This window comes from Allobosea sp. MMO-172, from assembly GCF_037147855.1.
GTDB lineage: Bacteria > Pseudomonadota > Alphaproteobacteria > Rhizobiales > Beijerinckiaceae > Allobosea.
Map to the genome: position 1 here is coordinate 170,735 of NZ_JBBCUM010000001.1, position 111,411 is coordinate 282,145.

Below are 111,411 nucleotides of genomic sequence, written 5' to 3' on the forward strand. Positions count from 1 at the left end.
CCATGATGGCGATGGAGAAGAGCCCGGCGAAGGTCGTCGGCGCGTCGTTGCGCGCGCCCGCCGAGAGCATCAGGAAGCCGATGCCGCGATTGCCGCCGACCGTCTCCGACAGCACCGAACCGACGAAGGCGAGCGTGACCGCGACCTTCAGGCTGGCGAAGAGATAGGGCATCGCGCGGGGCACGCCGACCTTGGTCAGGATTTCCCATTGGCTGGCGCCGAGCGAGCGCATCACGTCGCGCATCTCGGGCTCGATGGTGGCAAGGCCCGTCGCGACATTCACGACGATCGGGAAGAAGGAGATGACGAAGGCGGTGATCACCGCCGGCAAGGCGCCGACGCCGACCCAGATCATCAGGATCGGCACGATCGCGACCTTCGGGATCGCGTTGAAGGCGATCAGCAATGGATACAGGCCGGAATAGACGAAGGGCGAGGCGCCGACGGCGAGGCCGAGCAGCAGGCCAAAGCCGATCGCCAGAGCGAAGCCGATCAGCGTGGTCCAGAGCGTCTCCAGGCAGAAGCGCAGCAGGATGTCCCAGCGCTGGATCATCGTCTCGATGATGCGGCTCGGGCGCGGCGCCAGGATCTCCGGCACGTCGAAGACGATGCAGGCGATCTCCCAGAGCAGCAGCAGCCCGCCCATGGCGAGCCAGGGCATGGCGAGAAGCAGGACGCGCTTCTGAGGTTCCGTCATGATCTTTGTCCTGCCGGGGGCCGCATCACGCATGCTCCATATGGATGCGCTCGCGCAGCTCATGGACGATATCGACGAACTCGACCGTGAAGGTCGTCTCCAGCGTGCGCGGGCGCGGCAATTCGATCTTGCGGATCTTGACGACCTTTCCGGGGCGCCGGCTCATCACATAGACGGTGTCGGCGAGATAGACCGCCTCGCGCAGGTCGTGCGTGACCAGCACCGCCGTGAACCGCCGCTCCATCCAGAGCTTCTGCATCACGCCCCAGAGCTCCTCGCGCGTGAAGGCGTCGAGCGCGCCGAAGGGCTCGTCGAGCATCAGGATATCGGGCTCGTGAACGAGCGCGCGGCACAGGCTCGAGCGCTGCTGCATGCCGCCCGAAAGCTGCCAGGGATATTTCTGGCCGAAGCCGCCGAGCCCGACCGACGCCAGCAGCGCCTCGCCGCGCGCGACATATTCGGCCTTGTTGGCGCGGAAGCGGCGCTTGTGCGGCTCGACCACCTCCAGCGGCAGCAGGATGTTGTCGAGCGTCGAGCGCCAGGGCATCAGCGTCGGCGCCTGGAAGGCCATGCCGACGCCACGGATCGGCCCCTTGACCACCTGCCCGTGCACGCGGACCTCGCCGCCGCTCGGCGGCAGCAGCCCGGTGACGAGCTTCATCAGGGTCGACTTGCCGCAGCCGGAGGGGCCGACCACGGCGATGAACTCGCCCTTCGCGATGGAGAGGGTCGCGTCGTCCAGTGCCTGCATGCGGCTGGGCCCGCTGCCATAGGCGAGGCTGACCTGCCGCAGTTCGACGAGGGGACTTTCGTGTGCTTCAGCCATCCGGGCGTCGTCTCGGGCTTGCCCCGAGAAGCTCGGGGAGGAAAAGGCTCGGGCGCGATGGCCGGGTCAGGCCCGGCCATGACGGCTGAGCGTCAGGGGCCGAGCATCCGCTCCGCCTTCGGCGGCAGGAATTTGCCGGTGAAGACCTTGTCCGGCTCGGGCGCGGACGGCAGGCCGAAGGCCTCGGCCACGTCCTTGACCGAGCGGGCGAAGCGCGCGGGATCGACATCGCCCATGCCGTTCGCCTTCACGAAGGGGGTGAGCACGTTGAGCCTCAGCGACATATCGAGGCGCTCGGCCTCCAGCTTCTCGTCGATCAGCGGATCGCGCTTCTTGGCGGCGGCGATGCCGAGCGCCGGGTTGAGGGCAACCTCCCGCCAGGCCTTGGCGGTGGCGCGCAGGAACCCGGTCACGGCCGCTGGCTTCGCGGCAAGCGCCGGCGAGACGATGATGCCGTTGCCGTAAACGTCCATCTTGTAGTCGGAGTAGTTGAAGGAGACGACATCCTCCGGTTTCACGCCGCGCGCCTTGAGATCGAGGATCGACGAGAAATAATGGCCGGAGATGAAATCGACCGTGCCCTGCACCAGCGACTGCTCGCGCAATTGCGGGGTCAGGTTGACGTGCTGGACGGAGGCTGCGTCGACGCCATTCTTCTTGGCGAAGGCCGGGAACAGGCGGAACGAGGCATCGAAGACCGGCGCGCCGAGCTTCTTGCCGGCGAGGTCCGTCGGCTTGGTGATGCCGCTCTTCTTCAGCGCGTGGACGCCAAAGGGCGGGAAATCATAGGCCATGAAGACGCAGAGGATTTCCTTGCCCACGTTCTTGGCGTTGTACTCGATCAGCGAGTTCACGTCGGCGAAGCCGATATCGTAGGCGCCGGTGGCGACGCGCTGGACCGCGCCGGCCGAGCCCTGGCCGGGGTCCATGGTCACGTCGAGGCCCTCGGCCTTGTAGTAGCCCTTGTCGAGCGCGACGAGGAAGGGCGAGGTCGGGCCCTGGAAGACCCAGTCGAGCGTGAACTTGATCGGCGTCTGGGCGGCGGCGGGCAGCGCGCCGGCCATCGCAGCCGCTCCGGCCAAAGCCAGCGCGGCAAGCGCGCGGCGCGTAGGCCCCCTGCCCCGCCTACGCGCGCAATTCGACAGCATCCGCGATACGCCGATCATAGCAGCCAACCCCTCATGTTATCGTTATGAGGGCGAAGGCTAGAGATGCCGCGAAAAGCGGTCAATCGAGCGGAAAGGCCTTCCTGCCAAATTTTTGAGCAGGAGCCTCCGGCGGCAGCCTTTCGCGGTGCAGGCTGCCGATTAGGCGGTCAGGCTTGCGATCCGTGGCTCAGTCCTGCGCCAGCACGGCGCCCGGATTGAGAATCCGCTTGGGATCGAGCGTGCGCTTCAACGTCCGCATCAGGTCGAGCTCGACGGGGTCCTTCACGCCGGGCAGCAGGTCGCGCTTCAGGCGGCCGATGCCGTGCTCGGCCGAGATCGAGCCGCGAAGCTCCGCGACGATGCCGTGGACCGCCTCGTTCATCTCGCTCCAGCGGGCCAGATAGGCAGCCTTGTCGGCGCCGACCGGCTGGCTGACGTTGAAATGGATGTTGCCGTCGCCGAGATGGCCGAAGGGCACCGGCCGGCAGCCCGGCACCATCGCCTCCACCGCCGCGATGGCCCGCGCCAGGAACTCGGGCGTCGCATGGATCGGCACGGAGACGTCGTGCTTGATCGAGCCGCCCTCATAGGTCTGCACCTCGGAGAGCATCTCGCGCAGCTTCCAGAAATCGGCGCGCTGGGTCAGCGAGCCGGCCAGGGCCGCATCCGTGACGATGCCCTTCTCCAGCGCCTCGCCGAGGAAGGCCTCGACATGCTCGTCGAGCCCCGAGGCCTGCTGGGCCGAGACCTCCATCAGCACATACCAGGGCGAGGGCTCGGAGAGCGGATCGCGCGTGCCGGACGCATGGCGCAGGACGAAGTCCATGCCGATGCGCGGCATCAGCTCGAAGGTGGTGAGCGTGCCGCCGGCGCCGGCCTTGGCGGCGTTCAGCAGTTCTAGCGCCGCCGCCGGATCGGGCACTGCGAGGAAGGCCGTGGCGCGGGCCGCGGGCGCAGGGAAGAGCTTCAACACTGCCGCCGTGATGATGCCGAGCGTGCCCTCGGCGCCGATGAAGAGGTTCTTCAGGTCGTAGCCGGTGTTGTCCTTGCGCAGCTGGCGCAGGCCGTTCCAGATGCGCCCATCCGGCAGCACGACCTCAAGGCCCATGCAGAGTTCGCGGGCATTGCCATAGGCCAGAACGGCGGTGCCGCCGGCATTGGTCGAGAGGTTGCCGCCGATGGTGCAGGAGCCCTCCGAGGCCAGCGAAAGCGGGAAGAGCCGGCCGGCGGCCTCGGCCGCATCCTGCGCGCGCTTCAGGGTGACGCCGGCCTCGACGATCATCGTGTCGCCATCGGTGTCGACGGCGCGGATCTTGTCGAGGCGCTGCAGCGAGAGGATGACCTCTCTGCCCTCGGAGATCGGAATCTGGCCGCCGACGAGGCCGGTATTGCCGCCCTGCGGCACCAGCGCCGTGCCGGTCTCGGCCGCGAGCTTGACCAGCTCGGCGACCTCCGCGGTCGAGCCGGGGCGGACGATGCCTTGCGCCTTGCCGCGGAAGAGATCGCGCCATTCCTTGAGATAGGGCACCATCGCGTCGGCGTCGGTGACGATGTTCTTCGCGCCGACGATACCGGCCATGCGATCGAGAATTGCGCTCATCCTGAAGCCCTAGCCCTTCCTGCCGCGCCGGAACACGCCGACGAGCTCGACATGAGCGGAATAGCGGAACTGGTCGACCGGCGTCACGGCCTCCAGCGCATAGCCGCCCGCAACGAGCGTCGCGGCGTCGCGCGCGAAGCTCGCCGCATCGCAGGAGACGTAGATCACGTCCTTGACCTTGGACGCCGCCAGGCGCTTGACCTGCGCCTCCGCGCCGGCTCGGGGCGGATCGAGCACGATCACGTCGAAACCGTTCAGTTCGTGCTCCAGCAGCGGGCGGCGGAAGAGATCGCGCGTCTCGGTCGCGATGGGTTTGAGCCCTTGCGTCGCGCCGGCGCCCTTGGCCAGCGCCAGCATCGCCGCCTTGTCGCTCTCGATGGCAAGAACCTGCATGCGCTCGGCGAGACGGAAGCTGAACGGGCCGCAACCGGCGAAGAGATCGGCCGCGCGCTTGCCCTTGGGCAGGGCCGCGATGACGAGCCCGGCCAGAACCTCCTCGCCCGCCGCCGTCGCCTGAAGGAAGCCGCCCGCGGCCGGCGCGACGAGCGCCTTGCCCATGCGCTGCAAGGGCGAGCGACGCTCGACGACGATCTCGCCATGATTGGAGAGCCGGGCGAGATCGAGCCGTTCGGCGAGCTGCGTCAGGGCGAGCCGAAGCTTGTCACCGAGCGGGCCATGGCCGCGGATATCGACATCGAGCCCGGCTTCCGAAGCGGTGACCTGAATGTCGAGCGGCTTGTTCGCGCCGCCCATCCGGTTCGCCAGCATCAGCGCGACGGCAGGCGCGCGATCGAGCCCCGGCGCCAGTACAGGGCAGGCCTCGACCGAAATCAGATCATGGCTGCGTGCCGCCATGAAGCCGACGATCATCGCCTCGCCCTGACGGCGGGCATGGAAGGTGACGCGACGGCGCCCGGCGCCATGGGCATCGACGAGATCGGCGACCGGCGCCTCGATGCCGGCCCGGCTCAGGGCGGCGACGACCTGCTGGCGCTTCCACTCGCGATAGAGGCCGGGCGCCATGTGCTGGGCCGCGCAGCCGCCGCAGCGGGTGAAGAGCGGGCAGATCGCGGCGATGCGGGAATCCGAGGGCGCGATGATCTCGACGAGCTGGCCGCGCTCGCCATCGACCACGGCGCGCACGGTTTCGCCCGGCAGCGCATAGGGAATGAAGATGCTGCCGGAGGCGGCCTGCACGATGCCGTCGCCCTTCTGGCCGAGGCGATCGACGGTGAGAACTTCATTCATGGCGAGCTTCGGAGAAGAAATTTCTCCGGCTTGCGGCTTGGCGACTGGCATTGTTCCGAACTCGGGGCGCGAAGCCCGCTCACTGATGACCTCGGTAGGGCTTTCGCCTATCAGGTCAGGGACGAATAGGGAAATCCTGCCATGACTATCCGCAACGGCGTCATCGAAGCCATCGGCAACACCCCGCTCATCAAGCTCGAACGCGCCTCGGCGGAGACCGGCTGCACCATCCTCGGCAAGGCCGAGTTCATGAATCCCGGACAGTCGGTGAAGGACCGCGCCGCGCTCGCCATCATCCGCGATGCCGAGGCGAAGGGGCAGTTGAAGCCGGGCGGCTTCATCGTCGAGGGCACGGCCGGCAATACCGGCATCGGCATCGCGCTCGTCGGCAATGCGCTGGGCTACCGCTCGGTCATCGTCATCCCGGAGACGCAGAGCCAGGAAAAGAAAGACATGCTGCGGCTGGCCGGCGCGACGCTGGTCGAGGTGCCGGCGGCGCCGTATGCCAATCCCAACAACTACGTGAAGGTCTCCGGCCGCCTCGCCGAGGAGCTGGCGAGGACCGAGCCCAAAGGCGCGGTCTGGGCCAACCAGTTCGACAATGTCGCGAACCGGCAGGGCCATATCGACACGACCGGCCCGGAAATCTGGGAACAGACGGCGGGCAAGGTCGATGGCTTCATCTGCGCGGTCGGCTCAGGCGGTACGCTCGCCGGCGTCGGCATGGCGCTGAAGGCGCGCAATCCGAAGGTCACGATCGGGCTGGCCGATCCGATGGGGGCGGCGCTCTATTCCTACTACACGGCGGGCGTGCTCAAGGCCGAAGGCTCGTCGATCACCGAGGGCATCGGCCAGGGCCGGATCACCGCCAATCTGGTCGATGCGCCGGTCGATATCGCCTTCCAGATCCCGGATGCGGAAGCGGTGCAGATCGTCTTCGACCTCTTGGAGCAGGAGGGCCTGTGCCTCGGCGGCTCGTCCGGCATCAATGTCGCCGGCGCGATCCGGCTGGCGAAGCAGATGGGGCCAGGCCACACCATCGTGACGGTGCTCTGCGACTACGGCACGCGCTACCAGTCGAAGCTGTTCAACCCGGAATTCCTGCGCTCGAAGAACCTGCCGGTTCCCGGTTGGCTGGAGCGCGACAGCTCGGCGCTGAAGCAGGTCGTCAGCAAGGTGATGGCCTGAGAGTGTCTCCATTGTCATTCCGGGGCAGGCCGAAGGCCTGAGCCCGGAACCCATGAACACAACATTTGATTGTCGTCGCCGTCATGCTCGCCCCTGTGGCGAGCATCCACGTCTTGAACACCGCCCAGCATCGACAAAGACGTGGATGGTCGGGACAAGCCCGACCATGACGGCAGCGTCGTGATCATGGGTTCCGGGCTCGCCGCTTCGCGGCGCTCCGGAATGACGGCGGTGTTTCCTTCGCCTCACGCCGCCCTTGGGCTGGCGTCGATCGCCTCGATATCGCCGGCGCGGTCGTACTGCGCCTGATCGAGCATGCCCTGGCGCTTGGCGACAAGGGTCGGCACCAGCGCCTGACCGGCGACATTCACCGCCGTACGGCCCATGTCGAGGATCGGGTCGATGGCGAGCAGCAGGCCGACACCGGCCAGCGGAAGGCCGAGCGTCGAGAGCGTCAGCGTCAGCATCACCGTCGCGCCGGTGAGGCCGGCGGTCGCGGCCGAGCCGATGACCGAGACGAAGGCGATCAGCACATATTCCTGGATGCCGAGCGGCACGCCGTAGAACTGCGCGACGAAGATCGCGGAGATCGCCGGATAGATCGCGGCGCAGCCGTCCATCTTCGTGGTGGCGCCCAGCGGCACGGCAAAGGCGGCGTATTCGCGGGGCACGCCGAGGCTCTTCTCGGTCACGGCCTCGGTCACCGGCAGAGTGCCGATCGAGGAGCGCGAGACGAAGGCGAGCTGGATCGCCGGCCAGGCACCCGCAAAGAAGCGCGCCGGCGACAGGCCGTGCAGGACGAGCAGCGCGGGATAGACGACGAGCAGCACGATCGCGAGGCCGAGATAGACGGCGAAGGCGTACCAGGAGAGCTGCTCCAGCGTCTGCCAGCCGTACTGCGCGACGGCATTGCCGAGCAGGCCGATGGTGCCGATCGGCGTCAGCCGGATCACCCACCACAGGACCTTGCGGACGATCGCGAGGAACGACTCGTTCAGCGCGAGGAAGCTGTTGGCGCGCTCGCCGACCTTCAGCGCGGCGACGCCAACGACGATCGAGATCACCAGCAATTGCAGCACGTTGAAACCGAGGCGCGTGGTCGCGCCGCTGCCCTCGACGCGCGTCGTCGCCTGCAGGCCGAACATGTTGGCGGGCACGAGGCCCTTCAGGAAGTCGAGCCAGGAGCCGACGGAGCCCGGCGCCTTGGCGCTGGCCGCGGCGACGCCGGCATTGATGCCGGGCTGGATGATAAGGCCGAGCGCGATGCCGATCAGCACGGCGATGAAGGCGGTGATCGCAAACCAGAGCAGCGTCTGCCAGACCAGAGCGGCGGCGTTCGAGAGCTGCCGGAGATTGCTGATCGAGGCGACGATCGCGGTGAAGATCAGCGGCGGCACCAGCGCCTGCAGGAGCTGCACGAAGATCGAACCGGTGGTCGCGAGCGTGACGGTCAGCCAGTTGGGCTGGCCGGGCGCGACCGGCCCCATATTGCGCGCGATCCAGCCAAGCACGAGGCCGATCACCATGGCCGCCAGAACCTGGAAGCCGAAGCTGGAATAGAACGGTTTTGAACCGGCTCCGGCTGTGCCGGTCCGGGGAATTGCGGTGGTCATGACAGGATCTCTTCTGGCTCGGCCCATGGCCGTAGATGAATATTCCTATACACCGCCCGATCCAGCTTCCGCAAAAGTGGATAATTCTGTTCTTTGACCCACATGCGATAAAAACATTCTCCAATCCCTCAACGCAGATGTCATCCCGGGCGACCGCAGGGAGACCCGGGATCCATTCCGGAGCGCTTCCGAAAGAGGCTCAGGCATGGATCCCGGATCTCCGCTTCGCTGCGTCCGGGATGACACCGGGGTGGGTTAGCGGTGTGGCGAGACTGCCGCCGCAACGTTCCCCTTTGCCGGAAAAGTGATTTCCACGGAGATCGAACAGTTCTAGCCTGCCATCCGATGATCCAGCGATCGGCGAGGTGGTCGCATGTCAGTTTCGGAAGTCCGGCTCAGCCCCTCCGTCGCGCGGGAAACGGCGCTCGTCGCCACCCCTCCCGAACAGGACCATCCGCATCAGGACGGCGTCGTCGCGTCCGGCGTCTATGTCCATGGCGTGCGGGTCGCCGATATCCCGGTCACCGAGGCCGGCGAGTGGGCACGCAAGGATGACCATGTCGTCTGGATCGGCCTGTGCGAGCCGGAGCCCGCGCTGCTGCGCTGCGTGCAGCAGCAGTTCAACCTGCATCCGCTCGCTGTCGAGGACGCGACCAACGCGCATCAGCGACCAAAGCTCGAGCAATATGGCGACGCGCTCTTCGTGGTCGCTCGCACCGCCCAGTTGATCGAGGGGCGCATCGCCTTCGGTGAGACCCATATCTTCGTCGGCCGTGGCTACATCGTCAGCGTCCGGCACGGCGCCTCGACCTCGTACAAGTCGGTGCGGCAACACTGGGAGACCTGCCCGACCTCGCTGGCGAAGGGCGAGGATTTCATCCTCTATGCGATCCTCGACTTCATCGTCGACAACTACATGCCGGTGCTCGAAGCGATCCATGACGAGGTCGAGGAGATCGAGGACAAGATCCTGGCCAAGCCGATGGCACGCTCCGATATCGAGCGGCTCTACATGCTCAGGCGCGACCTGCTGCGCCTGCGCAATGCGGTGGCGCCATTGGTCGATGTCTGCCAGCGCCTGATGAACGGCACCGTGCCGCAGGTCCGGCCGACGCTCGCCCCGATGTTCCGCGACGTCACCGACCATGTCCGCACCGTGCAGGAGAAGATCGACAGCCTGCGCGAAGTGCTGGCCTTCGCCTTCGAGGCGAGCCTGCTCGTCGGGCAAAGCCAGGAAAGCCTGATCACCAAGCGCCTCGCGTCCTGGGCCGCCATCCTGGCCGTGCCGACGGCGGTGGCCGGCATCTACGGCATGAATTTCAAGAACATGCCGGAGCTGGAGACGCAGTACGGCTACTTCGTGGTGATCGGCGTGATCGTGACGGCCTGCTCGATCCTGTACTGGCGCTTCAGGCGTAATGGCTGGCTTTAGTTATTTGAGCGGCCAGACCAGCAGGATCATCGGTACTGCGAGCAGGATGACCAGCAGCGACAACGGCGCGCCGAGCCGCGCATAGTCGCTGAAGCGATAGCCGCCCGGCCCCATCACCAGCGTGTTGCACTGGTGGCCGATCGGCGTGAGGAAGTCGCAGGCCGCGCCGATCGCGACCGCCATCAGGAAAGCGTCGGGATTGTAGCCGAGGTTCTTCGCGAAGCCCGCGCCGATCGGCGCCATGACCAGCACCGTCGCGGCATTGTTCAGGAACGGCGTCACCGCCATCGCCGCCACCAATATGAGCGCGACCGAGGCCCAGCCCGGCAAGCCGCCGCCGATCATCGCGAGCCAGGAGGCGAAGAGGTCGGTGGCGCCGGTCGTCCGCAGGGAGTCGGAGACCGGGATCAGCGCCGCCAGCATCAGCAGGATCGGTGCGTCGATGCTGTGATAGGCCTCGCGCAAGGGCACGCAGCGGAAGGCGATCAGCAGCACGGCGGCAGCGAAGAAGACGAGCGGCACCGGGGCCAGCCCCGCGGCGAGCGCGATGATGGCAGCGAGCGCGATCGTCACGGTCAGCACGACGCGGCGCGTCGAGCCCAGCGGCACCAGCCGGTCCGCCAGCGGCAGCAGGCTGAGCTCGGAGAGCTTTTCCGGCAGCAGCTTCTCGTCGCCCTGGATCACGACGATGTCGCCGGCCCGCAGGCGAATGTCGCGCAGGCGCTGGCTGAAGCGCTCGCCCGAGCGGCTGATCGCGATCATGTTGACGCCGAAGCGGCTATGCAGGGCGATGTCGCCCGCCGACTGGCCGATCAGCGTCGAATCCGGGCCGATGATCGCCTCGGCGATGCGGTCGGGATCGAGCGCATCCTCCTTCTGGGTCGGGCGGTCCTTGCCGGCGAGATCGAGCCCGCCCTCGGCGACCACCCGCTCCAGCACGGCAGCGTCGCCGCGCAGCAGCAGGATGTCGCCGGCCTTCAGCGAGGCATCGGGCAATGGCGCCTGAACGCGGCGCTCGTTGCGCAGGATCGAGACGATCTCGATGGCATCGCCGCCGATCGCTTTGAGATCGGCGACCGTCTTGCCCGCGAGCGGCGCTTTCTCGCGCAGCGTGGCCTCGGTCAGGTAATCCTTGATATCGATCGCCTGATCGAGCGAGACGGCGCCGCGGCGATCGCGCGGCAGCAGGCGATAGCCGAGGCTGAGGAAGAGGCAGCCGGCAACGGCCACGACGATCCCGACCGGGGCGAAATCGAACATGCGGAAGGGCTCGCCGCCAAGCTCCTGGCGGACGCGGGCGACGATGACATTGGGCGATGTACCGACCAGCGTGACGATGCCGCCGAGCAGCGAGGCGAAGGCCATCGGCATCAGGAAGACCGAGGGCGATTTCCCGCTCTTGCGGGCGAGCTGGTAGGCGATCGGCAGCATCATCGCGAGCGCGCCGATATTCTTGATGATGGCCGACATCACCGCGACGACGAAGACGAGCAGCGGCACCTGCAATTGCGTCGAGGTGAGGCCCGAGCCAAGCTTGGAGAACAGCCGCTCGATGATGCGCGAGCGCGCGACCGCGGCGCTCAGCACCAGCGCGCTGCCGACGATGATGACGATGTCGTCGGAGAAGCCCTTGAAGGCATCAGCCGCCGGCACCAGCCCGAGCGCGACGGCGGTGAGCAGCGCCAGCATCGCGACGATATCGTAGCGCAGGCGCCCCCACAGGAAGGCAGCCATCATGCCGGCGACGAGAAGGACGGAGAGAATCTGCGGCTGAGTCATCCGGCCTTCAGCGTAGCGCGCGCGGTCAGCGCCTCACAGCCACTTCTTCCAGCGGAAGAACAGGTAAGGCAGGATGGCGGCCACCACCATGATGCCGAGCGAGAGGGGATAGCCGATTTCCCATTTCAATTCGGGCATCTTCTCGAAATTCATGCCGTAGATCGAAGCGACCAGCGTCGGCGGCATGAAGACCACCGCGACGACCGAAAAGAGCTTGATGATCTTGTTCTGCTCGATCGAGACGAGGCCGAGCGTCGCGTTCAGCATGAACTGGAGTTTGTTCGACAGGAAGGTGGCGTGCTCCTCGATCGCCTGCACGTCGCGAATCGCGGCGCGCCATTCCGGAGTGAAGCCGCTCGCCGCCTTCTTGGTGCGCTTGAAATTCGCCGAAAGGTACAGCAGCACGCGCTCGACCGAGACCATGCTCTCGCGGACATTCGAGATGATGTGCTCATACTGGCCGATCTTGCGCACCACCGCCTGGTAGACGCGGCCCTGCTCGACGCTGGCGCTGTTGCCGTCGAAGATCTGGCGCGAGCGCAGGTCGATGCGGTCGCCGACGCCGCGCAGCACCTCCGCGGCACGGTCGACGATCGATTCGACCAGCCCCTCGATCACCCCCGCCGGCTCCAGCTCGCAGCCGCCCGGCTTGGTCGCCCGGTTGAGGAAGATGTTGAAGGCGCCGGGCTCGTCATAGCGCACCGTGACCAGCGCCTTCTCGGTCAGGATGAAGGTGACGTCGGCGAGCCGCGGCACATTGCTTTCCGAATGGCAGATGACGCGCGCCGTCATGTAATGCGCGCCGTCCTCGGCGTAGATCGTCTCGGACGGCTCGAGATCGTGCATCTCCTCCCGCGTCGGAATGGAGATGCCGAGATGCTTCTCGACCTTGGAATCCTCCGTGCCGCTTGGATTGAGCAGGTCGATCCAGATCGAGCCGGGCGGAATCTCCTCATCTTCGGCCAGCGAACGGTGAGAGAGCTTGTCACCGTTCTTGGGGCAGATTCCGTGGATCAGAAGCATGGCTGGCCATCCGGGAGCGTGGTGTTGCTCGGCGCGATTTGCACTGCACCAACTCCAAACGCCCGCCGGTGTCAAACCGATGACGGCGTCAGACGCCGCCCTTCACGCCCTGCGGCGGCAGGCTGTCGGCCGGCACGAAGAAATCCGGCATCAGCGGCACCGACGGATCAACGCGATACGGGCTGAAATCGGTGACGCCCTCACCGGCCATGAAGCTGTCGTCGATCAGGAAGTGGCCGGAGAATTCGCGGGACGACTTCGAGAAGATCATGTGGGCGGCGTCGGCGAGAATCTCCGGCGTGCGGCTGGCCTGCACCATCTTGTCGCCGCCGAGCAGGTTCTGGACGGCAGCGGTCGCGATGGTGGTGCGCGGCCAGAGCGCGTTGACCGCGATGCCCTTGCGCGCCAGCTCGCCGGCAAGGCCGAGCACGCACAGACTCATGCCGTATTTGGCGATGGAATAGGCCAGGTGCGGCGCGAACCACTGCGTCTTCATGTCCAGCGGCGGCGACAGCATCAGGATATGCGGGTTCTCGGCCTTCTCCAGGTGGGGAATGGCGTATTTCGAGACCATGAAGGTGCCGCGCGTGTTGATCTGGTGCATCAGATCGAAGCGCTTCATGTCGGTCGTCTGCGTGTTGCTCAGCTGGATCGCGCTGGCATTGTTCACGACGATGTCGATGCCGCCGAAGGTCTCGGCGGTCTTGGCGATCGCCTCGGCGACGCTCTGCTCGTCGCGGACATCGACCATCAAAGGCAGGCATTTGCCGCCGGCCGCCTCGATCTCGGCGGCCGAGGTGTAGATCGTGCCGGGAAGCTTGGGATGCGGTTCGGCCGTCTTGGCGGCGATGGTGACATTGGCACCATCCCGCGCTGCCCTGAGCGCGATGGCGAGACCGATGCCGCGCGAGCCGCCGGTGATGAAAAGCGTCTTACCCTTGAGCGACATCGCCGCCTCCCTCCTGGTTATCGATGACGTAGCGGGCCGGCTGCGCGCCGTCCCGGTCGGTGAAGCCATAGGCGCGCGCCAGATCGGCGACGTGCAGCACGCGCCCTGCATGGCGCGCGACATCGCGATCGGCAGCCAATGCCGCGACGGCGCGGCCGGCATAGAGCGGGGTTTCTGTGGTCTCGGCGGCGAGGCCTGCGTCACGGACGCGCTCGGTCAGGACATGGCCGGGCGAGAGGCCCAGCGCGGTGACGCCGAAGGGCTTCAGCTCCTGCGCCATCGCGAAGCTCAGGCGGTTCATCGTCGCCTTGGCGAGATCGTAGAAGACATCGCCGAGATAGAGGCCGCCCATGTCGAAGCTCAGCGTGACGATGAGGCCCGAGCGCGTCTGCACCATGGCCGGCGCGACCGCGCGCGCCAGCAGCAACTGGGCATAGACGCCACTCTCGAAGCTCTCGCCCAGTCGTGCCACCGGACGACGCCAGAACGGCGTGCCGAAGCTTGAACCGTCAGGGTAGCGCTCGCCGTCGTAACCCTCATTGCCGCCCCAGACGGCATCGACGACGCAGTCCAGCCGGCCGAAGCGGCGCAAGGCCCAGGCGACAAGCCCGTCGACATCGCGTTCGCTGGTATGGTCGCAGCGATAGGGATAGCCCTTGCCGCCGGCAGCCTCGACCTCGCGGGCCGCGTCCTCGAAGGTCTCGGGACGCTGGTCGGTGCGCGGCCCGGCCTCGCTGGAACGGCCGGTGACGATGACGGTCGCGCCAGCCTCGCCCAGCGCCCTGGCAATGCCGCGCCCGAGCCCGCGCGAGGCGCCCGCGACGAGGCAGATGCGGCCGGAGAGGGACGCGCTCATGTCACCCCTCCCGGCCCCGATGGGCCAATCCGACACATCCCACCCGGGTCATCCCGGACAAGCCGCGTCAGCGGCGCCGATCCGGGATCCATGCCTGAACCTTTACCGGCTGCGCTCCGACATTGATCCCGGGTCTCCGCTTCGCTGCGCCCGGGATGACTCGCGTTGTCGGACAGGAAATCCGCTAGCCACGCGCCACCTGCTGCTCTATAGCCCCGCTCCCCTCGCAACGGAGCAGCACCATGGACAGCACCGATGTCGCCGCTTGCTGGGAGGCCAATGCCGAGACATGGACCCGGCATGCACGGGCCGGCTACGACCTCTACCGCGACGCCCAGAACACGCCGGTCTTCCTGGCGAACCTGCCGGATATCGCAGGGCTGAAAGGGCTCGATATCGGCTGCGGCGAGGGCTCGAACACGCGCAAGCTCGCCGAAGCCGGCGGGCGCATGATCGCCGTCGACATCGCGCCGACCTTCATCCGCCATGCGCAGGAGGCTGAAGCCGCGGCTCCGCTCGGAATCGACTACCGGTTCGGCGACGGCACCGCCCTGCCCTTCCCGGACGGGTCTTTCGATTTCGCCACGGCCTTCATGTCGCTGATGGACATGCACCGGCAGGACCTCGGCATCGCCGAGGCCGCGCGCGTGCTCAAGCCCGGCGGTTTCTTGCAGTTCTCGATCCTGCATCCCTGCTTCGCGCCGCCGAACCGCAAGGTCGTGCGCGCTGCGGACGGCACCGTGACCGGGCTGCTGATCACGGAGTACTTCAACAACACGAACGGGGCGATCGAGACCTGGCGCTTCGGGGCCGCGCCCGAGCATGAAAAGGCCAAGGTCGAGCCGTTCCGCGTGCCGCGCTTCCACCGCACGCTGAGCGAATGGGTGGCGATGATCGTCGCGGCGGGGCTCACGATCGAGCAGATGGTCGAGCCGAGCGTCGACGCGGAGACGGCGCGGGCCATCCCCTATCTCGCCGACACGCATATCGCGCCATTGTTCCTGCATATCCGCGCCCGCAAGGCTACGGCTGCCTGAACGGGGCGCGGCTGCGCTCACGCGGCGAAGACCGCGGCCGCGTCGGCGATGGCGCCGGCGCCTTCCGTCACCGCGAGTTCGAGGGCCGGCGCCTCGGTCGCAATGCATTCGGCATAGAAGCGGGCGGTGGCGAGATCGGCCGTGCCCTCAGCCTCCGAACGCGTGGCGAGCGCCTTCTTCGCCAGTCCCGTGCCGCCCTGCGCCAGCGCGAAGAGTTTGAGATAGGGCGTGGCGCCGGCCAGAGCATCGGCAGGCTTGCCGCCGAGCGCGCCGAGCATCCATTCCGTGGCGCGTTCCAGAGAGTCGACGGCAGCGCCGAGGCGGGCGGCGGCATGGCCGAAGCCCGGATTGTTGGCGCGTTCGACCTCGGCGACGATGCCGCGCATCTCGTTGATCAGAGCGTGTACCGCGTCGCCGCTGGACAACGGCAGTTTACGGGTGACGAGATCGATCGCCTGGATGCCGTTGGTGCCCTCGTAGATCGCTGCGATCCGGGCATCGCGGAGATGCTGGGCGGCGCCGGTCTCCTCGACGAAGCCCATGCCGCCATGAACCTGCACGCCGGTCGAGGCGACATCGATGCCTATATCAGTGGCATAGGCCTTGGCGATGGGGGTGAGGATCGCGGCGCGCTCGGAGGCCGCCTTGCGCTTGCCCTCGTCGGTTTCGCGATGCGAGCGGTCGAGCGCCTCGGCAACCTGATAGGAGATGGCGCGAGCGCCTTGGGTCTTGGCGCGCATGTCCATCAGCATGCGGCGGACATCGGGGTGGACGATGATCGGGCTCATCGGCGCGCCCTTGGGCGCATCGAGCGCTGCGCCCTGCTTGCGCTCATGCGCGAAGGCGAGCGCCTGCTGATAGGCGCGCTCGGCAATGGCGACGCCCTGCAGCGCGACATTGAGCCGGGCGTTGTTCATCATCGTGAACATGCAGGCGAGGCCACGGTTCTCCTCGCCGATCAGCCAGCCGATCGCACCGTCATTGTCGCCGAAGGCCATCGAGCAGGTCGGCGAGGCATGGATGCCGAGCTTGTGCTCGATGCCGGAGCAGCGCAGGTCGTTATGGGCGCCGAGCGAGCCATCGGCATTGACCAGGAATTTCGGCACGAGGAAGAGCGAGATGCCGCGCGTGCCGGGAGGGGCATCGGGCAGGCGCGCCAGCACGAGATGGATGATGTTGTCCGTCAGATCGTGCTCGCCATAGGTGATGAAGATCTTCTGGCCGGTGATGCGATAGGTGCCGTCACCGACGCGCTCGGCCTTGCTGCGAAGCGCGTTGAGATCGGAGCCCGCCTGCGGCTCGGTCAGGTTCATCGTGCCCATCCACTCGCCGGAGACGAGCTTGGCGAGATAGGTCTCCTTGAGATGATCGGAGCCGTGCGCATAGAGCGCTTCGATCGCGCCGACCGTCAGCAACGGGCCGAGCGCGAAGGCGAAGGCGGCCGAATTCCACATCTCGATGCAGGCCGATTGCAGCAGCGTCGGCAGGCCCTGTCCGCCATAGGCTTCCGGCGCCGGCAGCGCGTTCCAGCCGGCCTCGGCCCAGGCCTTGTAGGCCTCCTTCCAGCCGGGCGGCGTGGTGACGGCGCCGTCCTTCAGCTTCGAGCCATTGAGGTCGCCGACGCGGTTCAGCGGCGCGATCACGTCGTTGGCGAATTTCGCGGCCTCGTCGAGCACGGCTTCCGCCACGCCGCCTTCGAGCTCGGGCACGAGCCCGTCGGCGATGAGCCGGTCGAGCCCCGCGACGTGGCGCATGGTGGAGAGCATGTCCGAAACCGGGGCGCGATAGCTCATAACCGTCTCTCCCTGAGGCCGGCACTTGCCCTTGAAGGCAGCCGCAGCCTGCATTTGCCGTTGCCGCGATGGTAGCGAGGAACTATCGCCTAAGCCACGCGCAAGCGAGCGCGACCTTCGTCCCGTGTCGCGCCCGTCAGTTAGTTTATATATAAACCATCTTTGGTCAATCGTATCGTGAACCAGCCCTCGCCTCCTCCTCGCCAGACGAAGCTCCTCGCCGCCGATGCCTCCGGCATCGGCGAGGCGGCTGAACTGCTGCGGGCCGGCGGGCTCGTCGCCATGCCGACCGAGACGGTCTACGGACTCGCGGCAGACGCGACCTCGGGCGCGGCGGTCGCCGGCATCTACGCCGCCAAGGAGCGGCCGAGCTTCAACCCGCTGATCTCGCATCTGCCCGATCTCGCGAGCGCGCGCCGGCAAGGCCTGTTCGATGCGAACGCGCTGGCGCTGGCGCAAGCCTTCTGGCCAGGGCCGTTGACGCTGGTCGTGCCGGCCTCGCCCGGATGCACCGTGAGCGATCTGGCGCGGGCGGGGCTCCCCTCCGTGGCGTTGCGCGTTCCGGCCCATCCGGTCGCGCATGCCGTGCTGGAAGCGGCCGGGCGTCCGATCGCGGCGCCTTCCGCCAATCGCTCCGGCCGGATCAGCGCGACCAGCGCCCCCCATGTCCTCGCGGATCTGGAAGGCCGCATCGATGCCGTCATCGATGCCGGCCCGACCGAGGTCGGCGTCGAATCGACCATCGTCGCCTGCCTCGACGGCGCGCCGCGGCTGCTGCGTCCCGGCGGTGTGCCGCGCGAGGCGATCGAGCGGGTCATCGGCCGACCGCTGGTGATCGTGGGCGATGCCGGCCACGCGCCGATCTCGCCCGGCATGCTCGCCTCGCATTATGCGCCGGCGGCGCGCGTGCGGCTTGATGCAGACGCTCCGGCGGACGGCGAGGCCTGGCTCGGCTTCGGTCCCGAGGCGCACGAGCATCCGGCCTCGCTCAATCTCAGCCCGAGCGGCGATCTGCGCGAGGCCGCCGCCCATCTCTTCGGCCATATGCGCCGACTCGACGAGATGGGGCGGAAGACCATCGCGGTCGCCCGCATTCCCGAGCACGGGCTGGGCGAGGCGATCAACGACCGTCTGCGGCGCGCCGCGGCACCACGCTGAAGGTTTCACAGCCCTCATCCTGAGGAGCGAGCCAAAGGCTCGCGTCTCGAAGGATGCTCCAGATGTCTCCGGAGCCTCTTGAAGCATCCTTCGAGACGCCGCTTCGCGGCTCCTCAGGATGAGGGCTCGGATACGATCTGCTCTCTCGGATTTGAATTCCTCCAGCTTGCATCATTGCAAGATATCGGCTTGCGTGCGCGCAGGAGGATGCCTCGCCGATGAATGCCAAGCTTGCCTGGGACGATTTCCGGCTGATCAAGGCCATTGCCGATCATGACGGGCTGACCGGGGCGGCGGCGGCGCTCTCGGTCAATCATTCGACCGTGTTCCGGCGTCTTGGCCAGATCGAGGAGCTCGTCGGCCTGCCGCTCTTCGAGCGGCGCAAGACCGGCTATGTCGCGACGGTTGCCGGGGCCGAGATGGCGGCGCTGGCGAGCCGCATGGACGAGGATGTCACCGCCTTCGCCCGGCGCCTTGCCGGCCGGGATGTCGCTCCCTCCGGCGAATTGCGGATCACCACGACCGACACGCTCTACCAAAACGTGCTGCTGCCGATCTTCGCGGCCTTCCGCAAAGCACATCCGCTGATCCGGCTCGATGTCGTCATAGGCAACCAGGCGCTCAACCTGTCGAAGCGCGACGCCGATATCGCGATCCGCGCCAGCGACACGCCGGGCGAGACGCTGGTCGGCCGGCGCATCGCCACCATCGCCTGGGCGATCTATGGCCGCGCCGCGGACGGTATCACGCCTGAGGAGGAGGCAAACCCGACGCTGCTCTACCAGCGCGACTGGGTCGCGCTCGGCGACCAGCTCTCGCATGTGAAGGCCGCGCGCTTCGTGCGCGAGCATGTCGCGCCGGAGCGGATCGCGCTGAAGAGCTCGGCCGTGCTGGGAATCGCCGAGGCGGTGGCGCAAGGCCTCGGCATCGGGCCACTGCCCTGCTTCATCGCCGACCAGCGGCCGGAGCTGATGCGGCTCCTGCCGCCCAATCCGGATTTCGCGACGGGCCTCTGGGTGCTGACCCACCCCGATATCCGCCATGTGCCGCGCGTCCGCGCCTTCATGGATTTCTGCAGCAACGAACTCGCGCGGCAGCGGGCGTTGTTCGAGGGGTAAGGTTCGAGGGGTAAGGACAGATGCAGACCTGAGCTCAGCTCCATGAACACGACATGGCCCCAGCCCGTCATGCTCGCCCTTGTGGCGAGCATCCACGTCTTGAACACAGGCCTTGATCGACGAAGACGTGGATGGCCGGGACAAGCCCGACCATGACGAGAACGATGACGGCGTGGCTCCGCGCAGATCAACCGATCTCGACGACCACTCTGCCCTTCACCTTGCCTTCGACGATGGCCTTGCCGATCTCGATCACCGCTTCCAGCGGGATCGTCGTGGTAATCAGGGCGAGCTTGTCGCGGTCGAGATCGCTGGCGAGGCGCAGCCAGGCTTCGAGCCGGCGCGGCTTCGGGCACATCACCGAATCGACGCCGAGCAGGGCGACGCCGCGCAGGATGAAGGGCGCGACCGAGGCCGGCAGGTCCATGCCCTGCGCCAGCCCGCAGGCGGCGATGGCGCCGCCGTATTTCGTCATCGAGAGCAGGTTCGCGAGGGTGTGCGAACCGACCGCGTCGACGCCGGCGATCCAGCGCTCCTTGCCGAGTGGGCGGCCGGGCGCCGCCAGTTCGTTGCGGTCGATGATCTCGGCGGCGCCGAGGCTCTTGAGGTAGTCGGCCTCTTCGGCCCGGCCGGTCGAGGCGATGACGCGCCAGCCGGCCTTGGCGAGCAACGCGATCGCGACCGAGCCGACACCGCCGGCAGCGCCTGTCACCACGACCGGACCATCGGAGGGCTTCAGGCCGTGCTTTTCGAGCGCGAGCACGCAGAGCATGGCCGTGTAGCCGGCCGTGCCGATCGCCATCGCCTGGGCCGGCGTGAGCCCTGCCGGCAGCGACACCAGCCAGTCGCCCTTGACGCGGCTCTTCTGGGCGTAGGCGCCGAGATGCGTTTCGCCCGTGCCCCAGCCGTTGAGGACGACGAGATCGCCGGGCTTGAAATCGGGATGATCGGAGGTCTCGACCCGGCCGGCGAAGTCGATGCCGGGGATCATCGGCCAGCGGCGCACCACCGGCGCCTTGCCGGTGACGGCGAGCCCGTCCTTGTAGTTCACCGTCGAATGCGTGACGCGGACGGTGACGTCGCCCTCCATCAGGTCGCTCTCGGCGAAATCGGTGAAGGCGAGGTTCGGCCCGGTCTCGCCCTTGGTCGCCACGAGGGCCTTGAACGTCGTCATCACCATCTCCGGAGCACTGGGCATCGGGTCGAAAAGTGGAATCCGGTTTTCGGGAATTCCGATGCCGCTTCAAAAACACGAAGGCCGACAAGGTTGCAGCGGCGTGGCGCCACCGCAACCCCATCGGCCATATGCAGGTTCGTCTCCCGATCAGGCGGGCTGCGCTTCCGGCCGGTTCACCGGCCGCTCGACGATCGGCAGGTTGATCAGGGCCGAAGCAACGCCGAGCGCGACCGAGAGCCACCAGACGAACTGGTAGTTGCCCATCGATTCGTAGAGCACGCCGCCCAGCCAGACCCCGAGGAAGCCGCCGACCTGGTGCGAGAAGAAGGCGAAGCCATAGAGCATCGCCATGTACTTGGTGCCGAACATCAGCATGACCAGCGAGGAGGTCGGCGGCACGGTCGAGAGCCAGAACAGGCCGATGACGATGCCGAAGGTGATCGCGGTGGTCGGGCTCGGCGGCAGCAGGATGAAGGCGGCGATGGCGACCGCACGGCCGAGATAGATCCAGGCGAGGAGATGGCGCTTCGGCATCCGCGTCGAGAGCCAGCCCGAGGAGAGCGAACCGACCGCATTGGCGAGGCCGATGACGGCGAGCGTCCAGCCGCCGACCCAGGCCGGCAGGCCGGCATCCTTGAGATAGGCCGGCATGTGAACGGTGATGAAGGCGAGCTGGAAGCCGCAGGTAAAGAAGCCGAGCACGAGCAGGACGTAGCTGCGGTGCTTGAAGGCCTCGCCCAGTGCCTGCGCGATCGTCTGGTTCGGCAGGTTCGCCGCAGCCGCGCCCGCCGCAGCGCCAGTCTTGCGCGTCGCCATGACGATCGAGATCGGCAGGATCGGCAGCAGCGTGAAGGCGAAGACAATGAGCGCCTGCTGCCAGCCCAGCGTCTCGATCAGGATGTTGCCGATCGGCGGGAACAGGAACTGGCCGAAGGAGCCGGCGGCCGTGCCGGCGCCGAAAGCCATCGGCCGCCACTGCTCCGGCAGCAGCTTGCCGAAGGCGGCAAGCACGAGGTTGAACGAGCAGGCGGACAGGCCGAAGCCGATCAGCACGCCGGCGCCGAGATGGAGCTGCAGCGGCGTCGTCGCATAGGCCATCATGACGAGGCCGCCAGCGTAGAGAAGCGCGCCGACGCAGAGCACGCGCACGGTGCCGTAGCGATCGGCGATGGCGCCGGCGAAGGGCGCGCCGAGCCCCCAGAGCAGGTTCTGGATCGCCAGCGCCAGACTGAAAGTATCGCGACCCCAGTTGAACTGGATCGTCATCGGGATCTGGAACAGGCCGGCGCTGGCGCGCGGGCCGAAGGTGATGAGCGCAATCAGGCAGCCGGCTGCGACGATGATCTCCGGAGCGTAGCTGCGCGCTGGCGTGGACGTCATGGCTATCTCCGATAGCGTCGAATGTGTGGCTACACGTTAGCGCCCCGCCCGCAGGGCAACCAGCGCGATTTCGTGAAATCTCGCATCACGACAAAGCATGGAAGGCAAGGCGCGTTCGCGCTTCCCCCGTCTGTGAGAAAATAGCCCGGCGACGCCGAAACGACGAGGGGGCGCGTGCCCTCGCACCGCCGTCGCATACGAAGCTTTGCCGCCGTTAACCGGCGCTCAACCTTACCGAGGTGATAACGGAACTCAACGAAGGCGCGCGTGTATCGGCTGCGCTTTTCGTTCCGTGCGATCGGGACGGGTGTGTCGCTTTGAGTCATTGGCGTGTGCACAGGCATGGGCGGAAGGCGCGCCCCCTCGGCATCAAATGGGCCGCGAGCACCGTCGCGCCCTGGGCCCTGTCGGTCGGCATGCTCGTTTCCTTCACCGCCTCCGCCGGCCAGAATTTCGGGCCGACCGGCCTGCCCTCCAGCGCCGTGGCCCGGGTCGCGCCCGGCCCCGTCTCGGAATTGGCCGAAGGCCCCTCGATGCTGGTCGCGGCCAGCGCCTTCAGGCTGCCCGGCCTTGCCCTGACCTCCGCCGTCACGCAGGCGAAGCTCTCCTTCGAAGACCCGGAGCGCCGTGTCGTCGTCGACCCGCGCGCGCCGCGCGAGGACATGAAGCGTTCCGTGGCCGCGACCTTCCCCGAGGTCGACCGCACGGCCAAGGGCGACATGCTGCCGAGCCTGCGGCCGGGCCTCTCCGAGCATCCCTCGATCGAACTGGAACGCGTCATCTTCGGCGACACCCAGCCCAAGCTGATCTCCGGCGGTTTCTCGCTCGACGCCATGCGCGCGGCCGAGGCCGTCGACGGACCCCAGACCGGCTTCGAGCCCTATGCCAATGACGAAGGCCTGACCGATCCGGCCCTGTCGGATTCCTCCCCCGTCTCGCCGTTCAAGCCGAAGATCCTCTCGGCGCGGCAGGCGGAACTGCATCTCGAAAGCATCGACGGCTCGTCGCCGTCAGTGTCGCAGGCGAGCCAGGCCTCCTCCTCGACGCCGCTCGTCGGCTCGGTGATCGGCACGCTGACGCCCTCCGCCCTGCCCGCTCATGCCGCCCCGCAGCAGCGCGGGCGGATCGCGCTGGCCTCGGCCCCGGCCAATCGCGACCTGCGTCTCGCCGAGCCCGGCGTGAAGCAGGACTACACCAAGCTGATCGCGCCGGAGAGCATGGCGAAGGAACAGCGCTGCCTCGCGGAAGCCGTCTATTTCGAGGCCCGCTCCGAGTCGCTTCAGGGACAGGCGGCGGTGGCGCAGGTGGTTCTCAACCGCGTGAAGAGCGGGCTCTATCCGAGCAGCGTCTGCGGCGTCGTCTACCAGAACAGCAACCGCTACCTCGCCTGCCAGTTCACCTTCACCTGCGAAGGCAAGTCGCTGCGCATCACCGAGCCCGCCTCCTGGCGCGACGCGGTCAGGATCGCGCGCGAGGTCTATGACGGCACGACCTATCTGCCGGAAGTCGGCGCCTCGACCCATTATCACGCCAATTACGTGCGGCCTTACTGGGCGAAGCGGCTAAAGAAGATGGACACGATCGGCCAGCACGTCTTCTATCAGCTGCGGCCGGGGCAGACCTGAGGGAGCCAATTGCTGCCCGCCTTCGGCGCAGCGGCCGCGACAACGCTATCCGAACAGGAAGTGCCAGACGCCATAGCCGACCACGCCGAGCCAGCCGAGCGTCACCGCCGCGGTCAGGCCCAGGCAGAGCGCGATGAACGCATTGTTCCCGATATCGCTCATGAAACCTCCCGCGAGGATTACCCCCGCGACCTCCGGCGGTGCGCGATCGGACTGGCGGCATACAGTCCAAACCTCGCCGACGCCCTGCAACCGCCTAGCGGAGCGGCCCCACGCCCGCGTCCTGCATTCGAAGGGTGCACGGCGGCTCGACCGCTTCCGGCAGCTCCTCCACGTTAACGGGTAGAGCGCGATCGCCCCAGAGGCCGGCCTGAGCCGCAATGGCTAAAAAGCGATATTTCTCATTTAGTTGACTGCAATCTGCGTGAATGGGCCGGGCTGCGCCGAATTGGTTAATTTTACCTTGTTTTAGCGTTTACCTTGCGTTCATCACTGCGAGCGGGCTTCCTGTCTCCAACGAACGGCGCTCGGCGCCGGAACCGACAGGTCAGGTCCAACATGGTGCGCGCTCTTTCTTCAGGGATCATCGCCGCTTCCAGCCTCGCAGCCGCGCTCGTGCTCGGCGCCTCGGCCGCCCAGGCCGGCGGCGGCTGCCGCGGCTCCGCCTGCTACAATCTGGTCAACACCCCGCCGGTCTACGGCACCATCGACGAGACCTATCAGGTCCGTCCGGCGCAGGTGCAGCGCCGCGTCGTCCCGGCTGAATACGAGACCGTCACCGACACGGTGATGATCGCTCCCGAGCGCCGCATTCCGCATCATCGTGCCGCCGTCTACGAGACGGTGACCGAGAAGGTGCTGATCTCGTCCGCCACCCGCCGCTGGGAAGTGACCCGCGACGCCTGGGGCAACACGGTCGGCTGCTGGGTCGATGTGCCCGCCCGCTACGGCTACCAGAGCCGCCGCGTCGAGGTTTCGCCGGCCACCATCGATTACGAGACGGTTCCTGCCGTCTACACGCAACGTCAGCGTCAGGTGATGACCCGTCCGACCCAGGTCGTGCGGGAGGAAATCCCTGCCGTCTACGAGACCCGGCAGCGCCAGGTGATGGTCAGCGCCGGTTCGCAGTACTGGTCCCGCTCGCGCTACTGAGCGGACGGGACGGAGTTTCACGCAGACCCTTTTTTACCACGGAACGACCACTTTCACCCCGGCCCTCGCGCCGGGGTTTTTTCTTGGGCGGTTTTCCCGCAGCACGACCGTCATTCCGGGACATGGCAAGGCCATGAGCCCGGAATCCAGAGCTACTGAATCTGATCGAGAAGGAGCAAATATCGACGCCCACCCGAAAGATGGCGTCGGTTCTGGTTTCCGGGCTCTTCGCTATCGCGAAGCACCGGAGTGACCGTGGAGCATGATGTGATCCGGAGCGCCCGCTCAGGCGATCTTGCCGCCGAGCAGCAGGATACAGACGCCGACGACGAAGGCGAGGAAGCGGGCGGGCATGCCGACCAGCGTGCCCGGAGGGCGACCCGTCGCAAACCCGACGAGCAGCTCGACGATGCCCAGCCCGAACAGCACGATGACGAAAGGCGGCAGGGCGCCGTCGGGAGAGACGAGGCCGGCCCGGGCCGCCCAGGCGACGATCGTGCCGAGAACGGCGCCCAGCGCGACGAACAAAAGCTCGTTTCGCGACAGGCGCATCACGTCGATTAACGCCGGCGGAAGTTCTGGCGCTGCGGACCGCCCGGAGCCGGACCGGCCGTCTTCTGGCGGAAATTGATCCGGCCGCGATCGAGGTCGTAAGGCGACATCTCGACGATGACGCGATCGCCCGCGATGGTGCGGATGCGGTTCTTCTTCATTTTGCCGGCGGCATAGGCCAGGATGATGTGATCGTTGTCGAGCTTCACCCGGTAGTTGCCGTCCGGAAGCACCTCGACCACGGTGCCGTCGAATTCAAGCAGTTCTTCTTTCGCCATCTGTCGTCCTTCGTGAGCCCTAGGGCGCATGGGCGAGCCATCATGAGAGAGGCTCGCCCTGTTCTGGTCGATCGCGCGTCAGCGCGCGCGCCGCCGGGCGCCGTTGGTGCGTGGTTGCTGTGTTCTTTGCTGCAAGAACGCGACGCCGCCAAGCCCTTCTTTTGCGGAAACGCCGTCTTTTCGTTGTGCCGCCTGCTCAGGGCGCGGGGCACGCTCGGGATGACGCGGGCGCTCGTGGCGCTCCTGGCGCTGACCGCCATTGGCGGGCTGATTGCGCTGGCCGCCCTCGCCGGGCTTGCCGCTGCGCGGCTGCTGCCCCTGCGGGCGAGCCTGCTGCTGGCCCTGCGGGCGGGCACCTTGCTGGCCCTGCGGGCGGCCTTGGCCGCCGCGCCCGCCGCCGTTCTGCTGCTGGCCACGCCCGCCACCGCGCTGGTTCTGCGGCGGCTTCTTCGGCGTACGGCCATCCCAATAGGGCACGGCGCCGATCGGGGTGATCGCGACCTTGGTCAGCTTCTCGATGGCAGCGAGATCGCCGCGCTCTTCCGGCGTGCAGAAGGCGATGGCGAGGCCCGACGCTCCGGCGCGCGCGGTGCGGCCGATGCGGTGGACATAGGTCTCCGGCACGTTCGGCAGGTCGAAATTGACGACATGGCTGATGCCGTCGACATCGATGCCCCGCGCGGCGATATCGGTCGCGACGAGGATGCGCAGGCTACCGTCGCGGAAGGCGCCGAGCGCCCGCTCGCGCTGGCTCTGGCTCTTGTTGCCGTGGATCGCGGCCGCCTCGATGCCGGACGCGCCGAGCTGGCGCACGACCTTGTCGGCACCATGCTTGGTGCGGGTGAAGACGATGGCGCGCTCGAGCTCGGGCACGTTCAGCGTCTTCGCCAGCAGCGCCGGCTTGTCGCCCGGCTCGGTAAAGATGACGCGCTGGTCGATCTTCTCGGCGGTGGTCGCGACCGGCGCCACCGCGACCTCGACCGGATCGGTCAGGTAGGCGGAGGCGATCTCGCGGATCGGCTTCGGCATGGTCGCCGAGAAGAGCAGCGTGTGGCGCTCCTTCGGGATCAGGGTCGCGATGCGGCGCAACGCGTGGATGAAGCCGAGGTCGAGCATCTGGTCGGCCTCGTCGAGGACGAGGAACTCGATCTCGCGCAGCGAGACGGCGCGCTGATCGACGAGGTCGAGCAGACGGCCGGGGGTGGCGACGAGGATGTCGACCTTTTCGCCGAGCGCGCGGATCTGCTTGCCGACGGGCACGCCGCCGAAGATCACCGTCGATTTCAGCGAGGTGTAGCGAGCATAGGTGCGGATGCTGGCTTCGATCTGGGCCGAGAGCTCACGCGTCGGCGACAGGATGAGCGCACGCACCGAGCGGGCCGGCATCTGGCGCGGCTTGGCGAGCAGCCGATGCAGCATCGGCAGCGAGAAGGCAGCGGTCTTGCCGGTGCCGGTCTGGGCGGCGCCGAGCAGGTCACGGCCCTGGAGAATATGCGGAATGGCCTGCGCCTGGATCGGCGTCGGCGTTTCATAGCCCTCGGCCGCGAGCGCCTTGAGAAGGGGCTCGGCGAGGCCGAGATCGGTAAACTTGGTCAAGAAGGATCTTTCCGGACGCCGCGATGCGAGGGGCGCATGTGGGTTTCGGCTGCGCCGCAGGCTCGCATCCGGCCTGAACTCAAAATAGTCGGACCTGCCGGCGAACCGCTAGCCACAGCGCCGGCAGGCTTATCGTGGACCGGGGCCGCTATAGCATCGGACCGAAAAGCGGCTTCCACTTTTCGGAAAACTCCGATGCGATAACAAAGCGATGGATCATCGTGACCGCATCCTATCGGAGGCGCGATGATCCAGGCTCGCCCGGTCGATCAGGTATCAGCTCAGGCGACGACGAGGTTGCCGGCCGAGGTCTTGCCGGTCTTGCGATCGGCAACGAGTTCGTACGAGACGACCTGGCCGTCGCGCAGCTCGCGGAGACCCGCGCGCTCGACAGCGGAGATGTGGACGAACACGTCCTGGCCGCCGTTCTCAGGGGTGATGAAGCCGTAGCCCTTGGTGGCGTTGAACCACTTCACGGTGCCCTTTTCCATAGTTCCAGAATCCTTACGTTTCAGATCCGCGTATCGTTGCGACCCAGAGCTCGACGCGCGGACGTCTTGCAGTGGTATTGTAGCGATGTGTGGTGGATCTGAATCGTGCCCGCCGACCGGATTGCCCGCGCGGAGGATTGGCCAGAACCCGGCCGCATCTCGTCATACATCGGTGCGGATAGCACGAAATGCAAGAAGGGTCCAGCAAGGGCCGGGATCACGCATCTTACCTAGACAAGGTCATCCGGCTGCACATGCAGGGCCTGGGCAATCCGCTCCAGCTTCTCTGCCCCCGCGCGCCGCGCGCCGGTCTCGATCTGGCTGAGATAGGGCTGCGACAGACCAGCCGCCTGCGCGAGGCCGCTGACGCTCAGGCCGCGATGCTCCCGCCACACGCGGATCGGGCTTTCGCCCGCGAGAAGGCGCTCGACCATGGCCGCAGGCAGCAATTCCTCCTCGCCTGCCTCCAGCCGTTCGCGGAAAGCCCGCACCGCGGCGATGTCGACTGCGTCCTCGGCTGCGGCCAGCAAAAGCTGATAGTCCGCCTCCGAGAGCATCACCATCCGCTCACCATTGGGGGTCGTGAAGATTTGCGCGTTCATCATCTCAACCTCCTATTCGTAGACTGAGCCACGCGGCGCGATCCTCAAGATGGCGATGACGCGACCGTCCTCGGAAAACAAGATACGCCAATCACCAACCCGCAGCCTGAAGATGCCGGCTTCGCCCTTCAATGCTTTCACATTGTTGGCCAGCGAGCCTGGATCGGCGGCATACTGGTCGATCTTCAGGCGGATCGTAGCGGCGACATTGGCAGGCATCCGCCGCAACGTGCGCACGGCATCCTTGCTGTATGACACCAGCTTCATGGTCAATTCATAGCAAAACTATTGCTAAATGCAATATCTTTGCTCAACGCAGGCGTTCCACAACGCCGCACAAACCGCCCAGATCGGCCAGCTTGACGAAGCGATCATGCCCCGCCGGCTCCTCGGCGTGTTCCAGCACCCAGGTCAGCTCATGCGGCACATGGACGGCCCAGGAGCCGGCCTCCAGCGCGGGCAGGATGTCGGATTTCAGGGAATTGCCGACCATCATCGCCCGCCCTGCCCCGTCGCCATGGCGGTCGAAGATGCGCCCATAGGTCTCCGGCTTCTTGTCACTGACGATCTCGACCGCATGGAAGAAATCGCCCAGCCCGGATTGCGCGAGCTTGCGCTCCTGGTCGAAAAGATCGCCCTTGGTGATCAGCACCAGCCGGTAGTCGCCGGACAGCGTCGCAAGCGTCTCCTGAACATGCGGCAAGGTCTCGACCGGATGGGCCGCCATCTCGCGCCCGGCGGCGAGTATCTCGCCGATGACCGAAGCCGAGACCTGCCCCCGCGTGATCTCGATCGCCGTCTCGATCATCGAGAGGACGAAGCCCTTAATGCCGAAGCCGTAGAAGCCGAGATTGCGCTTCTCCGCCTCGAGCAAGCGCCCGGAAATCTCGGCCGCCTCGCCATGCTCGCCGAGCAGCGCGACGAAGCGGTCCTCCGTCATCCGGAAGAATTGCTCGTTCTGCCAGAGCGTGTCGTCGGCGTCGAAGCCGATGGTGGTGAGACTGGAGCGCATCGCCATTCCCTCGCAAAGCCCCAATAGTCAGCAGCGCCCAATGACAAGGCCGGACGCTGCTCAGGGGGCGAGCCTCAACGGATACACTGCTTCGGCAGCTCCGTCCGCTCCCAGGCCGCATAGGCCTGCGCGTCGAGCACGCGCAACTCGACTTGCGTCTCGCGAGACCGCTGACCGGAGGCCGCCGCCCCCCGGAAGCGCCCTTCGCTCTCCGGCTTGATGTCGACGATGTCGAGCAGGCCGGGAATGGCGGAAGACTGGATACCCAGATCCGGCAAGGACCAGTCGTGGATGACGTCCTCCGACGTCAGCTGGAGGCGTGTCGCTTCGCCGGCGGGCAGAACGAGCGGGCCCGAAATCACGCATTCCGAGGCGTCCGGCAGCCGGTAACTGTAACGCCAGCCGGATTGCCGGCCGGTAACTGCGACCGTGCGCGCCGGCGTGTCGGCGATCGGGCGTAGCAGGATGTCCAGGGCCTTCCCGCAGCCCTCGCGCATCGGCGCCGGCTTCTGGGCACAGATGCGCGACCATTCCTCGCTGCTCGGCGCAGCCAGGGCCGCACCGGACAGCAGAAGGAGGCCGGCGAACCCGGCGCTCCACCCGCATGCCCGGGTCGCGATCACGCGTCCTTCGCCTTGATCGCGCCGAGAGCCGCCTGCGCGGCGGCAAGCCGGGCGATCGGCACGCGGAAGGGCGAGCAAGAGACGTAGTCGAGGCCGACGCTCTCGCAGAAGCCGATCGAGGCCGGGTCGCCGCCATGCTCGCCGCAAATGCCGAGCTTGATGCCGGACCGGGTCTTGCGACCGCGCTCGGCGGCGAGCTTCACCAGTTCGCCGACGCCGTCCTGATCGATAGTGACGAAGGGATCGGCATCGAGCAGGCCCTTGGCGGTGTAGGAGCCGAGGAAAGAAGAGGCGTCGTCGCGGCTGATGCCGAGCGTCGTCTGCGTCAGGTCGTTGGTGCCGAAGGAGAAGAACTCCGCGCTCTCGGCGATCTCGGCGGCGCGCAAGGCGGCGCGCGGCAGTTCGATCATCGTGCCGACCTGATACTCGATCCTCGTGCCGCTCTCCTCGATCACGGCCTTGGCCATGGCGTCGATGCGCGCCTTGACGAGGTCGAGCTCGGGCTTGCCCATCACGAGCGGCACCATCACCTCGGGGATCACCGGCTTGCCGGTCTCCTTGGCGGCGATCACGGCCGCCTCGAAGATGGCGCGGGCCTGCATCTCCGCGATCTCGGGGAAGGCCACGGCCAGACGGCAGCCGCGGAAGCCGAGCATCGGGTTGAACTCGTGCAATTCGGCGGCGCGATGCTTCAGCGCATCCGGCGTGACGCCGAGCGCGGCCGCGACCTCGCCGATCTCCTTTTCGCCATGCGGCAGGAACTCGTGCAGCGGCGGATCGAGCAGGCGGATCGTCACCGGCAGGCCGCTCATGATGGTGAAGAGCTGGACGAAGTCCTGGCGCTGCACCGGCAGAAGCTTGGCGAGCGCAGCCCGCCTGCCCTTGTCGTCATGGGCGAGGATCATCTCGCGGACGGCCTGGATGCGGCCCTCGTCGAAGAACATGTGCTCGGTGCGGCAGAGGCCGATGCCCTCGGCGCCGAACTCGCGCGCGGTCCTGGCATCCTCCGGCGTCTCGGCATTGGCGCGGACCTTGAGGCGGCGGACCTTGTCGGCCCAGCCCATCAGCGTCGCGAACTCGCCGGACAATTCCGGCTTCTGCATCTTGATCTCGCCGAGCAGGACCTGGCCGTTGCCGCCGTCGATGGTAACGAAATCGCCGGCCTTCAGCGTGGTCGGGCCGATCGAGAGCGTGCCCTTGGCGTAGTCGATGCGGATCTGGCCGGCGCCGGAGACGCAGGGCTTGCCCATGCCGCGCGCGACGACCGCCGCATGCGAGGTCATGCCGCCGCGCGAGGTCAGGATGCCCTCGGCGGCGTGCATGCCGTGGATATCCTCGGGCGAGGTCTCGACGCGAACGAGGATGACCTTCTTGCCGGCCTTCTTGGCGGCTTCGGCATCGTCGGAATTGAAGACGATCTCGCCGGCGGCGGCGCCGGGCGAGGCCGGAAGGCCGGTGGTCAGCACGCGACGCTCGGCCTTGGGATCGATGGTCGGGTGCAGGAGCTGGTCGAGCGCGCCGGGCTCGACGCGGCCGACCGCATCCTCCTGCGTGATCAGGCCCTCGGTCGCGAGTTCGACCGCGATGCGCAGCGCCGCCTTGGCGGTGCGCTTGCCGGACCGGGTCTGCAGCATCCAGAGCTTGCCCTCCTGGATGGTGAATTCCATGTCCTGCATGTCGCGGTAATGCTTCTCGAGGATGCCGTAGATGCGGCAAAGCTCGGCATAGGCCTCCGGCATTTCCCGTTCCATCGAGGGCTTGTCGGAGCCCGCCTCGATGCGCGCCGCCTCGGTGATGTCCTGCGGCGTGCGGATGCCGGCGACGACGTCCTCGCCCTGGGCGTTGATCAGGAACTCGCCATAGAGCGCGTTCTCGCCGGTCGAGGGATTGCGGGTGAAGGCGACGCCGGTCGCGGAGGTGTCGCCCATGTTGCCGAACACCATCGACTGGACGTTGACCGCCGTGCCCCAGCTCGCCGGGATGCTGTTCAGCTCGCGATATTTGATGGCGCGGGCGTTCATCCAGGAGGAGAAGACGGCGCCGACCGCGCCCCAAAGCTGTTTCTCAGGCTCCTGCGGGAAGTCGGAGCCGAGCTCCTTCTTCACGATCTCCTTGTACTTGCCGACCAGCAACTTCCAGTCGGCCGCCTTGAGATCGGTGTCGAGATGGAGACCCTTGCGCTCCTTGTAGTCCTCCAGCGCCTCCTCGAAGAGGCCGTGGTCCACGTCGAGCACGACGTTGGAATACATGGTGATGAAGCGGCGATAGCTGTCCCAGGCGAAGCGCTCGTCGCCCGAGGCCTGGGCGACGGCCTCGACCGTCTCGTCGTTGAGGCCGAGATTGAGGACGGTGTCCATCATGCCCGGCATCGAGGCGCGGGCGCCGGAGCGGACCGAAACGAGCAGCGGATTGGCGGGGTCGCCGAAGGTCTTGCCGGTGAGCTTGCCCATGCCGGCGAGCGCGGCCTTGACCTGCCCGTCCAGCTCGGCCGGGAAGCTCTTGCCGTTGTCGTAATAGGCCGTGCAGACCTCGGTGGTGATGGTGAAGCCGGGCGGAACGGGCAGGCCCAGATTGCTCATCTCGGCGAGGTTCGCACCCTTGCCGCCGAGCAGGTTCTTCATTCCCGCCTCACCCTCGGCCTTGCCGTCGCCGAAGGTATAGACCCACTTCCCACCTGCCATCACATAGCCTCTTCTGTTCAACCGGACGAGGCGAACGCCGCGCCGGCGTGAAAGTTTCGTGTGCGTGCCGCCAATGACTCAGGGTCACGGGCCGCGGGGATGAGGCGCTCATGCCCAAACCGACATGAACAATCAATGAGCGTGTGCAGCATCGGCTGATGCAGCGCAATAGCACGGCTGGGTTGCGTCAAGCTCCCTTTCCGCGCGCGGCCCGGGGCCAGCGCAGCGGCCAGTTGACGATGCGCTCGGCGACCTCTTCCTCGGGCACCTCGTCCTCATTGGCGAAGACGCGGCCGCGCACGGAGACACCGGCCGCGACCACGGTCTCGGGATCGCCCGAGACCAGCGGATGCCACCAGGGCAGGTCCTTGCCTTCGGCGACGAGGCGATAGCCGCAGGTCGGCGGCAGCCAGGGCAGCGTGCGGACCTCCTCGGGCGTCAGCGTCACGCAATCCGGCACTTTCTGAGAGCGGTTCGGATAGTCCCGGCAGCGGCAGGTGCCGGCCTCGAACAGGCGACAGCCGACATCGGTCGCAAAAATGCGCCCGGTATCCTCATCCTCGAGCTTGACGAGACAGCAGCGGCCGCAGCCGTCGCAGAGCGATTCCCATTGCTCCGTCGTCATCGCCTCCAGCGGCGTCGTCAGCCAGAAGGGCTGCTCGTTCGGCGGGGTCTGCGTCATGGCAGGCTTATGCGCCGACGGACGCGAAGATGGAAGACCGTCGAGGTCCACCCAAGGTCGCGACGGCACAACATTCGGCGCAGTTCACGGTCCCAAGTACGAAATTTACCGTCCCGCCTCTTATCCCGGCGCCGGGCATGCCTATGTGTCCATTCCCTGGCGCTCGCCTGTTGCCAAGACGGCAAGCTCGCGGCAGGACTTAGACCGGGGGCCATTCGGAAAGCCTGGAACGCCATGGAGTTCAGGAAGGCGGGCTGGAGGACGCGGCTGAAGCGCTTCGCGCTGGCCGCCGACTCATGGCTGGACGCCGGCCTGTGGGGCGCGGGCCGCCGCGCCGGCGAAATCCATGAGCGCATCCGCAGCGTCGCCGACCGGCTGACCGTCACGGGCGGCAAGCGCATCGCCGCCGAATTTGCCAGCGAAGGGCTGAATATCGGCATCGTCGGCGCCATCATCGTGCTGATGCTGGCCTTGCCCTCTTTCCGGATCGGCAACGAAGAAGCGCTCAGGAATCAGGTCTTCGCAGTCACCTTCCTCGATCGCTACGGCATGCCGATCGGCCATCGTGGCGCCCGGCACGACGATTCGCTCAAGCTGGAGGAGATGCCGGACCATCTGCTCAAGGCCGTGCTCGCCACCGAGGACCGGCGCTTCTACGACCATTTCGGCATCGACCTGATCGGCACCTCGCGGGCGCTGCTGGTCAATACCCGCGCCTCCGGCGTCGTCCAGGGCGGCTCGTCGCTGACCCAGCAGCTCGCCAAGAACCTCTTCCTCAACAACGAGCGCTCGCTCGACCGCAAGATCAAGGAAGCCTTCCTGGCGCTCTGGCTGGAGACGCGGCTGAGCAAGAACGAGATCCTCAAGCTCTATCTCGACCGCGCCTATATGGGCGGCGGCACCTTCGGCGCGGCGGCGGCGGCGGAATACTATTTCGGCAAGTCGGTGCGGGACGTCACGCTGGCCGAGGCCGCGATGCTCGCCGGCCTGTTCAAGGCGCCGACGAAATATGCGCCCCATGTCAATCTGCCGGCCGCCCGCGCGCGCGCCAACGACGTGCTCAACGCCATGGTCGATGCCGGCTTCATGACCGCCGGCCAGGTCGACAGCGCCAAGCGCAATCCGGCGACGCCGATCGACCGCAAGCGCGATTCCAGCCCCGACTACTATCTCGACTGGGCGTTCGACGCGGTGAAGGAACTCGCCTCCGAGGGCAAGCTCGGCGCCGACCGCGTGCTGACGGTGAAGACGCCGCACGACACCGCGATCCAGGAGCGCGCCGACGAGGCGATCGAGTCGATCCTGCGCCAGCATGGCCCGGCCTACCGCGTGAAACAGGCCGCGACAGTCGTGATGGACCCGGACGGGGCCGTGCGCGCCATCGTCGGCGGGCGGGACTATGGCGCGAGCCAGTTCAACCGCGCGACGGCGGGCCAGCGCCAGCCCGGCTCCTCGTTCAAACCCTTCGTCTACGCCGCCGCGCTCTCGGCCGGACTCTACAAGCCGAACACCATCGTCACCGACCGGCCGGTCTGCATCGGCAACTGGTGCCCGAACAATTACGGGCGCTCCTATGCCGGATCGATGCCGCTGACAGTCGCGCTGGCGAAGTCGATCAACACGATCCCCGTGCAGATGTCGATCGCCATCGGCCGCGCCACCGGCGAGACGCATGAGGCGCGCGCGGCCACGATCGGCCGCAAGAAGATCATCGAGACGGCCCATGCCATGGGCCTGACCACGCCGCTGACCGACACGGTCTCGCTGCCGATCGGCGCGGGCGAGGTCACGGTCATCGACATGGCCGCCGGTTATTCCGTGCTCGCCAATGGCGGGCGCCGGGCGAAGCCCTATGCCGCGATCGAGATCGCCAATTCGCAGGGCGAGGTGATCTACCGTCACGACCGCGACGAGCCGGAACCGAAGCAGGTGCTGAGCCCGCAGGTGGCCCAGGACATGAACTTCATGCTCTCGAAAGTGCCGACCGAAGGCACCGCGCGCCGTGCCGCGCTGGAGGGCGTCGTCACGGCCGGCAAGACCGGTACGACCAACGGCTACAAGGACGCCTGGTATGTCGGCTATTCCGGCAATCTCGTCGGGGCCGTCTGGTTCGGCAACGACAATTCCGCCGAGACCGCGAACATGACCGGCGGTTCGCTGCCGGCGATGACGTGGAAGGAGATCATGCAGTTCGCCCATCAGGGGCTGGAGCTGAAACCGATCCCCGGCGTGCCCGCCGTCGATCCGAAGGGGGCAGCGATCGCCAAGGCCGGCAGCGCCGCGACACCGGCAAGCACGGTATCCGGCCCCGGCGCCGGCCATATGCCGCGCCAGTCCTTCGAGGTGCTCTCGGCCGTCGGTTCGCTGTTCAAGGCCGTGGAGCCACGGCGCGTGGCCAGCCGCCCCGTGCAGGTCGGCATCCGCGAGATATCGGGCAACGAGCCGCGGGTGCGCTGAGGCTGTTGACGATCATCGTTGCGAGGGGTCAACTCCGCCTCGTCATGGAAACGCGGGTCATCCCGGCCGGAGCGAAGCGAAGAGCCGGGATCCATTCCTGAACCTTGTTCGGAAGCGCCCCGGCATGGATACCGGGTCAAGCCCGGGATGACGCGTGTTTCCGCAGACCATCAGTAGCCTTCGAGTGGAAGGACAGCGTGCGGATTCTCGACCTCGCCTATATCCTCGCCCTCGGGGCCGGGCTCGGCCTCGGCTCGGCGCATTGGGCCGTTGCCGGGCGCCCTGCTATCGGCAAGGTCGAGGTCGGCGCCTGGACGGCCTGGCCGCGCAGCGGCAGCCGCGAGGTCGATCCCTATATGCGCGCCTATCTCGCCCGCGGCGTCCATCTGCCGTTCGGCTCCGGCGAGGGCCTTGAGCTGATCGCCGAGCGGGACGATGCCGGGCAGACGCTGGACGGGCGCTGCCGCTACCGGCTCTCCGGCGCGACGCCGACGACGCGCGGCTGGACCATCGGCATCACCGATGGCGACGGGCTGCCCTTCCGCCTGCCGCTGGAGCGCACGAGCTTCACCGATTCGGAGATCGTCCGGCCGGAGGACGGCGGCCTTGCCATCGTCGCCTCCGCCGCGCCGGAAGCCGGCAACTGGCTGCCCCTGCCGGCGAGCGGGCGCTTCCAGATCCGCCTGCGGCTCTACGACACGCCGATTTCCAGCCAGACCGGCGAGACGCGCGCCAGCAACCTGCCGCGCATCACGCGTGCCGATTGCCGATGAGCGCCGTCAGCCACGATCCGCCGGAACGGCACAATCCGCCCTTCGCCGGCTGGCGGATGCGCCTGCGCGCCGGGTTCGCGCGTTTCGCCCTGACGACGCTGGCAGGCCTCCTCCTCGCGGCGATCGTGCATATCGTCACCGTTCTGGCGATTCCCGCCCTCTCGCGGCACGATGCCGCCCATGCCTATCGCGATCTCGGCACCGAGGGGCATGCCGAGCCGGTCCCTTCCCCCGGCAACAGCCGCGGCCTGCCGGCCCTGCGCGAGGCCGATCCCCATGTCGTCACGGCCATCTGCAGCTATGATCTCTCGGCCGGGCCGATGCGGATCGTCGCCCGCACCGGCACGCTGCCGCTGGGCCTGACGCTGCATCGGCAAGGTGGCGGCGTGCTCTATGCGATCACCGACCGCGCCGCGATCCGCGGCATGCTCGAATTCCTGGTGATGACCGAGACCCAGCGCGACGAGCGCATCGCCGCCGACGAGGAAGGCGAAACCAGCCGGGAGCTGCGCATCGTCTCCGATACCGAGCAGGGCCTGATCGTGGCGCGTGTCCTGCAGCGCCTGCCCTCCGACCGGGCCGATGCGGAGGCGCTCGCGACCGGCGTCGCCTGCGGGGCGGCGAATTGAGTTGAGCTGGTCAGGCTTTTAACGCGCTGGTCATCCCGGACGGAGCGAAGCGGAGATCCGGGATCCATTCCTGAACCTCGATCGGCCGCGCTCCGGAATGGATCCCGGGGCAAGCCCGGGATGACGCCGTGTTTCCGCGGAAAATCTCCGCTCCTACCCCTTATAGACGACGGGGCGCTTGCCGCCTTCGCCGAAGGCGCCGTTGAGCTGCATCTGGCAGAGCGGCTTGGCTTCCATCTCCAGCGCCATGATCGCGCGCTCGGCCCGGACGGCCTCGCGCGAGGGCATCTCGACGACGAGATTGGAGAGCGCATAACGGTAGCTGCGGATGCGGAAATCGATGCGCTCGCAGACCCAGAAGATGAGCCCCTCGTTCTCGACGACGCGCGCCATCGCCGGCTCCTGCTTGTCGGGGGAGACGTCGGGCGACGATTCCGCCGCGCGCATGCGCACCCGGTCCATGTTCACGACGCGCCCGGCATTGGCCCGGAAGGGGCCGATCAGCAGGCGGTCGGCATTGGCATCCTCCGTCAGCCGGTTGTAGCGCGAGGCCTGCGAAGCGAAGGACATCGAGGTCAGCGCCCGGAAATAGTCGCCGACATCGGTCGACTGGGCCGCCACGGGCAGGATGCGGGTATGGGCGAGATTGGAGACCTCGCCCTGGAAGATGCTGCGCTCATGGCCGGGCATGACGAAGCGCCAGGCGCGGTCGCGCATCTGCTCCTCGTCATCGGTCAGGCGGAAATAGGATGCATGCTCGCCGCGGAAGGTCGCGGACCAGAAGCCCGCCTCGGGCGCGATCAGCTGCGTCCAGACCGTCGGCCGCGGACGGCCGAGATCGCCTGTCGTGGCGGTGCAGGCCGAAACCGACGCAGCCGCCAGCAAGGCGATGAGCAGCTTGGCCGGCCCTCGTGTCACGCAGGCTGCCTGCGCGAGCTCTTGCGCGGCACGGCCTTGCGGGGCCGCCCGGCGGAGGCCTTGGCGGCCGGCGGCCGGACCTCGGGCGCGCGCTCGTAGCGAACGCCCGTGAAGAACAGGATTTCCGCCGTCTGCGGCGGAAGGGAGCCGGCTGAAGCCGACTGCGGGCGCCGCTGCGGCGCAAAGGGGATGACGACGGCCATGATGCGCCTCCTTATCCAGCGCCAGAGTTGCAACGCGAAGGCAGGCGAGGTGCGGGCAGCACCGAGTCGCAAGGCCCCGCAAGCCCATCAGGCCCGGACATGGTTAACGCAGCCTTAACGGTCGGGGATTAATGCTGCTGCATCTTCGGTTTCCCGATCCGAGCCCGCCATGCCTGCATCCATCTCCAAGGAACTCGCCGATCTCGCCCGCCTCGCGCGGGATGGCGGGCTCGACCTCAGCCCGATCTCGCTGCGGGTGAAGGCGGATCTGCTGCTGTCCTCGCCGCAGCCCTCGCCGGCCGACCTGGCCGCCTTCAGCGAGATGGCCGAGGCGCTGCTGCCGGGCATCGACGAGGCGACGGCCCTGATCCTGGCCCGCAAGCTCGCCGGCTGGGCCCGGACGCCCGCGCCAGTACTCTCGGGGCTCTCGGCGAAAGGCGGCGCCGTGCTGGCCGAGCTGTTGCGCCATGGCATGCCCGTCCCGGAGGCCGAGATCGAGCGCCTCGTCGAGACCGGCGACGAGGCGATGCGCGCGGCGCTCGCCGTCCGTTCCGACCTGACGGCCCAAGCCGTCATCATGCTGGTCGCGGATGCGAATCGTGCGTTCGACCTCGCCCTGATCGCCAATCACAACGCCCCGATGCCGCGTGCGGCCGTCGACAGCCTGATCGCGCGGGCACGGGTGGAGCCGGCTTATCGGCCCGGCCTGCTGGCACGCCCCGACCTGTCCAATCTGGAGCTCGCGCCGCTGTTCCTCCATGCCGGCGTGGAGCGGCGTCTCGCAATTCTCGAATCGCTGATGGCACGCGAAGCCCTGCATCCGAGCGAGCGGCGCCCTGCCCTTACCGGCCCGGCCTTCGCCGGCTGGCTCGACCTCGCGGCCGAGGATCGTAGCGCCGCCTTTGCCGCCATCGCCGAGCATCTCGGCGGCGGTGCGACCATGGCCGCAGCCATGGCCGGCGATGCGTCGCGGGACCTTGCGGCGCTGGCGCTGACCGCGAGTGGCACCACCGTCGAGGAAGCGACGCGCTTCCTGATCCGGCTCGGCGACGAGACCGCCCATTCGGTCGAGCGTATCTTCGCGCTGGTCGCGCTGATGCGCGCGGTGAGGCCCGCCATCGCCTTTCGCCTCGCCATGCATATCGCCGGAACGGCAGCGCCAGCGCCGCAACGGCGTGGCCAGCATCAGCCGGCGATGGACCCGAGCGGAACGCCCTCACGTGCCGGCAACGCCCGGCCGGACGTCCAGCCGGCCATGTCGGAAGTGCTTGGAAAGATCGGCCGGCGGGACCGCGGCTGAGCCGGCGCGCTTCAGAGTCTGTCTGAGAACGCCCTCAGCCCTCATCCTGAGGAGCCATTCCCTTGGAATGGCGTCTCGAAGGATGCTTCAGGAGGTTCGGGTGCCCGTTGGAGCATCCTTCGAGACGCCGCCAGCGCGGCTCCTCAGGATGAGGGCTGAGGTTCCAAGCGGCTCTGAGCGGATCCAGTCAGCTCTCGACGAGCTGCAACCGGGGATCGCCGGCCCGGTTCTCGATCTCGACCAGCCAGAGATCGCCGTCGAAACGCAATTCGCGATCGACGCGGTCCTCGATCGCGAGCGGATCGGCATCGAGCAGCAGCTGGAAGCGGCGCTCGCCATCATCCTCGGCCAGGGCCTGCGGCGCCGGACCGTAGAGCGCGGCGGTGCCGTCCAGCCGGTCGAGCTTGACGAAGATGGCACCGGCCTCGCGCGCGCCGCGACGGCGCAGCACAGCCACGAGGCCTTCCAGCCCCGCCTGCCGCAGATAGGCCGAAACCCAGAAATCGCTGGTCAGGCGCGCCATCGCGGGCGCGCCGATCAGGTACGCGGCGCCGCGCCGGAGCGATTGGCGGATTTCACGTCCGCCGGCGGGCGCAGGTCGCCATTGATCAGATCGGCGATCGGATCGCGCGCGGGAGCCGTCGCGGCGCGGGGAGCAGCGGCCGGGGCCGCCGGCGCCGCAGCGCGCGGCGCGGCCTGGACGGGAGCGGGCGGACGCGGCTGAGCCTCGCGGGCGGCCTGCGTCTGCGAAAGGTCGCTGGGGCGCGCCGGCGGGCGGATCGGCTGCACGGGCACCTCCGTCGCCGGGGCCGGTGCGGGAGCAGGCGCCGGCTCGGCGCGGCGCTCGGTCGTCGTCCGCGACTGAGTGGTCGGCGTGGAGGCGGAGAGCATCGGGGCGGGATGGCGCGCCTTCTGGAACATCAGCGCATTGGCGACGATGGCCAGCGAGACGATGCCGAAGGCGAGCATGATGAGCGCCCTGCCCGGCCGCTTGCCGGCGACGCGCGCGACGCGGCCAAGCCAGGTCGTCTTGCGGCGCGCCGGCTGGGCGCGGCGCACCGGAGCTGAGAGGGAAGCGCCGGAATGGGCGCGGGCGGCCATGGTCATCGACATTACGTCAGCTCGTCTTCAAGCGGTCAGGCGGAGAGGTTCTTTGGTTTCGAGGCCCCGGCGCGGAGCCCGGGCGAAGGTCACGATCTTGGCGGGCTGCTCGACGCTATCCGCACCGCCGACCGGCAGGCGGACAGAGACGCGCGTGCCGACGCCCGGCGCGCTCTCGACCGTCAGGCGGCCGCCATGCAGGCCGACGAGCCCGCGCACCACGGAGAGGCCGAGGCCGGTGCCCTCATGGGTCCGGTCATAGGCGCCCTTGGCCTGAAAGAAGGGATCGCCCAGCCGCGGCAGGTCGGCCGCGGCGATGCCGATGCCGGTATCGGAGACGGAGAGGTCGATGGTGTCGCCGTCGCGCACGACGGCCAGCGTCACGCGCCCGCCGGCCGGGGTGAACTTGATGGCGTTGGACAGCAGGTTGAGCACGACCTGCTTCAGCGCGCGCCGGTCGCCTTCCATGGCGGGCAACACCGGGCCGATGACGCGTTCCAGCGCGATGCCGCCTGTCTCGGCCCGCAGCGCCATCAGCGCGCAGCAATCCTGCGCCATCACGGCGAGGTCGATCGGCTCGCGTTCGATGGTCATCGCACCGCTCTCGATCTTCGAGATGTCGAGCAGCGTGTTCACGACCTCGAGCAGGTGATGGCCGGAGGCATGGATGATGCGGGCGTATTCCAGGCGCTTTTCGGCATCGAGCCAGCCATTGTCCTCGGCGCTCAGCATCTCCGAGAAGCCGATGATGGCATTGAGCGGCGTGCGCAATTCATGGCTCACCGTCGCCAGGAACTGGCCCTTGACGTCATTGGCCCGCAGCGCCTCGGCATGGCCGCGCTCGCGGGTCTCCTCGTCGGCGCGGCGCGCCGTGACGTCGCGCATCACGCAGACGACGGCAGCGCCATCAGCAGCGGCGGCGCCGGCGACGCGGCAGGCCTGCATCTCCAGCCAGAGCGAAACCGGCAGGCGGGCCTCGCCCGTGCCTTCACGCGGCACGAAGAGCGTGCGGAAGCAGACCGTCACGCCCTCCTGGCCATGGGCGGCGTCGCTCAGAGCCTTCAGGAAGAGCGGCCGGTCGGCGATATGGACACGCTCGAACAGGCCGCGGCCGAGCAATTCGCGCGGATCGGCACCAGCGAGCGTGCGCGCCGCGGCATTGGCGAAGACGACCGCGCCGCTGGCATCATGCCAGGTGACGAGATCGCCGACATGGTCGAGCAGCAGCTGCGAACGCGCGTCGGAGACGCGCTGCTCGCGCTCCTCGGCATGGCGCCGGCGCAGCAGTACGGCCGTCACGACCAGCGCCTGGGCCAGCGCGGACATGGCCAGAAGCGGCATCGCCTCGGCCGTCCACGGCGCCGCTTCGGCGAAGAGGCCAAGCCCGTGCAGGCCGATCGCCGCGAGCAGAGCCGCGACGGCAATCCAGCCGGCCCGCAGCATGAAGCCGCGCGAGCCGAAGAAGGCCGCCTCGACCGGCACGACCGCCAGCCACAGCAGCAGGGGAGACGAAAGACCGCCGGTCGCACCCGCGAGCGCAACGATGAAGAGCGACATGGCCGCGGAAGAGAGTGCATGCGCCGCGCCAAGGCGGCCGGTGCGGGACACGAAGGCGACGGACAGGACCGCAAACGCCGCAGCGGCGATCATCGCCGCCTCGAAGGCGCCGGGCGCACCGCGCCAGGCCAGATAAGCGGGAGCGAGGCCGAGCATGCCGCCGCCGACGAGCAGGCGCGACAGAACGAAACGTTCGTGACGCTGCCTTTCCGCCGGGTCCGACTGCACCGATGCATGCACCAGTGCCGCCGCCTGTGTCCTCAATGCTGTCATCGCCATACGGAACGCAACGCCTTACTCTTGCGGATACCCCCATCCGCTTGGCTCAATCTCGCCATGGCTGGTTTAAGCGGGGCTTAAGGCGCCCGACGTCGAAACGGGCCGCCAGACCGGTTCTCTAATTTTTCCGATGATTTTTCATAGACTTATATCAGCGCGACGCGTTTTTCCGAATGACTTCGATGTTCATGGCAAGGTGAACGGAACCTGAAGATCATGGATGGCATTCGACTCGCATTTGAGCGTTCGAAATGACGCGATTTTTGCGGGTCCCGGCCTAGATTGTTCTCGCGGCGCATGAGAGGCGCCGGCGACGGAGACCGACATGGCCTATCTGCTGCGCAAGATCGCGATCATCGGCCTGATCGCCGTGAATTCGCCCGTGCACAGCGGCAAGCCGGCCGATGCCGCCTTGCCCCAGGTGGCGCGGCAGATCACCGAGACCGTTCGCGCGGAGAGCCGCACCGTGGCCGGCAGCCTGACGGCGGCGCGCGAGGCGGCCGAAATCCTCGCGGGCATGGACCCCGTGCTGCGCGAGCGCATACTGAACGCCGCGGCGACCGCCGTGATCGGGAAGCAGGGCGCGCAGCGCTGACCGCTTGACGCCCTCCCGCAATCGCGGGAAGAGGCCGGCATGACGACAAGCCTCGACGACATCGTCGCGAATTTCGAACTGCTCGACGAGTGGGACGATCGCTATCGCTACCTCATCGAACTCGGCAAGGGTCTCGAGCCCCTGCCCGAGGACGACCATACCGATGCCAACAAGGTGCGCGGCTGCGCGAGCCAGGTCTGGCTCGTCGCGCATCGCGAGGGCGGCAGCGGGCCGCAGACCCGGCTGCATTTCATCGGCGACAGCGACGCCCATATCGTGCGCGGGCTCGTGGCGCTGGCGCTGGCGATCTTCTCCGGGCGGGAAGCGTCCGAAATCCTCGCGACCGACGCCTTCGCCATCTACGAGCGCCTCGGCCTCGCCGCGCACCTCACGCCGCAGCGCTCGAACGGGGTGCGCGCGATGATCGACCGGATCAAGCGCGACGCCCAGGCTGCGGCCGCGACCTGAGCGCATTCAGCCGGCCGCCGGGAACTCGCTCGGCCGGGCACCTTCCGCCTGCCAGCTGCGCATTCCGGATGGCCGGGCACGGCGGTCCAGGCCGTAATGCGTCACCAGCGCAGCCAGCGCGACCCGCAGCACGACCTTGGCCGAGCGCGACGGCCAGCGGCGCTCCTTCTCGACGAGATCGAGCCCCTTGAGAAAGCCGCAGATATCGATCGCCAGCCCCGAGAGCTCCGGGCCAAGGCGGTCGCAGGCGAGCCTGACGCGCTGTCGCGCCGCGAGCGCCGTGTCGGACGCGCCGGCACCATCGCGGGACCCCGATCCCGCCTGCTCCGGCGTGAAGGCAGCATCCCAGTTCATCGTCGTACGCGGCAACATGCCCGACAGGGTGATGTCGGCCCGGAAGCGTTCTCCCGCCGCGAATTCGGCATCGCTGATCTGAGGCTTGCCGTCCTTGCCCGGCCGGCGATGCAGCCAAAGCAGCGGGCTTTCGCGATCATCCATGGCGGGAGCGGACGTCTGTTCGACTTCAGGTCGCTGCGTTCGTGCGGACGTCCGGGCCGGCTTGGAGGCCGCAAGGCCAAGCCGGGCAGCGCTGCCCTCGACAGCCCATGACACAAGGCCCTCGGCCTCCAGCGCCTGCACCGTTTCGGCCGCGACATAGCCGGCCCCGAGGCTGGTGCCGTTCACCGTTCGGAACAGAGCGATGCGGCCGCAACCCAAGGGAGAAACGAGGCCGTAGCATCCAGGGCCAGCGAGATGCTTGAGCAGCCGATTGCGCTCGGCGTTTTCGATCCCGGCGGTCATCGGCCGACCTCCGCAGGCTGGCCACGCAACTTCGCCATCGTGGCGAGGAGTGCGGCTTCAAGCGCGGTCAGGCCAAGTTCCAGGCCCGGATCGTCACGGCGATCCTCGATGAGGGCACAGGCATGGCGGACGGTGGTGCGATCCCGCCCGAAGCAGATGCCGACGCGGGTCAGGCTGAGGCCGAAGGCGACATGGGAGAGATACATCGCCGTCTGCCGGGCAAGCGCGACCGGCTTCCTGCCGCGGGTCGCGGAGCGCAGGCCGGAGAGCGGAATGCGCGCAGCCGCCACGGCGGCCACTTCCGCCAGTCGTGCGCCGGCAGTCGCATGCAAGACGGTTTGCGATTGGCCGCTTTCTGAGTTCATGATATGTTCCCAATCAGACGCTGCCCGCCGCCCTTGGCGAGCGCGACATTGATAGGACTATATTCTTATATCCAATCTGACAAGCCCATGGACGGCTTTATCCCCGCCCCTCGCCCGGGAGACGCGCAACAAAAAAGCCGCCGAGGTCATCGGCGGCTTTTTCGTATCGGCAGATCTTGAGCGTTTCGGCGCTTGCTTGAACTGGCGCAGTAACGCGTCCCCGCGGCAAGCGGTACGCCGGAGCCTCTGCTCAGCGACGCTTGCGGCGCTGCTGGCCGAGGCCCATCTTCTTCGCAAGCTGAGAGCGCGCCTCGGCATAGTTCGGCGCGACCATCGGATAGTCCGGCGGCAGGCCCCACTTCTCGCGATACTGCTCGGGAGACATGTTGTACTGCGTGCGCAGGTGGCGCTTCAGCGACTTGAACTTCTTGCCGTCCTCGAGGCAGATCAGATAATCGGCCGTGATCGACTTCTTGACGGGAATCGCGGGCTTGGGAGCCTCGACCTGGACCACCGGAGCGGCGCCGCCGATCACGCGGCTGAGCGCCGAGTGGACTTCGCTGATCAGGGCCGGCAGGTCGGAGGCAGGCACGGAATTGTTGGAGACATAAGCGGAAACGATATCCGCCGTCAGCTCAATGAAATCCGCTCCGTCGGTCTCGGTCATGGCGATGTCTCTCCTTATCGTTCTTGGTAGCGTTTTGCGCTGATCATCCACCGCCGGGCATCCGATAGCCTGAATAATACTACCAATAGTGGGTCAAGCACCATCGGCCCAGAATCGGACATCGCGGACTGATCGGGATATGCGTTTAGTCGATACCGTTTAGCTGTGCAAGTCAACAAATCTCAACAATTGAGACGTTCAAAGCTCAATAAATCACCACGCGGATGCTGCATTGCACTGATCGACAAAATCAAAGCCGGCTCCCGCCGGATATCTTGCAAGCTGTTCCCCGCCCCTCTACCTGTCGCGTCCCACGTCGGAGATCGTCATGAGCCCGGATCAGGCCCGCCACTCCCCCAGCGTCGCGCGCCGCAGGCGGGGGCGCCTGCCATCTCCGCCGCGCGCCGAAATCCGGACGACGGAAACGCAGGTCCATGGCGTTACCCTGCGCGACGATTACGGCTGGCTGCGCGCCGGGAACTGGAAGGATGTCTTGCGGGAACCCGATGTCCTGCCGGCTGACATCCGCAGCTATCTCGACGCCGAAAACGCTTACTGCAAGGCGCTGATGGCGCCGACCCGGGCCTTGCAGAAGGACCTCGTCAAGGAAATGCGCGGCCGGATCAAGGAGGACGACTCGAGCGTCCCGCAGCCGGACGGGCCGTTCCTCTACTATTCGCGCTATCGAAAGGGCGCCGAGCATCCGCTGATCTGCCGCAGGCCGCGTGCCATGGCCGGCAAGAGCGGCCGGGCGGGCGAGCAGATCATGCTCGATGCCGACGCGCTGGCCGGGGACAAGGATTTCTTCGATCTCGGCGACGCAGAGCACAGCCCGGACCACCGCCTGCTCGGCTGGAGCGCCGACGAGGCGGGCTCGGAACTGCACACGATCCATATCAAGGACCTGGAGAGCGGCAGCGACCTTCCCGATCTCGTCAAGGACACGACCGGCGAGATCATCTGGGCCAGCGATTCCCGCTCTTTCTTCTATGTCGCGCTCGATGCCGACCACCGCCCGTCGCAGGTGAAGCGCCATCGCCTCGGCACGCCGGCCGAGACGGATGAATTGCTGCATGACGAAGCCGATGCCGGCATGTTCGTCGATATCGACAAGACCCAGTCCGGCCGCTTCCTGCTGATTACGATCGGCGATCACGAGACGTCGGAAACCCGCATCCTCGATCTCGACCGGGCAGATGCACAGCCGGTGCCCGTCGCAGCGCGCGAACCGGGCCGCCAGTATAGCCTGGAGCATCACGGCGACGTCTTCGCGATCCTGACCAATGCCGATGGCGCCGAAGACTTCAAGATCGTCACGGCCCCCGTCGATGCGCCGGCCCCGGCCAATTGGCGCGACCTGATCGCGCACAAGCAGGGGCGCCTGATTCTCGACCATGTCTGCCTGAAGGGGCGCCTGATCCGGCTGGAGCGCGAGGATGGGCTGCCGCGCATCGTCATTCGCGATCTCGCCAGCGGAGCGGAAAGCAGCATCGCCTTCGACGAGGAAGCCTATGGGCTCGGCATGGATGCCGGCTACGAATTCGAGACGGATACGCTGCGCTTCATCTATGCCTCGATGGCGCGCCCGGCCGAAACCTATGATTACGACCTCGCCACCGGCGAGCGAACCTTGCTGAAGCGGCAGGACGTGCCGTCCGGTCATGATCCGGCGAAGTACAAGGTCCGCCGGATCTTCGCCACCGCGCCGGATGGCGCGCGCGTGCCGATCTCGATCCTGCATCTGGCCGATCTCGCTCTCGACGGCAGCGCGCCTTGCCTGCTCTACGGCTACGGTTCCTATGGCTCGGCGATGTCCGCCTCGTTCCGGACCCGGCCGCTCAGCCTGGTCGATCGCGGCTTCGTCTACGCGATCGCCCATGTGCGCGGCGGCACGGAGAAAGGCTGGCGCTGGTATCTCGACGGGAAGCGCGAGAACAAGCGCAACACCTTCACCGATTTCATCGCGGCAGCCGGGGCGCTGATCGACGCAGGCTTCACGACACGCGGGCGCATCGTCGCCGAGGGCGGCAGCGCCGGCGGCATGCTGATGGGCGCGGTCGCCAATATGGCGCCCGAACTCTTCGCCGGTATCGTCGCGGAGGTTCCCTTCGTCGACGTGCTCAACACGATCCTCGACGACACCCTGCCGCTGACGCCGCCGGAATGGCCGGAATGGGGCGACCCGATCCGCGACGTGAAGGCCTTCGAGACGATCCGCAGCTATTCGCCCTACGACAATGTCACGGCGCAGGCCTATCCGCCGATCCTCGCCATGGGCGGATTGACCGATCCGCGCGTGACCTACTGGGAACCGGCCAAATGGGTCGCGCGGCTGCGCGCCACGATGACCGGCGGCGGGCCGGTCATGCTGCACACCAATATGGATGCCGGCCATGCCGGCTCGGCCGGGCGCTTCGACTCGCTGAAGGAAACGGCGCTGGCCTATGCCTTCGCCATCCATACGGTGGGCGAAGGCTGGGACGCGGCGAAGGGCGTCTGATCAGACGCCCAGCCGGCTCTTCTCGCTGGCGAGATAGACCTTGAGCTCGTCCATCGACGCGAAGCTGTACTCGCCATCGGGCGTCCGTGCCCGGATCGAGCCGTCGGCATAGATGGTGAAATGCGCATCGCCGACCTGATAGGCGCCGACGATGCCTTCATCCGAGGCCGGACGAGGATCCGCAGCGGCCGGGGCCTGCTCGACCTGCGGCTCCTCTACGGTGGCGATATCGGGCTGCTCATCCGCGATCGGGGCGTCCAGCCACTCTTCCCGCACCGGCGTCTCGGCCGCAATCGGCTCCTCGACAGCCTCCGGTTCCGGCGCGATGTCGAACACCTGGGGCTCCGTCCGCGGGGGCCAGAGCGGCGCCACGTCGGCAACGGCAGGCTGCTGCTCAGCCGGCGGCGCATCAAGCCAAGGTTCCTGCCGGGGCGAGGCGCGATCCATCCAGGCTTCCGCCGACGCGAAGGGATCGGGCTCGCGGGAGAAGGACGGCTCGATGCGGCCGGTTTCGCGCTCCGGCTCGTTCAGATGGCCGGCAAGGCTCGCGCGCAAGGCGCTGAACTCGTCGAGATCGGTGGCGCTTGCGGCCGCAGCCGGCGCCTCGACGGCTCCGGCATGAGCCGATGGCTGTTCTTCCTCGATCTGCTCTTCCAGCGCCCTCTCGTCCGACAGTTCGTCAACGAAAGACGACGGCTCGTCTTCGACAACGCTCTCCTCTTCGGCGGCCGGCAGGGCCTTTGCGACAACCGGATCGGCCGGCTCCTGCTCGTCGGCCTCGAAGGAGAAGGGATGTCCGGGGGGCTGCAACGGGGCAGCCGACAGCGCCTCTTCGAACATGTCGGGCAGCGGCTCGGCATCCTCGGCCGCGGCGGTTTCGGCAGCCGGCTCGGGCTCATCCTCGGCGACCGGTTCCGGCTCCTGCAGGTTCCGGGCGACGAGCGTGCCGAACAGGTCCCTTTCCTCACGCGGCGGTTCGACCTCGGCGGAAGCGGGCGCGCTTTCGGTATCGGACGATGAAAGGCCCTGGGCGACCGCGCCCGTCGCTACGGCACCGGCGACGGCGCCGATCGCGGCAGGAGCGATGGCTGGAGAGAATGAGGGATATTCGGCACGCGGTGCCGCAGGCGGCGCGAACGGGGCGACATCGGCCGCCGCAACGTCCCGCACCGGAAGCTCGGCACGAAGCTCCAGCGCCTCGACCAGCTCGCGGCGGAGGACTTTGACTTCCTTCAGCACCCAGGCGAGCGACATCAGGATCAGGCCGGCGCCGCTCGCGATCGAGCCGATGATGACCTGCGTGAAGCCGCGCTCCAGCACCAGATAGGGCCAGCCGTCATAGATGGCATAGGCGCCACCGCCGAACAGGAGCAGGCCCAGAATGGTAAAAATCGCGATCAATTCGGTATCCTTGCAGGGCCGGACCGGCGCCAGGCCGTAGCGAGCGTCGCGTCACTATCTAACGTATTGAATAAGGGAGAGTTTCCAATCGGCACGGCTTAGGGCGAGAAATCTGGCGCGATTGTGGCGGCCTGTCGAGAAGACATATGCTTTTCGCAGCAGGAGCGGTTGTGGACCGGCGCGCAGGCGCTTAACTATCGCGAGGAATGGCAGGGCCTCCACGGCTCAGCCTGCCCCCGGCAGGCCATTCTCATTTCAAGCGATTTCACAGCCCAAGGAGAGGCCTCATGTCCTTTACCCTTCCCGATCTTCCCTACGCCCATGATGCGCTCCAGCCCTTCATGTCGAAGGAGACGCTCGAGTACCATCACGACAAGCACCACCTCGCCTATGTGACCAACGGCAACAACGCCATCAAGGGCACGGAATTCGAGGGCAAGTCGCTGGAGGAGATCGTCAAGGGCTCCTATGGCAAGAACCCCGCCGTCTTCAACAATGCCGGCCAGCACTACAACCACCTCCATTTCTGGAAGTGGATGAAGCCGAATGGCGGCGGCAAGATCCCGGGCGCGCTGGAGAAGGCGATCGTCGACTCGTTCGGCTCGGTCGACAAGTTCAAGGAAGACTTCGTCGCGGCCGGCGTCGGCCAGTTCGGCTCGGGCTGGGCCTGGCTTGAGGTCAAGGGCGGCAAGCTCGCCGTCAGCAAGACCCCGAACGGCGAGAGCCCGCTCGTCCATGGCGGCACGCCGATCCTCGGCGTCGACGTCTGGGAGCACTCCTACTACATCGACTACCGCAACCGTCGCCCGGACTATCTCAAGGCCTTCCTCGAGAGCCTGGTGAACTGGGACTACGTGGCCGAGCGTTTCGACGCCGCCAAGTAATCGGCTGCAAGCCGGATACGAAAACGGGGCCTCACGGCCCCGTTTTTTTGTTTGTGCCTGTCTTCCCGCACGCGCTGCGGCGCAAAGTGCCGCTGCGCAGATGCGGGACCGTCATCAGGAAGAGGCGCCCTTTCGTCTTGCGGTCCCGTGTCTGCGGCGCTCAGGCGGCAACGTTGCGCAGGAAATGATCCACGGTGGAATCGAGGCGCTGGGCCTGGTCCGCGACCTCGCCGGCTGCGCCACGCACCTGCTCCGCCGAGCGGCCGGTCTCCTCGACACTGTCGGCGAGCACACTGAGATCGCTCGATACCGAGAGGGCCGAGGTGCTGGCCATGGCGACGCCGCTGGCGATCTCGCCGGTGGCGATGGCCTGCTGCTCGATCGAGGTCGCGACCGAATTCGCGAATTTCTCGATGGCGTTCATGCGCTCGGCGATGTTCTGGATCGCACCGACGACCTGCCCGGTCGCACCCTGGATCGCCGCGACCTGCGCCACGATACGGTCGGTCGCATCCGCGGTCTGGGCCGCCAGCGACTTGACCTCGTTGGCGACCACGGCGAAGCCGCGGCCCGCCTCGCCGGCACGCGCCGCCTCGATGGTGGCGTTGAGGGCGAGCAGGTTGGTCTGGGCAGCGATGTCGCGGATCAGGTTGACGACCTCGCCGATCGCGCGGGCGGTCTCGTCCAATGCCTGCACGGAGCCTGCCGTGTCGCGCGAGACGGAGGCCGCCTCGACGATTTCGGTGCGGACGCGGCGGACCTGGAACTCCACCTCGCGGATAGCCGCACCCATCTCTTCGGCCGCCTGCGCAGCGTTCTCGACGTTGCCGGACGCGCCATGGGCGTTGTCGGCGGCACGCGCCGCGCGCTCCGAGGATTCGGCGGCGACGCGGGCGAGGCCGTCGGATGCCTCGCGCATCCGCTCGGCGTTGTTCTTGAAGGCCTCCAGCGCGAGGCCGACCTCGGTGCGGAACGAGGTGATCGCATGGTCGACGCCCTGCTGGCGCGCGATCCTCTCGACCTCGGCCACGCTCTGCTTCTCCTCGAGGGTCGCCCGCTCGGCGAGGCGGATCTTGAGGACGCCGAGCGCCCGCGCGATCGCGCCGATCTCGTCGCGCCGGCCGAGGGCATCGATCGGTGTCGAGAGATTGCCGTCCGAAATGCTGACGATCGCCTTGGTCATGCTGCGCAGGGGCCGCATCGCCCGCGACAGCGAGAACCAGAGCAGCGGGCCGAGCACGAGCAGGATGAGCAGGCCAAGCCCCATGGTCACGAACTGCTCCCAGGCGGCGCGGGCCACGAGGCGCGTCTTGTCGAAGCGCAGGGCGACGTAGCCGATCTGCTTCTGCTGGTTGCCGACGCGGACGGCGTAGATCTTGGTCAGATAGACATCGTCCTCGATATCGATCTCGTTGCGCGTCTGGAGGGCGTTCCACGGCTCTTCGCCGATCCGCTCGGCCAGCCAGCGCGGCGTCAGCGACAGGCGTGCCTCGACGGTGCGCCCGGCGGAGGCCAGGCTGGAGATGTCGTCGGCGACGATGCCGGCATCAAAATCGGGATCGCGCTGCAACGAGGCGAGGATGTATCCGAGCGTGCTGTTGTCCCGCGACAGGATCAGGGACGGCGCGGCATTGACCACCATCAGGGTCAGCGCCGTGACTTTCTGGTCGAGATCGGCCCGCGTGCGGGCGTCGTTGTAGCGGGATATCGCCATCACCACGAAAACGACGGCGATGGCGACGATCGCCACTGCTGCGCCCGCGATCTGCCGGCTGAGGGAGCCCAGGCCTTGCCTGCCCGGCTGCGCCGGCTCTCCCGCGCCGGCTGCGCGCCTGAACACCTTCATCGAGCCGATCATCTCCGAAACCGGCGCAAACTGCGGCAAAGCGCGGCGCCCCCAATCCTGCGCCAGAATGGCCGATGCCGGTAAACAAATCGCTTGCGGGCGCGCGCTGCGCGATCAGCTTTCGAGAGCGCCGAAGCGACGTAACGGCAGGTCCGGCGGCGGCGCGAAAGCCGCGATGGCAGCGTGCTCGACGGGCCGCGTCGCGATGACGGGATCGAGACTGGCGAGTTCATCGTCGATGAAGCCGGGATGGCACATCACGAGATGACAAGGGCCTGGCTTGATCAGGAAGCGCGCGAGATCCGCGCCGAAATCCCGCTGTGGATCGAAGGGCGCCACACCGGAAAAGCCGCGATTGACGCGCAGGCCCCGTCGCAGCGCCGCACTGCGGAAGCCGGTGGCAAGCCCGGCGATGACGAAGGCCTTGCCGACCGCGACGCCGCGCGCCCGGATCGCCGACGGGCGGTCCGCGGGATCGCGGACATAGAGCGCACCGGCCGGATAGCGCCGGGCGAGGCTGTCGAGCAGGGCCCGCCGCACGCCGGGCAGGACATGGACATGCTGATGACCGTCGACGAAATCCGGCGGCCGGCCGAGCGCCTCCTCGAAGGCATCGAGCTGGCGCCCTATCTCCGTCGCGATCTCCTTGCGCACGGCAGGGGAGAGCGCGGCGGCGCGCGCGACATCCTTGAGACCCGGCAAGGTGCCACCGGGCGCGAGATGCGGCATCGCGGAGAGCGGCGTGGCGCAGGTCAGGTTGAGATGCAGGCCGAGATCGGCCGTGTCGGCGAAAGCGCGGAGTTCGGGCGCGAGCCGGCGCCAGTGCGGGCGATTGGTCATCGCACCGGTCGCCGTCAGCTTGCCGCGCTCGAGCAGATCGAGAATCGCGCGGCTGACGCCGTCCGTCATGGCAAAATCATCGGCGCATAGGATAAAGCCCTTCGCCATCGCGCTGGTTGCCCTTCGTTGATCCGGTTCGCGCTATAGCGTGCTGCCTTCGTGATGGAAACGTGCCGTCATCCCGGACAAGCCGCGCGAGCGGCGCCCATCCGGGATCCATTCCGGAACGGTTCAGGCACGAGTGAGTACTGGGATAGGCTGTTTCATCGCCCCGGGCTTGTCCGGCGGCAAGCTTTGCGGTTCTGTGCGTCGCGCCTCGCCTGCGGGGCGATGCATCCTCGCTGAAAGGTCGTTCGTGTCGGATATCGGGTCCCAGCCGGTTCAACGTGCGCCTCGGGCCTCCCGCTGGCCCGAGCTGTCCATCGTCGTGCCCGTGCATAATGAAGCCGCCAATCTGCCCCTGTTGGTCGAGCGGCTGCGGACGGCGCTGACGGGCGAGGTCGCGTCCTGGGAAATCGTCTTCGTCGACGACGGCAGCCGCGACGAGACGCTGGCCGTGATCCGCGACCTCAACACGGCCGATCCGCGCATCAGTGCGGTCTCCTTCAGCCGCAATTTCGGCAAGGAGATCGCGATCGCGGCCGGGCTCGACCATGCGCAGGGCGACGCCGTCGTCATCATGGACGCCGATCTCCAGCACCCGCCGGAGACCATCGCCGCCTTCCTCGCCAAATGGCGCGAGGGCTATCTCAACGTCTACGGACAGCGCACCGACCGCGACGGCGAGACCCGGATGAAGCGCGGTTTCGCCAAGCTGTTCTACCGGCTCTTCGGCTATTTCGGCGAAACCCCACTGCCGGAAGGCGCCGGCGATTTCCGCCTGCTCGACCGCAAGGCCGTCGATGCCCTCCGAGCCCTGCCGGAGCGGGCGCGCTTCTCGAAGGGGCTCTATGCCTGGGTCGGCTTCCGTTCGATCGGCGTGCCCTTCCATGTCGCCGAACGCGAGCACGGCCAGTCCAAGTTCAGATACGGCAAGCTGTTCTCCTTCGCCTTCGACGGCCTCTCCTCGTTCTCGACGGTGCCGCTGAAGATCGCGACCTGGTCGGGCGCGATCATCGCCGTGATCGCCGCGTTTTCCGCGGTCTACTTCCTGCTGCGCACGCTGCTGTTCGGGACCGACCTGCCCGGCTTCCCGTCACTGATCGTCTCGATCATGTTCTTCTCGGGCATCCAGCTTTTGTCGCTCGGCATGATCGGGGAGTATGTCGGGCGCATCTTCGCGGAGGTGAAGCGCCGGCCGCTCTACCTGATCGGCGAGCGCGTCGGCTTCGATGCCCGCACTGTCGACCATCCGCGCGGCGACGCCCTGCCGCCGCTGATCCGCTAGGCCTTCATGCTCAAGAACATCCTGTCGGTCGGCGGCTATACGCTGATCTCGCGGATCACCGGATTCGTCCGTGACATCGTGCTGGCGGCCGTGCTGGGCGCCGGCGCGATCATGGACGCCTTCTCGGTCGCGCTGCGTCTGCCCAACCATTTCCGCGCGATCTTCGGCGAAGGCGCCGTCAACCAGGCCTATGTGCCGACCTATGCACTGATCGCCGAGAAAGACGGGCGCGAGGCCGCCAATCTCTTCGCCGACCGGCTCTTCACCATCCAGCTGATCGTGCAGATCGTCCTGCTGGCGCTCGCCCTGCCCTTGATGCCCTGGCTGGTGACCGTGCTGGCGCCGGGCTTCACCAAGGACCCGGCCGTCTTCGAGCTCGCGGTCGCGCTGACGCGGATCACCTTCCCCTATCTCCTGTTCGTGACCATGGTCACCTTCCTCGGCGCGACGCTCAACGCCGTGGAGCGCTATGCCGCCTTCGCGGCCGCGCCGATCCTGCTCAATGTCTTCATCGTCGCCGCGCTGGCCGTGCCCTTCCTGTTTCCGAGCGCGGCCCATGCGGCAGCCTGGGGCGTCGCGATCTCCGGCATCGCGCAATGGGCTCTGCTCTATGTCGCGGCGCGGCGCGCAGGCGTCTCCGGCAAGGTGGTGCGCCCGCGCATGGATGCCGGCGTGCGGCACTTCCTCAAGGTGTTCGGGCCGGCGGTGATCGGCTCGGCCGGCGTGCAGATCGCGATCTTCACGGACGGCATCATCGCCTCGCTGCTGCCGCGCGGCGGCTATGCCGCGCTCTATTACGCCGAACGGCTCTACCAATTGCCGCTCGGGCTGATCGCAATCGCGGTCGGCACCGTCGCGCTCTCGGCGATGAGCCGCGCCATCGCGCGGGGCGACGAGGCCGCGGCCAATCGCGCCCAGAGCCGTGCCATCGCGATCTCGCTCGCCGCCAGCGCGCCCTTCGTCGCCGCCTTCGTCGCGGTTCCCGACATGATGATCGCCGGGCTGTTCCAGCGCGGCGAGTTCGATGCGACGGCGAGCGCGGCGGCCGGCGCGGTTCTGTTCGCCTATGCGCTCGGCCTGCCGGCGATCGTGATGATCCGCACGCAGGTCTCGGCCTTCCAGGCGCGCGGCGACACGATGACGCCGATGCTGGTGGCGCTCGCGGCCATCGCCTGCAATGTCGCGATCAAGCTGCTGCTCTGGCGCGACTGGGGCGCGCCCGGACTGGCGCTCGCGACCGCTGCCGGCGCCTGGGTCAACCTGATCGTGCTGTTCGTGCTGGCGCGGCGACGCGGCCTGACCGCGCTCGACCGTCGCCTGCCCGGCTTTGCGGCGATCATCTGCGGCGTTGCGGCGATCTGCGGCCTGCTGGCCTGGTGGGGCAAGCCGCTCGCGCTCAAGCTGACAGCCGCCTTGCCTTTCGAGCCGCGGCTGATGGCGGTGCTGCTCGTGTCGAGCGTCGCCGCCTTGCTCTACGCGGTGCTGGCCGGCGGGCTGCTCAAGGTGACGGGGCTGCTCAGGTTGCTGAGATAGCTCAGGCGAGGAAGCGCTTCGCGCTGCCGAGCAAAGCCGCTGCCTCAGCCACCATGCGATCGACGATCTCGCCGGCGCCGGGGATATCCGCGACCAGGCCCGCAGCCTCGCCGAAGATGACGGCGGCCTTGTCGGGGTCGCCGGCCATGAAGGCTTCGCGATAGGCCGGCCCCTCGACGGCGATGGCGTCCTTGAGAGCGGCATCGTGACCCGCCCATTTCGCGATGAAGGCATTGTCGGAGACGCGGATGTCGAAAGGCTTCGGCCAGTCGAGCTGGCGGGCGATGTCCGGCAATGACGAGCGCACCGTCTGGTCACCGGTGGCGGAGACCGCTGCAGCGTGGTGGCGTTCATGCACCAGCGCCTCGCGGCTCGCCCAGAAGCGCGTGCCCGCGAGCACACCGTCGGCGCCGAGCATCAAGGCAGCCGCCAGTCCACGGCCATCGGCAATGCCGCCGGCAGCAACGAGCAGCGTATCGGGGCTTTCGCGGGCGATGAGGTCCGCCGCCTCGGGCACGAAAGGCAGCGTCGCGCGGTTGGCGCCGTGCCCGCCGGCCTCGGAACCCTGGGCCACGACGATCGCGGCCCCCGCCTCGATGGCCTGCCGGACATGGGCGAGCGTCTGGCACTGGCAGATCAAGGGCACGCCCGCCGCAGCGATCTCGCCGGCGAAGGGGCGCGGATCGCCGAAGGAGAGCATCAGCGCTGCGGGCTTGTGCGACAGCGCCTGCGTCAAAAGCTCAGGCTTCCCGGCCATCGACCAGGTGATGAAGCCGCAGCCGACCTGAGTGTTGCCGGCTGCCGCGAATTGCTGCTCGATCCAGGCGGCATCGCCATAGCCGCCGCCGATCAGGCCAAGGCCGCCGGCGCGCGTGACCGCCGCGGCCAGCGCCCCGCCGCCTGCCAGCGCCATCGGCGCCGACAGGATGGGGTGGGCAATGCCGAGGCGTTCCGTCAACCGCGTGGCGAGGCGCGCCATAGCCCCTGCCTTTCGGCTCAGGCAGCCTTCGGCTTGCTGTGGGCGTAGTCCATGTAGAGCTCGCGGGCGCGGCGGAAGAGCGGGCCGGGCTGGAGCGTGCGGTTGTCGATGCGGGTCACCGGCATGCACTTCGAGTAGTTGCCGGACATGAAGATCTCGTCGGCCTGCTCGAAATCCTCGTAGCGCAGGCTGCATTCCTCGACCGGCACGCCGCTCTCGCGCAGCAGCTTGATGACGCGCTGGCGGGTGATGCCGTTCAGGAAGGTGCCGTTCGGGACCGGGGTCTTCACGACGCCGTCCTTGGCGAGGAAGATGTTCGAGGTCGCGGTCTCCGCGACATTGCCCTGCATGTCGAGCACCAGCGCGTTGTCGAAGCCGGCGGCCTTCGCCACCTTCAGCACGCGGGCATTGTTCGGGTACAGGCAGCCCGCCTTGGCGTCCGTCGGGGCGGTCTCATAGCTTGGGCGACGGAAGGCGCCCTTGGTCACGGAGAAGCCGTTGGTCGGCTGCGGCATCGCCGCCTCGAACAGGCAGAGCGCGAACTGGGTCGATTCCGGGTCGGGCATGATGGTCGACGGACCGTCCGCCTCGCCCCAGTACATCGGCTTGACGTAGAGCGCGGTGCCGGGCGCGAATTTCTTGGCGCCCTCGAACATCTTCTCGACGATGAAGTCCGGCGTGACCGTCGGGTTCAGGCCGAGCGCCGTCGCCGAGCGGTTCACGCGAGCGGCGTGCAGGTCGATATCCGGCGCGACGCCGTCGAAATAGCGGCCGCCGTCGAAGACCGAGGAGGCCTGCCAGAGCACATGGCTGCGCGGACCGACGATGCCGGGATTGCCCTCATGCCAAGAGCCATCGAACCAGGTCCACGTCTGAGAATACCATGCCATGACGGCGCTCCATTGTAGGCGATTTAACTCAGCCGCACCGTCCTCCCCCCGCTCTCCGCCGTCAACATGCGGCGATGCATATCGGGATGACGTGATGTGATGGAAGCAATCGGAAGGGGTGATGGATCAGAAGCCCAGCGCGCGCAGGCCGGAGATCGCCGCCATGCCGACGAGCAGCGCCAGCAATTCGCTGCGCCGCAGGATCATGGTGCCGACCGCCGCCAGCAGCGCGATCGCCGCGGCCCAACCCAGCCGCTCGATCAGGGGCAGCACGGTTGCAACGACGATCGAGCCCGGCAGCGCCGCGAGCCCGCGCCGGACATGCGGCGTCAGCGGGATGATGCTCATCAGCGCCACGCCGGAGATGCGGCAGAGATAGGTCGCGGCCGCCATCGCGGTGATGGCGATGATCGCGCCCCAGGTGCCGGGATCAGGAAGCGTCATCGCTGAACGCTCCTGTGATCGCGCCGGCGAGCGAGCCGACGATGATGAAGGCATAGCCGTCGATCAGCCTCGCCGTGACCAAAGCGACGAGACCGGCAACGACCCAGGGCACCATGCCGCGCCGGCCGCGCCAGAGCGGGACGATCATCGCAGCGAAGAAGATCGGCATGACCAGATCGATGCCGTAGCGGCGCGGATCGCTGACCAGCGCGCCAAGCATGTAGCCACCGCCGGTCGCGATCACCCAGACCAGCCAGAGCGCGAGCCCGGCCCCGACCAGAACGCCGAGATCGCGCCCGCCCTCGGCCCGGTAGCGCGTGCCGATCAGCCAATTGGCATCGGTGAAGAAGAAGAGATGGAAGGCGTTGAGCGCCTTCGGGTATTTGGCGAACCAGGGCTGCAGCGAGGCGCCTTGCAGCACCATGCGGGCATTCACCGTCGCGGTGACCACCGCGATGCCGGCGATGGCGCCCCAGCTCCATTCCGGGCGCCAGAGCTCCAGCGAGACGAGCTGCGCGACGCCGGCATAGACGAAGCCGCTCATCAGCATGGTCTGGAAGAAGGACAGGCCCTTCGCCGCCGCGGCCGCGCCGAAGGCGACGGCGAAGACGACGATACCCGGCATCAGCACGGAAACCTTGCGCAGGCCGAGCATCATCCCGGCGGCGGTGATCGGGGCTTCCGGAGCTGCCGGCGGCATGTTCGGGTCAGGTGACATGATCCTTCCAAAAGCGGGAAACCCGACCCGAAGGTCAACGCGCGCGAACGGCGCGGCTGCATGAATTCCGCGCAGGACGCGACAGCACCCGGCAGGGGCACTACAGATGAAGCATGCACTGGTTCGACGACGCCGATGCCATCGCCCCCGCCCTGCCCGCGATCTGGCTCGTCCGGACGCACGCCGCTCCGCGCAACCTGACGGAGCGCTCCACGCTGAGACGCGGCATGGCACGGCGGATCGTGGCGCGCCAGCTTGGCTGCCGGGAGGAAGACGTCGCCATCGCGCATGATGCGGCCGGGCGCCCCCTGCTCGATCTTCCCAGGGAGACCGGCCTCCATCTTTCATTGGCGACACGCGCCGGGATCGTCGCCGTCGGCCTCGCGCGACAGCCGCTGGGCGTCGATGTGGAGCGGGTCGATGTACAGGCTGCGCCACCGCGCGACCTGCTGCATCCCGATGAGCGCCGCGCGCTTATGGAGGTGGATACGAACCAACGAGCCCGGAGCTTCACCCGCCTCTGGGCCGCGAAGGAAGCCTATGTGAAGGCGTTGGGTTCGGGCTTCCGGCGCGCTCCGGAGAGCTTCGCGGTGTCGCTTCTGTCGGAGACGGCCTTTCGCGTGACCGATGCCTCCGCGCCCGCCGCCTTCACCGGCGCTCTCCGCGCCATGAAAAACGGCGGCCATGAGATCATGGCCGCCGCGATCGTTGTTACCAGCTAGGCTGAAGCTATCAGCCCGCCTGATCGATCGGCTTCTTCTTGAGGATGTAGCCGACGATGCAGACGAAGGCCGCGCCGAGAACCGCCGCCGTGTAGAACGGCACCTTCGCGGGCAGGAGACCGGCAGGGTTCGTGTCGGAGACCGGCACGCTCTGCACCCAGCTCGGCATGTTCGCGTGGAGCCATTGCATCACCGCCATGTCGCTGAGCAGCATCTCGCCGGCGATCCAGCCGAGCAGGGCGGCGCCGAGCCAGATCAGGATCGGGAAGCGCTCGAGAACCGACGAGAGCAGGCGGGCGCCGAAGATGATCAGCGGGATCGTCAACAGCAGGCCGAACACGAACAGCTCGAAATGGCCGCGGGCGGCGGCCGCGATCGCGAGCACGTTGTCGAGGCTCATCACCGCGTCGGCGATGGCGATGGTGCGTACTGCCTTCCAGAGATTGTCGCTGGCGGCGATGTCGCCATGCGCTTCTTCCTCACCCTTGGCGAGCTTGATGGCGATCCAGAACAGGAGCAGCGCGCCGACGACCTTCAGGAACGGGATGTTCAGGAGATAGCTGACCACCACCGCGAAGATGATGCGCAGACCCACCGCCGCACCGGCGCCGAGCCAGATGCCGACCTTGCGCTGCTTCTCCGGCAGCGAGCGCACGGCGAGCGCGATCACGACCGCGTTGTCGCCCGAAAGCAGCAAGTCGATCCAGATGATCTGGAGCAATGAAGTCCAGAAGGCGGAAGATGCGAAATCCATTGGTCAGGTTGCCCCTTTTTGCGGTTTGTCAGTGTGCCGGATCGGGCCGGCGCGATTTGATGAGGTAGCCGAGGCCGAGCACGAGCAGCGCGCCCAGGATCGCGGCCGGGTATTCCAGCTTGTGCAGCAGCTCCTCGCCGAAGCGGGCGATCAGCCAGGGATCGCTCTCGAACATCTCGCCCGCGACCCAGCCGAGCAGGGCCGCGCCCGCCCAGACCAGAACGGGAAAGCGCGTCAGCAGGCTGGTGATCAGCGAGGCGCCGAGCACGATCAGCGGAATCGAGATGACGAGGCCGGCGATCAGCAGCGGGATCGAATCCTTGGCGACGGCAGCGATGGCCAGCACGTTGTCGAGGCTCATGACGATGTCGGCGATCGCGACGGTCTGCACCGCCTTCCAGAGCTTGCTGCTGGCCGTGATCGAATCCTCGTCCTGGCCTTCCTCCTCGACGATCAGTTTCACCGCGATCCAGATCAGGAGGCCGGCACCGACGATGCGCAGGAAGGGCGTGTTCAGGAGCGATGCGATCAGCACCGTGAAGAGCACGCGCAGCACGACGGCGACGCCGGCACCGAGCGCGATGCCCTTGGCGCGCTGCGCCGGAGCCAGCGCCCGGCAAGCGAGCGCGATGACGACGGCGTTGTCGCCCGAAAGCACGATATTGAGCAGGATGATCTCGGCCAGCTTGCCCCAGACAAGCGGGTCGACGATGGAAACCGACGACAAATCCATGATCTCAAACCTTTAAGTTCAAATCCCCTGTGACGGCCTGCCTGCCGTCCTAAAGTGCCTGTTCCACAGCCTTGCCGGCGGCTTCCGTGCCCAGCGAGCCACCGAGATCGCGGGTGCGGGTGCGGGCATCGCCGAGCGCACGCTCGATCGCGGCCTCGATGCCCTTGGCGGCCTCGTGCTCGCCGAGATGGTCCAGCATCATCGCGCCCGACCAGATCATGCCGACGGGATTGGCGATGCCCTGCCCGGCAATATCGGGCGCCGAGCCGTGGACCGGCTCGAACAGCGAGGGATGGTCGCCGGTCGGGTTGATGTTGCCGGAAGGCGCGATGCCGATCGTGCCGGTGCAGGCCGGCCCGAGATCGGACAGGATGTCGCCGAAGAGATTGGAGGCGACGACGACGTCGAAGCGATCCGGGTTCAGCACGAAATGCGCGGTCAGGATGTCGATATGGTACTGGTCGACGGCGACGCCCGGATAGTTCTTGGCCATCTCCTTCACCCGCTCGTCCCAGTAGGGCATGGTGATCGAGATGCCATTCGACTTGGTCGCGGAGGTCAGCTTCTTGCGCGGACGGCGCTGCGCCAGCTCGAAGGCGTATTTCAGCACGCGGTCGACGCCGACGCGGCTCATCACCGTCTCCTGGATGACGATCTCACGCTCGGTGCCGGCATACATGCGCCCGCCGACCGAGGAGTATTCGCCCTCGGTATTCTCGCGCACGACGAAGAAGTCGATATCGCCGGGCTTCCGGTTGGCGAGCGGACCGGGCACGCCCGGCATCAGGCGCACGGGACGCAGGTTGACGTATTGGTCGAACTCGCGCCGGAACAGCAGCAGCGAGCCCCAGAGCGAGATATGGTCCGGTACCTGCTGGGGCATGCCGACGGCGCCGAAATAGATCGCGTCATGGCCGCCGATCTTGTCCTTCCAGTCGTCGGGCAGCATCTTGCCGTGCTTGGCGCAGTAGTCGCAGGACGAGAAATCGAACTCGTCGAGACGCAGTTCGAAGCCGTATTTCTTCGAGGCGGCAGCGAGCACGCGCAGGCCCTCGGGCATGACCTCCTTGCCGATGCCGTCGCCGGGGATCACGGCGATGCGGTAAACGCGGTTGGTGCCGGTCATGCGGTCTCTCCGAAGAAGGCCCTGAACTCCGCGGCGACGAGATCGGGGACCTCCTCCGCCAGATAATGTCCGCCCGGCAGAGCCCGGCCGCGCACATCCTGCGCACGCTCGCGCCACAAGGCCAGAGGGTCGAAGCATTTTCCGATGACGCCGCGCTCGCCCCAGAGCGCAAGCAGCGGGCAGGCGAGCTTGCGGCCGCCATCGGCATCGTCATGGGCGATATCGATCGTCGCGGCGGCACGATAATCCTCGCAGCTCGCATGGATCATCGCAGGATCGCGGAAACAGCGCAGGTATTCGGCAAGCGCTTCCGGCTCGAACAGCCGCATGTCGGAGGCGCGCCGGCTCGTCCAGTAGAAATCCGGATCGCTCTCGATCATGCGCTCCGGCATCGGCGCGGGCTGGATCAGGAAGAACCAGTGCCAATAGGCGCGGGCGAAGGCATCGGTGGCATCGCGATACATCTCGCGGGTCGGCGCGATGTCGAGGGTCGCGAGCTTCAGCACGCGCTCGCCATGGTCGAGTGCCAGACGATGCGCGACGCGGGCGCCGCGATCATGCGAGCCGACGAAGAAGCGCTCATGCCCGAGCGCGCTCATCACCTCGGCCATATCCTGCGCCATGGCGCGCTTCGCGTAAGGCGCGTGCTCGGCGTCGCTCGGCGGCTTGTCGGAATCGCCATAGCCACGCAGGTCCGGGCAGATCAGGGTGAAATGCGGCGCGAGCAGCGGGGCGATCCGGCGCCACATCACATGGGTCTGCGGATAGCCATGCAGCAGCAGGAGCGGCGGCCCCTCCCCGCCCATCCGCACGCGCATGCGCGGCCCCGACGTGGCGACGTCGAGCAGGCGAAAACCGGGAAACAGATTGTCCGTGACGGGACGTTCGGTGAGGGTCATCAGATCGCGGGGATGCAAGAATGCGTCAGCGCATACCCTGATAGCGCAGGGATTTCGCGCATGGATTATTACATAATTCAGTTCAATAACGACATGCGATGCCGAGCCCAATATGCCTGACGCCATGAAATCTGTGATGCAGACCGAGCCGATGCGGGGGATTTTCGCTCCGCTGCTCAGCCTACCGGCATGGAATGTCATGCGAGGACAGGGCTCCATGCTCACTTTCGAGTTCGGCGAACCGATCTTATCCATCCGCGAACCCGTTGTTTCTCCATCACCCAGCCCAAAAGTGCGAGAACTGATGGGCAGGCGGCGCGTTTCGCCGGTCGGAGAATGGCACCTGTGGGTCTATGCGTGCGACTGGCGGTGCTTGTCCCGCGGTCGGCAGATTGCGTCCTCGGAATCGAGCGATACCGACATGGACGAAGCCACCCGTGTTCTGGACGGGCAGCGTCTGATGTCAGTCGACATCGACCCGGATAACGGGAGCTCCACCTTCACCTTCGATCTCGGCGGCACGTTGGAAACCCGGCCCTATCCGGAGGGCAACGACGAGCAGTGGTCTTTGTCTCGCCGCGCAGGGCCGGTCTTCAGCTATCGCAGGGATGGCTGCTATTGCTTGTCCAACTCCGACACGCTCCCCGACGAGGAGCGTTGGCTGCCGTGGCCGGTTGTCAGCGGATGATCGCTCAACCCCGCAGGGTCGCGCCGTAGCGCTTGCCGATCTCGGCGACGATCTTGCTGCCGACGGCCTCGATCTCGGCCTCGGTCAGCGTCTTCTCGGTCGGCTGCAGCGTGACCGCGAGCGCGACCGACTTCTTGCCGGCCTCGACGCCCGCGCCCTCGTAGAGATCGAAGACGCCGACATTGGCGATCAGTGCGCGGTCGGCGCCCTGTGCCGTCTTGACCATGTCGCCGGCCGCCACCGCCTTGTCGACGATGAAGGCGAAATCGCGGGTCACCGGCTGGAAGTCGGATAGTGCGAGCTTCGGCTTGACCTTGGTCGGCTTGGCCTTGGGCAGCGGCAGCGCGTCGAGATGGATCTCGAAGGCGACCAGCGGGCCCTTCACGTCGAGCGCCTTGAGTATCTTGGGATGGACCTCGCCGAAGGCGCCGATCACGCCCTTGGGGCCGAACTGGAGCGTGGCCGAGCGGCCGGGATGGGCCCAGGCCGGGCCGCCCGCGACGATCTGGAGACCGCCGGTCGGGATACCGAGCCCCGAGAGCAGGCCGAGCACATCCGCCTTGGCGTCGAACAGGTCGACGGACTTGGCGCCGCCATCCCAGTGACGGCCGGTGCCGTCGAGGCGGGCGGTGCCGCGGCGCAGGCCGGTCGCGGCGATGAGCTGGCCTTCCGGCTCGTCGCTCTTGAAGACCTGACCGACCTCGAACAGCGCGACATCGGGGAAGCCGCGATCGGCATTGCTCTGCGCGGCGCGGATCAGGCCCGGCAGCAGCGAGGGCCGCATGTCCGAGAGATCTGCCGCGATCGGGTTGGCGAGCGCCAGCTTCGGCGAGCCGCCGCCGAAGAGCGTGGCCTGATCATGCGAGATGAAGGACCAGGTCACGGCCTCGACGAGGCCGCGCGCCGCGAGCGTGCGCTTGGCGGTGCGGGTGCGCTTCTGCAGCACGGTCAGAACCGGCTTGACGACCTCGCCCTTGATACGCGGCAGCGGCGTCGAGGCGACGCGGTCGAGCCCGGCGATGCGGACGATCTCCTCGACGAGATCGGCCTTGCCGCCGACATCGGCGCGCCAGGACGGCGGAGCGACCGTGACGCGGTCGCCCGCACCCGAGACCTCGAAGCCGAGCGAGGTGAGCGCCGCCTGCATCTCGGCCTGCGGCAGTTCCAGACCGGTCAGGCGCTTGACCTCGGACCACGGGAAGTCGATTGCAGCGGGGCTGGCCGGCAGTTCGCCGGCGAATTCCATCTCGGAAGCTTCGCCGCCGCAGAGCTCGATCACCATCGCGGTGGCGAGGTCGAGGCCGGGGCGTGCGAAATCGGGATCGACGCCGCGCTCGAAGCGATAGCGCGCATCCGAATTGATGCCGAGCGCGCGGCCCGAACGGGCCACGTTCAGCGGGTCCCAGAGCGCGCTCTCGATCAGCACGTCGGTGGTCGTCTCGCTTGAGCCCGAGGCTTCGCCGCCCATGATGCCGGCGAGCGACTCGACGCCATGCTCGTCAGCGATCACGACCTGCTCGTCGGTAAGCGTATAGGTCTTGCCGTCGAGGGCGAGGATGGTCTCGCCCGCCTTGGCGCGGCGGACGGTGAGATTGCCCTTCACCTTGGCGGCGTCGAAGACGTGCAGCGGCCGGTTGCGGTCGAGCGTCATGAAATTGGTGATATCGACCAGCGCGTTGATGGGCCTGAGGCCCACGGCGCGCAGGCGCGCCTGCAGCCAGTCCGGCGACGGACCGTTCTTCACCCCGCGCACGAGGCGCAGCGCGAAGGCCGGGCAAAGCTTCTTGTCGTCCCCGGCAAAATCGAGCGTGACCTTGACCGGGCACGGGAAAGAGCCGCTGATCGGCTGGATCGGCGCGTTCTTCAGCTTGCCGAGGCCGGCGGCGGCGAGGTCGCGGGCGATGCCGGCGACACCGAGCGCGTCCGCCCGGTTCGGCGTCACGGCGATCTCGATCACAGCGTCGTCGAGCCCGGCATAGGGGGCATAGGGCTGGCCGACGGGAGCATCGGCCGGCAATTCGATGATGCCGTCATGATCGTCGGACAATTCGAGCTCGGCTTCCGAGACCAGCATGCCGTTCGATTCGATGCCGCGGATCACGCCCTTGCCGAGCGTGACCTTCTTGCCGGGGATGTAGCTGCCCGGGGGCGAGAACACGCCCTTCATGCCGGTGCGCGCGTTCGGAGCGCCGCAGACGACCTGCACGGGCTCGCCCGCGCCGGTATCGACCATGCAGACGCGCAGGCGGTCAGCGTTCGGATGCTGCTTCGCCTCGATGACATAGGCGATGGTGAAGGCCGAGAGCGCGGCGGCGCGATCCTCGATCGCCTCGACCTCGAGGCCGACGCGGGTCAGGGCATCCGTGATCTCCGCAACGGAGGCGTCGGTGTCGAGATGCTCTTTGAGCCAGGAGATCGTGAACTTCATGCGTCTACGTCCATCGGGGCGAACACTTCCACCAGACGGAAGCGTTCGCAAAGCAAGGGCATGTCGGGGCTGAAGACACCGATGCGCCGGAAATAGGATTCGTGGGCATCCCGCCAGAAGGCCAGGGAGCGGTCGCCCTCCCCTTCGTCGAAGGCGAAGGCCTCGTCAACTTCGTCGAAGCGACGGGGAATGAGTTCGAGCGTCTCGATAACGCAGACCGGCCGGCCCGTACCGTCGAGCACGATCCAGAGCTCATTGAGCTTGGGGCAATCGGGTGCGTCGAGCGTGTTCGCCGTCGCGGTCTTGCGGCCGCTCACGACCAGCGCCGCAAGTTCGGTCGCGAGTTCCGGGCTGTCGCCGAAAGAAAAGCGCGGGCAGCCGCGATAGCGCTCGGGCACGGAGGCCATCAGGTCAGCGTCCATCATGCCCCGCCTGTGCCGGCGCCGTCGGCAGCGCATCGTTGAGCTTGTTGGCGCCGTCGGTACTGATCTTCATGGCGTTGCCGCGCCAGCTCACCTCGCCGCCGACGAAGGCATAGGCCCAGATGCCGGGGAAGGCGATGTCGCGGGCCAGCATGGCGAGCGGCGTACGCCAGTTCAGGAACCAGCCGACGCTCGCGGACAGCACGATATCGCCGGCATACCAGACCAGCAGCACGAGGAGCGCCGCGAGCCAGACGGGCAGGCCGATGGCCGAAGCGCCGAAGGCGGCCAGCACGACGGCGAGGAAGGGCGTGGAGAGGATTTCCAGCGCAAAGAAGGGCAGGAAGGTCACGCGCCGCAGACGCGCCCAGCGGAACTGGCGCTGCACGACGTCCCTCAGTCGGCGCCGGCCAAGCGGTTGCTCGAAGGGCTGGCCGACGAGATGGACCTGCCGGCCGGTGTTGCGCACCAGCTTGGTCGAGGCCGCATCCTCGGCGATCTCGGCGCCGAGCGCGGCGATGCCGCCATTGGCGTCGAGGAAGGGCTTGTTCCAGAGCATCGACTTGCCCTGCGCGAAGCCGAGGCCCAGCGCCTCGCCGACATATTGCCAGCGCGCCTGGAAGGCGTTGAGGAAGGCGCATTCGACTTCGGCGCCAATGCACAGAGGCCGGGAGCCGGCCGGCGTCGAGCAGACGAGGCCGGTCGCGGGCTGCCAGGCGGCCAGCATGCGCTGAATGTAATCCTTGGGCATCAGCACGTTGGAATCGGCGAGGATGACCCAGTCGGTCGGAGCCGCCTCCCAGCCGCGCACGCAGTTGTTGAGCTTGGGATTGGCGCTGACCGGCACGTCGCCGACGATCAGGCGGACCTTCTCGGCGCCGTAGAGACCGATCAGCTCCTCGATCAGCGGGATGATCGGGTCGTGGGCATCGGCGACGCAGAAGATCGTGCTGTAGCGGGGATAGTCGAGTTCGAGCCCCGAGACGGCCGTCTCGCGGCTGAAGGCCTCGATGCCGCGCACCGGCCGGACGATGGTGACATCAGGCAATTCTTCGAGCAGGGCCGAGCGCTGCAGGGGCCGGCGCAGCCGCCAGAGCGCGATGGCCTGGCTCGCCAGGTTCATCACGACCAGCAGCACGGCGATTACCGCCGCCCAGCCCGCAGGCGTCATCGCGCCCTCCCCTGCCCGGTCGATGCCGTCATGAGGACAGGCCGCCCGTCAGCGTCGGCAGGTCGAGCGGGCGGAAGCCGTAATGGGCGAGCCAGCGCACATCCGCCTCGAAGAACGGGCGCAGGTCCGGCATGCCGTATTTCAGCATGGCGATGCGGTCGATGCCCATGCCCCAGGCGAAGCCCTGATAGACCTCCGGGTCGAGCCCGCAATTCCTGAGCACGTTCGGGTGGACCATGCCGCAGCCGAGAATCTCCAGCCAGTCGTCGCCCTCGCCGAAGCGGATTTCGCCGCCCTTGCGCGAGCACTGGATGTCGACCTCCATCGAGGGCTCGGTGAAGGGGAAGAAGGACGGGCGGAAGCGCATCTTCACGTCGTCGATCTCGAAGAACGACTTGCAGAACTCTTCGAGGATCCACTTGAGGTGGCCGAGATTGGCGGACTTGTCGATGACGAGCCCCTCGACCTGATGGAACATCGGGGTGTGGGTCTGGTCGGAATCGTTGCGATAGGTCCGGCCCGGGCAGATCACGCGGATCGGCGGCTGCTGCGCCAGCATGGTGCGGACCTGGACCGGCGAGGTATGGGTGCGCAGCAGCTTGCGCTCGCCGTTCTCATCGGGCGCGAAGAAGAAGGTGTCGTGCATCTCGCGGGCGGGATGGCCGACCGGGAAGTTCAGCCTGGTGAAGTTGAGATCGTCGGTCTCGACATCCGGGCCTTCGGCGATGGCGAAGCCCATGTCGCCGAAGATCGCGGTGATCTCGTCGATGACCTGGCTGATCGGGTGGATGCGGCCGCGCGCCTCCGGGCCGTCCTGCACCGGCAGCGAGATATCGACGCGCTCGGAGGCGAGCCGGGCTTCGAGAGCGGCTTCGCCGAGCGCTTCCTTGCGGGCCGCGATCGCGCTCTGAACCCGATCGCGCAGGCCGTTGATCTGCGGGCCCTTCTCCTTGCGCTCGTCCGGCGTCATTCCGCCCAAGGTCTTGAGCAGGCCCGAGATCGAGCCGGACTTGCCGAGGGCGCCGATGCGCACATCCTCGATGGCGGCTTCATCGGCGGCAGAATCGATCGCGGCGAGGACGTCGCGTTCCAGGGTGGCGATATCGGTCATGAATTCAGTCGCAAGCGTTTGAAGGCGTGGGAACGGGCGCGTTCTAGCGGGAACGGCCGGCATATGCCAGAGCGAAGCGACGACTTGAGGAGGCTGCCTTGCCCGACAATACCCGCCAGAAGGAATCGCCCTCTTACCGGATGGCCGCGCTCGACCCGGATTTCATCCTCGGCGATTCGATGCGCGGCGCGCGCTTCATGCTGGAATACCAGAAGGCGGAGGACAGCCTGAGGGCGCGCGGCGTCGTTTCGACCATCGTCGTCTTCGGCTCGGCGCGGGTGCGCGAGGGCAATCCCTGGTACGAGGCCGCCCGCACGTTCGGCCGCATCGCCTCGGAACGCGGCGGCGCGCTACGCGACGGCGAGGCCGGGCGCCATCACGTCATCGCCACCGGCGGCGGCCCGGGCATCATGGAGGCCGCCAATCGCGGCGCGACCGAAGCCGGCGCGATCTCGATCGGCTTCAACATCACCCTGCCGCATGAGCAGGAGCCGAATGCCTGGTCGACCCCGGACCTGACCTTCCTGTTCCACTATTTCGCGATGCGGAAGATGCATCTGGCGATGCGCGCGGCAGCACTCGTGGTCTTCCCCGGCGGCTTCGGCACGCTCGACGAGCTCTTCGAGATCATGACGCTGGTGCAGACCGGCAAGATGGGGCCGGTGCCGATCGTGCTCTACGATTCCGGCTACTGGAAGGGCCTGCTCAATCTCGACCGCATGGCCGAGGCCGGCTTCATCCGGCCGGATGACCTCAAGCTGTTCAGCTATGTGGATTCACCGGACGAAGCCTATGACCGGATCGTCGAAGGCGCCGGTGAGGGCTGGAACCCGCCGAAGAACGGCAGCGTGCAGACGTAGAGCATCCATCGCACCGTCATGGTCGGGCTTGTCCCGACCATCCACGTCTTCGTCGGTCGAAGGTCGCGTTCAAGACGTGGATGCTCGCCACAAGGGCGAGCATGACGGAGGAGCAACCCAAAGAAAAAGGCCGGCGTCACCGCCGGCCTTTTCCAATTCAGCACTGCAAGGCTGCTCAGGCAGTGGTTGTTACGCAGCCTTGGCCTCGGCGCCCAGCACGCCCTTGACCGTCTCGACAACCGCAGCGAACGAAGCTGCATCGTCGATGGCCATGGCCGAGAGGGTCTTGCGGTCGAGCTCGATGCCCGACTTGATCAGGCCGCCCATGAAGACCGAGTAGGTCAGGCCGTGCTCGCGCACCGCAGCGTTGAGACGCTGGATCCAGAGAGCGCGGAACGTGCGCTTCTTGTTCTTGCGGTCGCGATAGGCGTACTGCATCGAGCGATCGACGGCCGCCTTCGCGGCGCGGATCGTATTCTTGCGGCGGCCATAGAAGCCCTTGGCAGCCTTGAACGTCTTCTTGTGCTTGGCGTGGGCAGTAACGCCCCGTTTCACGCGAGCCATGTCATGATCTCCGGAATGTCAGGTGGCGTCAGCCGTTGGGGAGGAAGAACTTCTTCACGTTGGCAGCATCGCCCTCGAAGAGGGTCGTGGTACCGCGGTGATTGCGGATCTGCTTGTTGGTCCGCTTGATCATCCCGTGACGCTTGCCGGCCTGGGCGTAGAGCACCTTGCCGGTTCCGGTGATCTTGAACCGCTTTTTGGCGGCCGATTTGGTCTTGATCTTGGGCATTTGAGCTCCTCAATGGTCGTGGCTTTCGCGTCTTTCGAGCGCGTTGCCAATGTCTTGCTTTCAGGAAGCAAAGCACGATCGCCACGGCAGCCCTTATCAGCCGGGCGATCGAAGGCCGGGCCTATCGCAGAAAATGGCGGCTATTGCAAGTGCGAAGCCGGCAATCCCCAATGGGACCGCCCGGAAAAGCGGCAGTGCTTTATCCGCTTCCTTCAAATGGTTGTCACGCCGTAAGCTCAACAGGCGCGTTCCGCATCTGGAGTCTCCCCGTGAAGAAGCTTCTCGCCCTCGCCGCAGGCCTTGCCCTGGCGGCCGCCGCCTCCGCTCCCGCCCTTGCCCAATCGACGCTCGACAAGATCAAGGCACGCGGCAACATCATCTGCGGCACCAGCGAGGGCGTTCCGGGCTTCTCGCTGCAGGACAAGAACGGCGTCTGGCAGGGCTTCGACACCGATGTCTGCCGCGCGCTCGCGGCCGCGATCTTCAACGACCCGAACAAGGCGACCTATCTCTCGCTGTCGAGCAAGAACCGCCTCGTCGCGCTGCAATCCGGCGAGATCGACGTGCTTGCGCGCACCACGACATGGTCGCTCGGCCGCGATATCGGCCAGGGCGTGACCTTCACCGCGATCAACTATTATGACGGTCAGGGCTTCATCGTTCGCAAGAAGCTCGGCGTCAGCGCGGTCAAGGACCTCAACGGCGCCTCGATCTGCGTGGCGCAGGGCACGACGACCGAGCTCAACCTCGCCGATTACGGCCGCACCAACGGCATCAAGTTCGAGACCGTGGCCTTCGCGACGCTGGAGGATACGGTGCAGGCCTATGAGGCCGGCCGTTGCGACGCCTACACCACCGACCTCTCCTCGCTCGCCGGTACGCGCGGACGCCTGAAGGACCCGGAGGAGCATGTCCTGCTCCAGCAGGTCATCTCCAAGGAACCGCTCGGCCCATGGGTGCGCAAGAACGACCCCGCCTGGTTCGACCTCGTCCGCTGGACCGTGATCGCGACGATCAATGCCGAGGAGCTCGGCGTGACCCAGGCCAATGTCGAGGAGATGGCCAAGAGCTCGCAGAATCCCGAGATCCGCCGCATGCTTGGCGCCGAGGGCAAGTTCGGCGAGGGCCTCGGCCTGAGCAACGACTGGGTCGTGCGGATCGTCAAGGCCGTCGGCAATTACGGCGAGAGCTTCGAGCGCCATTTCGGCGCCAAGACCACCAACCCGCTGCCGCGCGGCGTCAACAACCTCTGGACCAAGGGCGGCCTGCAATACGGCCCGCCGATCCGCTGAGGCGAGAGGCCGAAATAATGAAGGCCGCCCCCCGATCGGGCGGCCTTTTTTTGGCGTTCATTACGCTCGGAAACGCGTCGTCATCCCGGGCTTGCCCCGGGATCCATCGAAGGGCGGTGGAACTCTACGATGGATCCCGGATCGGCGCTGCTGCGCAGCTTGTCCGGGATGACGGCGCATTTTCTGAACAGTCGGCCAGCTCTTGAAACGAGTGCCTTTAGGCGGCTTCGCAGACCAGCGTTTCGCTCCGCGCGCCGAGCAGGCGGCTGTAGCCGACAAGCACGACCAGCAACGCCGCGACGCCCGCCCCTACCGAAATCCAGAAGCCGCTCTGGGCGCCATGCGCGTCGATCAGGACGCCCGCGGCCGAAGCGCCGGCAGCCATGCCGATATTGATGCCGGTGATCGCCCAGGTCATGCCTTCGGTGAGCTGGCGCGCCGGCACCAGCCGCTCGACCAACCCCATGGCGATAATGATCGTCGGCGAGACCGCCGCACCGGCCATGAAGAACACCAGCGCCAGCGAGTAGAGCCCGGTCACGGCCAGCAGCGGCAAGGTGGTCGCAGCCGCCAGCGCGATCGCGGCGAGGAACTGCATGGCGAGCGAAGCCTTGAGCCGCAACGTCCCGAAGACGAGGCCGACGATCAGCGAGCCCGCCGCGTAGACGGCGAGCGGCAGGCTCGCGGCGGCCTTTTGACCCTGCGCCTCCGCGAAAGCGACGGCAGTGATCTCGGCCGTGCCGAAGATCGCACCGATCGCGATCATCACGAGCACGACGATCTGGATGCCGCCGACGCGGATGACCGAGATGTCCGTGCCGGCAACATGCGCGCGGACCGACGGCTCGGTGCGCCGCTGCGCGCAGAGCAAGGGCACGCCGACGACGAGGAAGATCAAGGCGGCAAGCGGCCCGGCCTCGGGAAACAACCCGACGCTCAGCCCGATCGCGACGATCGGCCCGATGATGAAGATGACCTCGTCGACCACCGATTCGAAGGCGAAGGCGGTGCGCAATTGCGGGGTGTCGCGATAGAACTCGGTCCAGCGCGCCCGGACCATCGCGCCGATGCTCGGCGTCACGCCCGCGAGCAGCGCGAAGACGAAGAGCAGCCAGCTCGGCGCGCCCGTCCAGGTCGCGACCATCAGGCCGCTCAGCGCGAGCGCCCCGGCAGCCGCGGCAGGCAGCAGCACGCGGCTCTGGCCATAGCGATCGACGAGGCGCGAGACCTGCGGCGTGATCAGCGCGCTGGCGAGCGCGAAGGTCGCGGCCACCGCGCCTGCGATCGCATATTCGCCGCGCCGTTCCGACAGCATGGTGACGATGCCGAGCCCGACCATCGAGGCCGGCAGGCGGGCGATGAAGCCGGCCCCGGAAAAGGCAAAGGCGCCCGGCGCCTGGAAGATTTCGCGATAGGGGTTAGGCATGGCTCGGACCGTGATTGCGGACATACGCCGCGTATGTGAGTGAATGCGTAATTGCATACGCCCCGTATGTCAATTAACATACGGGGCGTATGTGATGGGGATATGATGGCCCGCCGACTTCGTGCCGACATGATTGCGGAAACCCGCGCCAGCCTGATCGCCGCCGCCCGCGAGGCGTTCGGGTCGGTCGGCTATGCCGATGCCTCGATGGACGAGATGACGGCGGCCGCCGGGCTGACACGCGGCGCGCTCTATCACCATTTCGGCGACAAGAAGGGGCTGCTCGCGGCCGTCATCGACCAGATCGATGCGGAAATGACGGTCAGGTTGCGCGCCGTCTCCGCCAGGGCCGGCGATCGCTGGACCGGCTTCCGCGACGAATGCGCCGCCTATCTCGCCATGTCGCTGGAGCCGGAAATGCAGCGCATCATGCTGCGCGACGGCCCGGCCGTGCTCGGCGACCCCTGGAGCTGGCCGATCCAGAACGACTGCATCCGGATGATGGCGCGAAGCCTCGATGCGCTCGTCGCCGAGGGCGTCCTGGCGCCGCTCGATCCGGAAGCCGTGGCGACACTGATCTTCGGCGCGACCCAGCATGCGGCGCAGTGGATCGCCCATGCGCCCGACCCGGAAGCCGCGCTCAAGAGCGCGACCGAGGCCTTCGACGCGATGCTCGACGGGCTGCTGAGAAAGGCCAAATGAAAAAGGGCGCCAGCGGCGCCCTTTTTCTCGATCCGTAAGCGATCGCGGGTGGCGTGCGCCTCAGCGCGGCGCGAGCACCATCACCATCTGGCGGCCTTCCAGCTGCCAGTCGCTCTCGACCTTGGCGATCTCGGCGGTATCGACCTTGACGCGTTCCAGCACCTTCACGCCGAGGTCCTGGTGCGCCATCTCGCGGCCGCGGAAGCGCAGGGTGACCTTCACCTTGTCGCCTTCCTCGAAGAAGCCGTGCATGGCCTTCATCTTCACGTCGTAGTCGTGCTTGTCGATGCCGGGGCGCAGCTTGATTTCCTTGATCTCGATGGTGCGCTGCTTCTTGCGCGCCTCCGAGGCCTTCTTCTGCTCGAGAAAGCGGAAGCGACCGTAATCGAGAATCTTGCAGACCGGCGGGACGGAGTTCGGGGCGATCTCGACGAGGTCGAGGCCGGCATCCTCGGCAAGCTTCAGCGCATCGAAAAAGGATACGACGCCACGGTTGGCGCCGGTATCGTCGATGAGCTGAACCTCGCGAACTCCGCGGATATCGCGGTTCGAGCGGGGACCTTCCTTGGTCGGGGTCGGGGCAGCGCGGTAGGGACGACGAATGGGGGTATTCTCCTGTACTTGGCGCGCTTCGCGCCGTTGTTGCAGACACATTGCACAAAGACGGGCGATGTCAATGCATGACACCGCTGCGGCAGCCATCTCCCACTGTGGAAGCGGGTCAGCGCTCCAGCAACGCGCAATAGACGTCGAGGGTTTCCGCGACCATCGCTTCGAGCGAGAAATGCCGCTCGACATGGATCCGCGCCCGCCGCGCCAGCGCATCGCGGGCGGAAGGGCGCAAGGCCAATGCCTCGTTGAGGCCGGCGGCCAGCGCCGCGGCGTCACCCGGAGGCACGCGCCAGCCGGTGCGCTCGCCGGGCTGAGCCTGCGGCGGCGCCAGCACGGTTTCCGGCACCGCGCCGAGATCCGAGACCACGACGGGCGTGCCCATCGCCTGCGCCTCGACCGCAACGCGGCCGAAGGCTTCGGGATCGGTCGAGGGCACCGCGACGACCGCAGCCGAGAGCATCGCCGCCGGCATGTCCGAGCAATGGCCGACGCGCTTCACGCGACCTTCCAGCCCGGCCTTGGCGATCAGGGCATCGAGTTCCTTGACGTAGCCGTCCCTACCCTGCGCATCGCCGGCGAGGATGAAGGCCGTGTCGGTATCGCCGCCATCGCGCATGATGCGCGCGGCCTCGATCAGGACGCGTTGGCCTTTCCAGTTGGTGAGCCGGCCGGGCAGCAGCACGATGCGCTGGTGAGGCTCGACGCCCCAGGCCTTGCGCAGGGCCTGCACCCGCTCGGCGCCGACGGCGGCCGGTGCGAAGGCCGAGAAATTGGTGCCGCGATTCACGACCCGGACGCGGTCGCCGGCAACCGGGTGCTTCGCCTGGATCAGGCCCGCCGTATAGACGGAGTTGGCAATCACGACATCGCCGCGCGCCATCACCGAGTTATAGAGCGTCTTCACCGCCGAGCGGCTGTTATAGGAGCCGTGATAGGTGGTGACGAAGGGCAGCTTCAGCAGCCGCGCCGCGCCGAGCGCGACCCAGGCGGGCGCACGCGAGCGGGCATGGATCAGCTCCACCCCCTCCTGCTTGCAGAGCCGCGCGAGCTTGCGGATGTTAAAGAGCATCGCGAACGGGTTCTTGGAGGCAGCCGGGAACGGCAGCCAGACCCCGCCCTTGGCCTGCAACTCGGCGACGAGGCGCCCGCCTTCAGTGGCGACCAGCGCGCGCGCACCGGCATCGGTCAGCCCCTTGGCGATGTCGACGGCGGTGCGCTCGGCCCCGCCCGCTTCCAGCTCGGGAATGATCTGCAGGATCGTCCGCCCCGCCAGCGGATGCGTTTCGGTCGAAGGCAGCGAAAGATGGGCACCCGGCTTGAAGGACATTCGCTCTCGGTCTGGACTTTCGTAAACGGGGACGAATATGCCCCTATCGATTAGGCGCCGCAGCCTCTAATCGCCGCGCCGCCCTGATTCGTCACAGGAGATTTGCCTTGGAGCGCCAGCCGCCGCAATGGCTCGAGGTCGGAAACGCCCCCTCGAAGCGCCGCCTCGCCTATCTCCTGCAGGAGGGAACAGGCGCACCGGTGGTCTGGCTCGGCGGTTTCCGCTCCGACATGCGAGCCACCAAGGCCGAGGCGCTCGCCGACTGGGCCAGGAGCGCCGGCCGCGCCTTCCTGCGCTTCGACTATGGCGGCCATGGCGAGAGCGATGGCGATTTCGGCAGCTTCACCCTGTCGGACTGGCTCGGCGATGCACTGGCGGCGATCGAAAGCCAGTGCCACCAGCGCCCGATCCTGGTGGGGTCGTCGATGGGCGGCTGGATCGCCCTGCTCGCCGCACGCAAGCTGCTCGGCTCGGCCTTGCAGCCGGCCGGGCTCGTGCTGATCGCGCCCGCCGTCGACTTCTCCGAGGACCTGATGTGGGCACAGATGCCCGATTCGATCCGCCGGACGATCCTGGAGGAAGGCGTCTGGCTGCGGCCATCGGAGTACTCGCCGGAACCGACGCCGATCACCCGCGCCCTGATCGAAGACGGGCGCAAGCACCTGATGTTCGGCGGCGAGATCAAGGCCGGCTGCCCCGTGCATATCCTGCAGGGCATGCGCGACCCGGACGTGCCCTGGCGCCAGGCGCTCAAGCTCGTCGAGCATCTCAGCGGCGCCCCCGTCGTGCTGACGCTGATCAAGGACGGCGATCACCGCCTGTCCACGCCGGACGATATCGTGAGACTGCAAGCGGCGGTCGCGGGAATCGCGACCGCGCCCTGAGGCGGGAAGAGGCCGACGTCAGTGGACGCTGACCATCCTCAGGTCATGCTCCCAGGCATTGGCCGTGGCGGCCTCGCGCGAATCCGTGACGAGGATCGGCGCGCCATCGGCCGAGAGCAGGGTGAAGAGCTGCAAGCCGGACTCGATCTTGGGAGCCTGCGGGAAGATCCGCATCAGCTCGTCCGAGCTCATCGACTTGAGGTAAGCGACCTCCCCGGTGCCGAGCGCGGCGAATTCCGCAGGGGTCAGCGGGTTGATCTGGATGAGATTCCTGTCCTGTTTCATCGCGCCCTCCTTCAGAGCAGTGCGAATGCGGTTCTGATACTGCGCCTTCAATTATGAACAGATGCGAAAACCGCTGGCGCATCCTTCAAAGCTGGACGGGTCCCCGTCCCTCTACTCGCGGCTCATGATATCGATACGCCGGATGAGCCGTTCCGGTTCCGGCCTGACCAGATCAATCGCCAGCAGGCCGTTCGACAGATCGGCGCCGAGGACCTGCATGCCGTCTGCCAGCAGGAAGCTGCGCTGGAACTGACGGGCGGCAATGCCGCGATGCAGGAACTGGCGATTCTTGTCGTCGCTCTGGCGACCCCTGATCGTCAGCTGGTTCTCTTCCAGCGTGATCTCGAGTTGCTCGCGCGCAAAGCCCGCGACGGCCAAGGTGATGCGCAGGCGATCGGGCTCGTCCTCCGTCCGGGGCAGCCGCTCGATGTTATAGGGCGGGTAACCCTCGCTCGCGCCCTTGGCGACGCGATCGAGCGCACGCTCGATATCGTCGAAGCCAAGCAGAAACGGGTGAGACAAACTAGGTGGACGCGTCATCGCTCCAGGCCCTCGAAAGGCGCCTCATGAACATCGGGACCCGCCGCCGGGCAGCATCCCGCAGGCGAAAGGCGAACCCTTCCGCTTGAGCATGATATGGCGAAGCGCAAAGGCCGCTTCAAGGGGCGGCCAAGGGGCAGCGCTAAGCCGGCGAACCCCAAGGGGTGGGACGTCCCGACAATGTCCGAAAGAAGAATGGTACAGCCACCCCGGCTTGAACGGGGGACCTCTAGATCCACAATCTAGCGCTCTAACCAACTGAGCTATGGCTGCCCAAACACAGGCTTCGCGACCAGCCGCCGTGGCGGGGGTCGTCAGCGGCGCGGACCCTAGTGCCGACTCTCCGCTTTTGCAACCGCGTAATTCAACTCCGGCTGCGGAATTTCGGCGCGGCCTTCGCACGCGCCGAATCCGGCCGTTCGATCAGTCCTTGCGCAGGGCCGCGTTGGCGGTGCGCGCCAGCTCCTTGAGGTGCTCGGCATAGGATTCGTAGCTGCGGCGGACAGCCTTGGCCTGCAAGGCGATCGCCTCGGAAGCGCTGTTGCTGCGCGCGACCGACTGCGCATCGCCCAGCGTCGCCTCCAGCTCGGCGCAGGCATGATCGAGCATGCGGGCCTGCAGGGCACCGAAGGCACGCGCCATGGTGAGCGCCTGGCTCATCGCCGTCGCCGTGACGACGGTCGCCGCCTCGGGCGGACGTGGCAAGGGCAGTGAATCGAGGGAGGCGGGCTGCGGAGGCGGCGCCTTGGCGGCCGGGGCGGGAGCGGGAGCGGGTTCCGCCGGCTTCGCGGCGACAACCGGCGCAACCGCGACGGGCGCCGGCGTGGCGACGGCAGGCTTGGCGATGGCAGGCTTGACCGGAACCGTTTCGACGACGGCCGGCTTGACCGGCGCCGGCTTGGCTTCGGCGGCTACGGGCTTGGACACCACCGCGGCAGGCTTGGCGGCCTTCGCGGCAACCTTCGGCCCGGCGACCTTCGCCGCGGGCTTCTCGACCCGGATCTTGACCGGCGTCGCTTTTTTCGGGGCGCTCGCGAGGGCGGGCTTGCTGGCGGGAGCCGGCTTGACCGCAGCGACCGGGGCCGGCGACGGCGCGGGAGCCGCAACCTTGGCAGGCGCCGGTTTAACCGGAGCAGGCTTGGCGGCGACGGGCTTGCCCGGGACGGCAGCGACGGGCTGAGCGGGAATCGTCGGCTTCTGGGGTGCCGCAGCGGATGGCGGCGTCACGGCGGGCGCGGGCGTCAGCGCCTTCACCGGGGACAGGCTGACCGGAACCTTGGACTTGGTCCGGGTCGGAGCAGGCTTGACCATGACAGCTCTCCTTCAGCAGCAAACAGCGAAGGCCGGACACAGGGTCCGGCCAAAAGCGATGGCGGCGCCATGCGGCGCCGAATCAGTCTCAGCGACCCTTGGTCGCCTTGCTGACGGTCTCGGCAGCCTTGGTGGCGGCGTCCTGCGCGGCGGCACCGAGGTCCTTGATCTGGCTCTGGAGCGCGGCGACCTGCGACTTCAGGAAGTCGGACTGATGCTGCATCACCTCGGTCAGGTCCTTCGACTTCACCAGCTTCTGGGCGAAATCGAACGCGGCCGCGACGTTGTTCTCGGCATAGGCGATGGCCTTGCGGGTCGCGTCCTGCGTGTTGGCGCGGGCGCTCTCGGCCGAGCCGTGCGCATTGTCCACAGCCTTATGGGCAGCGCCCATGAAGCCGTCGAACGCCTTGCGGGCCTGCTCGACGCTGCGCTCGGCGAACTCGCGCATTTCGGTGGGCACTTCATAAGGCAGCTTGCCGTTCATCGAATCCTCCTGTGGTGTGGTGATCCATCCCTAGATCATTGTGCACTGCAATATCATTGTTGCAGCGCAATGACAACAGCGTGACAATCGGCCACGGCGGCCATGTTAACGCTGTTTCGATGAGAAGCGGGAGAGCGATCTTCGGTTCCATGGATTTGCCGCCGTTTGGGGTCTATTAAGGCTTTGTTAGGCATAACGGGCGCGGATCGAACGAGCGGGCAGGCATGAGCAAGGCCGGAGAGGACTGGGCGGAGTGGAGCGTGGCGGCGGCTGAAGACGCCACCCTTGCATCCTTTGCCGCCGGCGGCGCCCTGCTGCTGTGGGATCCGGCCGCCGAGAAGCCCCATTTCGTCAATGCGGCGGCCGAAGCGCTGCTCGGCGGACAAGCGAGCCTGCCGGCACCGACCCGGCAGCGCCTGAACCTGCTGGCCGGCGGCCTGGCCTCGGCCAACGGCATCCGCTTGGAACGCCTGCGCCTGACCGCGAGCTTCGCCGCAGTCCCCGTCACCTGCGGCAGCAAGCTGGTTTCGTTCGCCGATGGGCGTTCTGCGTTGGCGATCGCCGTGCAGGCTTCCGAGCTGCGGCGCCTCGGCATCACGGTTCCGAAGGCCAGCGAATCTGCGCCTGTCGCCGCGCCGGCCCCGGCAGAGACCGCTACCCAGGACGATGCCCCCTCCCCCGCCAAGCCGGCGACGGTCCGCTTCCTCTGGCAGAGCGACCGCGAAGGCCGGCTGACGAAACTCTCGGACAATATCGCTGCCCTCACCGGGGACGCCGCGATGGCCGGTCTTATCGGCCAACGCTGGCAGGATCTGCTCGGCCTCGCCTTCGCCGATAGCGACGGCGGGCTGATCGAACGATTCGCCAAGGCAGCGACCTGGAGCGGCCATAGCGTGCTCTGGCGCACCGATTCGCCCGGTGAAGCCGCTCCGGTCGAATTGTCCGGCGTGCCGGTCCTCGATATCTCGCGCCAGCTTGTCGGCTTCCGCGGTTTCGGTATCGCCCGGCTCAACGAACGCTGCCCCTTCCCGACGCCCGAGGCGGATGCCCCGGCGGCGGACGCCATCGCGGAGACGGAGCAGGTTCCGGCTGCCGCCGAAACCGCGCAAGACGAGGTCCAACAGCCGGCAGCCGATCTAGCCGCCATGGACGAGACAGCTGCAGCAGCCGCGCCCGTTGCCGACGATGACAGCGCAGTCGCGCCGGTCAGCTTGGTCGACGAGGACGCCCCGGCGGCCAGTGTGTCCGACGCAGAGGATCTGTCGGAACTGCCCGAGAGCGATGACGACGCGGCGGACGAAGCCGATGTCGCGCTCGACGAGGCTGCGGAATCCGCAGAGCAGGCCTTCGCTCCCGAAGCCCCTCCGGCACCGGAACCCGATTCGCCGCCCGGCAAGATCGTTCCCCTCCGCAACGGCCACCTGACCGCGATCCGGCCGGTTCTCGAACCGTCGAAATCGCATCTGAGCTCGGCTGAGCGCAATGCCTTCCGCGAGATCGCCAAGGCCTTGGGCGCCAGGCTCGCAGGCGATGACGAGCCGAGCGCGCCACGCCTGCCGCCGGTCGCGCCGTTGCAGGTCAAGGAGAAGGAAGCGGCATCGGCGGCCAAGGTGGAAGCGGACGCTGCCCTCGCCCCTGCCCGGCAGCGCAACTCGCATGCCGACGTGCTCGACCGTTTGCCGATCGCGGTGCTCGTCAATCGCGGCGACGAGGCGCTCTATGCCAACCGCACGCTGCTCGAATTGCTGGATTATGCCGATCTCGCCGACCTGAAGGCGGGCGGCAAGGTCAGCCGCCTGATCAAGGAAGCCGCCCGCACCGATGGCGGCACGATGACGCTGATCGACCGGCTCGGCCATCTCGTCCATGTCGATGCCGTGCTGTCGAGCGTGAGCTGGCAGGACGAGCCGGCGACGCTGATGGCTTTCCGCCACCCGAGCGGCGACGGCAGCGAAGTTGCAGTGCTGACGCCGGAAGAGGCGGAGGAAGCCGAGCTCGCCGCTGAATTCGCGGCTGAAGAGGCCGAATCGGCGGCTCGGGTCGAGGCGCTGCGGCTTGATGCCGATGCGCGCGACGCCCGCATCGGCGAGCTCACGGCCATGTTGGACACCGCGACCGACGGCGTCGTCACGGTCGATGATCGCGGCCGCATCCTCTCCCTGAACAAGGCGGCCGAGGCGCTGTTCGGCTATGACCAGCGCGAGGTCACCGGCGAGCTGTTCACCCTGCTCTTCGCCGGCGAAAGCCATGCGCCGGCGCTCGACTATCTCGAAGGCTTGAAGGGCGGCGGCGTCGCCTCGGTGCTCAACGATGGGCGCGAGGTGCAGGGCCGCGTCCGTCAGGGCGGCAAAATCGCGCTCTTCATGACCATGGGCCAGATCGCCCATGGCAGCGAGCCGCGCTTCTGCGCCGTGCTGCGCGACCTGACCGCCTGGAAGAAGACCGAAGGCGAACTGGTCGAGGCCCGCAAGGCGGCGGAGACGGCAAGCGCCCAGAAATCCGACGTGCTCGCCAAGATCAGCCATGAGATCCGCACGCCGCTCAACGCCATCATCGGCTTTGCCGAGGTGATGGCGGAGGAGCGCTTCGGGCCGATCGCCAACGAGCGCTACAAGGAATACCTGCGCGACATCCATCAGTCGGGCGGCTACGTCATCAGCCTCGTCAACGACCTGCTCGACCTCGCCAAGATCGAGGCCGGCAAGCTCGATCTCGACTTCGTCAGCGTCAACCTGAACGAGATCGCCCTGTCGACCGTGTCGCTGCTCCAGCCGGAGGCCCAGCGCGGGCGTGTCGTGCTGCGCTCGGGGCTCTCGCCGAAGCTGCCCCCCGTCGTCGCCGACGAGCGCTCGATCCGCCAGATCGCGATCAACCTGCTGTCGAACGCGGTGAAGTTCACCGATGCCGGCGGGCAGGTCATCATCTCGACCGCGCTCGGCGACCAGGGCGAGGCGATCCTGCGGGTCCGCGACACCGGTATCGGCATGGACGACGACGAGCTCCGGCTCGCGCTCGAACCCTTCCGCCAGGTGCCGACGACGCGCCGCGCCGGCGGCACGGGCCTCGGCCTGCCGCTGACCAAGGCGCTGGTCGAGGCGAACCGCGCGGCCATGGCAATCACATCCGTCAAGAAAGAAGGCACGCTGGTCGAGATCACCTTCCCGCCGCAGCGCGTGCTGGCGAGCTGATCAAACCACGTTCCCGATACCAAAAGGCCCGGGGCTGCTGCCCCGGGCCTTTTCGTTTTATCAGAGCAGGGTCCCGGTCAGGATCGCGGCGGCGACGCCGAAATAGATCACCAGGCCGGTGACATCGACCAGCGTCGCGACGAAGGGCGCCGAGGCGCTGGCGGGGTCGAAGCCGAGCCGCTTCAGGGCGAAGGGCAGCATCGAGCCGGCGAGCGAGCCGAAGGTGACGATGCCGACGAGCGCGCCGCCGACGGTTGCCGCGATCAGGATCCAGTGCGGGCCGTAGTCGTAAAGGCCGAGCCATTGCCACACGATGATCCGGACCACGCCGATCACGCCGAGAATGCTGCCGAGCGTGAGGCCGGTCGGCAGTTCGCGCAGCGCGATCCGCCACCAGTCCTTCAGCGTGACCTCGCGCAGCGCCAGCGCCCGGATGATCAGCGAGGTCGCCTGCGAGCCGGAATTGCCGCCCGAGCTCATGATCAGCGGGATGAAGAGCGTCAGCACGATCGCCTTCTCCAGCTCGCCCTCGAAGAACTGCATGACGGAGGCCGTCAGCATCTCGCCGACCAGCAGGATCGAGAGCCAGCCGGCGCGCTTGCGGATCATCGCGAGGAAGCCGATTTCCTTGTAGGGCTCGTCGAGCGCCTCCATGCCGCCGAGCTTCTGCACGTCCTCGGTCGTCTCGGCGATCATCGCGTCGATGACGTCGTCGAAGGTGACGATGCCGATGAGCTGCTCCTCCGCATCAACGACAGGCACCGAGAGCAGGTCGTATTTGGTGATGAGGCGGGCGACCTCCTCGCGATCGACCTCCGGCGTCACGCAGATCGGCTTGTGCGCGGGAACGACCGACTCGACCGGCGCCTCGGGATCGCCGCTGATCAGGCGGCGCAGCGAGACCGCGCGCACCAGCTTGCGCGTCACGGAATCGAGCACGTAGATCGCGTAGACCGTCTCGCGCGAGCGTTCGACGCGGCGGATATGGTCGAGCGTCTGCTGCACCGTCCAGTTCGAGGGCACGCTGACGAACTCGGTCGTCATGATCGAGCCGGCGCTGTGCTCGGGATAGGCCAGCAGCTTCTTGAGGTCGGAGCGGGTCTGGCGGTCGATGCGCCCGCTCAGGCGCGCCCGCGTCTCCTCGTCGAACTCCTGGAAGACGTCGGCCGCCCGATCCGCCGACATGGCGGAGAGCAGCGCGCCGGCGCGTTGGTCGGGCAGTTGCGCCAGCGCCTCGGCGGCAGCGGTGAACTCGGGCTGGTCGAGCACCTCGACCGCGCGCTCGAAGGGCAGCTCGGCCAGGACATGCGCAATGGTCGCGGTATCCTGGTCGTTCAGCGTCTCGACGATGTCGGCGACGTGTTCCTGCGCCAGCGTCTGGGCCAGCGTCACGGCAAGGAGGTCCGTGGTGGCGGCGGTATCATTCATGGCTCTGTTCCTTGCGATCGGGCCGTCGTGGCCGGATCGCAGGCGAGCCGGGAAACCCGGTCAGGCGCGCGAGGCGGCGGCGGACGGCTTCGACTGTCGGCTGGGACTGTCGCTTGGCATCGGGTCGGGGTTTCCTGTGAGCAGCCGGCCGCAGGGCCGGAAGCAGGAGGCCAATGCACCCGCAAAGCGCGCGCGTCAAACGGTTTTTTGCTCCGCGCGCGGCGATGATTGGCATTGGCCGATACCGCGCGCTCAGCCTATTGTCGCCGCGACGCACCGGCCCCTGCCGAGCGCGTCCCCGTTCCGCACTCTCTCGCTGGATCCCGCCGATGTCCCTGACGATCTATGGCTGTTACCGTTCGCGCGCGACGCGCGTCATCTGGCTCGCCAACGAGCTCGGCCTGCCCTTCAACCATGTCCCGGTGATCCAGGCCTATCGCCTGCCCGATCCGAACGCGGCGGGCGTGCCGCTGCATACCCGCAGCGCCGATTTCCTGAAGATCAACCCGAACGGCCATATCCCGAGCATCGACGACAACGGCTTCAAGCTGCACGAATCGCTGGCGATCAACCTCTATCTCGCCCGCAAGCATGGCGGGCCGCTCGCGCCCAAGGACGCGCAGGAGGAGGGGCTCGCGGTGATGTGGTCGCTCTGGGCCGCGACCGAATGCGAGACCCATGCGCTCAACCTGCAGTTCCATCTCGCCGCCTATCCGCCGGAGAAGCGCAAGCCGGAGCTGGTCGAGGCCGCTCTCGCCGCCCTGCCCGGCCCCTTCGCGGTACTCGACAGGACGATCGCCGAGAACGGCGGTTACGTGATGGGCAACCGCTTCACCGTCGCCGACATCAACGTCGCCGAGGTCATCCGTTACGCCAAGCCGGCGACCCAGCTCTTCGACGCCCATCCGCGCGTGAAGGCCTGGCTCGATGCCTGCCAGGCACGCCCGGCCTTCCAGGCGATGTGGCAGGCGCGCGACGCCGAAGCCGCCTGAGCGGAGACAGGATACGGGTGGCCGGGCCTTGCCCGGCCACCTACTGACGCGGGATGACCCGGCCAGAGAGCAGAGCTTCCGCCATGACACAGCCAATACCCGCTCCCGCGCTGCGCATGGGGCCGCTCGAATGGCTCCTGCTGATCATCCTGTCGATCCTGTGGGGCGGCTCGTTCTTCTTCAACAAGCTGACCGTGGCCGAATGGCCGCCCTTCGCGGTGGTGCAGGTACGCGTCGGGTTGGCGGCACTGGCTCTCCTCCTGGTGGTGCGCATCGCCGGGCAGTCGATGGCGGTCGGGCGCGAACTCTGGCTCGCCTTCTTCGGGATGGGCATTCTCAACAACCTGATCCCGTTCAGCCTGTTTCTCTGGGGCCAGCAGCAGATCGCAAGCGGTCTCGCCTCGATCCTGAACGCGACCACGCCGATCTTCGCGGTGCTGGTGATGCATTGCTTCGGCAACGAGAGGGCGACCGGCCTGAAGCTCGGCGGCGTTCTGGCCGGCCTCATCGGCGTCGCGATCCTGATGGGTCCGGACGCGCTCAGCGGCCTCGGCTCCAATCTGGCAGCGCAGATCGCCTGCATCCTAGCCGCAGTCTCCTATGCATTCTCCGGCCTGCTCGGCCGGCGCTTCCGCGGCGTGTCGCCGCTGGTGGCAGCCACGGGCCAGCTCTCGGCCTCGACCCTGATGATGCTCCCGATCGTCTTCGTGATGCACCCGCCCTGGACGCTGCCGGTGCCGTCGCAGACGGCATTCCTCGCCCTCGTCGGACTGGCGCTGATCTCCACCGCGCTGGCCTATCTCCTGTTCTTCCGGATCATGCGCACGGCCGGGCCGAGCAATGTCATGCTCGTCACCTTCCTGATCCCCGTCAGCGCGATCCTGCTCGGCTCCGGCCTTCTCGGCGAAGCCCTGCTGCCGCGCCATTTCGCCGGCATGGCGGCGATCTTCGTCGGACTCGCTCTGATCGACGGCCGCATCGTGCGAATCGCCCGGACCGATCCCACCCCGGCTGCGTAATCTCTGTCCCGCAGCATCGGAATGCCGTCCACAGCCCGGCGGCCTGGGCTGCGCTCAGCCGAAAGGCTTTGTTGTCAAAAGATTATGAATTTCTGTAGGGTCGACACCTTGGCCGGAACCGCTATTGGCGACGGCCACCGATAGAGATATCGCGGCAAGCGATACACGGGACAGGGGACGGCTCATGGATGTGCGGCAACTGCGATGTTTCATCGCGGTAGCGGAAGAGCTGCATTTCGGCCGGGCGGCCGAGCGGCTCGGCATCGCGCCTCCGGCTCTGTCGCGCCAGATCAGCACCCTCGAAGACGAACTGGGCGTCGCCCTCCTGACCCGCACCACCCGGCAGGTCGCGATGACGCGCGCCGGGCTGATCATGCTGGAAGAAGCCAAGGGCATTCTCGTCAAGATGGAACATGCCTCGCGCGCGGTGCGGGAGGCTTCGCTTTCCTCCGGCAAGGTGCTGCGCGTCGGGGCTATCGACGCGGCTTCGTCGAGCTTCGTGCCGGAGGCGCTGATGGCCTTCCGCGCCCGGTTTCCGGGCATCGAGATCAAGTTCGTCGAGGCGATCACCACCGCCCTGATCCAGATGCTGGAAGCGGGCAAGCTCGACATGGCGCTGACACGCCCGCCGCGAAAGCCGACCGATTGCGCCTTCGAGATCCTGCGCGTCGAGCGCCCGGTCGTGGTGCTGAACGAGAATCACCCGCTCGCCGCGCGCGAGCACCTGACCATGCTCGATCTCGTCGGCGAGCCCTTCGTCGTGCCCTCCAAGCGCCTGCGGCCCTATGCCTATGATCTGGTCATGGCCTATTTTGAGAGCGTCGGTGCAGTGCCGAACGTCACGATCGAGGCGACCGAGAAGCCGGCGATGATGTCGGCGGTCGCCGCCGGGCTCGGCATGGCGCTGGCGCCGGACTGGGTCTCCCGCCTCTCCTTCCCCGGCGTGACGATGCGGCGCCTGCGCGGCGCGATGCTCGATCCGCCGCCGCCGGGCGCTCTCATCGGCGTCTCCTGGCGCCCGCAGCAGAAGCTGCCGTCCCGCGACGATTTCCTCGCTATCCTCCGGGATAGCGTGACGCTGCTCGACGATCGCCACATCCTGCCTTTCACCGCACCAAAAACGCAGAAACGGACCGCCCGCACCGGGTCGCCAGTCGGAGGAGCCTGATGAGTTTGAATCAGATAGAGCGGGCCCAGGGCCTGCGCGTGCGATCGACGCAGGATCTGGCCGGCGGCGTGTTCATGATGCTGCTGGCGCTCGGCGCCTTCGTCTTCTCCTGGGAGCTTCCGGCCGGCACGCTGCGCCAGCTCGGGCCGGGCATGCTGCCCAAGGCCTTCGCGACGATCTGCGGCGCGCTCGGCCTGATGCTGGCGCTCGCTTCGCTGCGCTATAACGGCGAGAAGCTTTCGGGCTGGTCCTGGAAGGGCATCTTCTTCGCGCTGGGCGGCGCCTGCCTGTTCGGCCTGACCATCCGCGGCTTCGAGTTCGGCCCGATCCGCCTTCCGGCGCTGGGCCTGCTGGTCTCCGGCCCGCTCCTCATCTTCTTCTCCGGCCTCGCCGCCGATGATCGCAAGATCAAGGAGCTGCTGATCTTCGCGGTCGCGATGTCCGCCGGCTGCATCCTGCTGTTCAAGTATGCGCTGTCGCTGCCGATCCCGCTGGCGCCCTGGCTCTTGGGGATCTGACCGATGGATATGTTCTCCAATCTCGCGCTGGGCTTCGGCGTCGCGCTCACCTTCAAGAACATCGCGCTCTGCTTCGCCGGCTGCCTCGTCGGCACGCTGATCGGCGTGCTGCCCGGCGTCGGGCCGATCGCGACGATCTCGATCCTGCTGCCGATCACCTTCGGGCTCGACCCGACCGGCGCTCTGATCATGCTCGCCGGCATCTATTACGGCGCGCAGTATGGCGGCTCGACCACTGCGATCCTGGTCAACATCCCCGGCGAGGCGACCTCGGTCGTCACCACGCTGGACGGCCACCAGATGGCCAGGCAGGGCCGCGCCGGCGTTGCGCTCGGCACGGCCGCGATCGGCTCGTTCTTCGCCGGCTGCGTCGCGACCCTGATCATCGCCGCGCTCGGCGCGCCCTTGACCAAGATGGCGCTGCTCTTCGGCCCGGCCGAGTATTTCTCGCTGATGGTGATGGGCCTGTGCTTCGCGGTCGTGCTGGCACGCGGCTCGATTCTCAAGGCCTTCTGCATGATCATGCTCGGCCTGCTGTTCTCCACCGTCGGCACCGATCTCGAGACCGGGCAGGAACGCCTGACCTTCGGCATCGCCTCGCTCTCGGACGGCATCGACTTCTCGGTGCTGGCGATGGGCGTGTTCGGCTTCGCCGAGGTGCTGCGCAATCTCGAAAGCCCGGAAGCGCGCGACGTCGTCAAGGGCAAGATCGGCCGGCTGCTGCCGGGCTGGGACGATATCAAGCAGGCGGTTGCGCCGGTACTGCGCGGCACGGCGGTCGGCGGCATCCTCGGCATCCTGCCCGGCAACGGCGCGGTGCTGGGCCCCTTCGCCAGCTACACCATGGAGAAGAAGCTCGCGAAGGACCCGTCCCGCTTCGGCAAGGGCGCGATCGAGGGCGTGGCAGGGCCGGAATCGGCCAACAACGCCGGGGCGCAGACCGCCTTCATTCCGCTCCTCACCCTCGGCATCCCGCCGAATGCGGTGATGGCGCTGATGGTCGGCGCGATGACGATCCACGGCATCATCCCCGGCCCGCAGGTCATGACCCGCAACCCCGAGCTGTTCTGGGGCATGATCGCCTCGATGTGGGTCGGCAACCTGATGCTGCTCATCATCAACCTGCCGCTGGTCGGCCTATGGGTGAAGCTGCTGCAAGTGCCCTATCGCCTGATGTTCCCGGCAATCCTGATCTTCTGCTGCATCGGCATCTACTCGGTAAACAACCAGCCGCTCGACGTCGCCTTCACGGCGCTGTTCGGCCTATTCGGCTACCTGCTGATCAAGCTCGGCTTCGAGCCGGCGCCGATGCTGCTGGGTTTCGTGCTCGGCAAGCTGATGGAGGAGAAGCTCCGGCAGGCGCTGATCATCTCGCGCGGCTCGTTCTGGACCTTCGTCGAGCGGCCGATCTCGGCCGGGCTGCTGCTGGTCGCCGTGGCCGTGCTCACCATCGCGCTCCTGCCCTCGATCTCGAAGAAGCGCGAGGAAGCCTTCACCGAATGACGGGGTTGCCGCCCCGGCGACAGCCCCCCAGTTTCATCTCAAGCCAATCTCAGGGAGGAATACGCATGAAGAAGCTCGTTCTCGGCCTTGCCGCCGCCGCCACGCTGGCCTTTGCCGGCGGCGCACAGGCGCAGGGCTATCCGACGAAGCCCGTCACCATGATCGTGCCCTTCGCCGCTGGCGGGCCGACTGACATCATCGCCCGTATCGTCGCCGACCACATGTCGAAGACGCTCGGCCAGCAGATCGTGATCGAGAACGTCGCCGGCGCCGGCGGCACCACGGGCATCGCCCGCGCGGTCTCGGCAGCACCCGATGGCTACACCATCGCGATGGGGCATCTTGGCACCTTCTCGGCGGCGCCCGCCACCTATCCCGGCCTCAAGTATGACCCGATCAACGGCATGCAGACGATCGGCCTGGCCGGCGGCACGCCGATCCTGATCGTTGCCCGCAAGAACCTCGAGGCGCCCGATCTCAAGGCCTTCGTCGCGGCCGTGAAGGCCAATCCGGACAAGTTCAACGAAGCCCATGCCGGCCTCGGCTCGGTTTCCTGGACGACCTGCACCCTGCTCAAGGGCATCCTCGGCACGCCGAAGATCAACGCGGTCGCCTATCGCGGCACGGGTCCTGCCCTGAACGACCTCGTCTCCGGCCAGGTCGACTTCATGTGCGACCAGATCGTCTCGGTCGCCGAGCAGGTCCGCGCCAACACGATCAAGGCCTATGCCATCGCCTCGGCCCACCGCTCGCCGGCCCTGCCCGACGTGCCGACCACCAAGGAAGCCGGCCTGCCCGACTACCAGATCGAAGCCTGGAACGGCATCGCCGGCCCGAAGGGCATGCCGAAGGAGGCCGTGGACAAGCTGGTCGACGCGCTCGGCAAGGCGCTCAACGACGAGGGCACCAAGAAGCGCCTGCTCGACCTCGGCACTGTGCTGCCGACCGCCGAGGAGCGCACGCCCGCCGGCTTCGCCGCGCTGATCAAGCGCGATGCCGACAAGCTGACGCCCGCGCTTTCGGCCGCGCCGAAGCAGTAAGCTTTCAGCCCTCTCAGACGACGACGCGGCGGGCTCCTTGCGGGCCCGCCGTTTTCGTTTCCAGCGCCCGCTTCGCAAGACATGCGCCGGGTCCGGCTTTTGTCATGACCCGCCAAGCCATTGTTCCGGAGCGCTTTTCTTCGCCCCGTTTCCAGCCGTTAACATCTCGTGACCGGTTTTCCGGGAACTGTTCCAGCACGCCTTGGTTGTCCTCGCCGAAGATTAGCTTCGAAAGGAGACATCCCATGTTCAAGAAGCTTGCTCTCGTTGCCGCCCTGACCATCACCCCGGCGGTCGCCTTCGCCCAGAGCCAGCCCTCGGGCGGCGCGGTTGGCGGTGCGACCAGCGGTGCCGCGGCCGGTGCGGTCGGCGGCGCGGTTGTCGGCGGCCCTGTGGGCGCGGTGGTCGGCGGCGTCGGCGGCGCGGTTGTCGGCGCGATCGTCGGCGATGCGGCCTCGCCGCGCTTCCGCACCTATGTCGTCGAGCAGCGCGTGCCGTCCTACACCTATGCCGAGCCGGTCGCGGTCGGCACCGTGCTGCCGCAGGACGGCGTGGTGTATCGTCAGCTGCCAGCCGACTACGCGCCGAACGCCTCGAACTATCGCTACACGGTCGTGAACGACCGCACCGTGATCGTCGAGCCGCAGACCCGCCGCATCGTTCAGATCATCGAGTGATCCGGCGCTTCGATTCAGGCGGCACCTGAATCGGCTGGAAAGCCCGCCCTTCACGGGGCGGGCTTTCTGTCGTTCGGATACCGGGCTTCAGCGAGTGCCGAACATGCGGTCGCCGGCATCGCCCAGACCGGGAACGATATAGCCGTGATCGTTCAGGCGCTCGTCAATCGCGGCGGTCCAGATGCGGACATCGGGATGGGCGCCGCGCAGGCGGGCGACGCCTTCCGGCGAAGCGAGCAGGCAGACGAAGCGCAGGTCCCTGGCGCCGCGCTCCTTCAGACGCTCGACCGCTGCAACGGCGGAATTCGCCGTCGCCAGCATCGGGTCCATCACCACGATCATGCGCTCGGTGATGTCGGAGGGCGCCTTGAAGTAATATTCGACGGCCTGGAGCGTGTCGGGATCGCGATAAAGGCCGATATGGGCGACGCGGGCCGCTGGGACGAGTTCCAGCATGCCGTCGAGGAAGCCGACGCCGGCGCGCAGGATCGGCGCGAAGACCAGCTTCTTGCCGGAGATGACCGGCTGCATCGATTTCTGCAGCGGCGTCTCGATCTCGATCAGCTCGGTCGGCAGATCGCGCGTCACCTCGTAGCAGAGCAGCATGCCGATCTCGTTGAGGAGCTGGCGGAAGCTCTTGGTGGAGCGATCCTTCTCGCGCATCAGCGTGAGCTTGTGCTGGACCAGCGGATGGTCGACGACGGTGACGCCGTCCTGGCTCGAAGTCATACGCCGGTTACCCCTCTATCTCTCGGACCTTGCTCTCGAACCTTGGCTTACCCTCAAAATACCGTGCCATCGCTGACGATGGTCAAGGGCGGGCCGCCATCCACACGCTTTTCGCGCGCGATCCGGCGCCCGGCCGCCCAGGTCCCGCCTTCGAGCACCTTGGCGAGCGGGAGTTCATCACGCGAGCGGCCGAGCCGCTGGCGGATGAGTGCGCCGACCTCGTCGAGCAGAGCCACCGTCAGCGCCCGCCATTCGACCACGAGCGGCGACGAGACCTCATGCGCCTTCGTCCGGTCAGCCTCGTCCTTCAGCGCGATGACGCCGCTGTCGAGGAAGAGCCCGCCATTGCGGTATTCCGGCAGGCCGGTCATCTCGTCGATATCGACCACCGCGATGCCGGCCCATTGCAGCGGCTCGATCAGCGAGTAGGTCAGCCATTGCGAGAGCTTGTGGAAGGGCACGAGCCCCTCCGTCGGCTTCCCCGACGCGATCAGCGGATGGCGCCAGGTATCGCCGAGCGCCACCCCAGCCAATGTCAGGCGCGACGGCCAGATGCCGCCGAAGGTGCCGAGCACCTCGCCCAGCAGATGCGGAGCCCGCAGCGTGCCGGTCTCGGCTGCCGAGGCAAACCGATCGAACAGCGCGCCCGGCCGTGACAGGCCCTGCCGTTCCAGTTCCTCGCCGAGGCGGTTAAGCAGCGCGGCACGGCCATCGAGCGCGAGCAGCGGATTGTCCGGCCCGGCCTGGAAGCCGCGCGCCAGCGTCGCCGCATCGAGCCGCTTCAATCCAGCCGCATCGGCTTGCAAGGGCTTCGCGGGATCACTGGAGAACAGGCCGGCGGCGAACATGTCGAGCGAGGCGAGCGCCAGCCCTTCCGAACGGCCGATCTCGCGGCCGGTCGCGGAGTCGCGATAGCGCCAGTCGGGTCCGGCACCGGCATCGAGCAGGACGCTGACGACGGCGAGATCATAGGCGGCGCGGCCCCGCGCGGCAGGATTGGCAAAGCCGGCGGCCTTGTCGAGCTTCTGCCAGCGATCCTCGCCATCGACGGAGAAATGGCGCCAGCGCGCATGGAAGGGGATGTCGAATGCCGGATAGTTCGTGCGGATCGTCTCCAGCACATAGTCCGCGCAGGCTTCGAGCCGCTCCGGATGCACGCTGAAATGCAGGAGCTGGCCGGCGAGCCCAAGCTCCAGCATCTCCTGCGCGCGCTCGCGCACGGCAGCGGGTTTCAACAGGGCGCGGAACGCCTCGGGATCACGGTCGGGCATCATCAACTCAGGCAGGCGTGGCGGAATCAGAACTTGTCGAGGTCGCGGCCGACCGTCGACTTCAGCGCGTTGTCGCCGGGCGCGCCGTCGGGCGAGTAGTAGCCCGCGGCCTTCTTGGCCTCGATCTCGACGGAGGCATCGGGCGGGATCAATTCTGGCGGGATCGCGACGCGCTCGCCGATGGTGATGCCGCTCTCGACCATGGCGTCGTATTTCATGTTCGACATCGACATCAGCCGGTCGATATGCGTGACGCCGAGCCAGTGCAGCACATCCGGCATGAGCTGCTGGAAGCGGGCATCCTGCACGCCGGCGACGCATTCGGTGCGCTCGAAATAGGTCGCGGCGGAATCGCCGCCCTCCTGGCGCTTGCGGGCGTTGTAGACGAGGAACTTGGTGACCTCGCCGAGCGCCCTGCCCTCCTTGCGGTTATAGACGATGAGGCCGACGCCGCCGCTCTGCGCCTCCTTCACGCATTCCTCGATGCCATGCGTGAGATAGGGCCGGCAGGTGCAGATATCGGAGCCGAACACGTCGGAACCATTGCACTCGTCATGGACGCGGCAGGCGATGCGCGTCTTCGGGTCGGCGAGGCGCGAGGCCTCGCCCATGACATAGGCCGTGATCGAGCCGATCGGCGGCAGGAAGACCTTGAGGTCCGGCCGCGTCACCAGTTCGGGATACATGCCGCCGGTCTGCTCGAAGAGCGTGCGACGCAATTCGCTCTCGGTCGTGCCGAAGCGCTCGGCGATGCCCGGCAAATACCAGACCGGATCGACCGCGATCTTGGTGACGCTGATATCGCCCGAACCGTGCAGGATATGGCCGTCCGCAGCGAGACGATGCGCGCCCATCGCGGCGAGGATCTCCGGCAGGTTGAGCCTGGCCTTGGTGATCGCGATCGAGGGGCGGATATCGATGCCCTCGCCGATCAATCGGCCGAAATCCTGCGCGACCGTGTGCCCGAACGGATCGAGCGAGACGATCTTCTTCGGATCGCCCCATTGCGGCTGCGGCGCGATCTCCGCCGTCGGATGGGTATTGGTGAGGTCCGGGCGCTGCTGCGGGTTCATCGCGCGGGCCGAGATGGCGAGCGCCCGATAGACCGAATAGGAGCCGCCATGGGCGCCGATGACGTTGCGGTCGGCCGGGTTGGTGGTCGAGGCAATGATCGGGCCGCGCTCGGCGGCGGTGGCGGCGCCCCATCGGATAGGGAAGCGCGCGGCGGCGCTGCCCGGCTCGGGATGGGAGGTCAGCCTGATATGGCCGTTGCGGTTCGGCGCGTTCATCGCGATCACGTCCTGAAACGGAAAAGGGCCCCGGACGGGGATCGTCCGGGGCCCTCTGGACCTCATGAAGTCTGAACCAGCGTGGCGACGCCGTCAATCGCCTTAGAAAACAGCGAGATAGCGCAGCAGCGAGATGATGCCGATCACGATCACGATGATCTGCACGACGTTCTTGATCTGCCCGTCGAGCGGCAGCATCCGCACGAGATAGAGCACGAGGCCGATGACGAGAACGGTGATCAGCAGCGAAATCAGAGTGGACATGCTTTCAGCCCTTTGTCTCGGCCGGTAGCCGGCCCCCCGGAGCCCAGCCGCGACGCATTCGCGGCCTGTCAGCCCCGGCAAAACAACGTCGCAGGGCGGGAATAGGTTCCGGAGGCGGGTTTGCCGGCGAAAGGGGCGGGCAAGGACGTACGCAGGAACCACAACAGAAAACCCCTCTCCCGAATGGGAGAGGGGTAGGGGTGAGGGAAGGTCAGAGAACCAGTTCCGCTCGATGGCAACAGCATCGGTAGAGAGCGTAGAGCAAGGGTGATTGGCGGCAGGCCCTCACCCCTGCCCCTCTCCCATCCGGGAAAGGGGTTCCCCGCGCTGTCCTTGCCTCAGCCGGCGATGCGGTCGAAATCCGCGACGGCGCGCGTCGCCTGACGGAGCTGGTTGAGCAGCTTCAGGCGGTTGGCGCGCAAGGCCGGATCGGGATCGTTGACCGTGACCTTGTCGAAGAAGGCATCGACCGCCGGGCGGATTTCGGCGAGCGCGGCCATGGCGCCCTCGTAATCCTCGTTAGCGACGGCAACCTCGGCCTTCGGCGTCGCCTGCGCGAGAGCGACGGCGAGCGCCTTCTCCTCGATCAGGCCGGCCTCGGCGATGAGGTGCAGGTCCGGAGCCTCGGCGAAGGCGCCCTCCCCGTCCTTCTTCTCCTCCGCCTTGAGGATATTGGCGGCGCGCTTGTAGCCCGCGAGCAGGTTCTTGCCATCCTCGGTGTCGAGGAAACGGCCGAGCGCGGCGACGCGGCGGGTGATGAGCAGGAGATCGTCATTGGCCGCAGCGCCCTCGCCCAGCACGGCGTCGACGAGATCATGCCGCGCGCCCTGGTCGCGGAGCATGACCTTCAGGCGGTCGTGGAAGAAGGAGAGGAGATCGGTGTTGAAGCCGGCCTTGGATCCGTCCGACTCGACGCGATAATCCGCTCCACCCGCCTTGATCGTACCGGCGACCGAATGATCGAAACGGGCAAAGCGCTCGACCACTTCCGAATGAGCCCGAAAAGCTTGATCGTAATCCTGATACTGATGGCCCGTTTCCTTGGCGATCAGTTGCGAAACGAGCATCTTGAAGCTGTCGGCAAAGATAGAGTGCAGCCCCAGCCGCACCCCATTCTCAACCACCAACCGGATCACACCCAGCGCCGCTCTCCGCAGCGCATAGGGGTCCTTGCTCCCAGTCGGCTTCTCGTCGATGGCCCAGAAGCCGACGAGGGTGTCGAGCTTGTCGGCCAGCGCCACCGCCACAGAAACCGGGTCGTTCGGCACGCGATCGGACGGGCCGAGCGGCTTGTAGTGCTCCTCGACCGCTGCCGCGACCGAAGCGTCCTCGCCCTGAAGCTCGGCATATTTCCGGCCCATCAGGCCCTGCAACTCAGGGAACTCGCCGACCATCTCGGTCGGCAGATCGGCTTTGGCGAGCTTCGCGGCCCGCTCGGCCTTGTCGGGATCGGCACCGATGATCGGGGCCAGTTCCCGTGCCAGCGCCGCGATGCGCTGGACGCGCTCGCCCTGCGTACCGAGCTTGGCGTGGAAGACGACGCCGAGCTTGTCGAGCTTGGCCATGCGCTGGTCGAGCGGCTTGGCGAGATCGAGACCGAGCTTTTCGGCGCTGTCCTTGAAGGTATCGAGATCCGGCAGCGAACCACGATCGGTCTGCCAGAAATAGGCGGCGTCCGAGAGACGCGCGCGCACGACGCGACCGTTGCCGGCGGTAATCGCCACGCCGCCGTCGCTGGCGACGAGGTTCGAAACCAGGATGAAGCGGTTCGCGAGATTACCGGTCGCGGGGTCGCGCAGCACGAAGCATTTCTGGTTCGCGCGGATGGTGGCGCGGATCGCCTCGCCGGGAATGTCGAGGAAGCGCTCCTCGAAGGAGCCCATCAGCACGACCGGCCATTCGACGAGGCCAGCGACCTCCTCCAGCAGCCCCTCGTCTTCGACGAGGTCGAGCCCGTGCGCAAAGGCGAGGTTGCGGGCGTCCGTGAGGATGATCTCCTTGCGGCGGTCGGCATCGAGCACGACCTTCGCCTTCTCCAGCGAAGTCACGTAGTCGTCGAGGCGCTTCACCATGATGGGCGCAGGCGCATGGAAGCGATGGCCATAAGTCGTGTTGCCGGAGACGATGCCGTCGACCTCGAAGGGCACGACCTCCGGATCCTCGGTCTCGGCGGCGCCGAATGTGCAGAGGATCGAATGCAGCGGGCGCACCCAGCGCAGGCTGGCGCCGGCGGCCGAGGCCTTGCCCCAGCGCATCGATTTCGGCCAGGGGAAGGACCGGATCACGGCCGGCACGATCTCGGCGATGGCCGCGACGGTCTCCTGGCCGGGCTTCTCGATGATGGCGACATAAGAGTCGCCCTTCTTGGAATCGCTGACGATGGTCGCCTGATCGAGCGAGGTCAGCCCGGCAGCCTTGAGGAAGCCCTGCACGGCGGCGTCGGGTGCGCCGACGCGCGGACCTTTCCGCTCCTCGCGCACGTCGCGGCCGCGAACGGGCAGACCAGCGATATGCAGAGCCAGACGGCGCGGCGTGACGAAGGCCTTGGCGCCCTCATAGACGAGGCCGCGCTCGACCAGCGCATCGGTGACGAGCTTCTTCAGGTCCTCGCCGGCCTTGCGCTGCATGCGCGCCGGGATTTCCTCGGAGAACAGTTCGAGCAGAAGATCGGGCATTAGTTCGCTCCCCCGCCGGCGGTCTTCAGCCAGGCCGCGCCGCAGGCCTTGGCGAGCTCGCGCACGCGCAGGATGTAGCTCTGCCGCTCGGTGACCGAGATCACGCCGCGCGCATCGAGCAGGTTGAAGATGTGGCTGGCCTTGATGCACTGATCATAGGCCGGCAGGGCGAGTTCGTGGCGGGGCTGGTTCGCCCCCGAGGCCGGCTCGCCGGCGGCCAGAAGCGCCTTGCACTCGGTCTCGGCGTCGGTGAAATGCTGGAACAGCATCGCCGTGTTGGCATGCTCGAAGTTATGGCGAGAGTATTCCTGCTCGGCCTGCAAGAAGACGTCGCCATAGGAGATGCGGTCCTCGCCATCGAGGCCGTTGAAATTGAGGTCGTAGACGTTCTCGACGCCCTGGACATACATTGCCAGGCGCTCGAGGCCGTAGGTCAGCTCTCCCGCCACGGGAGCGCATTCGACACCCGCGACCTGCTGGAAATAGGTGAACTGGCTGACTTCCATGCCGTCGCACCAGCATTCCCAGCCGAGGCCCCAGGCGCCCAGCGTGGGGCTCTCCCAGTCGTCCTCGACGAAGCGCACGTCATGCAGGCCGAGATCGACGCCGATGGCGCGCAGCGAGTCGAGATAGAGCTCCTGCAGGTTCGGCGGCGACGGCTTCAGGATGACCTGGAACTGGTAATAATGCTGAAGTCGGTTGGGGTTCTCGCCGTAGCGGCCGTCCTTGGGGCGGCGCGAGGGCTGGACATAGGCCGCCCGCCAGGATTTCGGGCCAAGCGCGCGCAAAGTCGTCGCCGGGTGGAAGGTGCCGGCGCCGACCTCCATGTCGTAGGGCTGCAGCACCACGCAACCTCGCTCGGCCCAGAAGCGCTGCAGCGTCAGCAGCAGCCCCTGGAAAGAGCGGGTCGGGTCCATCGCCGGGGAGGAAGCCGGGATGGTGGAATGCGAGAGTGGCGCGGGGGCGGACAAGTGCCTGCAACCTTCCGAAAACGAGGGAATGGCGGTGATTAGGGTTCGGGCCCGCCATGGTCAAGCTTGAGCGGGAACCGCGGCCGGACAGGTTTCGTTCATAACCGGTCTGATATCGACAAAGGCAACCGCATGGCCAGCGATGCTCGGGGCGAGCATTTGATGCCGGGCCGGCGGTTCGAACAACGAAGGAGTACGCCCGTGTTGACAACCCGCATCATTGCCGCCGCCTTTGGCGCCGCAACCTTGCTCGGTGCCGCCATGAGCAGCGCCCCGGCCTCCGCGGCCCCGATTTCCGCCGGCACGACCTTTGCCGCCGGCGCAGAAACCGGCCTCGTCCAGCAGGCCTGGCATCGCGGCCGGCCGCATTACGGCCCGGGCCGCCCGCATGTCCGCCGCTGCTGGAGCGAATCCCGCCGCGTCTGGAACGGCTATCGCTGGGTGCGCCGGACGGTTCGCGTCTGCCGCTGAGCCGGCCTCCCGTCGGTTTCGATGGAATGAGCTGAACGGCGCCCGTTAGCGCCGTTCAGCAACAACGTCCTCGCTATCCGGCGGCAACATCGCGTCACCCATCGGCACTGCCGATGGCACCTTCGACGGAGAAGACCATGTTCCGGACAGCGTTCATCGCCATGGCCGTGGCGGGCGCCCTGGGTGGCTTCGCCCTGACGGCGGCCCCCGCTCCGGCCGGTCCGCTTGCCGCTCAGGCCGAGCCATCCGCACAAGCCGGCGAAAACCTGATCGAACAGGCCCAGTACCATCGTAGCCCGCGCCGTCACTACGGCCCGCGCCCCTCCTATCACCGCCCGCGCTGTTTCTGGTCCGAGCGTCGTATCTGGGACGGCTGGCGCTGGGTCGTCCGCCCGGTGCGGGTCTGCCGCTGAGCGGCAGCAAGCGTGGCCGCATTGCGGCCATTGGCTGAAGGCAAGGTGAACGGCGCGATCCTCCGCCGTTCAGGTTCGACGACGTAATGTCACAACTCAAGGGCGGCGTTTCATCCGACGGCAAGCGTTGCCGACGCCATCTCATGGAGGTTTTCATGTTTCGGACAATGATCGTCACGGTGGCCGCCGCCGGCGCGCTCGGCGCGGCCAGCCTCGGCGCCACCTCTGCCTCCGCTGCTCCGGTCGGGGCCGCCCCGATGGCGGCGACCGCCGCTGCGAGCGAAGGCTTGGTGCAGCAGGCCCAGTATTATTACGGCCCACGGCGCTATTACGGCCCGCCGCGCTATTATGGTCCGCGCTATTACGGCCCGCGTCGCTACTATGGTCCGCCGCGCTTCTATGGCCCGCGGCCCTATTACGGCCCGCCGCGGTTCTACGGCCCGCGCCCCTATTACTGGTAATCGGGGGCGAGGCGCTCGCGGCCGCGATGCACCGCATCGCTGAGCGGCGTCAGCTTGCCATCGGCGCCATTGATCACGAAAGCCGGCAGCAAGGCTGCCGGCTTTCTGCTGTTCAGGATGGCCGTGACGATGATCCGGATCGCCGGCTTCTCGGCAAAAGCATGGATTGGCCGGATCGCGACCGCGCCGAAACCGGTTTCAAGACCGGCCAGCACCTCGGGCAGTGCCTCCACCATGTGGATGAGCGCCAGATGCCCGCCGGGCCGGAGCAGCCGCCGGGCCGTGCGCAGCCACGGCTCAAGCGCGCCCTCCGCCATATGGGCGGCCTTGCGATTCGGCACGGGTGATGCCCTGCTCCCGCCCGGTGGATAGAAGGGCGGATTCATCGCGACCGCGTCATATGAGGCAGCGGCCAGGCCGAGGCCCGAGAGCGCCGCGGCCCGCGCCGTGACATCGCCGGCAATGGCCGTCACGCGCCCGACCATTCCGTTGAGCCCGGCATTGCGCTCCGCCAGCGCGGCAAGCTCCGGATCGCGCTCCAGCAGCGTGACGCGCAGATCGGGCTGGGCCAGCGCAGCCGCGAGGCCGACCGTGCCGACGCCAGCGCCGATATCGAGCAAGGCGCCCTGCCCGAGTTTGGGCAAAGCAGCGGCGAGCAGGATCGCGTCGCTGCCGGCGCGGTGGCCCTTGCGCGGCTGGAGCAGCCGCAGCCGGCCATCGAGCAGGCGATCCTCGACGATCTCGCCGAGCCCCGAATCCGGCTCGCTCTCACTCATCGCGCAGTTCTGCGCCGTAACCGGCCTCGATCAGCAGCGCCCGGGCGCGCTTCCGATCGGCCTCGCGCACCAGCAGGCGGCGCGGGAAGGCGCCGATCATGCCTTCCAGCGAGCTGATATGCTGGTCGGCGATCAGGCAATCGAGATTGGCGGAGGCCAGCAGGGCCTCGACGGCGCCGAGCAGGACAAGGTCGTTGGTGCGCATGAGTTCGTGCATGGCCCCATGGAGCCCAAGCAGCCTGCTTCGCGCAAGAGCCGGAGCTTTCGTTGCCCTCGCTCACGCAAAGGTGCGGCGTCGCGCCGGTTTGCAGGGGCTGGCGTCCCATGCAACGGTTGTGGCATGGGACGGGCACGCCGCCCCGGCGTAAGGATCTGACCCGGAGTGTTTCCAGTGGGTGTCGTCGTCTCCCTCGAGGAACGGGAATTGAATCAGGCCAGCATCGAGCCGCTGGTCGCGTTGACGCGTCCGGATATGGAGCGGGTCAATGCGATGATCATCTCGCGCACCGGTTCCGACGTGACGATGATCCCGGAGGTCGCCAATCACCTGATCTCGTCGGGTGGCAAGCGTTTGCGGCCGATGCTGACGCTCGCGATGGCCGATCTCTGCGGCTACCAGGGCGAAGGCCATGTGAAGCTCGCGGCCTCCGTCGAGTTCATGCACACCGCGACGTTGCTGCATGACGATGTCGTCGACGAGAGCGACATGCGCCGTGGCAAGCTCGCCGCCCGCATGCTCTGGGGCAACGAGGCGAGCGTGCTGGTCGGCGATTTCCTGCTCGGTCAGGCCTTCAAGATGATGGTCGAGGTCGGCTCGCTGCGCGCGCTCGACATCCTGTCGACCGCCGCCTCCGTGATCGCCGAAGGCGAGGTGCTGCAGCTCTCGGTCGCCAAGAACACGGAAACGACCGAGGACGAATACCTCTCGGTGATCCGCGGCAAGACGGCCGAGCTCTTCGCCGCAGCCTGCGAGGTCGGGCCGGTGATCGCCAATTCCTCGAAGGCCGATGCCGCCGCCTGCCGCAGCTACGGCCTCAATCTCGGCATCGCCTTCCAGCTCATCGACGACGCGCTCGACTATGGCGGCGTCGCGGCCAAGCTCGGCAAGAACACCGGCGACGATTTCCGCGAGGGCAAGATCACCCTGCCTGTCGTGCTCTCCTTCCGCCGCGGCGACGAGGCCGAGCGCGCCTTCTGGAAGCGCACGCTTCAGGACGGCGAAATCCGCGACGGCGACCTCGAAGAAGCGCAGGCGATCATGCGCCGGCACAAGGCTCTCGACGACACGATCGCCCGGGCCGAGCACTATGCGCGGATGGCGAAGGATGCGCTCGGGCTCTTCCCCGCCTCGCCGATGAAGCAGGCGCTCAACGCCGCCGTCGATTTCTGCGTCGCGCGGGCGCATTGAGCAGCCCGCCGATCGTCAGCTCAGCAGAGTAGGCTTCACCCACCAGCCCGGCCGGTCACCCTGCAGCGCCTTCGCTGCGGCGGCGCTGGCGATGCAATCGTCGAACAGCGCGAAGCAGGTCGCGCCCGAGCCCGACATGCGCGCGAGCCGGCAGCCCGGCAGCGCCGCAAGCCGCTCCAGAACCTCGCCGATCATAGGCGCCACACGCAGCGCGGGCGGAGCGAGATCGTTGGTCGTCGCGGTCAGGTGCCCAAGCAACTCCGCCGCGGATGCCGGCGCTGCAAGGTTGGCCGCGCGCGCTTCCGCCAGCACTTCACCGGCCTTGAGGCCGAGCGCACGGAACACTCCGACGGTCTCGACACCCACACCCGGATTGACGAGCAGCGCGAAGAGCGGTGGCAGCCTGAGGACAGGACCGAGCTTTTCGCCGATCCCGGCCATCAAACGCGCCCGCGAATCGAGGCAGACGGGTACGTCGGCGCCAACTCCAGCCGCGACCTGCCGCAGCAGCGGATCAGCCGGGGCGATGCCGTTCAGCCGCGCCAGCAGGCGCAATGCCGCGGCCGCATCGGCCGAGCCTCCTCCGATGCCGGAGGCGACCGGCAAACGCTTGACGAGATGGAAGCGGCCCATGCGCAAACCGGGACGTGCAGCAGCCAGCGCGCGGGCAGCGCGCAGGACGAGGTTGCCGTCATCGACGGCCAGCCCTTCGGCCCGAGGCCCCGAGAGCGTCAGGGATAGCGGCGCGCCGGGCTCGAGCGAGAGCGTGTCGCCCACGCCGGCGAAAGCGACAAGACTTTCGAGCTCGTGATAGCCGTCGCCACGGCGGCCGAGCACGCGCAGGTCGAGATTGACCTTGGCGCGGGCGCGCGTCGTCAGCGGCAGGGACACGGCGTCAGGCCGGCGGCGCGAGAGCGTCAGCCGCCATCCTTCTTGGTGTCGTCGGTGGCGCTGGCCGAAGGCTCTTCCAGCCCGCGCTCGATCTTGCGCAGGATCTTGGCGAGATCCTCGGGCTCAGGCTTCAGGTCACGGGCGTGGTTCCACTGGAACTTCGCCTCGAGCTGGCGGCCGGTGCGCCAGTAGACGTCGCCGAGATGGTCGTTGATCACAGGGTCGGAGGGGCGCAGCTCGGAGGCGCGCTCGATCTCGCGCGCCGCATCCTCGTAGCGACCCAGGCGATAATAGGCCCAGCCCAGCGAATCGATGATGTAGCCGTCGCGCGGACGCAGCTCCACGGCGCGGCGCAGCATGTCGAGCGCCTCGTCGAGCTTGAGATGCTTGTCGACCAGCGAATAGCCGAGATAGTTCAGCACCAGCGCGCGCTCGCGGCCGAGCGGATCGGGCAAGAGCTCCAGGGCCTTGCGCAGATCGGCCTCGGCCTCGGGCCAGCGGTTGATGCGCTCGCGGGCGATGCCGCGGAAATAGAACAGATCCCAGTTGGCCCGGCCCGGCGAAGCGAGCTTCGCGATCGCCTTGTCATAGGCCGCCGCAGCCTCCGCGAACTGCTTGCGCGAGCGATAGATGTTGCCGAGCGCCGAGAGCGCATCGACATCGTCCGGGCGCTCGGCGATGACCTTGTCGAGATGCTTCACCGCCTCTTCGGGCTTGCCGAGGTTTTCCAGCGCCAGACCGGCCTGGATCTCGGCATTCGGGCGCAGCGGCGAGGAGACCGGCATCTTGTCGTAGACGGCGACGGCGTCTTCCGGCTGGCGCGCGCGCTCCAGGATATCGCCGAGCGTCAGAATCGCGAGATCGTGGCCGGGGTCGAGATAGATCGCCATGCGCAGGTAAAGCAGCGCGGCGGCCTCGTCGCCCTGGCGGTTGCCGGCACTGGCGAGGCCGTAGAGCACCTCGGCCGCGCCCTGCTGCGGCGTCGAGATCTGGCGCGGCGGCTGCTCCTTCTTGCCGACGAGCGTCATGCCCTCGCGGATGATCGGATGGTTCGGCAGCAGGCGGTCGAAGCCGGCATAGGTCTCGGCCGCGCCGTTGAAGTCGCCGCTGCGGGCCTGGAAGCGCGCCCAGAGATCGACCAGCCGGAGCGTGGTCTTCTCGGCGTCATAGGCCGATTTCAGGCGCTTCTCGGCATCGGCCCTGCGGCCGGCGGCGTCGAGGATCAAGCCGGCATGATAGTCGCGGAAAAGATTGTAGGAGGGCTCGCCCTTCAGGCGCTCCAGGGTCTCGATGGCGCGCTTGGGATTGTTCGAGCCGAGATAGGACCAGGCCGAGAGCAGCGTCGCGGTGATATCAGCCGCGCGGCCCCTGCCGCCGCGCTGGAGATGGTTGCGCGCGGTCTGGTAGCTCTTCTGCTTGATCGAGCGGATGCCGATGACGAGTTGGGCGAGGCCGTTGCTCGGGTCCTGCTGGATCAGCTTGTCGGCGGCGCGGAAGGCGTCCTGCATGGCGCCGTCGGCCAGGAAGGCGACGAAGGCGCGCTCGGTCAGGTCGTTGTTCTGCGGGTCTTCCTTGATCGCCTCGCGCAGATAGACGGAGGCAGCGCCGAGATCGCGCGAGGCGCCGGCGACGATCGCGGCGAGGTAGTTGCCCTCCAGGCTGTCGCCCGGCTCCAGCGAATCAGCCGTGCGCGGCTGGGTCGCGCCCTGGGCGGCGGCCACGGCTGGCAGGAACATCAACAGCGACAACGCAGCAGCCGTGCCGGAGGCACGAACCTTCTTCAATAATGTCACGACTGCCATTCTCCCTCGGTCCGCAGCCTCACCATCTCGGGGCGCACTCTTCCAGCGGACCGTGATCGCTTCGCGTAGGCTGCCAAGATGGCGGTTTCCGGGCGGGCGGGCAAGCCGGCCTCCCCATGAATGCGCCGGTTTCGTAGCAGCCGCGCAACACTCGCCGGAATCCCGATGACCAAGAGGCCGACCCAAGAAAACGGCAATCATCCGCAAAGGATATCGTGCCTATATTCGATCCGCTTGCGGTTCATGCAGCGATTCCACTGGGACTATTCCAATGAAGAAGATCATTCTGAGCGTTGCCGCTGTCGCGCTTCTCGGCGGCTTCGTCGCCGGCTGCGCCAAGGAAGAGACCAAGCCGGTCGCCCCGATCGTCCGCAAGGGCTGATCAGACCCGGTCTGACGACAAAGGGCGCGCCTGCCGGCGCGCCCTTTTTTTGTTTCAGCGGATGGACCTGCACGCCGATTGTCATTCCGGGGCGTGCCGCAGGCACGAACCCGGAACCCACGACCGGGTGACACACTCGATACGCGGTTGTTGGCGGCTCACCCAGTCGTGGGTTCCGGGCTCTTCGCTGCGCGAAGCCCCGGAATGACAAGGGCGGTGCCGACTAAGAGCGATCGAATAGTCGACCACTCCGAAGACAAGCCGAACGCGATCACATATTCGCGTAGCCGGGCCCGCCGCCGCCTTCCGGCACCGTCCAGGTGATGTTCTGGGCGGGGTCCTTGATGTCGCAGGTCTTGCAGTGGACGCAGTTCTGCGCGTTGATCACGAAGCGCGGATTGGCCTTGGTCTCGGCGTTTTCATAGACCACCTCGTAGACGCCCGCCGGGCAGTAGAGCCGGGCCGGCTCGCCATAGAGCGGCAGGTTCTGCGTGATCGGGACTGACGGATCGGTCAGCTTCAGATGCGCCGGCTGGTCTTCCTCGTGATTGGTCGAGGACAGGAAGACCGAGGAGAGCTTGTCGAAGGAGATCTTGCCGTCCGGCTTCGGATAGGTGATCGGCGTGACCTCGGCGAGCGGCTTCAGCGTCGCGAAATCCGGCTTGCCGTGCTTGAGCGTGCCGAAAGGCGACCAGCCGAAGAGCTGGTTCAGCCACATGTCGATGCCGCCGAGCCCGATGCCGAGGAAGGTGCCGAACTTGGACCAGAGCGGCTTGACGTTGCGGACGAGCTTCAGGTCCTTGCCGATGGCGCTATCGCGCCAGCTGGTCTCGATCTCGACGACCTCATCATGCTGGCGGCCCGCCTGCAGCGCCGGCACGAGCTTCTCGGCCGCGAGCATGCCCGACAGGATCGCGTTATGGCTGCCCTTGATGCGCGGCACGTTGACGAAGCCGGCCGCGCAGCCGATCAGCGCGCCGCCCGGGAAGGTCAGCTTCGGCACCGACTGGAAGCCGCCCTCGGTGATGGCGCGCGAGCCATAGGCGATGCGCTTGGCGCCCTCGAAGGTGTCGCGGATCAGCGGATGGGTCTTGAAGCGCTGGAACTCGTCGAAGGGCGAGAGCGTCGGGTTCTGGTAGTTCAGATGCACGACGAAGCCGACGGAGACCAGGTTGTCGTCGAAATGATAGAGGAAGGAGCCGCCGCCGGTCTTGTTGTCGAGCGGCCAGCCGAAGGAGTGCTGGACACGGCCCTTGTGGAACTTCTCCGGCTTGACCTGCCAGAGTTCCTTCAGGCCGATGCCGTATTTCTGCGGCTCGCGGCCCTCGTCGAGGGCGAACTTCTTGATGGCGATCTTGGAGAGCGAGCCGCGCGCGCCCTCGCCCAGCAGCGTGTAGCGGCCGCGCAATTCCATGCCGCGGGTGAAGCGGTCGGAGACGGTGCCGTCCTTGGCGATGCCCATGTCGCCGGTGGCGATGCCGGCGACCGAGCCGTCCTCGTTGAAGAGCAGCTCGGCGGCAGCGAAGCCCGGATAGATTTCGACGCCGAGCGCCTCGGCGCGCGCGCCCAGGAACTTGGCGACCAGCCCGAGCGAACCGACGAAATTGCCGTGGTTGTTCATCAGCGCGGGCATGCCGAAATTCGGCAGGCGGATGCCGTTCGGCTGGGTCAGGAAGTAGAAGACGTCCTCCTTGACCTCGGTGGTCAGGGGACGATCGGGGTCCTCGCGCCAATCCGGCACCAGCTTGTCGAGGCCGATCGGATCGATGACGGCGCCGGAGAGAATATGGGCGCCGACCTCGGCGCCTTTCTCGACCACGACGACGGAGATGTTCTCGTCGAGCTGCTTCAGCCGGATCGCCGCAGCCAGGCCAGCAGGGCCGGCGCCGACGATGACGACGTCATAGTCCATGCTCTCGCGCGGTTCGCTCTGCGCTTCCTTGAGATCCATCCTGCCCTCCGCCTCAGCAACCGCGTCGCGTGATAGTTTATATATGAACTATTTTGCCAGGTCGTTCAATGCCGGCTTCAGCTAGATCGCCACGCGCCCGAACGGACGCGGCGATGGCGATCTAGCCATTTGTTATCGCATCGGATTTTTCCGAAAAGTGGAATCCACTTTTCGGTCCGATGCTATAGTCTGGAACCCCTCTATCCAAGCGCGCGTTCCATTTTGCAACTGCGTCGGCTCGCGAAGCGGCCTTGCAGGGTATAGGATGCCCCTATGAGCCTGTCCGATGCAGTCGGCCCCGACGCGCCCGATCCCTATGAGTTGCTGAGCTGGTACGCCGAGATGGGCGTGACCGAGGCGCTCGATGAGACGCCGCGCAATCATTTCGCCGATCCGGTTCCCGCCGGCGGCAACGGCCAGCCGCGCCTGCGGCCCCTGCCCGGCCGCCCGGCGGCTCCTATGCGGCCGATGGCGGCGGCTGCGACGGCTCCAGACGACGCCACGGTCAGCGCCAAGGCTTTGGCGCGGGAGGCCCGCACGCTCGATGAATTGAAAGCGGCGCTCGCCGGTTTCGAGGGCTGCGCGCTGAAGGCCACCGCCAAGAACCTCGTTTTCGCCGATGGTAACCCTGAGGGACGGGTGATGATGGTCGGCGAGGCGCCCGGCGCCGACGAGGACCGGATCGGCCTGCCCTTCGTCGGGCGTTCAGGGCAATTGCTCGACCGGATGCTGGCAGCGATCGGGCTGAGCCGGAAGGACGATGTCTATATCGCCAACATGCTGCCCTGGCGGCCGCCGGGCAACCGCACGCCGACGCCGCAGGAGGTGGCGATCTGCCTGCCCTTCATCCAGCGCCAGATCGAGCTAGCCGATCCCGATATCCTGGTCTGCGTCGGCGGCCCGTCGGCCCAAGGATTGCTCGGCTTCACCGGTATCCTGCGCTCGCGCGGCAAATGGGTGGAATATGATACGGGCACGCGGCGCATCCGGGCGATCGCGACCTTGCACCCGGCCTACCTGCTGCGGCGGCCGCTCGACAAGCGCCTCGCCTGGCGCGATCTGCGGGCGCTGAAGACCGCGCTCGACGGGAAGAATTGACGCAGCGACGTTGCGCGCAGGGGCGACACAAGGCAGAGTTACATTAGATCACATCCAGAAGCGCCCCAGCGGGCGTTACCCAGCGCCTTGAGGGCGTGGCCGACGGAGTTCTGCGATGGTCATCGATGCATTTCTGCTCTCACGCATCCAGTTCGCCTTCACGGTTTCCTTCCACATCGTCTTTCCCGCCTTCACGATCGGGCTGTCGGCCTATATCGCGACGCTGCTCGGGCTGTGGCTGAAGACGGGCGATGCGAAATTCCATCTGCTCGCGCGCTTCTGGACCAAGATATTCGCGGTCTCCTTCGCCATGGGCGTGGTTTCCGGCATCGTGCTGTCCTACCAGTTCGGCACCAACTGGAGCCGGTTCTCGACGGCAGTGGGCAACGTCATCGGGCCATTGATCGGCTACGAGGTGCTCTCGGCCTTCTTCCTCGAGGCCTCCTTCCTCGGCGTGATGCTGTTCGGCTGGAAGCGCGTGCCGCCCTGGCTGCATTTCCTCTCCGCCGTCATCGTCGCGGGCGGCACGGCGCTCTCCGGCTTCTGGATCCTCTCGGCCAATAGCTGGATGCAGTATCCGGCGGGGCATGAGGTGCGCGACGGCATCGCCTATCCCGTCGACTGGATGAAGATCGTCTTCAACCCGACCTTCCCCTTACGCTTCGCGCATATGATGACGGCGGCCTATCTGACGACCGCCTTCGTCGTGCTGGCAACCGGGGCGCGGCACCTGCTCGCCGGACACCGCACCGAATCGGCCAAGACGATGGTGCGGATGGCGATCCTGATGATCGCGCTGACCGCGCCGCTCCAGGCCGTGATCGGCGACTTCCATGGCCGGGACACCGCGACTTACCAGCCGGCCAAGCTCGCCGCGATCGAGGCGCACTGGGATTCGTCCAAGCCCGGCGCGCTCGTGCTCTTCGCCTGGCCCGACGAGAAGGCCGAGCTCAACCGCTTTGAGATCTCGATCCCCGGCGTCGCCAGCCTCGTCACCCATGGCAGCATGAACGCGCTCTTCCCCAGCCTGAAGGATTTCAAGGTCGAGGATCGTCCGCCCGTGCTCATCCCCTTCTTCGCCTTCCGGGCGATGGTCGGGATCGGCGTGCTGATGATCCTGTTCGGCTGGGTGGGCGCCTGGCTCTGGCGCAAGGGCACCGTCTTCGAATCGCGGCGCTGGCTCTGGATCGCCCAATACACCTGGCCGGCCGGCTTCATCGCCATCCTCTCCGGCTGGTTCGTGACCGAGGTCGGGCGCCAGCCCTGGCTGGCGACAGGCATCATCCGCTCGGCCGACGCCGTCTCGCCGGTCACGACGCTGCAGGTCGCGATCTCGCTCGCGCTCTTCGTCTGCGTCTATTCCGTCGTCTTCACGGCCGGAATCCTGCTGATCAACCGCCTGATCGACAAGGGGCCGGACGAGATATCCGGCGACGACGCACCGGAGCAGCCGTCGCAGCGCCCGCTCAAGGCCGCGCAGGGGGAGGCCGCCGCGATCTTCGGCGACGGCAAGCCCGGCGACGACAAGATCCAGCCCGCGATCTGAGGAGACGACCGATGGAATGGTACCTCCCCGTGATCTGGGCCGGGCTGATCGGCACCGCCGTGATGCTCTATGTCGTGCTCGACGGTTTCGACCTCGGCATCGCCATCCTGTTCCCGACGACGAAGGACGAGGGCGAGCGCGACCAGATGATGAATTCGGTCGCGCCGTTCTGGGACGGGAACGAGACCTGGCTGGTGCTGGGCGGCGGCGGGCTCTGGGTCGCCTTCCCGCAGGCCTATGCCATCATCATGCCGGCCTTCTACATCCCGGTCATCCTGATGCTGCTGGCGCTGATCTTCCGCGGCGTCGCCTTCGAGTTCCGCTGGGTGGCCAAGCCGCATCACCGCCGCTGGGACCTCGCCTTCTGGCTCGGTTCGACCGTCGCCGCCTTCTCGCAGGGTCTCATCCTCGGCGGCCTGATCCAGGGCGTCACGGTCGCGAACGGCCAGTTCGCCGGCGGCCCGTTCGACTGGCTGACGCCCTTCACCGTGATGTGCGGCATCGGCGTCGTGGTGGGCTATGCCCTGCTCGGCGCGACCTGGCTGATCTTCAAGACCGACGGGCCGGTCGCGGAGCGGGCCCGCCGGCAGGCCAGGACGCTGCTGCTGGCGCTGATGGGCTTCGCCGCGCTGGTTTCGCTATGGACGCCCCTCGCGCATCCGCGCATCGCCGAGCGCTGGTTCACGCCGGGCAATCTCGCCCTGCTCTGGCCCTTCCCGGTGCTGACGGCGCTCTGCGGCTACATGGCCTGGAAGCGGCTCCATGGCGCGCATGAATTCACGCCTTTCGCCTTCACCATCGCGATCTTCCTGCTCTGCTTCCTCGGGCTGTCGATCTCGAACTTTCCCTATCTCGTGCCGCCCTCGGTCACGATCTGGGATGCAGCGGCAGCGCCCTCCTCCCATGTCTTCGTGCTGATCGGCGTCGCCTTCCTGCTGCCGATGATCCTGTTCTACACGGCCTTCGTGTACTGGACCTTCCGCGGCAAGGTCAGGGCCGACAGCGGCTACCACTGAGCGGAACCGGCGCAGTCACCGCACGTTCAGGAGCGGCCTGCAAAGACGACTTGAGTTCCCCGCCTCTCCCGGCGAGATTGCGGGGACGCTTCGCCGAGGACGCCTTCATGCAGTGGGAAGATTACCGCCAGTCCGAGAATCTCGAGGACAGGCGTGGCAGCGGCGGCGGTTTCGCCGGCATGCCGGGCGGGCGCGGCGGCGTCGGCATCGGCACGATGGTGGTGCTCGGCCTGCTCGGCTGGGCGCTCGGCATCGACCCGCGCCTGCTCATCGGCGGAGCAGAGCTGATCGGCGGCATCGGCGGGCGCCCGCAGACGCAGGAGACGCGCCGCTCCTCCGGCCCGCCGCAGGACGAGATGGGCCGCTTCGTCTCGGCCGTGCTGGCGCAGAACGAGGATATCTGGTCGAAAATCCTGCCGCAGCAGGCCAATACCCGCTACCAGCCGCCCCGCCTCGTGCTGTTCTCGGGCGTCGACCGTTCGGGCTGCGGCACGGCGCAGGCCGCGATGGGGCCGTTCTATTGCCCGGCCGACAAGAAGGTCTATCTCGACACCTCCTTCTTCCAGGAGATGCAGCGCAAGCTCGGCGGCGGCGGCGACTTCGCCTATGCCTATGTCGTCGGGCACGAGGTCGGCCACCACATCCAGAACCTGCTCGGCATCCTGCCCAAGGCCAACCAGCTGCGCGAGCGCTCCTCCGAGCGCGACGCGAACGCGATCTCGGTGCGGATCGAACTGCAGGCGGACTGCTTCGCCGGCGTCTGGGCCCATAACATCCAGGCGATGGGCCGGCTCGACCAGGGCGATATCGAGGAAGCGCTGCGCTCGGCCGCCGCGATCGGCGACGACAAGCTGCAGCAGGCATCGCAGGGCGTCGTGGTGCCGGATTCCTTCACGCACGGCTCCTCGGCCCAGCGCACGAAATGGTTCAATGTCGGCTTCCAGTCCGGCTCCATGCAGCGCTGCGACACGTTCCGGAACCCGGTCTGACGCGACCTCCATCGTTCACACCGCGTTATCCTTATCGACCTAGGTTGCGCGGAT

106 protein-coding genes and 1 tRNA gene (1 of these 107 running past the window's edge) are annotated in these 111,411 nt (G+C 67.2%); 39 read left to right on the forward strand and 68 right to left on the reverse strand.

The window, feature by feature from the left end; genetic code table 11:
• From WFK61_RS00765 to WFK61_RS00785, 5 genes are all read right to left on the reverse strand, one after another.
• A protein-coding gene (locus WFK61_RS00765) for an ABC transporter permease (RefSeq protein WP_336809634.1) crosses the window boundary here: on the reverse strand, positions 1–697 show its 5' portion. It extends 80 nt beyond the left edge of the window; the window shows 697 of its 777 coding nt (coding positions 1–697); the start codon lies at positions 695–697; its stop codon lies off the left edge, out of view.
• A 25-nt stretch (positions 698–722) separates the two neighbouring features.
• A complete protein-coding gene (locus tag WFK61_RS00770; protein ID WP_336809635.1) occupies positions 723–1,523 on the reverse strand; it encodes an ABC transporter ATP-binding protein in 801 nt (266 codons plus the stop codon).
• Between the two features lie 92 nt (positions 1,524–1,615).
• Positions 1,616–2,587, reverse strand: a complete 972-nt coding sequence (locus WFK61_RS00775) for an ABC transporter substrate-binding protein (RefSeq protein WP_336809636.1) — start codon at positions 2,585–2,587, stop codon at positions 1,616–1,618.
• Positions 2,588–2,858: 271 nt separating this feature from the next.
• Positions 2,859–4,271, reverse strand: coding sequence for an FAD-binding oxidoreductase (locus tag WFK61_RS00780; RefSeq protein WP_336809637.1), 1,413 nt, complete (start codon positions 4,269–4,271; stop codon positions 2,859–2,861).
• Between the two features lie 9 nt (positions 4,272–4,280).
• On the reverse strand, positions 4,281–5,519 hold the full coding sequence (locus WFK61_RS00785) for a class I SAM-dependent RNA methyltransferase (RefSeq protein ID WP_336809638.1): 1,239 nt from the start codon (positions 5,517–5,519) through the stop codon (positions 4,281–4,283).
• A 141-nt stretch (positions 5,520–5,660) separates the two neighbouring features.
• Here WFK61_RS00785 and WFK61_RS00790 point away from each other — a divergent pair, with 141 nt between their 5' ends.
• Positions 5,661–6,707: a cysteine synthase A gene (locus WFK61_RS00790; protein WP_336809639.1), complete on the forward strand. Its 1,047-nt coding sequence runs from the start codon at positions 5,661–5,663 to the stop codon at positions 6,705–6,707.
• A gap of 245 nt (positions 6,708–6,952) precedes the next feature.
• On the opposite strand, the gene WFK61_RS00795 is transcribed toward WFK61_RS00790, so the two are convergent.
• Positions 6,953–8,320: a dicarboxylate/amino acid:cation symporter gene (locus tag WFK61_RS00795; RefSeq protein ID WP_336809640.1), complete on the reverse strand. Its 1,368-nt coding sequence runs from the start codon at positions 8,318–8,320 to the stop codon at positions 6,953–6,955.
• 373 nt (positions 8,321–8,693) lie between these two features.
• Between WFK61_RS00795 and corA the strand changes: the two genes are divergently transcribed.
• The gene (corA, locus tag WFK61_RS00800; protein ID WP_336809641.1) at positions 8,694–9,752 is read left to right on the forward strand and encodes a magnesium/cobalt transporter CorA; all 1,059 of its coding nucleotides are present in this window, start codon (positions 8,694–8,696) and stop codon (positions 9,750–9,752) included.
• On the opposite strand, the gene WFK61_RS00805 is transcribed toward corA, so the two are convergent.
• The 4 genes from WFK61_RS00805 to WFK61_RS00820 all read right to left on the reverse strand — a co-directional run bounded on the left by WFK61_RS00805 (position 9,753) and on the right by WFK61_RS00820 (position 14,359).
• On the reverse strand, positions 9,753–11,531 hold the full coding sequence (locus tag WFK61_RS00805) for an SLC13 family permease (RefSeq protein WP_336809642.1): 1,779 nt from the start codon (positions 11,529–11,531) through the stop codon (positions 9,753–9,755). It abuts the gene before it with no gap.
• A 33-nt stretch (positions 11,532–11,564) separates the two neighbouring features.
• Positions 11,565–12,554 (reverse strand): magnesium transporter CorA family protein, encoded by a 990-nt coding sequence (locus WFK61_RS00810; protein WP_336809643.1) that lies wholly within the window; start codon positions 12,552–12,554, stop codon positions 11,565–11,567.
• A gap of 88 nt (positions 12,555–12,642) precedes the next feature.
• Positions 12,643–13,503 carry an SDR family oxidoreductase gene (locus tag WFK61_RS00815; RefSeq protein ID WP_336809644.1) on the reverse strand — a complete coding sequence of 287 codons (861 nt, stop codon included), beginning with the start codon at positions 13,501–13,503 and terminating at the stop codon, positions 12,643–12,645.
• Positions 13,487–14,359 (reverse strand): SDR family NAD(P)-dependent oxidoreductase, encoded by an 873-nt coding sequence (locus tag WFK61_RS00820; RefSeq protein ID WP_336809645.1) that lies wholly within the window; start codon positions 14,357–14,359, stop codon positions 13,487–13,489. Before WFK61_RS00820 ends, WFK61_RS00815 begins: the two co-directional genes overlap by 17 nt.
• Positions 14,360–14,601: 242 nt before the next feature.
• On the opposite strand from WFK61_RS00820, the gene WFK61_RS00825 reads away from it, so the two are divergent.
• The gene (locus WFK61_RS00825) at positions 14,602–15,396 is read left to right on the forward strand and encodes a class I SAM-dependent methyltransferase (protein ID WP_336809646.1); all 795 of its coding nucleotides are present in this window, start codon (positions 14,602–14,604) and stop codon (positions 15,394–15,396) included.
• Positions 15,397–15,413: 17 nt separating this feature from the next.
• On the opposite strand, the gene WFK61_RS00830 is transcribed toward WFK61_RS00825, so the two are convergent.
• On the reverse strand, positions 15,414–17,189 hold the full coding sequence (locus tag WFK61_RS00830) for an acyl-CoA dehydrogenase family protein (RefSeq protein WP_336809647.1): 1,776 nt from the start codon (positions 17,187–17,189) through the stop codon (positions 15,414–15,416).
• A 177-nt stretch (positions 17,190–17,366) separates the two neighbouring features.
• Between WFK61_RS00830 and WFK61_RS00835 the strand changes: the two genes are divergently transcribed.
• Together WFK61_RS00835 and WFK61_RS00840 are read left to right on the forward strand one after the other, a co-directional pair.
• Complete coding sequence (locus tag WFK61_RS00835; RefSeq protein WP_336809648.1) at positions 17,367–18,347, forward strand: L-threonylcarbamoyladenylate synthase; 981 nt, start codon at positions 17,367–17,369, stop codon at positions 18,345–18,347.
• Between the two features lie 218 nt (positions 18,348–18,565).
• A complete protein-coding gene (locus WFK61_RS00840) occupies positions 18,566–19,465 on the forward strand; it encodes a LysR family transcriptional regulator (RefSeq protein ID WP_336809649.1) in 900 nt (299 codons plus the stop codon).
• Positions 19,466–19,652: 187 nt separating this feature from the next.
• On the opposite strand, the gene acuI is transcribed toward WFK61_RS00840, so the two are convergent.
• Positions 19,653–20,639 (reverse strand): acrylyl-CoA reductase (NADPH), encoded by a 987-nt coding sequence (acuI, locus tag WFK61_RS00845; RefSeq protein WP_336809650.1) that lies wholly within the window; start codon positions 20,637–20,639, stop codon positions 19,653–19,655.
• 150 nt (positions 20,640–20,789) lie between these two features.
• Positions 20,790–22,022 (reverse strand): MFS transporter, encoded by a 1,233-nt coding sequence (locus WFK61_RS00850; RefSeq protein WP_336809651.1) that lies wholly within the window; start codon positions 22,020–22,022, stop codon positions 20,790–20,792.
• A gap of 317 nt (positions 22,023–22,339) precedes the next feature.
• Here WFK61_RS00850 and WFK61_RS00855 point away from each other — a divergent pair, with 317 nt between their 5' ends.
• Positions 22,340–23,647 carry a cell wall hydrolase gene (locus tag WFK61_RS00855; protein WP_336809652.1) on the forward strand — a complete coding sequence of 436 codons (1,308 nt, stop codon included), beginning with the start codon at positions 22,340–22,342 and terminating at the stop codon, positions 23,645–23,647.
• A 558-nt stretch (positions 23,648–24,205) separates the two neighbouring features.
• Positions 24,206–24,799, forward strand: coding sequence for a hypothetical protein (locus WFK61_RS00860; RefSeq protein ID WP_336809653.1), 594 nt, complete (start codon positions 24,206–24,208; stop codon positions 24,797–24,799).
• A gap of 285 nt (positions 24,800–25,084) precedes the next feature.
• Here WFK61_RS00860 and WFK61_RS00865 read toward each other — a convergent pair whose 3' ends face one another.
• The 10 genes from WFK61_RS00865 to WFK61_RS00910 all read right to left on the reverse strand — a co-directional run bounded on the left by WFK61_RS00865 (position 25,085) and on the right by WFK61_RS00910 (position 33,316).
• The gene (locus tag WFK61_RS00865; protein WP_336809654.1) at positions 25,085–25,354 is read right to left on the reverse strand and encodes a hypothetical protein; all 270 of its coding nucleotides are present in this window, start codon (positions 25,352–25,354) and stop codon (positions 25,085–25,087) included.
• Positions 25,355–25,359: 5 nt separating this feature from the next.
• Complete coding sequence (gene infA, locus WFK61_RS00870) at positions 25,360–25,629, reverse strand: translation initiation factor IF-1 (RefSeq protein WP_336809655.1); 270 nt, start codon at positions 25,627–25,629, stop codon at positions 25,360–25,362.
• A 78-nt stretch (positions 25,630–25,707) separates the two neighbouring features.
• A complete protein-coding gene (locus WFK61_RS00875) occupies positions 25,708–27,225 on the reverse strand; it encodes a DEAD/DEAH box helicase (protein ID WP_336809656.1) in 1,518 nt (505 codons plus the stop codon).
• 281 nt (positions 27,226–27,506) lie between these two features.
• Positions 27,507–27,716: a cold-shock protein gene (locus tag WFK61_RS00880; protein WP_047578161.1), complete on the reverse strand. Its 210-nt coding sequence runs from the start codon at positions 27,714–27,716 to the stop codon at positions 27,507–27,509.
• 230 nt (positions 27,717–27,946) lie between these two features.
• Positions 27,947–28,321 carry a helix-turn-helix domain-containing protein gene (locus WFK61_RS00885; protein ID WP_336809657.1) on the reverse strand — a complete coding sequence of 125 codons (375 nt, stop codon included), beginning with the start codon at positions 28,319–28,321 and terminating at the stop codon, positions 27,947–27,949.
• A 9-nt stretch (positions 28,322–28,330) separates the two neighbouring features.
• A complete protein-coding gene (locus WFK61_RS00890; RefSeq protein WP_336809658.1) occupies positions 28,331–28,585 on the reverse strand; it encodes a type II toxin-antitoxin system RelE family toxin in 255 nt (84 codons plus the stop codon).
• A gap of 43 nt (positions 28,586–28,628) precedes the next feature.
• Positions 28,629–29,336 (reverse strand): HAD family hydrolase, encoded by a 708-nt coding sequence (locus tag WFK61_RS00895; protein ID WP_336809659.1) that lies wholly within the window; start codon positions 29,334–29,336, stop codon positions 28,629–28,631.
• Positions 29,337–29,404: 68 nt separating this feature from the next.
• Positions 29,405–29,953 (reverse strand): cytochrome c oxidase subunit II, encoded by a 549-nt coding sequence (locus WFK61_RS00900; protein ID WP_336809660.1) that lies wholly within the window; start codon positions 29,951–29,953, stop codon positions 29,405–29,407.
• Positions 29,950–32,634, reverse strand: coding sequence for a pyruvate, phosphate dikinase (ppdK, locus tag WFK61_RS00905; protein WP_336809661.1), 2,685 nt, complete (start codon positions 32,632–32,634; stop codon positions 29,950–29,952). Before ppdK ends, WFK61_RS00900 begins: the two co-directional genes overlap by 4 nt.
• 187 nt (positions 32,635–32,821) lie before the next feature.
• On the reverse strand, positions 32,822–33,316 hold the full coding sequence (locus WFK61_RS00910; RefSeq protein WP_336809662.1) for a YcgN family cysteine cluster protein: 495 nt from the start codon (positions 33,314–33,316) through the stop codon (positions 32,822–32,824).
• Between the two features lie 234 nt (positions 33,317–33,550).
• On the opposite strand from WFK61_RS00910, the gene WFK61_RS00915 reads away from it, so the two are divergent.
• The 3 genes from WFK61_RS00915 to WFK61_RS00925 all read left to right on the forward strand — a co-directional run bounded on the left by WFK61_RS00915 (position 33,551) and on the right by WFK61_RS00925 (position 37,175).
• A complete protein-coding gene (locus WFK61_RS00915; protein WP_336809663.1) occupies positions 33,551–35,773 on the forward strand; it encodes a transglycosylase domain-containing protein in 2,223 nt (740 codons plus the stop codon).
• Between the two features lie 197 nt (positions 35,774–35,970).
• Positions 35,971–36,546 (forward strand): DUF1214 domain-containing protein, encoded by a 576-nt coding sequence (locus tag WFK61_RS00920; protein WP_336809664.1) that lies wholly within the window; start codon positions 35,971–35,973, stop codon positions 36,544–36,546.
• Entirely contained in the window at positions 36,543–37,175 is a 633-nt protein-coding gene (locus WFK61_RS00925; RefSeq protein WP_336809665.1) for a DUF1254 domain-containing protein, read from the forward strand. Before WFK61_RS00920 ends, WFK61_RS00925 begins: the two co-directional genes overlap by 4 nt.
• Positions 37,176–37,328: 153 nt before the next feature.
• Here the strand turns inward: WFK61_RS00925 and WFK61_RS00930 are convergent, their stop codons facing one another.
• Entirely contained in the window at positions 37,329–38,093 is a 765-nt protein-coding gene (locus WFK61_RS00930; RefSeq protein WP_336809666.1) for a hypothetical protein, read from the reverse strand.
• Entirely contained in the window at positions 38,090–38,296 is a 207-nt protein-coding gene (locus WFK61_RS00935; RefSeq protein WP_336809667.1) for a hypothetical protein, read from the reverse strand. The genes WFK61_RS00930 and WFK61_RS00935 overlap by 4 nt, the downstream gene beginning before the upstream one ends.
• Positions 38,297–38,465: 169 nt before the next feature.
• On the opposite strand from WFK61_RS00935, the gene WFK61_RS00940 reads away from it, so the two are divergent.
• Positions 38,466–39,596: a DUF2336 domain-containing protein gene (locus WFK61_RS00940; protein ID WP_336809668.1), complete on the forward strand. Its 1,131-nt coding sequence runs from the start codon at positions 38,466–38,468 to the stop codon at positions 39,594–39,596.
• A 187-nt stretch (positions 39,597–39,783) separates the two neighbouring features.
• Here the strand turns inward: WFK61_RS00940 and WFK61_RS00945 are convergent, their stop codons facing one another.
• From WFK61_RS00945 to WFK61_RS00955, 3 genes are read right to left on the reverse strand one after another with little or no spacing between them, the layout of a single operon-like run.
• The gene (locus tag WFK61_RS00945) at positions 39,784–40,119 is read right to left on the reverse strand and encodes a DUF1491 family protein (protein WP_336809669.1); all 336 of its coding nucleotides are present in this window, start codon (positions 40,117–40,119) and stop codon (positions 39,784–39,786) included.
• Positions 40,120–40,133: 14 nt separating this feature from the next.
• Positions 40,134–40,709: a hypothetical protein gene (locus tag WFK61_RS00950; RefSeq protein WP_336809670.1), complete on the reverse strand. Its 576-nt coding sequence runs from the start codon at positions 40,707–40,709 to the stop codon at positions 40,134–40,136.
• A gap of 15 nt (positions 40,710–40,724) precedes the next feature.
• Positions 40,725–42,533: a PAS domain-containing sensor histidine kinase gene (locus WFK61_RS00955; protein WP_336809671.1), complete on the reverse strand. Its 1,809-nt coding sequence runs from the start codon at positions 42,531–42,533 to the stop codon at positions 40,725–40,727.
• Positions 42,534–42,858: 325 nt separating this feature from the next.
• Here WFK61_RS00955 and WFK61_RS00960 point away from each other — a divergent pair, with 325 nt between their 5' ends.
• Both WFK61_RS00960 and WFK61_RS00965 read left to right on the forward strand, forming a co-directional pair.
• Positions 42,859–43,128: a hypothetical protein gene (locus WFK61_RS00960; protein ID WP_336809672.1), complete on the forward strand. Its 270-nt coding sequence runs from the start codon at positions 42,859–42,861 to the stop codon at positions 43,126–43,128.
• A gap of 39 nt (positions 43,129–43,167) precedes the next feature.
• Complete coding sequence (locus tag WFK61_RS00965; protein WP_336809673.1) at positions 43,168–43,596, forward strand: SufE family protein; 429 nt, start codon at positions 43,168–43,170, stop codon at positions 43,594–43,596.
• A gap of 6 nt (positions 43,597–43,602) precedes the next feature.
• Here WFK61_RS00965 and WFK61_RS00970 read toward each other — a convergent pair whose 3' ends face one another.
• The 3 genes from WFK61_RS00970 to WFK61_RS00980 form a co-directional block, all read right to left on the reverse strand.
• Positions 43,603–44,397, reverse strand: a complete 795-nt coding sequence (locus WFK61_RS00970; RefSeq protein ID WP_336809674.1) for a DUF6456 domain-containing protein — start codon at positions 44,395–44,397, stop codon at positions 43,603–43,605.
• A complete protein-coding gene (locus WFK61_RS00975) occupies positions 44,394–44,762 on the reverse strand; it encodes a helix-turn-helix domain-containing protein (protein ID WP_336809675.1) in 369 nt (122 codons plus the stop codon). Before WFK61_RS00975 ends, WFK61_RS00970 begins: the two co-directional genes overlap by 4 nt.
• Positions 44,763–45,012: 250 nt before the next feature.
• Complete coding sequence (locus tag WFK61_RS00980) at positions 45,013–45,429, reverse strand: Ros/MucR family transcriptional regulator (RefSeq protein ID WP_257732537.1); 417 nt, start codon at positions 45,427–45,429, stop codon at positions 45,013–45,015.
• 328 nt (positions 45,430–45,757) lie between these two features.
• On the opposite strand from WFK61_RS00980, the gene WFK61_RS00985 reads away from it, so the two are divergent.
• Positions 45,758–47,929: a S9 family peptidase gene (locus tag WFK61_RS00985; RefSeq protein ID WP_336809676.1), complete on the forward strand. Its 2,172-nt coding sequence runs from the start codon at positions 45,758–45,760 to the stop codon at positions 47,927–47,929.
• Here WFK61_RS00985 and WFK61_RS00990 read toward each other — a convergent pair whose 3' ends face one another.
• Positions 47,930–49,330 (reverse strand): hypothetical protein, encoded by a 1,401-nt coding sequence (locus WFK61_RS00990; protein WP_336809677.1) that lies wholly within the window; start codon positions 49,328–49,330, stop codon positions 47,930–47,932.
• A gap of 287 nt (positions 49,331–49,617) precedes the next feature.
• Between WFK61_RS00990 and WFK61_RS00995 the strand changes: the two genes are divergently transcribed.
• Complete coding sequence (locus WFK61_RS00995; RefSeq protein ID WP_047581229.1) at positions 49,618–50,214, forward strand: superoxide dismutase; 597 nt, start codon at positions 49,618–49,620, stop codon at positions 50,212–50,214.
• Between the two features lie 160 nt (positions 50,215–50,374).
• On the opposite strand, the gene WFK61_RS01000 is transcribed toward WFK61_RS00995, so the two are convergent.
• Together WFK61_RS01000 and WFK61_RS01005 are read right to left on the reverse strand one after the other, a co-directional pair.
• Complete coding sequence (locus tag WFK61_RS01000) at positions 50,375–52,060, reverse strand: methyl-accepting chemotaxis protein (protein ID WP_336809678.1); 1,686 nt, start codon at positions 52,058–52,060, stop codon at positions 50,375–50,377.
• 114 nt (positions 52,061–52,174) lie between these two features.
• Entirely contained in the window at positions 52,175–53,008 is an 834-nt protein-coding gene (locus WFK61_RS01005; protein WP_336809679.1) for a ChbG/HpnK family deacetylase, read from the reverse strand.
• Between the two features lie 256 nt (positions 53,009–53,264).
• On the opposite strand from WFK61_RS01005, the gene WFK61_RS01010 reads away from it, so the two are divergent.
• Complete coding sequence (locus WFK61_RS01010) at positions 53,265–54,287, forward strand: glycosyltransferase family 2 protein (protein ID WP_336810084.1); 1,023 nt, start codon at positions 53,265–53,267, stop codon at positions 54,285–54,287.
• Between the two features lie 6 nt (positions 54,288–54,293).
• Entirely contained in the window at positions 54,294–55,820 is a 1,527-nt protein-coding gene (murJ, locus tag WFK61_RS01015) for a murein biosynthesis integral membrane protein MurJ (protein ID WP_336809680.1), read from the forward strand.
• A 1-nt stretch (position 55,821) separates the two neighbouring features.
• Here murJ and WFK61_RS01020 read toward each other — a convergent pair whose 3' ends face one another.
• The 4 genes from WFK61_RS01020 to WFK61_RS01035 all read right to left on the reverse strand — a co-directional run bounded on the left by WFK61_RS01020 (position 55,822) and on the right by WFK61_RS01035 (position 58,851).
• Positions 55,822–56,799: an NAD(P)H-dependent flavin oxidoreductase gene (locus WFK61_RS01020; protein ID WP_336809681.1), complete on the reverse strand. Its 978-nt coding sequence runs from the start codon at positions 56,797–56,799 to the stop codon at positions 55,822–55,824.
• Between the two features lie 17 nt (positions 56,800–56,816).
• Positions 56,817–57,689: a branched-chain amino acid aminotransferase gene (locus WFK61_RS01025; protein WP_336809682.1), complete on the reverse strand. Its 873-nt coding sequence runs from the start codon at positions 57,687–57,689 to the stop codon at positions 56,817–56,819.
• Positions 57,690–57,815: 126 nt separating this feature from the next.
• A complete protein-coding gene (locus tag WFK61_RS01030) occupies positions 57,816–58,133 on the reverse strand; it encodes an AzlD family protein (RefSeq protein ID WP_257732528.1) in 318 nt (105 codons plus the stop codon).
• On the reverse strand, positions 58,120–58,851 hold the full coding sequence (locus WFK61_RS01035) for an AzlC family ABC transporter permease (RefSeq protein ID WP_336809683.1): 732 nt from the start codon (positions 58,849–58,851) through the stop codon (positions 58,120–58,122). The genes WFK61_RS01030 and WFK61_RS01035 overlap by 14 nt, the downstream gene beginning before the upstream one ends.
• A gap of 113 nt (positions 58,852–58,964) precedes the next feature.
• Between WFK61_RS01035 and WFK61_RS01040 the strand changes: the two genes are divergently transcribed.
• A complete protein-coding gene (locus WFK61_RS01040) occupies positions 58,965–59,573 on the forward strand; it encodes a 4'-phosphopantetheinyl transferase family protein (protein WP_336809684.1) in 609 nt (202 codons plus the stop codon).
• A 10-nt stretch (positions 59,574–59,583) separates the two neighbouring features.
• Here WFK61_RS01040 and WFK61_RS01045 read toward each other — a convergent pair whose 3' ends face one another.
• Genes WFK61_RS01045 through WFK61_RS01060 form a run of 4 tightly spaced genes read right to left on the reverse strand, consistent with a single transcriptional unit; the run spans position 59,584 to position 63,085 of the window.
• Positions 59,584–60,327: a TerC family protein gene (locus tag WFK61_RS01045; RefSeq protein ID WP_336809685.1), complete on the reverse strand. Its 744-nt coding sequence runs from the start codon at positions 60,325–60,327 to the stop codon at positions 59,584–59,586.
• A gap of 28 nt (positions 60,328–60,355) precedes the next feature.
• A complete protein-coding gene (locus WFK61_RS01050; protein ID WP_336809686.1) occupies positions 60,356–61,060 on the reverse strand; it encodes a TerC family protein in 705 nt (234 codons plus the stop codon).
• A 49-nt stretch (positions 61,061–61,109) separates the two neighbouring features.
• Positions 61,110–62,186 (reverse strand): tartrate dehydrogenase, encoded by a 1,077-nt coding sequence (locus tag WFK61_RS01055; protein ID WP_336809687.1) that lies wholly within the window; start codon positions 62,184–62,186, stop codon positions 61,110–61,112.
• Entirely contained in the window at positions 62,183–63,085 is a 903-nt protein-coding gene (locus WFK61_RS01060; protein WP_336809688.1) for an alpha/beta fold hydrolase, read from the reverse strand. Before WFK61_RS01060 ends, WFK61_RS01055 begins: the two co-directional genes overlap by 4 nt.
• Before the next feature lie 112 nt (positions 63,086–63,197).
• Here WFK61_RS01060 and WFK61_RS01065 point away from each other — a divergent pair, with 112 nt between their 5' ends.
• A complete protein-coding gene (locus WFK61_RS01065; RefSeq protein ID WP_336809689.1) occupies positions 63,198–63,773 on the forward strand; it encodes a hypothetical protein in 576 nt (191 codons plus the stop codon).
• 4 nt (positions 63,774–63,777) lie between these two features.
• Here WFK61_RS01065 and pheT read toward each other — a convergent pair whose 3' ends face one another.
• Genes pheT through pheS form a run of 4 tightly spaced genes read right to left on the reverse strand, consistent with a single transcriptional unit; the run spans position 63,778 to position 68,905 of the window.
• Positions 63,778–66,201: a phenylalanine--tRNA ligase subunit beta gene (gene pheT / locus WFK61_RS01070; RefSeq protein ID WP_336809690.1), complete on the reverse strand. Its 2,424-nt coding sequence runs from the start codon at positions 66,199–66,201 to the stop codon at positions 63,778–63,780.
• Positions 66,198–66,623, reverse strand: a complete 426-nt coding sequence (locus tag WFK61_RS01075) for an ASCH domain-containing protein (protein WP_336809691.1) — start codon at positions 66,621–66,623, stop codon at positions 66,198–66,200. Before WFK61_RS01075 ends, pheT begins: the two co-directional genes overlap by 4 nt.
• Complete coding sequence (locus WFK61_RS01080; RefSeq protein ID WP_336809692.1) at positions 66,613–67,794, reverse strand: ceramide glucosyltransferase; 1,182 nt, start codon at positions 67,792–67,794, stop codon at positions 66,613–66,615. The genes WFK61_RS01075 and WFK61_RS01080 overlap by 11 nt, the downstream gene beginning before the upstream one ends.
• Positions 67,795–67,822: 28 nt before the next feature.
• Complete coding sequence (gene pheS / locus WFK61_RS01085; protein WP_336809693.1) at positions 67,823–68,905, reverse strand: phenylalanine--tRNA ligase subunit alpha; 1,083 nt, start codon at positions 68,903–68,905, stop codon at positions 67,823–67,825.
• 140 nt (positions 68,906–69,045) lie between these two features.
• Between pheS and WFK61_RS01090 the strand changes: the two genes are divergently transcribed.
• Entirely contained in the window at positions 69,046–69,765 is a 720-nt protein-coding gene (locus tag WFK61_RS01090) for an LOG family protein (protein WP_336810085.1), read from the forward strand.
• A gap of 189 nt (positions 69,766–69,954) precedes the next feature.
• Here the strand turns inward: WFK61_RS01090 and rplT are convergent, their stop codons facing one another.
• The gene (gene rplT, locus WFK61_RS01095; protein WP_291652427.1) at positions 69,955–70,329 is read right to left on the reverse strand and encodes a 50S ribosomal protein L20; all 375 of its coding nucleotides are present in this window, start codon (positions 70,327–70,329) and stop codon (positions 69,955–69,957) included.
• A gap of 28 nt (positions 70,330–70,357) precedes the next feature.
• The gene (gene rpmI, locus WFK61_RS01100; protein WP_047575639.1) at positions 70,358–70,558 is read right to left on the reverse strand and encodes a 50S ribosomal protein L35; all 201 of its coding nucleotides are present in this window, start codon (positions 70,556–70,558) and stop codon (positions 70,358–70,360) included.
• Positions 70,559–70,827: 269 nt separating this feature from the next.
• Between rpmI and WFK61_RS01105 the strand changes: the two genes are divergently transcribed.
• On the forward strand, positions 70,828–71,850 hold the full coding sequence (locus WFK61_RS01105) for an amino acid ABC transporter substrate-binding protein (protein WP_336809694.1): 1,023 nt from the start codon (positions 70,828–70,830) through the stop codon (positions 71,848–71,850).
• 217 nt (positions 71,851–72,067) lie between these two features.
• On the opposite strand, the gene WFK61_RS01110 is transcribed toward WFK61_RS01105, so the two are convergent.
• Positions 72,068–73,276 carry an MFS transporter gene (locus WFK61_RS01110; RefSeq protein WP_336809695.1) on the reverse strand — a complete coding sequence of 403 codons (1,209 nt, stop codon included), beginning with the start codon at positions 73,274–73,276 and terminating at the stop codon, positions 72,068–72,070.
• A gap of 129 nt (positions 73,277–73,405) precedes the next feature.
• On the opposite strand from WFK61_RS01110, the gene WFK61_RS01115 reads away from it, so the two are divergent.
• Positions 73,406–73,978 (forward strand): TetR/AcrR family transcriptional regulator, encoded by a 573-nt coding sequence (locus tag WFK61_RS01115; protein WP_336809696.1) that lies wholly within the window; start codon positions 73,406–73,408, stop codon positions 73,976–73,978.
• 60 nt (positions 73,979–74,038) lie between these two features.
• Here WFK61_RS01115 and infC read toward each other — a convergent pair whose 3' ends face one another.
• A complete protein-coding gene (gene infC / locus WFK61_RS01120; RefSeq protein ID WP_257732516.1) occupies positions 74,039–74,632 on the reverse strand; it encodes a translation initiation factor IF-3 in 594 nt (197 codons plus the stop codon).
• A 67-nt stretch (positions 74,633–74,699) separates the two neighbouring features.
• On the reverse strand, positions 74,700–75,917 hold the full coding sequence (locus tag WFK61_RS01125) for a glycosyltransferase family 4 protein (protein WP_336809697.1): 1,218 nt from the start codon (positions 75,915–75,917) through the stop codon (positions 74,700–74,702).
• A gap of 107 nt (positions 75,918–76,024) precedes the next feature.
• On the opposite strand from WFK61_RS01125, the gene WFK61_RS01130 reads away from it, so the two are divergent.
• Complete coding sequence (locus WFK61_RS01130) at positions 76,025–76,801, forward strand: alpha/beta hydrolase (protein WP_336809698.1); 777 nt, start codon at positions 76,025–76,027, stop codon at positions 76,799–76,801.
• An 18-nt stretch (positions 76,802–76,819) separates the two neighbouring features.
• Here the strand turns inward: WFK61_RS01130 and WFK61_RS01135 are convergent, their stop codons facing one another.
• The 5 genes from WFK61_RS01135 to WFK61_RS01155 form a co-directional block, all read right to left on the reverse strand.
• On the reverse strand, positions 76,820–77,086 hold the full coding sequence (locus WFK61_RS01135; protein WP_257732513.1) for a BQ00720 family protein: 267 nt from the start codon (positions 77,084–77,086) through the stop codon (positions 76,820–76,822).
• A gap of 111 nt (positions 77,087–77,197) precedes the next feature.
• On the reverse strand, positions 77,198–77,626 hold the full coding sequence (locus WFK61_RS01140) for an Hsp20 family protein (protein WP_257732512.1): 429 nt from the start codon (positions 77,624–77,626) through the stop codon (positions 77,198–77,200).
• 196 nt (positions 77,627–77,822) lie between these two features.
• Positions 77,823–77,899, reverse strand: a tRNA-His gene (locus WFK61_RS01145).
• 150 nt (positions 77,900–78,049) lie between these two features.
• The gene (locus tag WFK61_RS01150) at positions 78,050–78,937 is read right to left on the reverse strand and encodes a phasin family protein (protein WP_336809699.1); all 888 of its coding nucleotides are present in this window, start codon (positions 78,935–78,937) and stop codon (positions 78,050–78,052) included.
• An 88-nt stretch (positions 78,938–79,025) separates the two neighbouring features.
• Positions 79,026–79,421 (reverse strand): phasin, encoded by a 396-nt coding sequence (locus WFK61_RS01155; protein ID WP_336809700.1) that lies wholly within the window; start codon positions 79,419–79,421, stop codon positions 79,026–79,028.
• A gap of 224 nt (positions 79,422–79,645) precedes the next feature.
• On the opposite strand from WFK61_RS01155, the gene WFK61_RS01160 reads away from it, so the two are divergent.
• Positions 79,646–82,609 carry a sensor histidine kinase gene (locus tag WFK61_RS01160; RefSeq protein WP_336809701.1) on the forward strand — a complete coding sequence of 988 codons (2,964 nt, stop codon included), beginning with the start codon at positions 79,646–79,648 and terminating at the stop codon, positions 82,607–82,609.
• Positions 82,610–82,669: 60 nt separating this feature from the next.
• Here the strand turns inward: WFK61_RS01160 and mgtE are convergent, their stop codons facing one another.
• Positions 82,670–84,037: a magnesium transporter gene (gene mgtE / locus WFK61_RS01165; RefSeq protein WP_336809702.1), complete on the reverse strand. Its 1,368-nt coding sequence runs from the start codon at positions 84,035–84,037 to the stop codon at positions 82,670–82,672.
• Positions 84,038–84,366: 329 nt separating this feature from the next.
• Here mgtE and WFK61_RS01170 point away from each other — a divergent pair, with 329 nt between their 5' ends.
• The 7 genes from WFK61_RS01170 to WFK61_RS01200 all read left to right on the forward strand — a co-directional run bounded on the left by WFK61_RS01170 (position 84,367) and on the right by WFK61_RS01200 (position 90,954).
• The gene (locus WFK61_RS01170; protein WP_336809703.1) at positions 84,367–85,029 is read left to right on the forward strand and encodes a glutathione S-transferase family protein; all 663 of its coding nucleotides are present in this window, start codon (positions 84,367–84,369) and stop codon (positions 85,027–85,029) included.
• 83 nt (positions 85,030–85,112) lie between these two features.
• Positions 85,113–86,048, forward strand: coding sequence for a DMT family transporter (locus tag WFK61_RS01175; protein ID WP_336809704.1), 936 nt, complete (start codon positions 85,113–85,115; stop codon positions 86,046–86,048).
• 184 nt (positions 86,049–86,232) lie between these two features.
• Positions 86,233–87,216 (forward strand): LysR family transcriptional regulator, encoded by a 984-nt coding sequence (locus tag WFK61_RS01180; protein WP_336809705.1) that lies wholly within the window; start codon positions 86,233–86,235, stop codon positions 87,214–87,216.
• Positions 87,216–87,734, forward strand: a complete 519-nt coding sequence (locus tag WFK61_RS01185; protein ID WP_336809706.1) for a tripartite tricarboxylate transporter TctB family protein — start codon at positions 87,216–87,218, stop codon at positions 87,732–87,734. The genes WFK61_RS01180 and WFK61_RS01185 overlap by 1 nt, the downstream gene beginning before the upstream one ends.
• A gap of 3 nt (positions 87,735–87,737) precedes the next feature.
• A complete protein-coding gene (locus WFK61_RS01190) occupies positions 87,738–89,237 on the forward strand; it encodes a tripartite tricarboxylate transporter permease (RefSeq protein WP_336809707.1) in 1,500 nt (499 codons plus the stop codon).
• A gap of 65 nt (positions 89,238–89,302) precedes the next feature.
• Positions 89,303–90,277, forward strand: coding sequence for a tripartite tricarboxylate transporter substrate-binding protein (locus WFK61_RS01195; protein WP_336809708.1), 975 nt, complete (start codon positions 89,303–89,305; stop codon positions 90,275–90,277).
• Positions 90,278–90,522: 245 nt separating this feature from the next.
• Positions 90,523–90,954, forward strand: a complete 432-nt coding sequence (locus WFK61_RS01200; protein WP_336809709.1) for a DUF1236 domain-containing protein — start codon at positions 90,523–90,525, stop codon at positions 90,952–90,954.
• An 87-nt stretch (positions 90,955–91,041) separates the two neighbouring features.
• Here the strand turns inward: WFK61_RS01200 and upp are convergent, their stop codons facing one another.
• The 6 genes from upp to WFK61_RS01230 all read right to left on the reverse strand — a co-directional run bounded on the left by upp (position 91,042) and on the right by WFK61_RS01230 (position 98,099).
• The gene (upp, locus tag WFK61_RS01205) at positions 91,042–91,683 is read right to left on the reverse strand and encodes a uracil phosphoribosyltransferase (RefSeq protein WP_336809710.1); all 642 of its coding nucleotides are present in this window, start codon (positions 91,681–91,683) and stop codon (positions 91,042–91,044) included.
• Positions 91,684–91,736: 53 nt separating this feature from the next.
• Positions 91,737–92,957: a URC4/urg3 family protein gene (locus tag WFK61_RS01210; protein WP_336809711.1), complete on the reverse strand. Its 1,221-nt coding sequence runs from the start codon at positions 92,955–92,957 to the stop codon at positions 91,737–91,739.
• Positions 92,958–92,980: 23 nt separating this feature from the next.
• Complete coding sequence (locus tag WFK61_RS01215) at positions 92,981–94,243, reverse strand: GTP cyclohydrolase II (RefSeq protein WP_336809712.1); 1,263 nt, start codon at positions 94,241–94,243, stop codon at positions 92,981–92,983.
• Between the two features lie 102 nt (positions 94,244–94,345).
• Positions 94,346–94,507, reverse strand: a complete 162-nt coding sequence (locus tag WFK61_RS01220) for a Thivi_2564 family membrane protein (protein ID WP_336809713.1) — start codon at positions 94,505–94,507, stop codon at positions 94,346–94,348.
• A gap of 338 nt (positions 94,508–94,845) precedes the next feature.
• Entirely contained in the window at positions 94,846–97,182 is a 2,337-nt protein-coding gene (glyS, locus tag WFK61_RS01225) for a glycine--tRNA ligase subunit beta (RefSeq protein WP_336809714.1), read from the reverse strand.
• Positions 97,182–98,099 (reverse strand): glycine--tRNA ligase subunit alpha, encoded by a 918-nt coding sequence (locus WFK61_RS01230; protein WP_336810086.1) that lies wholly within the window; start codon positions 98,097–98,099, stop codon positions 97,182–97,184. Before WFK61_RS01230 ends, glyS begins: the two co-directional genes overlap by 1 nt.
• A gap of 255 nt (positions 98,100–98,354) precedes the next feature.
• On the opposite strand from WFK61_RS01230, the gene WFK61_RS01235 reads away from it, so the two are divergent.
• From WFK61_RS01235 to WFK61_RS01245, 3 genes are all read left to right on the forward strand, one after another.
• Positions 98,355–98,624: a hypothetical protein gene (locus WFK61_RS01235; protein WP_336809715.1), complete on the forward strand. Its 270-nt coding sequence runs from the start codon at positions 98,355–98,357 to the stop codon at positions 98,622–98,624.
• A gap of 137 nt (positions 98,625–98,761) precedes the next feature.
• Complete coding sequence (locus WFK61_RS01240; RefSeq protein WP_336809716.1) at positions 98,762–99,037, forward strand: hypothetical protein; 276 nt, start codon at positions 98,762–98,764, stop codon at positions 99,035–99,037.
• A gap of 155 nt (positions 99,038–99,192) precedes the next feature.
• The gene (locus tag WFK61_RS01245; RefSeq protein WP_336809717.1) at positions 99,193–99,498 is read left to right on the forward strand and encodes a hypothetical protein; all 306 of its coding nucleotides are present in this window, start codon (positions 99,193–99,195) and stop codon (positions 99,496–99,498) included.
• On the opposite strand, the gene WFK61_RS01250 is transcribed toward WFK61_RS01245, so the two are convergent.
• Positions 99,489–100,274: a tRNA1(Val) (adenine(37)-N6)-methyltransferase gene (locus tag WFK61_RS01250; protein ID WP_336809718.1), complete on the reverse strand. Its 786-nt coding sequence runs from the start codon at positions 100,272–100,274 to the stop codon at positions 99,489–99,491. The genes WFK61_RS01245 and WFK61_RS01250 overlap by 10 nt on opposite strands.
• A complete protein-coding gene (locus WFK61_RS01255) occupies positions 100,267–100,491 on the reverse strand; it encodes a putative signal transducing protein (protein ID WP_336809719.1) in 225 nt (74 codons plus the stop codon). Before WFK61_RS01255 ends, WFK61_RS01250 begins: the two co-directional genes overlap by 8 nt.
• 174 nt (positions 100,492–100,665) lie before the next feature.
• On the opposite strand from WFK61_RS01255, the gene WFK61_RS01260 reads away from it, so the two are divergent.
• Positions 100,666–101,682: a polyprenyl synthetase family protein gene (locus WFK61_RS01260; RefSeq protein ID WP_336809720.1), complete on the forward strand. Its 1,017-nt coding sequence runs from the start codon at positions 100,666–100,668 to the stop codon at positions 101,680–101,682.
• 15 nt (positions 101,683–101,697) lie between these two features.
• On the opposite strand, the gene WFK61_RS01265 is transcribed toward WFK61_RS01260, so the two are convergent.
• From WFK61_RS01265 to WFK61_RS01275, 3 genes are all read right to left on the reverse strand, one after another.
• Positions 101,698–102,573, reverse strand: coding sequence for a 4-(cytidine 5'-diphospho)-2-C-methyl-D-erythritol kinase (locus tag WFK61_RS01265; RefSeq protein ID WP_336809721.1), 876 nt, complete (start codon positions 102,571–102,573; stop codon positions 101,698–101,700).
• 26 nt (positions 102,574–102,599) lie between these two features.
• On the reverse strand, positions 102,600–104,366 hold the full coding sequence (locus WFK61_RS01270; protein ID WP_336809722.1) for a tetratricopeptide repeat protein: 1,767 nt from the start codon (positions 104,364–104,366) through the stop codon (positions 102,600–102,602).
• A gap of 662 nt (positions 104,367–105,028) precedes the next feature.
• Positions 105,029–106,708: an electron transfer flavoprotein-ubiquinone oxidoreductase gene (locus WFK61_RS01275; protein WP_336809723.1), complete on the reverse strand. Its 1,680-nt coding sequence runs from the start codon at positions 106,706–106,708 to the stop codon at positions 105,029–105,031.
• Between the two features lie 273 nt (positions 106,709–106,981).
• On the opposite strand from WFK61_RS01275, the gene WFK61_RS01280 reads away from it, so the two are divergent.
• The 4 genes from WFK61_RS01280 (at position 106,982) to ypfJ (ending at position 111,357) form a co-directional block, all read left to right on the forward strand.
• On the forward strand, positions 106,982–107,806 hold the full coding sequence (locus WFK61_RS01280) for a uracil-DNA glycosylase (RefSeq protein WP_336809724.1): 825 nt from the start codon (positions 106,982–106,984) through the stop codon (positions 107,804–107,806).
• 115 nt (positions 107,807–107,921) lie between these two features.
• A complete protein-coding gene (locus WFK61_RS01285; RefSeq protein WP_336809725.1) occupies positions 107,922–109,352 on the forward strand; it encodes a cytochrome ubiquinol oxidase subunit I in 1,431 nt (476 codons plus the stop codon).
• Between the two features lie 11 nt (positions 109,353–109,363).
• Positions 109,364–110,368 carry a cytochrome d ubiquinol oxidase subunit II gene (gene cydB, locus WFK61_RS01290; RefSeq protein ID WP_336809726.1) on the forward strand — a complete coding sequence of 335 codons (1,005 nt, stop codon included), beginning with the start codon at positions 109,364–109,366 and terminating at the stop codon, positions 110,366–110,368.
• Positions 110,369–110,475: 107 nt separating this feature from the next.
• A complete protein-coding gene (ypfJ, locus tag WFK61_RS01295; protein ID WP_336809727.1) occupies positions 110,476–111,357 on the forward strand; it encodes a KPN_02809 family neutral zinc metallopeptidase in 882 nt (293 codons plus the stop codon).
• The last annotated feature ends 54 nt before the right edge of the window (positions 111,358–111,411 follow it).

Excerpts from the sequence above, each read along its gene's own strand:
- WFK61_RS00960 (WP_336809672.1), top strand. The coding sequence starts at position 42,859 with ATGGCCTATCTGCTGCGCAAGATCGCGATCATCGGCCTGATCGCCGTG.
- WFK61_RS00850 (WP_336809651.1), bottom strand. The coding sequence starts at position 22,022 with ATGACGTCCACGCCAGCGCGCAGCTACGCTCCGGAGATCATCGTCGCA.
- WFK61_RS00975 (WP_336809675.1), bottom strand. The coding sequence starts at position 44,762 with ATGAACTCAGAAAGCGGCCAATCGCAAACCGTCTTGCATGCGACTGCC.
- WFK61_RS01035 (WP_336809683.1), bottom strand. The coding sequence starts at position 58,851 with ATGTCACCTGACCCGAACATGCCGCCGGCAGCTCCGGAAGCCCCGATC.
- WFK61_RS01030 (WP_257732528.1), bottom strand. The coding sequence starts at position 58,133 with ATGACGCTTCCTGATCCCGGCACCTGGGGCGCGATCATCGCCATCACC.
- WFK61_RS01185 (WP_336809706.1), top strand. The coding sequence starts at position 87,216 with ATGAGTTTGAATCAGATAGAGCGGGCCCAGGGCCTGCGCGTGCGATCG.
- WFK61_RS00935 (WP_336809667.1), bottom strand. The coding sequence starts at position 38,296 with ATGGCCGTCGTCATCCCCTTTGCGCCGCAGCGGCGCCCGCAGTCGGCT.
- WFK61_RS01045 (WP_336809685.1), bottom strand. The coding sequence starts at position 60,327 with ATGGATTTCGCATCTTCCGCCTTCTGGACTTCATTGCTCCAGATCATC.
- acuI (WP_336809650.1), bottom strand. The coding sequence starts at position 20,639 with ATGACGACGTTCAAGGCCCTCGTGGCGACCAAGGGCGAGACCGGGCCG.
- WFK61_RS00860 (WP_336809653.1), top strand. The coding sequence starts at position 24,206 with ATGGTGCGCGCTCTTTCTTCAGGGATCATCGCCGCTTCCAGCCTCGCA.
- WFK61_RS01170 (WP_336809703.1), top strand. The coding sequence starts at position 84,367 with ATGTCCCTGACGATCTATGGCTGTTACCGTTCGCGCGCGACGCGCGTC.
- WFK61_RS01285 (WP_336809725.1), top strand. The coding sequence starts at position 107,922 with ATGGTCATCGATGCATTTCTGCTCTCACGCATCCAGTTCGCCTTCACG.
- WFK61_RS01065 (WP_336809689.1), top strand. The coding sequence starts at position 63,198 with ATGCCTGACGCCATGAAATCTGTGATGCAGACCGAGCCGATGCGGGGG.
- cydB (WP_336809726.1), top strand. The coding sequence starts at position 109,364 with ATGGAATGGTACCTCCCCGTGATCTGGGCCGGGCTGATCGGCACCGCC.
- WFK61_RS01255 (WP_336809719.1), bottom strand. The coding sequence starts at position 100,491 with ATGCACGAACTCATGCGCACCAACGACCTTGTCCTGCTCGGCGCCGTC.
- WFK61_RS00995 (WP_047581229.1), top strand. The coding sequence starts at position 49,618 with ATGTCCTTTACCCTTCCCGATCTTCCCTACGCCCATGATGCGCTCCAG.
- WFK61_RS01125 (WP_336809697.1), bottom strand. The coding sequence starts at position 75,917 with ATGTCCTTCAAGCCGGGTGCCCATCTTTCGCTGCCTTCGACCGAAACG.
- WFK61_RS01060 (WP_336809688.1), bottom strand. The coding sequence starts at position 63,085 with ATGACCCTCACCGAACGTCCCGTCACGGACAATCTGTTTCCCGGTTTT.
- pheT (WP_336809690.1), bottom strand. The coding sequence starts at position 66,201 with ATGAAGTTCACGATCTCCTGGCTCAAAGAGCATCTCGACACCGACGCC.
- WFK61_RS01230 (WP_336810086.1), bottom strand. The coding sequence starts at position 98,099 with ATGGACCCGACCCGCTCTTTCCAGGGGCTGCTGCTGACGCTGCAGCGC.
- WFK61_RS01055 (WP_336809687.1), bottom strand. The coding sequence starts at position 62,186 with ATGACCGGCACCAACCGCGTTTACCGCATCGCCGTGATCCCCGGCGAC.
- WFK61_RS00785 (WP_336809638.1), bottom strand. The coding sequence starts at position 5,519 with ATGAATGAAGTTCTCACCGTCGATCGCCTCGGCCAGAAGGGCGACGGC.
- WFK61_RS01150 (WP_336809699.1), bottom strand. The coding sequence starts at position 78,937 with ATGGTCAAGCCTGCTCCGACCCGGACCAAGTCCAAGGTTCCGGTCAGC.
- WFK61_RS00970 (WP_336809674.1), bottom strand. The coding sequence starts at position 44,397 with ATGACCGCCGGGATCGAAAACGCCGAGCGCAATCGGCTGCTCAAGCAT.
- WFK61_RS01160 (WP_336809701.1), top strand. The coding sequence starts at position 79,646 with ATGAGCAAGGCCGGAGAGGACTGGGCGGAGTGGAGCGTGGCGGCGGCT.
- WFK61_RS00820 (WP_336809645.1), bottom strand. The coding sequence starts at position 14,359 with ATGAGCGCGTCCCTCTCCGGCCGCATCTGCCTCGTCGCGGGCGCCTCG.
- WFK61_RS01220 (WP_336809713.1), bottom strand. The coding sequence starts at position 94,507 with ATGTCCACTCTGATTTCGCTGCTGATCACCGTTCTCGTCATCGGCCTC.
- WFK61_RS01180 (WP_336809705.1), top strand. The coding sequence starts at position 86,233 with ATGGATGTGCGGCAACTGCGATGTTTCATCGCGGTAGCGGAAGAGCTG.
- glyS (WP_336809714.1), bottom strand. The coding sequence starts at position 97,182 with ATGCCCGATCTTCTGCTCGAACTGTTCTCCGAGGAAATCCCGGCGCGC.
- ypfJ (WP_336809727.1), top strand. The coding sequence starts at position 110,476 with ATGCAGTGGGAAGATTACCGCCAGTCCGAGAATCTCGAGGACAGGCGT.
- WFK61_RS00985 (WP_336809676.1), top strand. The coding sequence starts at position 45,758 with ATGAGCCCGGATCAGGCCCGCCACTCCCCCAGCGTCGCGCGCCGCAGG.
- WFK61_RS00980 (WP_257732537.1), bottom strand. The coding sequence starts at position 45,429 with ATGACCGAGACCGACGGAGCGGATTTCATTGAGCTGACGGCGGATATC.
- infA (WP_336809655.1), bottom strand. The coding sequence starts at position 25,629 with ATGGCGAAAGAAGAACTGCTTGAATTCGACGGCACCGTGGTCGAGGTG.
- WFK61_RS00775 (WP_336809636.1), bottom strand. The coding sequence starts at position 2,587 with ATGGCCGGCGCGCTGCCCGCCGCCGCCCAGACGCCGATCAAGTTCACG.
- WFK61_RS01140 (WP_257732512.1), bottom strand. The coding sequence starts at position 77,626 with ATGACGCGTCCACCTAGTTTGTCTCACCCGTTTCTGCTTGGCTTCGAC.
- WFK61_RS01175 (WP_336809704.1), top strand. The coding sequence starts at position 85,113 with ATGACACAGCCAATACCCGCTCCCGCGCTGCGCATGGGGCCGCTCGAA.
- WFK61_RS01020 (WP_336809681.1), bottom strand. The coding sequence starts at position 56,799 with ATGGCGCGCCTCGCCACGCGGTTGACGGAACGCCTCGGCATTGCCCAC.
- WFK61_RS00965 (WP_336809673.1), top strand. The coding sequence starts at position 43,168 with ATGACGACAAGCCTCGACGACATCGTCGCGAATTTCGAACTGCTCGAC.
- WFK61_RS01240 (WP_336809716.1), top strand. The coding sequence starts at position 98,762 with ATGTTCCGGACAGCGTTCATCGCCATGGCCGTGGCGGGCGCCCTGGGT.
- WFK61_RS01040 (WP_336809684.1), top strand. The coding sequence starts at position 58,965 with ATGCACTGGTTCGACGACGCCGATGCCATCGCCCCCGCCCTGCCCGCG.
- ppdK (WP_336809661.1), bottom strand. The coding sequence starts at position 32,634 with ATGGCAGGTGGGAAGTGGGTCTATACCTTCGGCGACGGCAAGGCCGAG.
- WFK61_RS01195 (WP_336809708.1), top strand. The coding sequence starts at position 89,303 with ATGAAGAAGCTCGTTCTCGGCCTTGCCGCCGCCGCCACGCTGGCCTTT.
- WFK61_RS00910 (WP_336809662.1), bottom strand. The coding sequence starts at position 33,316 with ATGACGCAGACCCCGCCGAACGAGCAGCCCTTCTGGCTGACGACGCCG.
- WFK61_RS00945 (WP_336809669.1), bottom strand. The coding sequence starts at position 40,119 with ATGGCGCGCCTGACCAGCGATTTCTGGGTTTCGGCCTATCTGCGGCAG.
- WFK61_RS00880 (WP_047578161.1), bottom strand. The coding sequence starts at position 27,716 with ATGGAAAAGGGCACCGTGAAGTGGTTCAACGCCACCAAGGGCTACGGC.
- WFK61_RS00885 (WP_336809657.1), bottom strand. The coding sequence starts at position 28,321 with ATGATGAACGCGCAAATCTTCACGACCCCCAATGGTGAGCGGATGGTG.
- WFK61_RS01050 (WP_336809686.1), bottom strand. The coding sequence starts at position 61,060 with ATGGATTTGTCGTCGGTTTCCATCGTCGACCCGCTTGTCTGGGGCAAG.
- WFK61_RS00895 (WP_336809659.1), bottom strand. The coding sequence starts at position 29,336 with ATGGCGATGCGCTCCAGTCTCACCACCATCGGCTTCGACGCCGACGAC.
- WFK61_RS00955 (WP_336809671.1), bottom strand. The coding sequence starts at position 42,533 with ATGGCGATGACAGCATTGAGGACACAGGCGGCGGCACTGGTGCATGCA.
- WFK61_RS01190 (WP_336809707.1), top strand. The coding sequence starts at position 87,738 with ATGGATATGTTCTCCAATCTCGCGCTGGGCTTCGGCGTCGCGCTCACC.
- WFK61_RS01275 (WP_336809723.1), bottom strand. The coding sequence starts at position 106,708 with ATGGATCTCAAGGAAGCGCAGAGCGAACCGCGCGAGAGCATGGACTAT.
- WFK61_RS00915 (WP_336809663.1), top strand. The coding sequence starts at position 33,551 with ATGGAGTTCAGGAAGGCGGGCTGGAGGACGCGGCTGAAGCGCTTCGCG.
- WFK61_RS01200 (WP_336809709.1), top strand. The coding sequence starts at position 90,523 with ATGTTCAAGAAGCTTGCTCTCGTTGCCGCCCTGACCATCACCCCGGCG.
- WFK61_RS00825 (WP_336809646.1), top strand. The coding sequence starts at position 14,602 with ATGGACAGCACCGATGTCGCCGCTTGCTGGGAGGCCAATGCCGAGACA.
- rpmI (WP_047575639.1), bottom strand. The coding sequence starts at position 70,558 with ATGCCCAAGATCAAGACCAAATCGGCCGCCAAAAAGCGGTTCAAGATC.
- WFK61_RS01280 (WP_336809724.1), top strand. The coding sequence starts at position 106,982 with ATGAGCCTGTCCGATGCAGTCGGCCCCGACGCGCCCGATCCCTATGAG.
- rplT (WP_291652427.1), bottom strand. The coding sequence starts at position 70,329 with ATGGCTCGCGTGAAACGGGGCGTTACTGCCCACGCCAAGCACAAGAAG.
- WFK61_RS01000 (WP_336809678.1), bottom strand. The coding sequence starts at position 52,060 with ATGAAGGTGTTCAGGCGCGCAGCCGGCGCGGGAGAGCCGGCGCAGCCG.
- WFK61_RS01215 (WP_336809712.1), bottom strand. The coding sequence starts at position 94,243 with ATGAACGCGCCGAACCGCAACGGCCATATCAGGCTGACCTCCCATCCC.
- WFK61_RS00890 (WP_336809658.1), bottom strand. The coding sequence starts at position 28,585 with ATGAAGCTGGTGTCATACAGCAAGGATGCCGTGCGCACGTTGCGGCGG.
- WFK61_RS01080 (WP_336809692.1), bottom strand. The coding sequence starts at position 67,794 with ATGACGCCTGCGGGCTGGGCGGCGGTAATCGCCGTGCTGCTGGTCGTG.
- corA (WP_336809641.1), top strand. The coding sequence starts at position 8,694 with ATGTCAGTTTCGGAAGTCCGGCTCAGCCCCTCCGTCGCGCGGGAAACG.
- WFK61_RS00840 (WP_336809649.1), top strand. The coding sequence starts at position 18,566 with ATGAATGCCAAGCTTGCCTGGGACGATTTCCGGCTGATCAAGGCCATT.
- WFK61_RS01025 (WP_336809682.1), bottom strand. The coding sequence starts at position 57,689 with ATGGCATGGTATTCTCAGACGTGGACCTGGTTCGATGGCTCTTGGCAT.
- infC (WP_257732516.1), bottom strand. The coding sequence starts at position 74,632 with ATGTGTCTGCAACAACGGCGCGAAGCGCGCCAAGTACAGGAGAATACC.
- murJ (WP_336809680.1), top strand. The coding sequence starts at position 54,294 with ATGCTCAAGAACATCCTGTCGGTCGGCGGCTATACGCTGATCTCGCGG.
- WFK61_RS00830 (WP_336809647.1), bottom strand. The coding sequence starts at position 17,189 with ATGAGCTATCGCGCCCCGGTTTCGGACATGCTCTCCACCATGCGCCAC.
- WFK61_RS00810 (WP_336809643.1), bottom strand. The coding sequence starts at position 12,554 with ATGCTTCTGATCCACGGAATCTGCCCCAAGAACGGTGACAAGCTCTCT.
- WFK61_RS00950 (WP_336809670.1), bottom strand. The coding sequence starts at position 40,709 with ATGTCGATGACCATGGCCGCCCGCGCCCATTCCGGCGCTTCCCTCTCA.
- upp (WP_336809710.1), bottom strand. The coding sequence starts at position 91,683 with ATGACTTCGAGCCAGGACGGCGTCACCGTCGTCGACCATCCGCTGGTC.
- WFK61_RS00795 (WP_336809640.1), bottom strand. The coding sequence starts at position 8,320 with ATGACCACCGCAATTCCCCGGACCGGCACAGCCGGAGCCGGTTCAAAA.
- mgtE (WP_336809702.1), bottom strand. The coding sequence starts at position 84,037 with ATGAATGATACCGCCGCCACCACGGACCTCCTTGCCGTGACGCTGGCC.
- WFK61_RS01155 (WP_336809700.1), bottom strand. The coding sequence starts at position 79,421 with ATGAACGGCAAGCTGCCTTATGAAGTGCCCACCGAAATGCGCGAGTTC.
- WFK61_RS01090 (WP_336810085.1), top strand. The coding sequence starts at position 69,046 with ATGGCCGCGCTCGACCCGGATTTCATCCTCGGCGATTCGATGCGCGGC.
- WFK61_RS01075 (WP_336809691.1), bottom strand. The coding sequence starts at position 66,623 with ATGGACGCTGACCTGATGGCCTCCGTGCCCGAGCGCTATCGCGGCTGC.
- WFK61_RS01115 (WP_336809696.1), top strand. The coding sequence starts at position 73,406 with ATGATTGCGGAAACCCGCGCCAGCCTGATCGCCGCCGCCCGCGAGGCG.
- WFK61_RS00805 (WP_336809642.1), bottom strand. The coding sequence starts at position 11,531 with ATGACTCAGCCGCAGATTCTCTCCGTCCTTCTCGTCGCCGGCATGATG.
- WFK61_RS00780 (WP_336809637.1), bottom strand. The coding sequence starts at position 4,271 with ATGAGCGCAATTCTCGATCGCATGGCCGGTATCGTCGGCGCGAAGAAC.
- WFK61_RS00815 (WP_336809644.1), bottom strand. The coding sequence starts at position 13,503 with ATGTCGCTCAAGGGTAAGACGCTTTTCATCACCGGCGGCTCGCGCGGC.
- WFK61_RS01135 (WP_257732513.1), bottom strand. The coding sequence starts at position 77,086 with ATGAAACAGGACAGGAATCTCATCCAGATCAACCCGCTGACCCCTGCG.
- WFK61_RS00770 (WP_336809635.1), bottom strand. The coding sequence starts at position 1,523 with ATGGCTGAAGCACACGAAAGTCCCCTCGTCGAACTGCGGCAGGTCAGC.
- WFK61_RS01250 (WP_336809718.1), bottom strand. The coding sequence starts at position 100,274 with ATGAGTGAGAGCGAGCCGGATTCGGGGCTCGGCGAGATCGTCGAGGAT.
- WFK61_RS01110 (WP_336809695.1), bottom strand. The coding sequence starts at position 73,276 with ATGCCTAACCCCTATCGCGAAATCTTCCAGGCGCCGGGCGCCTTTGCC.
- WFK61_RS01005 (WP_336809679.1), bottom strand. The coding sequence starts at position 53,008 with ATGGCGAAGGGCTTTATCCTATGCGCCGATGATTTTGCCATGACGGAC.
- WFK61_RS01245 (WP_336809717.1), top strand. The coding sequence starts at position 99,193 with ATGTTTCGGACAATGATCGTCACGGTGGCCGCCGCCGGCGCGCTCGGC.
- WFK61_RS00790 (WP_336809639.1), top strand. The coding sequence starts at position 5,661 with ATGACTATCCGCAACGGCGTCATCGAAGCCATCGGCAACACCCCGCTC.
- pheS (WP_336809693.1), bottom strand. The coding sequence starts at position 68,905 with ATGACCGATATCGCCACCCTGGAACGCGACGTCCTCGCCGCGATCGAT.
- WFK61_RS00940 (WP_336809668.1), top strand. The coding sequence starts at position 38,466 with ATGCCTGCATCCATCTCCAAGGAACTCGCCGATCTCGCCCGCCTCGCG.
- WFK61_RS00925 (WP_336809665.1), top strand. The coding sequence starts at position 36,543 with ATGAGCGCCGTCAGCCACGATCCGCCGGAACGGCACAATCCGCCCTTC.
- WFK61_RS01210 (WP_336809711.1), bottom strand. The coding sequence starts at position 92,957 with ATGATGCCCGACCGTGATCCCGAGGCGTTCCGCGCCCTGTTGAAACCC.